120 protein-coding genes, 1 tRNA gene and 1 other RNA gene (2 of these 122 cut by a window edge) are annotated in these 114344 nt (G+C 46.2%); 44 read left to right on the forward strand and 78 right to left on the reverse strand.

Translation table 11 applies throughout. The features are described 5' to 3' along the window. Positions 1-867: the 3' portion of an anhydro-N-acetylmuramic acid kinase gene (locus tag FD975_RS09210; RefSeq protein WP_215302096.1), read on the forward strand. The gene continues 264 nt to the left of window position 1, outside the view; 867 of the gene's 1131 nt are visible here — the last part of the coding sequence; its start codon lies beyond the left edge, outside the window; the stop codon is at positions 865-867. Between the two features lie 15 nt (positions 868-882). Here the strand turns inward: FD975_RS09210 and erpA are convergent, their stop codons facing one another. The 4 genes from erpA to rplM all read right to left on the reverse strand — a co-directional run bounded on the left by erpA (position 883) and on the right by rplM (position 3354). Beyond that, the gene (erpA, locus tag FD975_RS09215; RefSeq protein WP_015422031.1) at positions 883-1260 is read right to left on the reverse strand and encodes an iron-sulfur cluster insertion protein ErpA; all 378 of its coding nucleotides are present in this window, start codon (positions 1258-1260) and stop codon (positions 883-885) included. An 82-nt stretch (positions 1261-1342) separates the two neighbouring features. After that, positions 1343-2401, reverse strand: a complete 1059-nt coding sequence (gene argC, locus FD975_RS09220; protein ID WP_215302097.1) for an N-acetyl-gamma-glutamyl-phosphate reductase — start codon at positions 2399-2401, stop codon at positions 1343-1345. Positions 2402-2514: 113 nt separating this feature from the next. Then, the gene (rpsI, locus tag FD975_RS09225) at positions 2515-2916 is read right to left on the reverse strand and encodes a 30S ribosomal protein S9 (protein ID WP_076023685.1); all 402 of its coding nucleotides are present in this window, start codon (positions 2914-2916) and stop codon (positions 2515-2517) included. A gap of 9 nt (positions 2917-2925) precedes the next feature. Further along, positions 2926-3354 (reverse strand): 50S ribosomal protein L13, encoded by a 429-nt coding sequence (rplM, locus tag FD975_RS09230; protein WP_015422034.1) that lies wholly within the window; start codon positions 3352-3354, stop codon positions 2926-2928. 419 nt (positions 3355-3773) lie between these two features. Between rplM and FD975_RS09235 the strand changes: the two genes are divergently transcribed. Next, positions 3774-4199 carry an OsmC family protein gene (locus tag FD975_RS09235; protein ID WP_215302098.1) on the forward strand — a complete coding sequence of 142 codons (426 nt, stop codon included), beginning with the start codon at positions 3774-3776 and terminating at the stop codon, positions 4197-4199. A gap of 11 nt (positions 4200-4210) precedes the next feature. Here the strand turns inward: FD975_RS09235 and rnpB are convergent. The 13 genes from rnpB to FD975_RS09300 form a co-directional block, all read right to left on the reverse strand. Beyond that, positions 4211-4517: RNase P RNA component class A (rnpB, locus tag FD975_RS09240), an RNA gene on the reverse strand. Between the two features lie 66 nt (positions 4518-4583). Next, on the reverse strand, positions 4584-5642 hold the full coding sequence (gene pyrC, locus FD975_RS09245) for a dihydroorotase (RefSeq protein ID WP_215302099.1): 1059 nt from the start codon (positions 5640-5642) through the stop codon (positions 4584-4586). A 2-nt stretch (positions 5643-5644) separates the two neighbouring features. Continuing rightward, entirely contained in the window at positions 5645-6967 is a 1323-nt protein-coding gene (locus FD975_RS09250; protein ID WP_215302100.1) for a glycerate kinase, read from the reverse strand. A 9-nt stretch (positions 6968-6976) separates the two neighbouring features. Beyond that, positions 6977-8800 carry an ABC transporter ATP-binding protein/permease gene (locus FD975_RS09255; protein WP_215302101.1) on the reverse strand — a complete coding sequence of 608 codons (1824 nt, stop codon included), beginning with the start codon at positions 8798-8800 and terminating at the stop codon, positions 6977-6979. A 24-nt stretch (positions 8801-8824) separates the two neighbouring features. Continuing rightward, on the reverse strand, positions 8825-9268 hold the full coding sequence (gene nudB, locus FD975_RS09260) for a dihydroneopterin triphosphate diphosphatase (RefSeq protein WP_215302102.1): 444 nt from the start codon (positions 9266-9268) through the stop codon (positions 8825-8827). Between the two features lie 22 nt (positions 9269-9290). Next, positions 9291-11090 (reverse strand): aspartate--tRNA ligase, encoded by a 1800-nt coding sequence (aspS, locus tag FD975_RS09265; protein ID WP_215302103.1) that lies wholly within the window; start codon positions 11088-11090, stop codon positions 9291-9293. A 16-nt stretch (positions 11091-11106) separates the two neighbouring features. Next, the gene (locus FD975_RS09270) at positions 11107-11760 is read right to left on the reverse strand and encodes a DUF502 domain-containing protein (protein WP_215302104.1); all 654 of its coding nucleotides are present in this window, start codon (positions 11758-11760) and stop codon (positions 11107-11109) included. A 64-nt stretch (positions 11761-11824) separates the two neighbouring features. Then, positions 11825-13411 (reverse strand): ubiquinone biosynthesis regulatory protein kinase UbiB, encoded by a 1587-nt coding sequence (ubiB, locus tag FD975_RS09275; protein ID WP_215302105.1) that lies wholly within the window; start codon positions 13409-13411, stop codon positions 11825-11827. 6 nt (positions 13412-13417) lie between these two features. Next, complete coding sequence (locus tag FD975_RS09280) at positions 13418-14035, reverse strand: SCP2 domain-containing protein (RefSeq protein WP_215302106.1); 618 nt, start codon at positions 14033-14035, stop codon at positions 13418-13420. A gap of 52 nt (positions 14036-14087) precedes the next feature. Continuing rightward, entirely contained in the window at positions 14088-14999 is a 912-nt protein-coding gene (locus FD975_RS09285; protein WP_215302107.1) for a Tim44 domain-containing protein, read from the reverse strand. A gap of 56 nt (positions 15000-15055) precedes the next feature. Further along, positions 15056-15799, reverse strand: a complete 744-nt coding sequence (ubiE, locus tag FD975_RS09290; RefSeq protein ID WP_215302108.1) for a bifunctional demethylmenaquinone methyltransferase/2-methoxy-6-polyprenyl-1,4-benzoquinol methylase UbiE — start codon at positions 15797-15799, stop codon at positions 15056-15058. 26 nt (positions 15800-15825) lie between these two features. Then, positions 15826-16215, reverse strand: coding sequence for a gamma-butyrobetaine hydroxylase-like domain-containing protein (locus FD975_RS09295; RefSeq protein ID WP_215302109.1), 390 nt, complete (start codon positions 16213-16215; stop codon positions 15826-15828). Beyond that, positions 16215-20054 (reverse strand): FAD/FMN-binding oxidoreductase, encoded by a 3840-nt coding sequence (locus FD975_RS09300; RefSeq protein ID WP_215302110.1) that lies wholly within the window; start codon positions 20052-20054, stop codon positions 16215-16217. The genes FD975_RS09295 and FD975_RS09300 overlap by 1 nt, the downstream gene beginning before the upstream one ends. A gap of 135 nt (positions 20055-20189) precedes the next feature. Here FD975_RS09300 and ilvA point away from each other — a divergent pair, with 135 nt between their 5' ends. Genes ilvA through queF form a run of 3 tightly spaced genes read left to right on the forward strand, consistent with a single transcriptional unit; the run spans position 20190 to position 23460 of the window. After that, complete coding sequence (ilvA, locus tag FD975_RS09305) at positions 20190-21710, forward strand: threonine ammonia-lyase, biosynthetic (protein ID WP_215302111.1); 1521 nt, start codon at positions 20190-20192, stop codon at positions 21708-21710. A gap of 14 nt (positions 21711-21724) precedes the next feature. Then, the gene (locus FD975_RS09310) at positions 21725-22633 is read left to right on the forward strand and encodes a 5'-nucleotidase (RefSeq protein ID WP_015422050.1); all 909 of its coding nucleotides are present in this window, start codon (positions 21725-21727) and stop codon (positions 22631-22633) included. Beyond that, complete coding sequence (gene queF / locus FD975_RS09315; protein ID WP_215302112.1) at positions 22633-23460, forward strand: NADPH-dependent 7-cyano-7-deazaguanine reductase QueF; 828 nt, start codon at positions 22633-22635, stop codon at positions 23458-23460. The genes FD975_RS09310 and queF overlap by 1 nt, the downstream gene beginning before the upstream one ends. On the opposite strand, the gene FD975_RS09320 is transcribed toward queF, so the two are convergent. From FD975_RS09320 to FD975_RS09330, 3 genes are all read right to left on the reverse strand, one after another. Then, the gene (locus FD975_RS09320) at positions 23461-24696 is read right to left on the reverse strand and encodes a hypothetical protein (RefSeq protein WP_215302113.1); all 1236 of its coding nucleotides are present in this window, start codon (positions 24694-24696) and stop codon (positions 23461-23463) included. It abuts the gene before it with no gap. A 125-nt stretch (positions 24697-24821) separates the two neighbouring features. Next, positions 24822-25277, reverse strand: a complete 456-nt coding sequence (gene ssb / locus FD975_RS09325) for a single-stranded DNA-binding protein (RefSeq protein ID WP_015422053.1) — start codon at positions 25275-25277, stop codon at positions 24822-24824. Positions 25278-25358: 81 nt separating this feature from the next. After that, a complete protein-coding gene (locus FD975_RS09330; RefSeq protein ID WP_215302114.1) occupies positions 25359-26543 on the reverse strand; it encodes an MFS transporter in 1185 nt (394 codons plus the stop codon). Between the two features lie 37 nt (positions 26544-26580). On the opposite strand from FD975_RS09330, the gene uvrA reads away from it, so the two are divergent. After that, positions 26581-29469: an excinuclease ABC subunit UvrA gene (gene uvrA / locus FD975_RS09335; protein ID WP_215302115.1), complete on the forward strand. Its 2889-nt coding sequence runs from the start codon at positions 26581-26583 to the stop codon at positions 29467-29469. Positions 29470-29497: 28 nt separating this feature from the next. Here the strand turns inward: uvrA and FD975_RS09340 are convergent, their stop codons facing one another. Further along, positions 29498-31477 carry a monovalent cation:proton antiporter family protein gene (locus tag FD975_RS09340; RefSeq protein ID WP_215302116.1) on the reverse strand — a complete coding sequence of 660 codons (1980 nt, stop codon included), beginning with the start codon at positions 31475-31477 and terminating at the stop codon, positions 29498-29500. 11 nt (positions 31478-31488) lie between these two features. On the opposite strand from FD975_RS09340, the gene FD975_RS09345 reads away from it, so the two are divergent. From FD975_RS09345 to rapZ, 9 genes are all read left to right on the forward strand, one after another. Then, positions 31489-32481, forward strand: a complete 993-nt coding sequence (locus FD975_RS09345; protein ID WP_215302117.1) for an SIS domain-containing protein — start codon at positions 31489-31491, stop codon at positions 32479-32481. Between the two features lie 36 nt (positions 32482-32517). Beyond that, positions 32518-33090, forward strand: coding sequence for an HAD family hydrolase (locus tag FD975_RS09350; protein WP_215302118.1), 573 nt, complete (start codon positions 32518-32520; stop codon positions 33088-33090). Between the two features lie 11 nt (positions 33091-33101). After that, positions 33102-33746, forward strand: a complete 645-nt coding sequence (lptC, locus tag FD975_RS09355) for an LPS export ABC transporter periplasmic protein LptC (RefSeq protein ID WP_215302119.1) — start codon at positions 33102-33104, stop codon at positions 33744-33746. Beyond that, the gene (lptA, locus tag FD975_RS09360; protein ID WP_215302120.1) at positions 33743-34300 is read left to right on the forward strand and encodes a lipopolysaccharide transport periplasmic protein LptA; all 558 of its coding nucleotides are present in this window, start codon (positions 33743-33745) and stop codon (positions 34298-34300) included. Before lptC ends, lptA begins: the two co-directional genes overlap by 4 nt. Next, positions 34297-35064 carry an LPS export ABC transporter ATP-binding protein gene (gene lptB, locus FD975_RS09365; protein ID WP_215302121.1) on the forward strand — a complete coding sequence of 256 codons (768 nt, stop codon included), beginning with the start codon at positions 34297-34299 and terminating at the stop codon, positions 35062-35064. Before lptA ends, lptB begins: the two co-directional genes overlap by 4 nt. 191 nt (positions 35065-35255) lie before the next feature. Continuing rightward, on the forward strand, positions 35256-35579 hold the full coding sequence (hpf, locus tag FD975_RS09370) for a ribosome hibernation-promoting factor, HPF/YfiA family (RefSeq protein WP_215302122.1): 324 nt from the start codon (positions 35256-35258) through the stop codon (positions 35577-35579). A 33-nt stretch (positions 35580-35612) separates the two neighbouring features. Further along, the gene (locus FD975_RS09375; protein WP_215302123.1) at positions 35613-36071 is read left to right on the forward strand and encodes a PTS sugar transporter subunit IIA; all 459 of its coding nucleotides are present in this window, start codon (positions 35613-35615) and stop codon (positions 36069-36071) included. Continuing rightward, complete coding sequence (hprK, locus tag FD975_RS09380; protein ID WP_215302124.1) at positions 36068-37057, forward strand: HPr(Ser) kinase/phosphatase; 990 nt, start codon at positions 36068-36070, stop codon at positions 37055-37057. Before FD975_RS09375 ends, hprK begins: the two co-directional genes overlap by 4 nt. A gap of 1 nt (position 37058) precedes the next feature. Further along, positions 37059-37949 (forward strand): RNase adapter RapZ, encoded by an 891-nt coding sequence (rapZ, locus tag FD975_RS09385; RefSeq protein ID WP_215302125.1) that lies wholly within the window; start codon positions 37059-37061, stop codon positions 37947-37949. Here rapZ and mutY read toward each other — a convergent pair. Beyond that, positions 37894-39054 carry an A/G-specific adenine glycosylase gene (gene mutY, locus FD975_RS09390; protein WP_215302126.1) on the reverse strand — a complete coding sequence of 387 codons (1161 nt, stop codon included), beginning with the start codon at positions 39052-39054 and terminating at the stop codon, positions 37894-37896. The two genes, rapZ and mutY, sit on opposite strands and share 56 nt — an antisense overlap. Continuing rightward, positions 39039-39875, reverse strand: coding sequence for a bifunctional DNA-formamidopyrimidine glycosylase/DNA-(apurinic or apyrimidinic site) lyase (mutM, locus tag FD975_RS09395; protein WP_215302127.1), 837 nt, complete (start codon positions 39873-39875; stop codon positions 39039-39041). Before mutM ends, mutY begins: the two co-directional genes overlap by 16 nt. Before the next feature lie 35 nt (positions 39876-39910). Between mutM and FD975_RS09400 the strand changes: the two genes are divergently transcribed. From FD975_RS09400 to pth, 6 genes are all read left to right on the forward strand, one after another. Further along, positions 39911-41398: a lipoprotein insertase outer membrane protein LolB gene (locus tag FD975_RS09400; protein WP_215302128.1), complete on the forward strand. Its 1488-nt coding sequence runs from the start codon at positions 39911-39913 to the stop codon at positions 41396-41398. A 10-nt stretch (positions 41399-41408) separates the two neighbouring features. Continuing rightward, positions 41409-42281, forward strand: a complete 873-nt coding sequence (ispE, locus tag FD975_RS09405; RefSeq protein WP_215302129.1) for a 4-(cytidine 5'-diphospho)-2-C-methyl-D-erythritol kinase — start codon at positions 41409-41411, stop codon at positions 42279-42281. A 5-nt stretch (positions 42282-42286) separates the two neighbouring features. Beyond that, positions 42287-42363 (forward strand) — tRNA-Gln (locus tag FD975_RS09410). Between the two features lie 61 nt (positions 42364-42424). After that, a complete protein-coding gene (locus FD975_RS09415) occupies positions 42425-43393 on the forward strand; it encodes a ribose-phosphate pyrophosphokinase (RefSeq protein WP_371743377.1) in 969 nt (322 codons plus the stop codon). A gap of 136 nt (positions 43394-43529) precedes the next feature. Further along, a complete protein-coding gene (locus tag FD975_RS09420; protein ID WP_215302130.1) occupies positions 43530-44168 on the forward strand; it encodes a 50S ribosomal protein L25/general stress protein Ctc in 639 nt (212 codons plus the stop codon). A 90-nt stretch (positions 44169-44258) separates the two neighbouring features. Continuing rightward, positions 44259-44855 (forward strand): aminoacyl-tRNA hydrolase, encoded by a 597-nt coding sequence (gene pth / locus FD975_RS09425; protein WP_215302131.1) that lies wholly within the window; start codon positions 44259-44261, stop codon positions 44853-44855. Positions 44856-44882: 27 nt separating this feature from the next. On the opposite strand, the gene FD975_RS09430 is transcribed toward pth, so the two are convergent. The 5 genes from FD975_RS09430 to FD975_RS09450 are packed head-to-tail and all read right to left on the reverse strand — an operon-like array spanning position 44883 to position 49038. Next, complete coding sequence (locus tag FD975_RS09430; RefSeq protein WP_215302132.1) at positions 44883-45149, reverse strand: YfhL family 4Fe-4S dicluster ferredoxin; 267 nt, start codon at positions 45147-45149, stop codon at positions 44883-44885. A 17-nt stretch (positions 45150-45166) separates the two neighbouring features. After that, positions 45167-45661, reverse strand: a complete 495-nt coding sequence (coaD, locus tag FD975_RS09435; protein WP_215302133.1) for a pantetheine-phosphate adenylyltransferase — start codon at positions 45659-45661, stop codon at positions 45167-45169. A 36-nt stretch (positions 45662-45697) separates the two neighbouring features. Beyond that, positions 45698-46327, reverse strand: coding sequence for a 16S rRNA (guanine(966)-N(2))-methyltransferase RsmD (gene rsmD / locus FD975_RS09440; protein WP_215303981.1), 630 nt, complete (start codon positions 46325-46327; stop codon positions 45698-45700). Then, the gene (locus FD975_RS09445; protein WP_215302134.1) at positions 46320-47666 is read right to left on the reverse strand and encodes a pitrilysin family protein; all 1347 of its coding nucleotides are present in this window, start codon (positions 47664-47666) and stop codon (positions 46320-46322) included. The genes rsmD and FD975_RS09445 overlap by 8 nt, the downstream gene beginning before the upstream one ends. Beyond that, positions 47653-49038: a pitrilysin family protein gene (locus FD975_RS09450; RefSeq protein ID WP_215302135.1), complete on the reverse strand. Its 1386-nt coding sequence runs from the start codon at positions 49036-49038 to the stop codon at positions 47653-47655. The genes FD975_RS09445 and FD975_RS09450 overlap by 14 nt, the downstream gene beginning before the upstream one ends. 62 nt (positions 49039-49100) lie before the next feature. Between FD975_RS09450 and ftsY the strand changes: the two genes are divergently transcribed. Both ftsY and rpoH read left to right on the forward strand, forming a co-directional pair. Continuing rightward, on the forward strand, positions 49101-49991 hold the full coding sequence (gene ftsY, locus FD975_RS09455) for a signal recognition particle-docking protein FtsY (protein WP_215302136.1): 891 nt from the start codon (positions 49101-49103) through the stop codon (positions 49989-49991). Positions 49992-50085: 94 nt separating this feature from the next. Then, entirely contained in the window at positions 50086-51027 is a 942-nt protein-coding gene (gene rpoH, locus FD975_RS09460; RefSeq protein WP_215302137.1) for an RNA polymerase sigma factor RpoH, read from the forward strand. 22 nt (positions 51028-51049) lie between these two features. Here the strand turns inward: rpoH and FD975_RS09465 are convergent, their stop codons facing one another. From FD975_RS09465 to FD975_RS09485, 5 genes are read right to left on the reverse strand one after another with little or no spacing between them, the layout of a single operon-like run. Then, positions 51050-51655 (reverse strand): SCO family protein, encoded by a 606-nt coding sequence (locus FD975_RS09465; protein ID WP_215302138.1) that lies wholly within the window; start codon positions 51653-51655, stop codon positions 51050-51052. Positions 51656-51662: 7 nt separating this feature from the next. Beyond that, on the reverse strand, positions 51663-52556 hold the full coding sequence (gene cyoE / locus FD975_RS09470; protein WP_215302139.1) for a heme o synthase: 894 nt from the start codon (positions 52554-52556) through the stop codon (positions 51663-51665). Then, entirely contained in the window at positions 52553-53683 is a 1131-nt protein-coding gene (locus FD975_RS09475) for a heme A synthase (protein ID WP_215302140.1), read from the reverse strand. The genes cyoE and FD975_RS09475 overlap by 4 nt, the downstream gene beginning before the upstream one ends. Next, positions 53680-54339: a hypothetical protein gene (locus FD975_RS09480; protein WP_215302141.1), complete on the reverse strand. Its 660-nt coding sequence runs from the start codon at positions 54337-54339 to the stop codon at positions 53680-53682. Before FD975_RS09480 ends, FD975_RS09475 begins: the two co-directional genes overlap by 4 nt. Further along, positions 54336-55112, reverse strand: a complete 777-nt coding sequence (locus FD975_RS09485; protein WP_251371521.1) for an SURF1 family protein — start codon at positions 55110-55112, stop codon at positions 54336-54338. Before FD975_RS09485 ends, FD975_RS09480 begins: the two co-directional genes overlap by 4 nt. 20 nt (positions 55113-55132) lie before the next feature. On the opposite strand from FD975_RS09485, the gene FD975_RS09490 reads away from it, so the two are divergent. Beyond that, positions 55133-55345 carry a twin transmembrane helix small protein gene (locus FD975_RS09490; RefSeq protein ID WP_215302142.1) on the forward strand — a complete coding sequence of 71 codons (213 nt, stop codon included), beginning with the start codon at positions 55133-55135 and terminating at the stop codon, positions 55343-55345. Positions 55346-55411: 66 nt separating this feature from the next. Here the strand turns inward: FD975_RS09490 and FD975_RS09495 are convergent, their stop codons facing one another. From FD975_RS09495 to FD975_RS09525, 7 genes are all read right to left on the reverse strand, one after another. Continuing rightward, the gene (locus tag FD975_RS09495) at positions 55412-56266 is read right to left on the reverse strand and encodes a cytochrome c oxidase subunit 3 (protein ID WP_215302143.1); all 855 of its coding nucleotides are present in this window, start codon (positions 56264-56266) and stop codon (positions 55412-55414) included. 29 nt (positions 56267-56295) lie between these two features. Then, positions 56296-56490, reverse strand: coding sequence for a DUF2970 domain-containing protein (locus tag FD975_RS09500; RefSeq protein ID WP_215302144.1), 195 nt, complete (start codon positions 56488-56490; stop codon positions 56296-56298). Then, complete coding sequence (locus FD975_RS09505) at positions 56487-57080, reverse strand: cytochrome c oxidase assembly protein (protein ID WP_215302145.1); 594 nt, start codon at positions 57078-57080, stop codon at positions 56487-56489. Before FD975_RS09505 ends, FD975_RS09500 begins: the two co-directional genes overlap by 4 nt. 14 nt (positions 57081-57094) lie before the next feature. Further along, positions 57095-57310 carry a cytochrome oxidase small assembly protein gene (locus tag FD975_RS10550; RefSeq protein WP_371743378.1) on the reverse strand — a complete coding sequence of 72 codons (216 nt, stop codon included), beginning with the start codon at positions 57308-57310 and terminating at the stop codon, positions 57095-57097. Continuing rightward, positions 57210-58835 (reverse strand): cytochrome c oxidase subunit I, encoded by a 1626-nt coding sequence (ctaD, locus tag FD975_RS09515; RefSeq protein ID WP_215302147.1) that lies wholly within the window; start codon positions 58833-58835, stop codon positions 57210-57212. The genes FD975_RS10550 and ctaD overlap by 101 nt, the downstream gene beginning before the upstream one ends. A 40-nt stretch (positions 58836-58875) precedes the next feature. Further along, positions 58876-60033, reverse strand: a complete 1158-nt coding sequence (gene coxB / locus FD975_RS09520; protein ID WP_215302148.1) for a cytochrome c oxidase subunit II — start codon at positions 60031-60033, stop codon at positions 58876-58878. Between the two features lie 180 nt (positions 60034-60213). Beyond that, positions 60214-61017: a class I SAM-dependent methyltransferase gene (locus FD975_RS09525; protein WP_251371191.1), complete on the reverse strand. Its 804-nt coding sequence runs from the start codon at positions 61015-61017 to the stop codon at positions 60214-60216. A gap of 155 nt (positions 61018-61172) precedes the next feature. Between FD975_RS09525 and FD975_RS09530 the strand changes: the two genes are divergently transcribed. Both FD975_RS09530 and trmL read left to right on the forward strand, forming a co-directional pair. Further along, the gene (locus FD975_RS09530) at positions 61173-61802 is read left to right on the forward strand and encodes a ComF family protein (protein ID WP_251371192.1); all 630 of its coding nucleotides are present in this window, start codon (positions 61173-61175) and stop codon (positions 61800-61802) included. After that, on the forward strand, positions 61795-62265 hold the full coding sequence (gene trmL, locus FD975_RS09535) for a tRNA (uridine(34)/cytosine(34)/5-carboxymethylaminomethyluridine(34)-2'-O)-methyltransferase TrmL (protein ID WP_215302151.1): 471 nt from the start codon (positions 61795-61797) through the stop codon (positions 62263-62265). Before FD975_RS09530 ends, trmL begins: the two co-directional genes overlap by 8 nt. A 3-nt stretch (positions 62266-62268) precedes the next feature. Here the strand turns inward: trmL and FD975_RS09540 are convergent, their stop codons facing one another. From FD975_RS09540 to FD975_RS09555, 4 genes are read right to left on the reverse strand one after another with little or no spacing between them, the layout of a single operon-like run. Further along, positions 62269-63291, reverse strand: coding sequence for an NAD(P)H-dependent glycerol-3-phosphate dehydrogenase (locus tag FD975_RS09540; protein ID WP_215302152.1), 1023 nt, complete (start codon positions 63289-63291; stop codon positions 62269-62271). A 26-nt stretch (positions 63292-63317) separates the two neighbouring features. Further along, positions 63318-63839, reverse strand: a complete 522-nt coding sequence (gene secB, locus FD975_RS09545) for a protein-export chaperone SecB (RefSeq protein ID WP_215302153.1) — start codon at positions 63837-63839, stop codon at positions 63318-63320. 22 nt (positions 63840-63861) lie between these two features. Then, a complete protein-coding gene (grxC, locus tag FD975_RS09550; protein WP_215302154.1) occupies positions 63862-64116 on the reverse strand; it encodes a glutaredoxin 3 in 255 nt (84 codons plus the stop codon). 16 nt (positions 64117-64132) lie between these two features. After that, on the reverse strand, positions 64133-64546 hold the full coding sequence (locus FD975_RS09555) for a rhodanese-like domain-containing protein (RefSeq protein WP_215302155.1): 414 nt from the start codon (positions 64544-64546) through the stop codon (positions 64133-64135). Between the two features lie 22 nt (positions 64547-64568). Here FD975_RS09555 and gpmA point away from each other — a divergent pair, with 22 nt between their 5' ends. Genes gpmA through FD975_RS09570 form a run of 3 tightly spaced genes read left to right on the forward strand, consistent with a single transcriptional unit; the run spans position 64569 to position 67481 of the window. Then, positions 64569-65258, forward strand: coding sequence for a 2,3-diphosphoglycerate-dependent phosphoglycerate mutase (gene gpmA, locus FD975_RS09560; protein WP_215302156.1), 690 nt, complete (start codon positions 64569-64571; stop codon positions 65256-65258). Positions 65259-65272: 14 nt separating this feature from the next. Further along, complete coding sequence (locus FD975_RS09565; protein WP_215302158.1) at positions 65273-66706, forward strand: S41 family peptidase; 1434 nt, start codon at positions 65273-65275, stop codon at positions 66704-66706. 22 nt (positions 66707-66728) lie between these two features. Next, positions 66729-67481: a molybdopterin-synthase adenylyltransferase MoeB gene (locus FD975_RS09570; RefSeq protein ID WP_215302159.1), complete on the forward strand. Its 753-nt coding sequence runs from the start codon at positions 66729-66731 to the stop codon at positions 67479-67481. 4 nt (positions 67482-67485) lie between these two features. On the opposite strand, the gene ptsP is transcribed toward FD975_RS09570, so the two are convergent. The 8 genes from ptsP to FD975_RS09610 all read right to left on the reverse strand — a co-directional run bounded on the left by ptsP (position 67486) and on the right by FD975_RS09610 (position 75012). Next, the gene (gene ptsP / locus FD975_RS09575; RefSeq protein ID WP_215302160.1) at positions 67486-69237 is read right to left on the reverse strand and encodes a phosphoenolpyruvate--protein phosphotransferase; all 1752 of its coding nucleotides are present in this window, start codon (positions 69235-69237) and stop codon (positions 67486-67488) included. Positions 69238-69239: 2 nt separating this feature from the next. Next, positions 69240-69509: an HPr family phosphocarrier protein gene (locus FD975_RS09580; protein WP_215302161.1), complete on the reverse strand. Its 270-nt coding sequence runs from the start codon at positions 69507-69509 to the stop codon at positions 69240-69242. Between the two features lie 8 nt (positions 69510-69517). Beyond that, a complete protein-coding gene (locus FD975_RS09585) occupies positions 69518-69952 on the reverse strand; it encodes a PTS sugar transporter subunit IIA (RefSeq protein ID WP_215302162.1) in 435 nt (144 codons plus the stop codon). Between the two features lie 2 nt (positions 69953-69954). Continuing rightward, complete coding sequence (gshB, locus tag FD975_RS09590) at positions 69955-70896, reverse strand: glutathione synthase (protein WP_215302163.1); 942 nt, start codon at positions 70894-70896, stop codon at positions 69955-69957. A gap of 25 nt (positions 70897-70921) precedes the next feature. Further along, positions 70922-72220, reverse strand: coding sequence for a glutamate--cysteine ligase (gene gshA, locus FD975_RS09595; protein ID WP_215302164.1), 1299 nt, complete (start codon positions 72218-72220; stop codon positions 70922-70924). 105 nt (positions 72221-72325) lie between these two features. Beyond that, positions 72326-73789, reverse strand: a complete 1464-nt coding sequence (locus FD975_RS09600; protein ID WP_215302165.1) for an ammonium transporter — start codon at positions 73787-73789, stop codon at positions 72326-72328. 13 nt (positions 73790-73802) lie between these two features. Further along, positions 73803-74141, reverse strand: coding sequence for a P-II family nitrogen regulator (locus FD975_RS09605; RefSeq protein WP_011903792.1), 339 nt, complete (start codon positions 74139-74141; stop codon positions 73803-73805). 25 nt (positions 74142-74166) lie between these two features. Then, entirely contained in the window at positions 74167-75012 is an 846-nt protein-coding gene (locus FD975_RS09610; RefSeq protein WP_215302166.1) for a TorF family putative porin, read from the reverse strand. A 263-nt stretch (positions 75013-75275) separates the two neighbouring features. Here FD975_RS09610 and FD975_RS09615 point away from each other — a divergent pair, with 263 nt between their 5' ends. Next, a complete protein-coding gene (locus tag FD975_RS09615) occupies positions 75276-75530 on the forward strand; it encodes an accessory factor UbiK family protein (RefSeq protein WP_215302167.1) in 255 nt (84 codons plus the stop codon). 25 nt (positions 75531-75555) lie between these two features. On the opposite strand, the gene FD975_RS09620 is transcribed toward FD975_RS09615, so the two are convergent. From FD975_RS09620 to FD975_RS09650, 7 genes are read right to left on the reverse strand one after another with little or no spacing between them, the layout of a single operon-like run. After that, entirely contained in the window at positions 75556-76131 is a 576-nt protein-coding gene (locus FD975_RS09620) for a hypothetical protein (RefSeq protein ID WP_215302168.1), read from the reverse strand. A gap of 4 nt (positions 76132-76135) precedes the next feature. Further along, complete coding sequence (lipA, locus tag FD975_RS09625; protein ID WP_215302169.1) at positions 76136-77152, reverse strand: lipoyl synthase; 1017 nt, start codon at positions 77150-77152, stop codon at positions 76136-76138. Further along, positions 77149-77793 carry a lipoyl(octanoyl) transferase LipB gene (gene lipB, locus FD975_RS09630; RefSeq protein ID WP_215302170.1) on the reverse strand — a complete coding sequence of 215 codons (645 nt, stop codon included), beginning with the start codon at positions 77791-77793 and terminating at the stop codon, positions 77149-77151. The genes lipA and lipB overlap by 4 nt, the downstream gene beginning before the upstream one ends. A gap of 9 nt (positions 77794-77802) precedes the next feature. After that, positions 77803-78072 (reverse strand): YbeD family protein, encoded by a 270-nt coding sequence (locus FD975_RS09635; RefSeq protein WP_114654086.1) that lies wholly within the window; start codon positions 78070-78072, stop codon positions 77803-77805. Positions 78073-78101: 29 nt separating this feature from the next. Continuing rightward, the gene (locus FD975_RS09640) at positions 78102-78818 is read right to left on the reverse strand and encodes an alpha/beta hydrolase (RefSeq protein ID WP_215302171.1); all 717 of its coding nucleotides are present in this window, start codon (positions 78816-78818) and stop codon (positions 78102-78104) included. A gap of 22 nt (positions 78819-78840) precedes the next feature. Then, entirely contained in the window at positions 78841-79149 is a 309-nt protein-coding gene (locus FD975_RS09645; RefSeq protein ID WP_215302172.1) for a ferredoxin, read from the reverse strand. 12 nt (positions 79150-79161) lie between these two features. Further along, positions 79162-80256 carry a VanZ family protein gene (locus FD975_RS09650; protein ID WP_215302174.1) on the reverse strand — a complete coding sequence of 365 codons (1095 nt, stop codon included), beginning with the start codon at positions 80254-80256 and terminating at the stop codon, positions 79162-79164. 46 nt (positions 80257-80302) lie between these two features. Between FD975_RS09650 and FD975_RS09655 the strand changes: the two genes are divergently transcribed. Together FD975_RS09655 and FD975_RS09660 are read left to right on the forward strand one after the other, a co-directional pair. Next, positions 80303-81103 carry a biotin--[acetyl-CoA-carboxylase] ligase gene (locus FD975_RS09655; protein WP_215302175.1) on the forward strand — a complete coding sequence of 267 codons (801 nt, stop codon included), beginning with the start codon at positions 80303-80305 and terminating at the stop codon, positions 81101-81103. Continuing rightward, complete coding sequence (locus FD975_RS09660) at positions 81100-81921, forward strand: type III pantothenate kinase (protein ID WP_215302176.1); 822 nt, start codon at positions 81100-81102, stop codon at positions 81919-81921. The genes FD975_RS09655 and FD975_RS09660 overlap by 4 nt, the downstream gene beginning before the upstream one ends. Before the next feature lie 27 nt (positions 81922-81948). Here FD975_RS09660 and rfaE2 read toward each other — a convergent pair whose 3' ends face one another. After that, positions 81949-82440, reverse strand: a complete 492-nt coding sequence (gene rfaE2, locus FD975_RS09665; protein WP_215302177.1) for a D-glycero-beta-D-manno-heptose 1-phosphate adenylyltransferase — start codon at positions 82438-82440, stop codon at positions 81949-81951. 90 nt (positions 82441-82530) lie between these two features. On the opposite strand from rfaE2, the gene FD975_RS09670 reads away from it, so the two are divergent. Genes FD975_RS09670 through FD975_RS09690 form a run of 5 tightly spaced genes read left to right on the forward strand, consistent with a single transcriptional unit; the run spans position 82531 to position 87348 of the window. Next, complete coding sequence (locus FD975_RS09670) at positions 82531-83109, forward strand: glutathione peroxidase (protein ID WP_215302178.1); 579 nt, start codon at positions 82531-82533, stop codon at positions 83107-83109. Continuing rightward, positions 83109-84497: an NAD(P)/FAD-dependent oxidoreductase gene (locus FD975_RS09675; RefSeq protein ID WP_215302179.1), complete on the forward strand. Its 1389-nt coding sequence runs from the start codon at positions 83109-83111 to the stop codon at positions 84495-84497. The genes FD975_RS09670 and FD975_RS09675 overlap by 1 nt, the downstream gene beginning before the upstream one ends. Further along, entirely contained in the window at positions 84498-85283 is a 786-nt protein-coding gene (locus FD975_RS09680) for a DUF1365 domain-containing protein (RefSeq protein WP_215302180.1), read from the forward strand. Then, entirely contained in the window at positions 85280-86575 is a 1296-nt protein-coding gene (locus tag FD975_RS09685) for a cyclopropane-fatty-acyl-phospholipid synthase family protein (protein WP_215302181.1), read from the forward strand. Before FD975_RS09680 ends, FD975_RS09685 begins: the two co-directional genes overlap by 4 nt. Next, a complete protein-coding gene (locus tag FD975_RS09690; RefSeq protein WP_215302183.1) occupies positions 86572-87348 on the forward strand; it encodes an SDR family oxidoreductase in 777 nt (258 codons plus the stop codon). The genes FD975_RS09685 and FD975_RS09690 overlap by 4 nt, the downstream gene beginning before the upstream one ends. A 9-nt stretch (positions 87349-87357) precedes the next feature. Here the strand turns inward: FD975_RS09690 and FD975_RS09695 are convergent, their stop codons facing one another. The 3 genes from FD975_RS09695 to argS are packed head-to-tail and all read right to left on the reverse strand — an operon-like array spanning position 87358 to position 90409. Beyond that, positions 87358-88020, reverse strand: coding sequence for a thiol:disulfide interchange protein DsbA/DsbL (locus tag FD975_RS09695; protein WP_215302184.1), 663 nt, complete (start codon positions 88018-88020; stop codon positions 87358-87360). Further along, the gene (locus tag FD975_RS09700; RefSeq protein ID WP_215302185.1) at positions 88017-88631 is read right to left on the reverse strand and encodes an SPOR domain-containing protein; all 615 of its coding nucleotides are present in this window, start codon (positions 88629-88631) and stop codon (positions 88017-88019) included. Before FD975_RS09700 ends, FD975_RS09695 begins: the two co-directional genes overlap by 4 nt. A 50-nt stretch (positions 88632-88681) precedes the next feature. Then, entirely contained in the window at positions 88682-90409 is a 1728-nt protein-coding gene (gene argS / locus FD975_RS09705; RefSeq protein ID WP_215302186.1) for an arginine--tRNA ligase, read from the reverse strand. 35 nt (positions 90410-90444) lie between these two features. On the opposite strand from argS, the gene FD975_RS09710 reads away from it, so the two are divergent. Beyond that, a complete protein-coding gene (locus FD975_RS09710) occupies positions 90445-90762 on the forward strand; it encodes a DUF1840 domain-containing protein (RefSeq protein ID WP_215302187.1) in 318 nt (105 codons plus the stop codon). 30 nt (positions 90763-90792) lie between these two features. Here FD975_RS09710 and metH read toward each other — a convergent pair whose 3' ends face one another. Then, positions 90793-93540: a methionine synthase gene (gene metH, locus FD975_RS09715; RefSeq protein WP_215302189.1), complete on the reverse strand. Its 2748-nt coding sequence runs from the start codon at positions 93538-93540 to the stop codon at positions 90793-90795. Then, positions 93537-94601 carry a homocysteine S-methyltransferase family protein gene (locus FD975_RS09720; RefSeq protein WP_215302190.1) on the reverse strand — a complete coding sequence of 355 codons (1065 nt, stop codon included), beginning with the start codon at positions 94599-94601 and terminating at the stop codon, positions 93537-93539. The genes metH and FD975_RS09720 overlap by 4 nt, the downstream gene beginning before the upstream one ends. A gap of 78 nt (positions 94602-94679) precedes the next feature. Here FD975_RS09720 and FD975_RS09725 point away from each other — a divergent pair, with 78 nt between their 5' ends. After that, positions 94680-95129, forward strand: coding sequence for a PhaM family polyhydroxyalkanoate granule multifunctional regulatory protein (locus tag FD975_RS09725; RefSeq protein ID WP_215302191.1), 450 nt, complete (start codon positions 94680-94682; stop codon positions 95127-95129). On the opposite strand, the gene FD975_RS09730 is transcribed toward FD975_RS09725, so the two are convergent. Beyond that, positions 95041-96126, reverse strand: coding sequence for an MBL fold metallo-hydrolase (locus FD975_RS09730; protein WP_215302192.1), 1086 nt, complete (start codon positions 96124-96126; stop codon positions 95041-95043). The genes FD975_RS09725 and FD975_RS09730 overlap by 89 nt on opposite strands. A 22-nt stretch (positions 96127-96148) precedes the next feature. Here FD975_RS09730 and FD975_RS09735 point away from each other — a divergent pair, with 22 nt between their 5' ends. Beyond that, positions 96149-96325 carry a DUF1289 domain-containing protein gene (locus FD975_RS09735; protein WP_215302193.1) on the forward strand — a complete coding sequence of 59 codons (177 nt, stop codon included), beginning with the start codon at positions 96149-96151 and terminating at the stop codon, positions 96323-96325. Between the two features lie 21 nt (positions 96326-96346). Here FD975_RS09735 and FD975_RS09740 read toward each other — a convergent pair whose 3' ends face one another. Next, on the reverse strand, positions 96347-97330 hold the full coding sequence (locus tag FD975_RS09740; RefSeq protein WP_215302194.1) for an MDR family oxidoreductase: 984 nt from the start codon (positions 97328-97330) through the stop codon (positions 96347-96349). 88 nt (positions 97331-97418) lie between these two features. On the opposite strand from FD975_RS09740, the gene FD975_RS09745 reads away from it, so the two are divergent. The 3 genes from FD975_RS09745 to FD975_RS09755 are packed head-to-tail and all read left to right on the forward strand — an operon-like array spanning position 97419 to position 98916. Next, positions 97419-97721 carry a hypothetical protein gene (locus FD975_RS09745; protein ID WP_215302195.1) on the forward strand — a complete coding sequence of 101 codons (303 nt, stop codon included), beginning with the start codon at positions 97419-97421 and terminating at the stop codon, positions 97719-97721. A gap of 21 nt (positions 97722-97742) precedes the next feature. Next, complete coding sequence (locus FD975_RS09750; protein WP_215302196.1) at positions 97743-98231, forward strand: flavin reductase family protein; 489 nt, start codon at positions 97743-97745, stop codon at positions 98229-98231. 22 nt (positions 98232-98253) lie between these two features. Further along, positions 98254-98916 carry a glutathione S-transferase family protein gene (locus FD975_RS09755; protein WP_251371193.1) on the forward strand — a complete coding sequence of 221 codons (663 nt, stop codon included), beginning with the start codon at positions 98254-98256 and terminating at the stop codon, positions 98914-98916. A gap of 92 nt (positions 98917-99008) precedes the next feature. On the opposite strand, the gene FD975_RS09760 is transcribed toward FD975_RS09755, so the two are convergent. The 9 genes from FD975_RS09760 to FD975_RS09800 all read right to left on the reverse strand — a co-directional run bounded on the left by FD975_RS09760 (position 99009) and on the right by FD975_RS09800 (position 111473). Continuing rightward, a complete protein-coding gene (locus FD975_RS09760) occupies positions 99009-102044 on the reverse strand; it encodes an efflux RND transporter permease subunit (RefSeq protein ID WP_215302197.1) in 3036 nt (1011 codons plus the stop codon). A gap of 7 nt (positions 102045-102051) precedes the next feature. Next, positions 102052-103383: an efflux RND transporter periplasmic adaptor subunit gene (locus FD975_RS09765; RefSeq protein WP_251371194.1), complete on the reverse strand. Its 1332-nt coding sequence runs from the start codon at positions 103381-103383 to the stop codon at positions 102052-102054. Next, positions 103361-104896, reverse strand: coding sequence for an efflux transporter outer membrane subunit (locus FD975_RS09770; protein WP_215302198.1), 1536 nt, complete (start codon positions 104894-104896; stop codon positions 103361-103363). Before FD975_RS09770 ends, FD975_RS09765 begins: the two co-directional genes overlap by 23 nt. A 148-nt stretch (positions 104897-105044) precedes the next feature. Further along, complete coding sequence (locus tag FD975_RS09775) at positions 105045-105905, reverse strand: pirin family protein (RefSeq protein ID WP_215303988.1); 861 nt, start codon at positions 105903-105905, stop codon at positions 105045-105047. Between the two features lie 53 nt (positions 105906-105958). After that, positions 105959-107791, reverse strand: coding sequence for a glutamine--fructose-6-phosphate transaminase (isomerizing) (glmS, locus tag FD975_RS09780; RefSeq protein ID WP_215302199.1), 1833 nt, complete (start codon positions 107789-107791; stop codon positions 105959-105961). Beyond that, entirely contained in the window at positions 107791-109281 is a 1491-nt protein-coding gene (gene glmU / locus FD975_RS09785) for a bifunctional UDP-N-acetylglucosamine diphosphorylase/glucosamine-1-phosphate N-acetyltransferase GlmU (protein WP_215302200.1), read from the reverse strand. Before glmU ends, glmS begins: the two co-directional genes overlap by 1 nt. Further along, positions 109278-110186: a tRNA 2-thiocytidine(32) synthetase TtcA gene (gene ttcA, locus FD975_RS09790; protein WP_215302201.1), complete on the reverse strand. Its 909-nt coding sequence runs from the start codon at positions 110184-110186 to the stop codon at positions 109278-109280. The genes glmU and ttcA overlap by 4 nt, the downstream gene beginning before the upstream one ends. Before the next feature lie 26 nt (positions 110187-110212). Further along, positions 110213-110608: a dihydroneopterin aldolase gene (locus FD975_RS09795; RefSeq protein WP_215302202.1), complete on the reverse strand. Its 396-nt coding sequence runs from the start codon at positions 110606-110608 to the stop codon at positions 110213-110215. A gap of 43 nt (positions 110609-110651) precedes the next feature. Then, on the reverse strand, positions 110652-111473 hold the full coding sequence (locus FD975_RS09800) for an SDR family oxidoreductase (RefSeq protein ID WP_251371195.1): 822 nt from the start codon (positions 111471-111473) through the stop codon (positions 110652-110654). Between the two features lie 25 nt (positions 111474-111498). On the opposite strand from FD975_RS09800, the gene FD975_RS09805 reads away from it, so the two are divergent. Further along, the gene (locus FD975_RS09805) at positions 111499-112686 is read left to right on the forward strand and encodes a class I SAM-dependent methyltransferase (RefSeq protein ID WP_215302203.1); all 1188 of its coding nucleotides are present in this window, start codon (positions 111499-111501) and stop codon (positions 112684-112686) included. Between the two features lie 4 nt (positions 112687-112690). On the opposite strand, the gene FD975_RS09810 is transcribed toward FD975_RS09805, so the two are convergent. Together FD975_RS09810 and FD975_RS09815 are read right to left on the reverse strand one after the other, a co-directional pair. Continuing rightward, complete coding sequence (locus tag FD975_RS09810) at positions 112691-113827, reverse strand: polynucleotide adenylyltransferase (RefSeq protein WP_215302204.1); 1137 nt, start codon at positions 113825-113827, stop codon at positions 112691-112693. Between the two features lie 4 nt (positions 113828-113831). Next, positions 113832-114344, reverse strand: the 3' portion of a protein-coding gene (locus tag FD975_RS09815; RefSeq protein WP_215302205.1) for a complex I NDUFA9 subunit family protein. 396 nt of this gene lie beyond the right edge of the window; only the last 513 of its 909 coding nucleotides appear in the window; its start codon lies off the right edge, out of view; the stop codon is at positions 113832-113834.

Below are 114344 nucleotides of genomic sequence, written 5' to 3' on the forward strand. Positions count from 1 at the left end.
CTTTCCCCTGCAGATATCATCGCCATTGGCGCACATGGTCAGACCATTCGTCACCAAGCGGATCTTGCTCATCACCTGGCTTACACGCACCAGACCCTCAATCCCGCGCTTCTTGCAGAGTTAACTGGGATTGATGTCATTGCGGACTTTAGAAGTCGTGATTTGGCGGCAGGCGGTCATGGTGCACCTCTAGTGCCAGCCTTTCACGCGCAACAATTTTCCTCTAATGAAAATGTAGCCGTTCTCAATCTTGGTGGCATTGCTAATCTGACACTACTTCCCAAAGATGGGAATGTAACTGGATTTGATTGCGGTCCAGCAAACATGTTGATGGATGCGTGGATCGCTGATCAGCAAGGTCATGAATTTGATAAAGATGGTAGCTGGGCTCTGCAAGGAACCTATAATCAAGGTCTGCTCGAAAGAATGTTGACTGACCCATTCTTTGCAAAAGCACCTCCTAAGAGTACAGGCAGAGATGAGTTTCATCTTGATTGGCTGAAAAAATATATTGGTTTAGACAATATCAATCCAGAGGATATCCAAGCAACCTTACTGTTCCTAACTGTGCACTCAGCCCTCGATGCCTTGGCTCGATACGCCCCACAAACCCAAAAACTAATTGTCTGCGGTGGTGGCGCTAAAAATAATGCCTTGATGAGCTTGTTCAAATTCAAAGCACAAGAACTTTTTATGCAGTCTTTAAAAATTACCACAAGCGATTCGGCTGGAATTGACCCTCAGCTAGTCGAGGGCCTTGCCTTTGCTTGGCTTGCGTGGGCTCACAAAGAAAAACGGCCAGCAAATTTGCCAGCCGTTACGGGAGCGAAGGGACCCAGAATTCTAGGCGCTTGCTATCCTGCTTAAATAATTTAAATTGATTTAAGCAGAGAAAGAAGACCCGCAACCACAAGTAGTTTGGGCATTCGGATTTTTGATTACGAACTGCGAACCATTGATATCTTCTTTGTAATCAATCTCAGCACCAACTAAATATTGGAAGCTCATTGAATCCACCAATAAAGTCACGCCATTTTTTTCAAAGAGTGTGTCATCTTCATTTACAGCATCATCAAATGTGAAGCCATACTGAAACCCTGAGCAACCACCACCTTGAACAAACACGCGCAGTTTTAATTCAGGATTGCCTTCTTCAGCAATCAAGTCAGCCACTTTTGCAGCAGCACTATCCGTAAACACCAATGGAACTGGTGGCTCGGCTAAATCTTGTACAGTTTCTTGCGTAGCTAATTGGGTCATGATTTACTCCTAATTCAAAAGGCAATGATCTATTTTAGGCTTTTAATTCCAAGCGTGCTGAAGGGTCTTTCCAGTAGCCACATTAAGGTGAAACGGCAATCTGGGTCAATCCAGTGGTCTCAGGCAAGCCAAACATCAGGTTCATACACTGAACACCCTGACCTGAGGCGCCCTTCACCAAATTATCTTCCACCACCAAAATGACCAAAGTATCTCCATCGCCAGGACGGTGAATGGCAATCCGCAAGCCATTGCTACCCCGCACAGACCGTGTTTCTGGATGACTGCCGGCAGGCATCACATCCACAAAAGGCTCACCTTTGTAGAAATCCTCATATAGCTTCTGGAAATCCACCTTCATTCCAGCTTCAGTCAAGCGAACATACAGAGTTGAATGAATACCCCTAATCATTGGCGTCAGGTGTGGCACAAATGTTAGGCCAATCTGGTCGTGACCAGCAATGGCTTTTAAGCCCTGGACAATTTCTGGAAGATGGCGATGCCCTTTAACTCCATATGCCTTGAAGTTATCTCCAGCCTCTGACATTAATGTACCGATCTCTGCCTTACGTCCAGCACCAGAAGTGCCTGACTTAGAGTCAGAAATAATATGCGTGCCATCAATCAGTTGTTTGCCGCCAGTAGACTTCGGTGAAAGCAATGGAGCAAGCCCAAGCTGCACAGAAGTGGGATAGCAGCCCGCTAAACCAACTACGCGAGCTTTTTTAATTTCTTCACGATTGATTTCAGCCAAACCATACACTGCCTCCGCTAGGATTTCTGGGCAACCATGTTCCATGCCGTACCACTTAGCAAATTCTTTAACGTCCTTCAAACGGAAGTCAGCAGCAAGATCCAAAATCTTCACATTGTTAGCAAGCAATTCTTTTGCTTGTGCCATAGCCACGCCATGAGGAGTTGCAAAGAATACTACGTCGCACTCATTCAACTTAGCTTCATCAGGAGTCGTAAATTTGAGATCAATTCGGCCACGTAAAGAGGGGAACATCTCAGCTACTGGCATACCAGCTTCTGTGCGAGATGTAATGGCCTGAATCTTGACTTCGGGGTGTTGCGCTAGCAGACGCAGTAATTCCACTCCGGTATATCCAGTGCCACCTACGATACCAACTTTGATCATGTCATTCTCCAAAATGCCGACTGATGAATTTTATTCCTTGAATACCTTAATTGTAGAAACAAAAAGGGCCGCTTGCGCGACCCTTTCGATAAAACTGAAGCGACTGAAAGAAATTAGCGCTTGCTGAACTGCTTACGACGACGCGCGCCATGCAGACCAACTTTTTTACGCTCAACTTCACGAGCATCGCGAGTTACCAAACCTGCTTTAGACAGGGCTGGCTTCAAGGCGTTGTCGTAGTCGATCAATGCACGAGTAACGCCGTGACGAACTGCACCAGCTTGGCCAGTTTCACCGCCACCACTAACGTTTACCTTGATATCAAAGGTTGTTAGATGGGCTGTGAGAGCCAAAGGCTGACGAGCGATCATGCGTGATGTTTCGCGAGCAAAGTAAGCATCGATAGGTTTACCGTTAACAGTAATCTCACCTTTGCCAGATTTAATGAATACACGTGCTACAGAGCTCTTGCGACGACCTGTACCGTAATTCCAATTTCCGTAATTAATAGCCATTTGGTTTCCTTAAATCTCTAACGCTTTTGGCTGTTGAGCCGCATGCGGATGACTGGCGTCGCCATAGACTTTCAATTTCTTGATCATGGCATAGCCTAGTGGGCCTTTTGGCAACATACCCTTCACAGCCTTCTCCAAAGCACGACCTGGGAAACGGTCCTGCATCTTGTCGAAGTTAGTCGAGCTAATACCACCTGGGTATCCGCTGTGACGGTAATAAATTTTGTTCAAGCCTTTTGTGCCTGTAACACGTAGCTTAGAAGAGTTGATGACAACAATGAAGTCGCCAGTATCAACGTGTGGGGTGTATTCAGGCTTGTGCTTGCCGCGTAGACGGAGTGCCACTTCACTGGCGACACGACCGAGGACTTTGTCCGTAGCGTCAATCACGAACCATTCATGCACTACCTCATGGGATTTTGCAGAAAAAGTTTTCATGATTTCTCAAATTGTTATGGTCAAAAAAAATACCCCAAGCAAATTACGTCCACCTTGGCCCTGCTTATGTTTGCAAGCTCGCAGATTCTGCAATTTAACTGGTACGACAAATTACCGCTGACCGGCTCGGTAATCCAGTAAAGCCTTGAATTGTAACCCAAAAAAAACCCAGGATCTAGTCCTGGGTTGGAATCCACCTATGTTTAAGTGGAGGAGACACTGGGAGGCACATCGATCTCTTATATAAGACTGACAGCCAATATGGTTATTCTACACAAGAAATATGGTGCAACGCAAGAATATTGACCAAAATCAATTTTTTGATGTTTTTTAGCAATATCAACCCCAAAACAAAGCTCTGACATTATTGGTAAACTATTGATAATATTGATTAATTTTCTAATTTAGAGGCCACTAACATGGAATGTCGAGTATCTTGGTTGGGTATTGGCGGAATGGCGTTTTCAGCAGAAACCGGAAGCGGCCATCAGGTCACCATGGATGGGCCGCCAGAGGCTGGTGGTAAAAATAGTGCCCCAAGGCCTATGGAGCTTATTTTGGCTGGAACTGGTGGTTGCTCCGCCTTTGATGTAGTTTTAATCCTTCAAAAGGCACGCCAAGAGATCAGTGCCTGTGATGTCAAGCTAACTGCAGAGAGAGCTGAGACTGAGCCTAAGGTATTTACCAAAATTAACCTGCATTTCACGGTTAAAGGTAAAAATCTCGATTTCAGCAAGGTTGGGCGCGCAGTGAAGCTATCCCATGAAAAGTACTGCTCAGCCACAACTATGCTCGCTAAAACAGCCGAGATCACTTATTCCATTGACGTTCTAAACGACGAATAAATGGCTGGGAAGTGCAGAGTCAATCGATAAGCCGGATTCTGTCGCCTAGATTTGCATCTAGGGGCAATCATTCCTCTAGGCCGGCAGTTACCTGACGGCTCAAGCTCCCTACCCGCAGACTCAGCGGGACGCCTCATCGCCTGCTTACTTGGGATTGCTCCAGGTGGAGGTTACCGCGTTTCACCGTAACTAAATACGCTCGTCTCTGTGGCCCTATTCCTCACGTCACCGTGGATGGCCGTTAGCCATCACCCTTCCCTATGGAGTCCGGACTTTCCTCCCCCTCAATAAAGAGGCGGCGATTGCCCAATTGACTCTGCGCCTGCAGTCTAACGCAGTCGCAGAAATTAAGTTTAAAAATGAATTAGGGAAGTATTGAATGGCTTAAGCCAAAGTCCAAGCGATGGTCTCACCAGCACGTAGCGGCACAATCGTGGCATCACCCAAAGGTAGTTCTGCTGGAATGCTTTGTGCCTGCTTCACCAAAGTAATTTTTTTAGTATTGCGGGGCAATGAATAAAAGTCAGGGCCATACAAACTAGCGAAACCTTCAAGCTTATCCAACTTGTTAACACTCTCAAATGCCTCAGCATATAAACCTAAAGCATTGAAAGCACTGTAACAACCAGCACAACCGCAAGCAGCCTCTTTGGCACCCTTGGCGTGTGGCGCACTATCGGTGCCCAAGAAAAATCTCGGGCTGCCACTCGTTGCGGCTTCTAGCAAAGCAACGCGATGCTCTTCACGCTTTAGTACTGGCAAGCAATAATTGTGTGGGCGAATGCCGCCAGCAAAAATCGCATTACGATTCATGAGTAAATGTTGTGGAGTAATGGTTGCAGCTAGTGTATTTTTTCCAGCAGTTTGTGCATCACGCACATAGTGTGCAGCTTGCTTAGTAGTGATGTGTTCAAACGCAATCTTCAGCTCAGGAAAATCTTTACGCAAAGGCTCGAGCACTTGATCAATAAATACTGCCTCACGATCAAAGATATCAATATGCGCACTAGTGACCTCACCATGCACTAACAAGGGCATACCGACAGACTGCATTGCCTCAAGCGCAGCATAACAACGCTTGATATCGCTGACCCCTGCATCACTATTGGTTGTTGCGCCAGCTGGGTAAAGTTTAAATCCAACAATGCCAGCCTCTTTTGCCTTGCGCACCTCATCAGCTGATGTGTTATCAGTGAGATATAAAGTCATCAAAGGAGTAAAGCTCTTCACAGCCAATGATTGAAGGCTCGCTTCAATCCGAGCGCGATAGGCATTTGCCAAATCCACTGTCGTCACAGGTGGCTTCAAGTTCGGCATGATGATGGCGCGGGCGAATTGGCGCGCAGTATCTGCCAATAAATCTTTCATAACTTCACCATCACGAATATGTAAGTGCCAGTCGTCCGGCTGAATCAGTTGAATCTGTATTGGGCTAATGGTCATAATTAAGTATCAAGCAAGATGATGCGGAAATCATTTACATTCGTCAGTGTAGGCCCAGTTTCCACCAAGGCATCCAATTGTGCAAAAAAATCGTAGCAATTGTGCTGAGTTAAATACTGCGCAGGAATGAGACCTTCCTGGCTTGCAGCCAAGCGAGTCTCGGGAGTAAACCACGCACCGGCATTCCTCTCGCTCCCATCAATCCCATCCGTATCGGCCGCCAATGCCGCCAATTTAGGAAACTCCTGAGAAGCGGCAAACAGTGAGAGTAAGTATTCGCTGCAGCGACCACCGCGACCTTTTATTCCATTAGGAATTGTGACGGTGCACTCACCACCTGAAATGAAGGCAATGGGTTTACCAGTCTTAGCCGATAAATGTTGACGCACCAAAGCCGCTTGCTCAATACCAACATCTCTAGCCTCACCAGTTACAGTATCACCCAAGATCACCGGTTCATAGCCTTGTGTACGGACGTAATCTGCTGCAGCCTCAAGACTCTTATACGCAGTAGCAATCACATGATTGTTTACTAGAGCGCCCTTTAGATCAGCTTCTTTTAAAGTCTCAGGAACCTCACCAGCAAGACCACGCTTTAAGTGGGATAAAACAGATGATGGAATAGCATCGGCATTTAGCTCATACTTATCCAGAATATCCAAGGCATCTTGATAGGTTGAGTAATCTGGAGCACAAGGGCCACTGGCAATATCCGCGGGTGCATCTCCTGTGACATCAGAGATCAGCAAAGCCTCAACTCGGGCACCCCGTGCAATTGCTAGTCTTGCCAAATTACCACCCTGAATCGCTGACAAGTGCTTACGAACAATATTCATCTCTTCGATCGGCGCACCGGAACGCAAGAGCGCCTCAGTTGTCTTGCGCATATCGTCAATACTGATCCCAGCTTGGGGCAAAGTGAGTAAGCTTGAGCCACCACCAGAAATCAAGCCAATCAGAATATCGCCAGCCTGCAGCTCAGCAACCAAGCGATAGATTTCTTTAGCGCCATCCATACCCGCCTGATCAGGCACGGGGTGACCTGCTTCAATAATTTGAATATGGCTCGTTGGAGAGTGGTGCCCGTATCGAGTTAATACAACGCCCTCAAGGATTGCATCAGGCCAATGACTCTTGGCGTGAGACTCTAGAGCTGTTGCCATAGAGGCACTTGCCTTACCAGCCCCCACCACCAAACACCTTCCTTTGGGCTCTGAACCCGCGGGAAAGATCTTGCTGAGATATTCTGGGACGATTTTCTTGGGATCAGCAACCTCTAAAGCTGCCGCAAAAGCATTTTTGAGAATAGTTTCTTGCTGGCTCATACGGATATTCTAATCAAGAGTACTTCGCTCTTGCATTTGCCACATCTCAGCATATCGGCCATTGGCAGCCAGGAGTTCAATGTGCGTTCCACGCTCCACAATTTGGCCATGATCCATGACCAAAATTTGATCGGCATGAATAATGGTGGAAAGCCTATGAGCAACGATCAGGGTTGTCCGGTTTTTGGCAAGACCAAGCAATTCTTCTTGGAAGGCTCGCTCCGTTTTGGAATCCAGCGCTGATGTTGCCTCATCAAAAATGAGCATCGCTGGTTTTTTGAGTAGGGTGCGTGCAATCGCAACACGCTGCTTCTCGCCACCTGACAGCTTTAAGCCACGCTCACCTACTTGGGTGTCATAACCATCTGGTAGATGTTGGATAAAGCGATCTATCTGTGCAGCTCTAGCAGCCTCGTGCACTTCTTCAATAGAGGCATTGGGATTACCATAGGCGATGTTATAACCAATCGTATCATTAAATAGGACTGTATCTTGCGGAACGATACCAATCGCCTTGCGCAAGCTCGATTGTGTGACATCGATAATATTTTGATCATCGATCAGGATCTTGCCAGATTGAACATCATAAAAACGGAATAACAAACGCGCCAAGGTGCTCTTACCTGCACCACTCTGTCCCACTACTGCAGTAATTGTTCCCGCAGGAATATTAAAACTCACGTCTTTCAGAATTTCACGCTTGGCATCGTAATGAAACGAAACATTCTCAAAGCGAATATCAGGTCCACGGCTTTGATTCGTAATTAGTAAAGGTTTCGCATTAGGTGCATCCGCAATCTCTTTCTCAGTATTGAGAAGTGAGAACATCCGATCCATATCTGTGAGCGCCTGCTTGATCTCACGATAGATCACACCCAAGAAATTCAATGGAATGTATAACTGAATCATCAGGGTGTTTACCAACACTAAATCACCTAAGGTCATAGACTCGTCAATCACGCCCAAGGTAGCACGCCACAAGATCATGACTAGGCCAACTGCAATAATCGTCTGCTGACCAAAATTGAGGAGTGCTAAAGATTTCTGAGACTTCACTGCAGCTGCTTGATAACGCACTAAATTTTGATCGTAGCGACTCGCTTCAAAAGCCTCATTACCAAAATACTTGACGGTCTCAAAATTGAGGAGGGAATCAATCGCCTTCTGATTAGCCTTGGAATCCATATCATTCATGGTGCGACGGAAATGGGTCCGCCATTCAGTCACGACAACTGTAAAGCCGATATAGAGAACTAAAGCAACCAGCGTAATGGCAGCAAACCAAATATCGTAGGCATAGGCAAAGTAACCAAGCACTAAACAAAACTCAATTAAAGTTGGCAGGATGCTATATAGGGAATAAGAAATCAGAGACTGGATGCCGCGAGTACCACGTTCAATATCTCGACTCACCCCGCCAGTCTGACGAGCCAAATGAAAGCTCAGGGCCAAAGAATGCAAATGCTCAAAAACTTGTAGCGCTACTTTACGTACCGCATTTTGGGTAACGCGTGCAAAGAGAGACTCACGCAACTCAGTAAACAAAGAGGCGGAGATTCTTAAAAGGCCATAGGCCAGTATCAATCCGGCCGGGACTACCAACAATGCTTGTGGAGAATCTGCCTTGATATTGAGAGCATCAATCAATTGCTTCATCAAAATCGGAATGCCAAGGTTGGCAACCTTGGCCGCTACCAAACAGGTCAGCGCAATGGCAACCCTAAATTTGTATTCCAACAAATAAGGGAGTAAATCTCGAATGACTTTCCAGTCACTCCCCTGTGATGGTTTTGAATCGCCTGCTGAATGATGATGCCCTGATGAATGTCTCATCACTCTATCTTAGTCACTTCTGCACTAAGGTGCAGAGAACAATTGCAGAATGGCTGCACCATTGCTAGGAGAAAAACACTTTTTAGCAGCATCTGTAAATGGAAGCCACTGATAAGCGACATGCTCCCGGGGGGCTAATTGGACTTGAGTATCGTTCGGCACCAGTAGTGAAAACCAATGCTCGGTATTTCTAGTGACACCAGGAGCATAGCGGATACGCCACTGCGGATAAATCTCGTACTCGATCTGATGCTGCATATCTCGTAAAGAGTCTGCAGGGAGAGATTGAATATCAATACCAGTTTCTTCAAGGACTTCGCGCGCAGCTGCGACATGAAGATCTTCATCAGCGAAATCAACACTTCCGGTAACAGATTGCCAGAAGCCCGATTTATCGGCCCGTTCTATCAGCAAGACCTCCCCATTCGATTTGTAGATAACAACTAAAACCGAAATGGGGATTTTCAAGATACTTTAAATACTCTTTTGCTTAAGCAGCTGGAGCAGCCTGGCGCAAGCGAATGTGTAGCTCTTTCAACTGACGCTCATCTACTGGGCTAGGAGCTTGAGTCAATAAACACTGTGCACGCTGCGTTTTAGGGAAGGCAATCACATCACGGATAGATTCAGCACCGGTCATCATGGTGACAATGCGATCCAAACCAAACGCGATCCCACCATGCGGAGGCGCACCGTATTGCAAGGCGTCCAGCAAGAATCCAAATTTAGCTTGCGCTTCTTCAGCGCCGATCTTCAAGGCACGGAATACTTGACTCTGTACTACCTCTTGATGAATACGGACAGATCCGCCGCCAATCTCACTACCGTTCAGAACCATGTCATAGGCTTTAGCTAAGCACTTACCAGGATTGGATTCGAGGTACTGCATATGCTCATCTTTAGGGCTAGTGAATGGATGGTGGCATGCAACCCAACGGGCGTTGTCTTCATCGTATTCAAACATTGGGAAGTCCACTACCCACAATGGCTTCCAACCTTCGGTAGAAAGACCATGCTCTTTACCCCAAGCGGAATGACCAATCTTCAAGCGCAATCCACCGATGGCATCATTCACCACTTTTTCTTTATCAGCGCCGAAGAAAATAATGTCGCCATCTTTAGCACCAGTGCGCTTCAAGATGCCTTCAATGGCAGCATCATGCAAGTTCTTCACGATTGGTGATTGCAAACCATTGCGACCTTCAGCAACAGAGTTCACCTTGATCCAAGCCAAACCTTTAGCACCATAGATTGCTACAAATTGTGTGTAGTCATCAATTTCACTACGGCTAATTTCAGCACCACCAGGAACGCATAAACCAACTACACGACCACCTTCTTGATTTGCTGCGCCAGAGAACACCTTGAAATCGACATCCTTCATTAAGTCAGTCAATTCAGTAAATTCAAAATTCACACGTAAATCAGGCTTGTCAGAACCAAAGCGTGCCATACCTTCTGAATATGGCATTGTTGGGAATGGATTTGGCAACTCCACATTCATCGTAGTTTTGAAAATATGGCGAATCATATTTTCAAATAAGTCACGAATTTCTAATTCATCTAAGAAGGCAGTTTCACAGTCGATCTGAGTAAATTCAGGCTGACGATCAGCTCGTAAATCTTCATCACGGAAACACTTCGTAATTTGGTAGTAGCGATCAAAACCAGCCACCATCAACAGTTGTTTAAACAATTGAGGGGACTGTGGCAATGCAAAGAATTGACCATCATGTACACGTGAAGGGACTAAATAGTCACGCGCACCCTCAGGAGTGCTCTTGGTCAACATCGGCGTTTCAATATCAATGAAACCAGCAGCATCTAAGTAGCGACGGCATTCCATGGCGACGTTGTAACGCAAACGCAAATTCTTTTGCATTTGCGGGCGACGTAAATCTAGAACGCGGTGAGTTAAGCGAGTGGTCTCAGATAAATTCTCATCCTCTAATTGGAATGGAGGAGTGATAGATGCGTTCAAAATCACCAAGCTATGGCAAAGCACTTCAATCTTGCCGCTCACTAAATCATTATTCTCGGTACCAGCAGGACGCGCACGCACCAAGCCTTTGATCTGAATACAAAACTCGTTACGAACCTGCTCAGCTAAAGCGAACATTTCCGGACGATCTGGATCGCATACCACCTGCACAAAACCCTGGTGATCACGTAGGTCAATAAAAATTACGCCACCGTGGTCACGGCGTCGATTTACCCAACCAGACAGGGTAATTTCCTGACCAATGAGTGATTCAGTTACCTGACCGCAGGTATGGCTTCGCATCGACATAACAATTTCCTATAAATCAAAGATGATGGTTTGGCCCAATCACGGGCAAACTAGTTGAACTAGTGGGAGGAACAGATCCCATTGAAACAATATGCTTGAGCGCCGCTTCGACACTCATCTCTAATTCAATGGTGTTCGCACGAGGGACAATCATAAAAAATCCAGAAGTCGGATTTGGTGTGGTTGGTAGGAATACGTTGACATAGTCCTCACCCAACTTCGCAGCTACTTCTTTAGCTGGCATACCAGTCTGAAATGCAATCGCCCAAGAATCTGCATGGGGATAACGAATTAATAATGCTTTGCTAAAAGCTTGGCCGCTACCAGAAAATAGTGTGGAGGAGACCTGCTGAACGCTGGAATAAATTGATCGCACAATAGGAATGCGATTCATGAACTGGTGCCATATCTTCAGCCACCATTGCCCTGCAAAACTAATTGCAAGTAATCCAGTAATCATGATGACTGCAATAACAATCAGAATGCCGACACCCGGCAACTCACGGAAATGCCGTAAATCTCCAGCAAACTGATTGGGGAAAATGGTGATAAGGGCTTGCATAACAGAGCCAAAAACACCGTCGAGCAGGCCCAAACCCCATGCAATCACCCAAATGGTGACTGAAATTGGTGCCCACACCAGAATGCCTGCGATGAAGTATTTTTTCATTTGCCTATGCTTGAACTTTGCCTAACCTGGCATTTTAGCGGTTTAAGCGCCGGCAGGCGACAGACTAGTAAAGACCAAGGCCGATTATCAGAATCCCAGCCAAAAAACCGCCGGCAAATAGCAAAGCACCCGCCAAGAGGCGATGGGTACGTCTTTCCTGCAATAAAAGGCCTTTTAAGACCTCCAATTCAGCATTTGACTCTCTACGGGGGATGCGTGCCTGCGCCAAACTCTCCGCAATCAAACGCGGCAGGGTCGGCAAGATTTGCGCCCAACTTGGCGCCTCAGCCTTAATGCCGTCAACCAAAGCCCGCCAACCAAGTTGCTGACTGACCCATTTTTCCAAAATTGGCTTTGCAGTCTTCCAGAGGTCTAAGTCTGGATCAAGCTGACGCGCAAGACCTTCAACATTCAATAAGGTCTTCTGAAGCAAAGTGAGTTGCGGCTGAATTTCCACCTTAAATCGTCGGGAAGTTTGGAATAAGCGCATCAGCACGATCCCTAAAGAAATTTCTTTCAGTGGGCGATCAAAGTAAGGCTCACAAACAGAACGCACCGCTCCCTCAAGTTCTTCAACACGCGTATTTGCCGGAACCCAACCGGACTCAATATGTAATTCAGCAACGCGACGGTAATCGCGATTAAAGAAGGCGAGGAAATTTAATGCCAAATAACTCTTATCAGACTGGCTCAGCGCGCCAACAATACCGAAATCCAAAGAAATAAATCTACCAAATGTTTCTGGCTCAAGACTGATCATGATGTTGCCAGGATGCATGTCCGCATGAAAGAAGCCATGCTCGAATACTTGGGTGAAAAATATTTCTACGCCATCAGCTGCAAGCTTTTTGAAGTCAACGCCAGCAGCGCGTAAATCTGCTGTTCGTCCAATCGAGATGCCATCCATCTTCTCCATCACAATGACATTCGTATGACATAAATCCCAATACATCTCTGGAATCATCAGCTTCTTTGAATCGACAAAGTAGCGACGCAACTGGCTTGCGTTTGCTGCTTCGCGCATCAGATCTAATTCATCATGCAGATGAGTATCAAACTCAGCAACATTTTCACGAGGCTTTAATCGACGCCCATCTTCAGAGAGTCTCTCAATAATTTTTGCTAAGTCATAAAGCAAAGCAAGATCGCCATCAATGATTGGCAGAATGCCAGGGCGCAGAACTTTAATAGCAACTGCGCGGCCCTCCCACTCTGGATGCTTCTCGGTTCCACGTAATAAGCCAAAGTGCACTTGGGCCACAGAGGCACTAGCCACGGGAGTTGCATCAAAACTAATGAATACTTCCTCGATGGATTGTCCAAGCGCCTGTTCAATGAGGCGGCAAGATTCTTCATTAGAAAAAGGCGGGACTTGATCCTGTAGTTTCGCCAACTCGTTGGCAATGTCTTCAGGCAATAAATCGCGACGCGTAGAAAGTACTTGCCCAAATTTCACGAAGATTGGACCCAATGCTTCTAGGGTCAAACGAATCCGCTCACCTCTAGGTAAAGATTGGCCTGGAGAGGTCCAACAAATGACAGTCAATATGCAACGACGAATACCAGGCTTCAGAATATCGCGCAGTAATGGCAACATGCCATAGCGCCATGCAGTAAAGAAAATAAAGGAAAGGCGGGCTAGACGACGCACAATGAATTAACCTTTTCGCTCTAAAATTTGGATGCGCTTTTCTATACGATCAACTGCATCACGCAAAGTGTTTAATTCATCTTTATGAATCATAAAATCTCGTTTATTCAAAAGCACTCTTCTTTCCTCGCTGACATACTCAATGACATTCTCAAGTAAGTCAGTCGCTGCAGCTTTCCCGGCAGAAACAAATTTCTTACCTTGGCGTACAGCAAAATTAGCAGGCGCATCCCCGATGAAGCGCGCCAGATCTTCTTCATACTCCCACCGAATTTGTCCTGCCAAGCGACCTAATAATTGCGCTAGGTCAGCATCGCCAGTGATCTTGACGGACTTCATAGCCTGCTCTCGTAAATTACCTGAACCTCCAGCTAAAACGCTCAGCACTTCAGAAGAGACTTCCAGCTCAAGAGATGGAGCATCAATATTGCTCACAGCAACCAAAGAGCCCTCAGGCGCTATCTCAAAACACAAGTTGCCGATTGGCAAACCCAGCAAAATTACTTTGCCAGCATGTCGAGCCAACTCTGCCATAGCCCATGGCTCGGCTTTAAGCACGTGATTAATGCCTTGAGAGACAGCAGAAGCGGCAATGTGATGGGTAGCAGAAGAAGCGGTAGTCATAAGCGTAAAAAACCCGCACAAGTGCGGGCTTTCAAGGGAAAGTACCTCAAGCTTAAACTAACTGAGAAATACCCGCTAGTACCCAGCCTCCAGGACCGCTTACAGGCTTACTTAAGTTCCAGATTTCAGAAAAATTATTTGCTTGTGCGCCTGCTTGTTCACGAATCATGCCTGTGAACTGAACGCTGCAGTAATAAGTATTGTCTGCCGTTTCAATTCCCAATAACTGTGCATTGAGGGTAACTACATCAGTTTGGTTAGCACTATCAGCACGACCTGATAGGTCTTGCTCAATCGTTGCAAACATTTCAGGCGTGGTGTACTCACGCAAAGCAGCTAAATCACCCTGATCCCATGCTTTTTGCAGGGTGGAGAAATATTGCTTTGCATTATCCAAAAATGCGTATTCATCAAAACCGGGTGGCAAGGTGGATTGGAATGGCGCTGGCTCACTAGCAATACCGCCAAAAGCATTTGCAGCTGGTGTAAATGCAGGCTCATGCCTTGGTACCTGATCCATATTGGCACGCTGCATTCCCTGGGAAGCTACTTGAGGACCTTTATTAGCGCCCGATAAAGCAGGCATCATTCTTCTCATTACAAACATGATGGCAAAACCTGCTAAGGCTGCAATCAGCAATCCAGTAATCAAAGAAGCGGCGCCCTCACCCAAACCAAAATGAGATAAGAGGTAACCGATGCCCAATCCCGCAGCAAGCCCGCCAAGAATTCCACCCATGCCGCCAAAGCGACTAGGTGCCGGTGCTTTAGGAGCCGTGGCTGGTGTAGCTGGTTGAGCTTGTTGAGCTGGTTTTTGTGCAGGAGCAGCCTGTTTTTGCATTGGCGCACTTGGTGCCTTACCAATACTTCTACCGCCACCTAAACGAGCGGCATCAGCATGACCAACCGTGGCAAAAATTAAGCTGATACTTAATAAAGTTGCCTTGAAAAAATGCTTATTCATCTTTTAATCTCCTATGAAACTTCTTTAATTCTCGACTGCTAAAAACTACAAATTCACTAGTATTTAATACCAATATGGAGCGCAACGATACCCCCAGTCATCCTATGGGTATCCACCTCATCAAAACCGACCTGCAACATCATTTCCTTAAGGGTTTGAGCATCTGGGTGCATCCGAATGGATTCGGCTAAATAACGGTAGCTCTCAGAATCCTGGGCAATTTTTTCACCCAACCAAGGTAAAACCTTGAAAGAGTATGTGTCATAGACTGGCTGTAAAAAAGCATCTGGCTTAGAAAATTCCAGCACCAGAACTCGACCGCCTGGCTTAATGACCCGCAACATCTCTGCCAAAGCAACATCTTTGTGAGTCATATTGCGCAAACCAAAAGCTACGGTCACCACGTCAAAATGATTATTGGGAAAAGGGATTTTCTCTGCATCAAACTGAACACAGGGCAAAGCCAAGCCTTGATCTAGAAGACGATCGCGACCAACTCCAAGCATGGAAGCATTAATGTCGCTTAACCACACTTGCGCCTCTGGGTTATGACCCCATTCTGCCGCACGTGCAAATGCCGCAGCCAAGTCACCTGTACCACCAGCGATATCTAAAACTTTTTGCCCAGGGCGAACTTGCGCACGAGCAATGGTGACTTTCTTCCACAAGCGATGAAGACCGAATGACATTAAGTCATTCATCACATCGTATTTACTAGCTACAGAGTGAAATACCTCTGCGACCTTACCTGCTTTTTCAGCCTCATCAACGCTTTGGTACCCAAAGTGAGTTTTACTCATATTCTTTGCTCTATCTGATGAAATACTCAATGACTACCGCAAGACTTGCCACCAGCAACGCCCATTGGAGCATCTCGGTCTAATCCAGCAGCAGCTAATTTATCTAAATGCTCTTTCCAAAGCGCTTCATGGTTCTCACACAAAAATTGCAAGTAATCCCATGAATACAAACCAGAATCATGGCCATCTGAAAAAGAAGGCTTCAATGCGTAATGACCTACCGGCTCAAGATTAGCGATGAGGACTTCACGTTTACCGGTTTGCAAAGTCTCCTGTCCAGGCCCGTGGCCTTGAACCTCAGCCGAGGGCGAAACTACTCTTAAGAACTCAAAAGGAAGACGATAAGTATTGCCGTTCTCATAAGAGAGCTCTAAAACTTTTGACTGCTGATGTACTACAACATTCGTTGGAATCATTAAACCAATACCCTTTCAATACCACCTTGATTTGCCTTGGTCACATAATCCTGCATCCAATCAGGACCCAATAATTTTTGCGCCATTTCAACTACGATGTAATCAGCAGTCGTATCACTGTCCGCATCAAAGCGGGTAAGGCCTTGTAGGCAAGAAGGGCAGCTTGTTAGCACTTTGACATCGCCAGTGAAATCGTCTTTACGTAATTCATTAGCAGCCTTCTCCATCTCGATCTGCTTACGGAAGCGGACCTGAGTCGAAATATCGGGGCGAGTTACAGCAAGCGTTCCAGACTCACCGCAGCAGCGATCATTCTTCTGAATGGCTTTGCCATCTTCAAGTTGAATCAACTCATTCACTGTCTTGAGTGGATCCTGCAACTTCATCGGTGAGTGACATGGATCGTGATACATATATTTCACGCCAGTGACATTTGAGAGCTTAACGCCCTTCTCGAGCAAATACTCATGAATATCGATGATGCGGCAACCCGGGAAGATCTGTTCAAACTGATAACCCGCTAATTGGTCGTAGCAAGTACCGCACGAAACTACGACTGTCTTAATGTCTAAATAATTCAGGGTATTCGCAACGCGATGAAAGAGGACGCGATTATCTGTAATCATCTTCTCTGCTTTATCGAAGTCGCCATTGCCGCGCTGTGGGTAACCGCAGCAGAGATAGCCTGGTGGTAATACCGTCTGTACACCCACATTCCACAGCATTGCTTGCGTAGCCAAACCTACTTGCGAGAACAAACGTTCAGAGCCGCAACCCGGGAAATAAAACACCGCTTCTGTATCCGCAGAAGTCGTTTTTGGATCGCGAATAATTGGTACGTAATTTGCGTCCTCAATATCTAAAAGTGCACGTGCTGTTTTCTTCGGCAAGTTACCAGGCATCTTCTTATTTACAAAGAAAATGACCTGCTCTTTAATATTGGGCTTGGTAACCGTTGCAGGTGGATGAGCAGTTTGCTTACGCGCCAGCTTACGGAATACATCATTGCCCAAACGCTGAAGCTTATAACCCCAACCAATCATAGTCTTACGTGCCAACTTGATTGTGTCTGGATCAGTGGCATTCAAGAAGAGCATAGATGCCGCTGTTCCTGGATTGAAACGTTGTTGACCCATCTTACGCAATAAGTTGCGCATATTCATGGTGACATCACCGAAGTCAATTTTGACTGGGCATGGCGTTAAGCACTTATGACATACAGTGCAATGCGCTGCAACGTCATCAAACATTTCCCAATGACGAATCGATACGCCACGGCGTGTCTGCTCTTCATACAAAAAGGCTTCGATTAACAGCGAGGTTGCCAAAATTTTGTCGCGTGGACTGTAAAGCAAGTTTGCGCGCGGCACATGTGTAGAGCACACCGGCTTGCACTTACCGCAGCGTAAACAATCTTTCACGCTATCTGCAATTGCACCAATATCACTTTGCTGCATGATGATGGACTCATGACCCATCAAACCAAAGCTCGGAGTGTAGGCAATGCTGAGATCCGCATGCGGCATTAACTTGCCTTTGTTGAAGCGGCCTTCAGGATCTACACGTTTTTTGTAAGCGCGGAAATCTTTGAGCTCTTCCTCAGTCAAATACTCAAGCTTTGTAATACCAATCCCATGCTCACCCGAAATCACGCCATCTAATGAGCGGGCCAGTTTCATAATCCGATCGACTGCACGATGTGCATCTTGCAACATCTCGTAGTCATCCGAGTTCACCGGAATATTGGTATGCACATTACCGTCACCAGCATGCATATGTAGGGCCACAAAAACACGCTTACGTAAAATGTTTTTGTGAATAGCCTCTAATTCATTGAGGATGGGCTCAAACGCCAAGCCGCCAAAAATGATTCTCAGTTCAGCACGAACCTCAGTCTTCCATGAAGCACGTAAACTGTAATTCTGCAGATCTGGGAAGTACGTATCCATCTGTGTCAACCAGTCTGACCAAAGCGCCCGGACTTTAGCAATCAGTTCTAACGCTTGCTGAACACGATCACCTAAGATTTCAGCGCTAGGGATCTCATAGTCTTCGTCATTTTTACCAAGCGGCAAGGCGCTCTTTGTCAAAAATGCTTCGAGACCATCTAAAACTTGTAATTTATTTTTAAGCGAGAGTTCAATATTGATGCGCTCGATGCCCTCGGTGTACTCACCCATACGTGGCAATGGGATCACCACGTCTTCGTTGATCTTAAAAGCGTTGGTATGGCGAGCAATCGCAGCAGTACGCGCACGATCTAGCCAAAACTTCTTACGTGCTTCGGCGCTAACGGCCACAAAGCCTTCGCCCACTCGGTTGTTAGCCATGCGCACAACTTCACTAGTCGCTGCAGCCACCGCCTCTTCATCATCGCCAGCAATATCGCCAATTAATACCATCTTAGGCAAAGCATTACGCTTGGACTTCGTGGAATATCCGACCGCTCTTAAGTAACGATCATCCAAATGCTCTAGGCCAGCAAGAATTGGTCCACCATCTTTACTCAAGCCATCGAGATAGGCTTTAATTTCTACAATGCTTGGGATCGCCTCTTGTGCTTGGCCAAAAAACTCTAAGCAAACCGTACGCATGTATTTAGGCATGCGATGCAAAATCCAAGTAGCACTGGTAATTAAACCGTCGCAGCCTTCTTTTTGAACGCCAGGTAAGCCTGATAAAAACTTATCAGTCACATCTTTACCTAAGCCTTCTTTACGGAAGCGCTTACCTTCCACTTCCAAAGTTTCTGTTTTAAGAATGCGTTCGCCGGGTTCACTCAAGCCATCAGACCAAGTCAGTTGAAAACGCACTTTATCTACTACGTGAATTTTTCCCAGATTGTGGTCAAGACGTTCGATATCTAGCCAATTACCCTCTGGATCGACCATGCGCCAGCTAGCTAAGTTATCAAGTGCTGTGCCCCACAAGACCGCCTTCTTACCGCCAGCGTTCATGGCAATGTTGCCGCCAATACAACTCGCATCAGCTGAAGTTGGGTCGACCGCAAACACCAGCCCAGAGCGCTCTGCAGCATCTGACACTCTACGAGTGACTACACCAGCCCCAGTAAAGATTGTAGAAACTTCATGCCCTACACCCGGTAAGTGTTTGAGTTTGACGGCATCGATTTGCTCAAGCTTCTCAGTATTAATCACTGCCGACATAGCGTAGAGAGGAATAGCGCCACCGGTGTAACCCGTACCACCTCCGCGAGGAATGATGGTTAAACCCAATTCAACACAGGCTTTCACTAAACCAGGGATTTCAGATTCGTAATCCGGCTTAAGCACTACCAATGGAAACTCAACACGCCAGTCTGTTGCATCAGTCACATGCGCTGCACGTGAGACACCATCAAAACAAATATTGTCAGAGGCAGTAATGCGGCCCAACTCTTTACGAGCGCGCTTACGAATTTCAGTAACTTCCTTAAAGCCCTGCTCAAAACTTTCAACCGCATGATGTGCGGCTTTCAACAAAACCTGAACTTGCTCAGCAGATTCACCACTAGATCTTTTCTTCACCTCGCCAAGACGATGCCAAAGAGCATCAATCAACAATTTGCGACGATTGGCGTTATCCAATAAGTCATCTTGCAGGAAAGGATTGCGTTGCACAACCCAGATGTCACCCAGAACTTCAAACAACATGCGAGCCGAGCGGCCAGTGCGACGCACTCCACGCAAATCATTCAGAACGCGCCATGACTCCTCACCCAACAAGCGAATAACGATTTCACGATCGGAAAAAGAGGTGTAGTTGTAGGGGATTTCGCGGAGGCGGGGTGAGCCCGCTTCGGCATCCAACAACTGGTTCAAAGCTAATGGAGCGTTCATAGCGTCATATTTGATAAATATGCATTTTAATTGAGGGATCTTGATATTGGCAGGAAACCAAGAAAGATGTTGGTCTAAGGCGATAAACCCTTGCAAATCTAAGGGCTTAGAGCCCATTCATGGTACGCTCATCGCATGGCAACGAACTATTTAAAGAAAATTTTATCGGCCCGAGTCTACGATGTGGCCAGGGAAACAGAGCTCCAAGTAGCCCCCGAACTCACGAAGCGCTTAGGTAATCAAGTTTTACTCAAAAGAGAGGATAACCAGCCGGTTTTCTCCTTCAAACTGCGTGGCGCCTATAACAAAATGGCCCATTTACCCCCAGAAGCCCTGAAACGGGGGGTTATTGCAGCTTCAGCTGGGAATCATGCCCAAGGCGTGGCCTTGGCAGCAGCCAAAATGAAGTGCAAGGCAGTCATCGTGATGCCCCTCACCACCCCCAGCGTCAAAATTGAAGCAGTCAAGGCGCGCGGCGGGTCTTGGGTTGAAGTCATCTTGCATGGTGAGTCCTATAGCGATGCCTTCCAATACTCTGAATTATTGGAAAAAAAACGGGGCTTAACCTTTGTCCATCCTTTTGATGACCCTGATGTCATTGCTGGACAAGGAACGATTGCCCAAGAAATTTTTCAGCAGTATCAAGATCCTATCGATGCCATTTTTGTCGCTATCGGTGGTGGTGGCCTGATTGCAGGCATCGGTGAATACGTCAAGGCAGTTAGCCCTAAAACCAAAGTGATCGGCGTTCAGTCGGTTGATTCAGATGCAATGAGAAGATCGCTCGAAGCCAATAAGCGCATCGAGATGAAAGATGTCGGCCTCTTTTCCGATGGCACCGCAGTCAAACTCGTTGGTAAAGAAACTTTCCGCATCTGCAAACGCGTAGTTGATGACATCATCACCGTTGATACAGATGAAATCTGCGCTGCCATCAATGATGTTTTCACAGATACCCGCAGCATTCTGGAGCCGGCTGGCGCTTTAGCCATTGCCGGTATGAAGAAGTATGTCGAGAAGCATCGTCTGAAAAAGAAAACATTGGTAGCAATTGCTTGTGGTGCGAATATGAATTTCAGTCGCCTGCGCTTTGTTGCCGAACGCGCTGATGTTGGTGAATTCCGCGAAGCCGTTTTTGCAGTCACCATTCCAGAAGAGCGTGGCTCATTCAAGCGCTTCTGCGAGTTACTTGGTAAGCGTAATGTCACTGAATTCAACTACCGTATTGCCGACCAAAGCGAAGCGCATATTTTTGTTGGTATTGGCACTCAAAAGGCTGCTGATAGCACCACTATTGCAAAGCATTTTCGCAAAGCAAAATTTGCAACGATCGATTTGACACATGATGAGTTAGCAAAGTCCCACCTGCGCCACATGGTGGGTGGTCGATCTACTCTTGCTCAGGATGAACTACTCTATCGCTTTGAATTTCCAGAGCGCCCAGGTGCACTCATGAAGTTCCTCACCAGCATGGCGCCCAATTGGAATATCAGCCTATTTCATTACCGCAATCATGGTGCAGACTATGGCCGCATCTTAGTAGGTCTTCAGGTTCCCAAAAATGAGCAAAAGAAGTTTCAAAACTTCTTGGCTTCGCTTGGTTACCCACACTGGAATGAAACTGATAATCCCGCTTATCGCCTGTTCCTTAAATGAGATGTAATTCGTAAATGTCATACACACTCACTGGAAAACTCGTTGTTGCGATTTCATCGCGCGCCTTATTTGATTTCGAAGAAGAAAATCGTATTTTCGAATCCACAGATGACAGCGCCTATATGAAACTCCAATTAGAGCGTTTATCTAAAGCTGCACAAACAGGCGTTGCCTTTCCATTGGTAAAGAAGTTGCTCGCTTTCAACGAAGAGGGTGAGCAGCGTGTTGAGGTAGTGATTCTTTCTCGCAATGATCCAGTTAGCGGCTTACGCGTATTCCGTTCAGCCGAACATCATGGCCTTCATTTGGAGCGCGGCGTATTTACCAGGGGGCGCCCACCTTATCACTACCTTCGCTCGCTACATGCCAACTTATTTCTCTCAGCTAACGAAGACGATGTGCGTGCCACGATTGACGCAGGTTTTCCTGCTGCACGTGTTTATCCAGAATCTAGCAAGACTGCAGAGTCTCATCCCAATGAAATCCGTATCGCCTTTGACGGAGATGCTGTTTTGTTTTCCGATGAGGCGGAGCAAGTATTTCAGAGTGAAGGCTTGGTTGCCTTTGTAGACCACGAAAGTAAAAAAGCTGCGATCCCTCTGCCACCGGGCCCATTTAAACCTTTGCTAGAAGCGCTGCATCGCTTGCAACGCACCACTAGTGAGAAGGGCATGCGCATTCGCACCGCTTTAGTCACCGCTCGCTCAGCGCCTGCACATGAGCGTGCTATTCGTACGCTCATGGCTTGGGGTATCGATGTGGATGAAGCCATGTTCCTCGGCGGACTTTCCAAAAGTGAGTTCCTGCGCGAATTTGAGCCAGACTTCTTCTTTGATGATCAAACAGGTCACTGCCAATCTGCTGCATCAGTAGCGCCTACTGGTCATGTCGTATCTGGCGTATCCAATAAACCTAAAAGCTAATGTCCACACTTTCTCTTGGTCAAGCAACGCAATATCCCGATCAATACGATCCGAGTTTGCTCTTTCCTATTCCGCGTTCAGAGAATCGCCTTAAGCTTGATATCAAGCCCAATCAAGCCTTACCTTTTGTTGGTGTTGATATTTGGAATGCCTTTGAACTTGGCTGGCTCAATAAAAAAGGGAAACCCCAGATTGCTCTAGCGGAATTTCAGATACCAGCTGACTCTCCGAACATGATTGAGTCCAAATCATTCAAGCTCTACTTAAATAGCCTGAATAACGCTCGCTTTGAAGATGAAGCGGAAATCCGCGAAAGATTGATCGCCGATTTATCGGCAGTAGCTGGTAGCAAGATTGCCACTCGCATCAATCCCACTGAAGCGGTTGCTAAAAAAGGAATACAAGAGATGAGTGGCGTTCTCATGGACCGTCTGGATATCGAAATTGATCCGAGCCTATCTGCAGATCCTGGCTTGCTTGAAGTAAATGAATCATTTGGACCCATCGAGCAATGCTTGGTTTCGCATTTACTCAAATCCAATTGTCCGGTGACAGGTCAACCCGATTGGGCTAGCGTGCAAATTCGCTATCAAGGTCGTCCGATTTTGGAAGAAGGCTTGCTGCGCTACTTAATCGGATTTAGGCAAAAGGGAGAGTTTCATGAGCATTGCGTTGAAACCATCTTTACCGACATCAAGCGCCAGTGCAAACCGGAGAAACTTTCCGTCTACGCTCGTTACACCCGACGCGGTGGTCTAGACATCAACCCCTTCCGCACCGATCACAATGCGCCCTGGCCTGACAATACGCGCCACGCTAGGCAATAACTAAGGCTCGGTCACCTGTTTTACTGGTGCTACGCTGGGCCCATAAATCAGCTCAAGATTTTTTTGAATACTAGGCGCTTGCGAGAAACAGCTTTTAACTAGCGCTGGATTTGCATACCAATCGGCATCATCTCTCGCTTCGTCAATAAATGATTTCATGACAATGGCACTATCGACATCATCAAGCCCAGCAGCCTTAAGTTTTGTAAATCCCGATGAACAAGCTTTTGCCAAATCAAGGCCTTCTGCTTTAGAAATACGCTGAAGTAGGCTAGGTGCTGAGCTATTTAAGATCTGCATAAAATTGAGTCCTGAGCCAGGCATTTGGAAATTTAAAATGTATTCAGATGAAAGATTTTCTCGACTTGCCAATCCCTCAATTTGGGACACTGTTGGATAAAACACGCTGCGAAAAAATTGAAACTCCAGTTTTACAGTAAACAGAAGTTGTTTTTCAGATTTAGGATCTTTTTGTAATTGCAGAATTTGCTTGTCACTCAGGCTGCCAACACTTTGATCCGCTTTGTAAACTAGGATTTCAACCGCTCGAATCCCTTTGCGCAATTCTGACCAATTAAAAGTAACGGGCACCTTAGCGTCAATCATTCCCTGTAAAAGACTATTAGCTTTCTTTTGGGTCTCACCTACCACTGAGTTTCCAACTGTTGCTGAAATTCCGCCGATCGCAGCTGCTGAACCACCAGTTGCAACAATTGCAGCAGCCCCCAATAGCAATTTGGCAGAACCAATGAAATCCTGATTAGAGTCACTTGAACTTCTGACATTGAGCACTAAGGAGAGCGCTCCTGGATTGAATATGGAATAAGTTCCCAGCACCGTCATGGGCACTATTAATAATGGAGTGGTACTCAATGAGGCGCACTCAGAACCGCCCTCTCTTCCATCAAAGGTAGCAATCGGAATTTCTAACTTATCGAGCTTACCCTTGAAGCCCTGAGTCACAACCGATAATACGAGTTGCGTTTTATCAGATCCCCAAAAACTACGACTAGCCATTTGCGTACAACTACTCACAGGAATTACTTCAGAACTAATCGTGAGGTATCCGTCATTACCTCGCCCTTCGTTTAACCAATCCGGAGGATCCCCTTTAACAAAAGAGGGGTTCATGTCTGGAAAGAAAAAGGGGGCTCCCAAGGATGACTGTGGCAAAACGCCAATGCAAATGGCTACAGATGCCAAAAGTGGAGATTTGATTGCCCCTAGGAGATTCATGAGCACATTTTAAGGTGAATACAGCAAATTAAGCATCGCAAACGCCTACATCAAAAAGAAACCCCAGGAAGCTTATGCTTGCTGGGGTTGATTGCTATGCAGTCAAATAACTGCTTACGCACCAATTAAAACGGAATATCGTCATCCATTGCGCCTAGGGATGCAGCATTTGAGGATGCTGGTGCAGACTGCTCAGCCGGCTTTGAGCGGCTATAACTTTCACCACCATCACCACCGCCACCCACTGGCTTACCACCCAGCATTTGCATTGTTTCTGCAACGATCTCGGTGGAATATTTTTCTTGGCCACTGGCATCAGTCCATTTACGCGTACGTAAACGACCTTCTACATAAACTTGTGAACCTTTTTTGAGGTATTGACCAGCGATCTCTGCAAGCTTGCCAAAGAATGCAACGCGGTGCCATTCTGTGGTTTCTTTCATTTCGCCAGACTGCTTATCTTTGTAACGATCTGATGTCGCTACTGAAATATTGGTTACTGCGTCGCCGCTTGGCATATAACGTGTCTCTGGGTCGCGCCCTACGTTACCTACGATGATGACCTTATTTACCGAAGCCATGTTGTCTCCCGAAGAAAAATACTACTGTTATTACTACTAAAAAATAAACTACTAGCTTTAATTAAACCAATGAAGCTACGGTTATGCCTTTGCCACTTCATCCTTTGAAACGACTACTTTCGCAGGCAATTCACGCATCGACCAAGCAATTATAAGCCAGCATAAAAGCAATACTGCACCCATAACAAAGACCGATAAATCACCGTGGCTATCCATCAAATATCCTCCAATGACAGCACCTGTAAAGAGGCCTATCGACTGAGTAGTGTTGTAAACACCCAATGCTGTGCCCTTAGATTCTTTGGCAAAACGAGAGACTAATGATGGCTGTAACGCTTCAAGTAAGTTGAAACCTACAAAGTAAATTAACAATGCAATCGCAATGCCAATAATAGAGTGAGTGCTTGTAAATACAAATTCAGCAATCAGGAGCAACACAATCGCCACCAATAAGATGGTTCTTAGCTGCTGCTTCTTTTCGCCAAAAATTAGAATCGGCGCCATTAGGAAAAAGGAGAGCAAAACAACAGGGAGATAAACCTGCCAATGTGATGGCAAGGGCAAGCCTGCTTGCACCAATAAACGCGGTACCACTAAGAACATCGCTACTTGAGTTGCATGCAAAACAAATACGCCGGCATTAAGACGCATTAACTCAGGACGCAAAAAGACTTCCTTCAGGCTTGCTTGTTGCACCCTTGGCTCGGGCTTAGAACTTGGCAGAATGTAATAAGCAACAAACATCGCACCAATACCTAATACCGCTAAGACTACAAAAATTCCGCTCAAACTAATTAATCGATAGATTGGGGCAGCAATCACGAGCGACAAAGCAAAAGATAGAGCAATACTCCCTCCCACCAAGGCCATAGCCCGAGTGCGCACCTGCTCACGCGTTAAATCGGCAACCCAAGCGGAAATCGCAGCTGAGACCGCACCAGCGCCCATTACCCCGCGGCCAATAGCAATCCAAAGAAGATCGTCTTGAGCAGCGCAAATTAAGGCACCCGCAACGAATAAAGACAAGCCCCACAAAACGACAGGTTTTCGGCCAATTCGGTCAGAAAGCCGGCCTAAAGGGATATAGAAGCAGGCCTGGACAATATTGAATATTCCCAGGGTTAATCCAACCCATAGAGCATGTTCGCCGCCCGGCAAACCGTGTGCATGGATGCTGAAAACCGGCAAAAGCAGAAATAGGCCCAGCATACGGAGGCCAAAGATGCCTGCTAAGGCCAGAGTGGAGCGAAGTTCAGAAGGATTCATGGGAAAGGGCTATATTAACAAGTTACGCTAAAAAATCATGAATAACGAAATTAAGATCCGCGGTGCACGCACGCACAACCTCAAAAACATCAATCTAGATATCCCTAGAGAGAAACTGGTCGTTTTGACTGGCCTGTCTGGCTCAGGCAAAAGCTCATTGGCTTTTGACACCCTATATGCCGAAGGCCAGCGTCGCTATGTAGAGTCCTTATCGGCTTACGCACGCCAGTTCTTGCAGTTAATGGAAAAGCCTGATGTCGATACGATAGAAGGTCTCTCCCCGGCAATCTCAATTGAGCAAAAAGCCACTAGCCATAATCCGCGCTCAACCGTGGGTACAGTGACAGAAATTCATGATTACTTGCGCTTACTCTTTGCCCGCGCCGGTACCCCGCATTGCCCAGACCACGATCTGCCATTGGAGGCGCAAAGTGTCTCTCAAATGGTGGATACGGTTTTAGCAATGCCTGAAGATACCAAGCTCATGATTCTGGCTCCGGTAGTTAGTGAGCGTAAAGGCGAATTCATTGACTTATTCCAAGATCTCCAAGCCCAAGGCTTTGTTCGCTTTCGTGTGCGCTCTGGTGGCGGCACAACCAATACTGCCAAAGCAGAGATCTTTGAAGTGGATCAATTGCCGACACTAAAGAAGAACGATAAGCACTCCATTGAAGTAGTGGTAGATCGCATCAAAGTGCGTCCTGATATTCAGCAACGTGTAGCGGAATCCTTCGAGACAGCTCTACGTCTTGCTGACGGCAAAGCCATGATTGTCAATATGGACACCGGCAAGGAAATGATTTTCTCCAGTAAGTTTGCTTGCCCCATCTGCTCGTATTCATTGCAAGAGTTAGAGCCACGGCTCTTCTCATTTAATAACCCAATGGGTGCTTGCCCATCTTGCGATGGCCTAGGCCATCAGTCTTTTTTTGATCCTAAACGCATTGTTGCGCACCCTGATTTATCACTTGCATCTGGCGCTATCAAAGGCTGGGATCGTCGCAATCAGTTTTACTTCAAGCTCTTACAGACACTTGCAAAGCATGGCGGCTTTGATGTCGAAAAACCCTTTGAAACTTTAAATAAGAAACAGCAAGATCTCATTTTGCTGGGCTCGGGTGATGTCACTATTCCATTTGAGTACATCAATGAGCGTGGCAAAAACAGTATTCGCGAGCATGCCTTTGAAGGCATTGTTGCTAACTTTGAGCGTCGCTATCGTGAGACTGACTCAGCAACAGTTCGGGAAGAATTATCACGCTACCAAAATGTACAAACCTGTCCATCATGCAACGGTAGTCGTTTACGCAAAGAAGCTCGCTTTGTCAAAGTAGGTGACGGCAAGCAGTCTCGCGCCATTTATGAAATCAGCGCCCTACCTTTAAAAGAAGCGAAAGAATATTTTGAGTCATTAGAGCTCAAAGGAGCTAAACGGGAAATCGCCGACAAAATTGTTAAAGAGATTGGCTCACGTCTGCGCTTCCTCAATGATGTGGGTTTAGATTACCTCTCACTAGAACGTAGCGCAGATACGCTCTCTGGTGGAGAAGCGCAGCGTATTCGCCTGGCATCACAGATTGGCTCCGGCCTAACTGGCGTCATGTATGTACTAGATGAGCCTTCGATTGGTTTGCATCAACGTGATAACGATAGACTCATCGGAACACTCAAGCATTTGCGTGATCTGGGCAATAGCGTTCTAGTAGTTGAGCATGATGAAGACATGATTCGCGCTTCTGACTATGTCATTGATATTGGTCCTGGCGCTGGCGTGCATGGTGGTGAAGTAGTAGCCGAAGGTACTCCTGCAGAGGTAGAGGCCAATCTGAAGTCTTTAACAGGCGCCTACCTATCTGGTCGCGAGTGGATTGCAGTTCCAGAAAAACGCATTCCAGTAAATGACAAGTTCTTAGAAATCATCGGTGCACGTGGCAACAATTTGCAATCCGTTCATGCCAAGATTCCAGTCGGCCTATTAACCTGTGTCACCGGTGTCTCTGGCTCTGGCAAGTCGACGCTGATTAACGACACACTGCACCATGCAGTTGCACAGCATATTTATGGATCGAATGCTGAACCTGCAGCACATGATGCGATTAAGGGCTTAGAAAACTTTGACAAGGTCATTAGCGTCGACCAATCTCCAATTGGCAGAACGCCACGCTCCAACCCTGCTACTTACACCGGATTATTTACACCGATTAGAGAGCTCTTCTGTGGTGTACCTGCCGCACGTGAGCGCGGATATGAAGCTGGACGTTTTTCTTTCAATGTCAAAGGTGGTCGTTGCGATGCCTGCGAAGGCGATGGCGTTATTAAAGTCGAAATGCACTTCTTGCCAGACGTCTATGTACCTTGCGATGTCTGTCATGGCAAACGCTACAACCGCGAGACATTAGACATTCGCTACAAAGGCAAGAATATTCATGAAGTACTGTCGATGACCATCGAGCAAGCCCATGAATTCTTCGAAGCAGTGCCTATTGTTAAACGCAAACTCAAAACCTTGCTCGATGTAGGTTTAGGTTATGTGAAGCTAGGTCAAAGTGCCACAACCTTATCTGGTGGTGAGGCACAACGTGTCAAACTCTCCTTAGAACTTTCTAAGCGCGATACCGGAAGAACACTCTATATCTTGGATGAGCCAACTACGGGCTTGCATTTCCATGACATTCAATTATTGCTGACTGTTCTTCAAACTTTGAAAAAGCAAGGCAATACGATCGTCATCATTGAGCACAACTTAGATGTCATCAAGACTGCCGACTGGATTATTGACTTAGGCCCTAAAGGTGGCGCTGGTGGTGGACAAATTATTGCGACCGGTACACCTGAAGAAGTTGCGAAGAACGAGGCTAGCTTTACCGGTCACTACTTGGCACCGCTACTAGTGCGCAAACCAGCGCCGGGAAAAAAGAAGAAATAATTCAGAAATCGGAAGTAACTGAATACACTCAGAGCAATTTAGATTCGGCTAAATCAGTCGCCTCTGAATTGCCTGAGAGCACTAGGATATCGTTAGCTTGCAAACGTAAGTCTGGAGTGAGCTCCAATTTGACATAGTCGGAGCCATCCACTTTTCGCCTGACAGCTTGTACGCTCACGCCTTCGTTTTCAAGGTGTAACTCTTCAAGAGTCTGGCCAATACTCGCTGACTCAGGCAACAAAGTTACCGAGTGCAAACGCCATGACTCCTTGGTGTCGACTTCATCATCAACCCCCCGGAAATAGCCGCGCAAAAGACTGTAACGCGCTTCGCGTGCACTGGTAATTCGACGTACGACCTTACGCATAGGTACGCCCATCATTAATAAAACGTGTGATGCCATCATGAGACTACCCTCGATTAACTCAGGCACCACCTCAGTTGCTCCAGCTGCTTGTAACTTAGCTAAATCAGCATCATCCTTAGTGCGCACCAGTACAGTCATACCTGGACGCAAACGCTCAACCTGATGCAATACTTTTAAGGTTGCTGGGGTATCTGCATAGGTAATTACTACTGCCTTTGCTCTCGACAAACCCGCGGCTACTAAATAATTTTCTCGACTAGCATCACCATAGACCACGTTATCCCCAGCGGCAGCAGCTTCTTTAACTCGATCTGGATCCATATCTAAGGCAATGTAAGGAATTTTTTCTTGATCGAGCATGCGGGCCAAGCTTTGTCCTGAACGACCAAAACCGCAAATAACAACATGGTTTTCAGTTCGGACACTTTTTGCTGCGACGCGTGTCAGCGCTAATGATTGCAACAACCACTCATTACTCGAGAAGCGCATCGCAATCCGATCGCTATATTCAATCAAGAAAGGTGCGCCAAACATCGAGAGCAACATGGCAGCCAGTACAGCCTGACTCAAAGCAGGATCGATTAAATCCAAGCCATCAATCTGATTTAAAAGAACGAAGCCAAATTCGCCAGCCTGCGCTAAACACAAGCCTGTCCGAATCGAGATACCAGGGCTTGAACCAAAAGCACGTGACAGTAAGGCAATCAAACCAAACTTGAAAATCAAAGGGCCAATCAGTAAGAGCAGCACTAGCAACCACTGTTGGTAAATGACATTAAAGTCCAACAGCATGCCAATGGTAATAAAGAACAGACCCAAGAGGACATCCCTAAAAGGCTTCACGTCCTCCTCAACCTGATGGCGGTAGGGTGTCTCGGCAATCAACATACCCGCCAAGAAAGCCCCTAGCGCAAGTGATAAACCAAAATGTTCTGTAAGTGCTGACATACCCAAAACAATCAGCAGCAAGTTGAGCATGAATAACTCTTGCGAGCGCAGCTTGGTAACCAAACTAAACCAGCGACTCATTAAAGTTTGGCCAATCACAAAAATCAGAACCAGCGCCACCGATATCTTGATGGAGGCTGCGGTCAAGGCCAAAAATAAGTCTCCAGGATTTTTACCCAGTGAGGGGATCAAAATAAGCAAGAAGACCACCGCTAAATCCTGAAATAGCAAAATACCGATGATGTTGCGCCCATGCTCAGTCTCAATTTCTGAACGATCGGCAATGAGCTTGGTAACGATAGCAGTTGAGGACATGGCCAGGGCACCCCCCAGGGCAATGGCTGCCTGCCAGGAAATGGGGTAAATCCAGTTCATCATCAAGCTTGCCGGCACTGCAAGCAAGATAGTCAAAAGCACCTGGCTGCCACCCAAGCCAAATACGATGCTTCGCATGGCCCGCAGCTTGTGGAGGTTAAATTCCAGGCCAATTGAAAACATCAAGAAAACCACGCCAAATTCAGCCAAATACTTAACTGTGGCGGAATCATTGGCCAAACCCAGGGCATGCGGCCCAATTAGGACGCCAATGGCAAGATAGCCCAAAATGGGGGGGAGCCCAAAATAGCGGAAAATAACTACCCCGGCCACTCCGGAGGCCAACAAGATGAGAGTTAATTGAAGGACTGACGGCATATACTCACCCCATGATAGCTAAGACTCGTGACCGAACCCTAAAGCTTGCGCGTGACACCCTCACCATTGAGGCTGCTGCACTGCACACTATGCGTGATCGCCTTGAAGGCGCCAATGCCGATGCCCTCGTTTTGGCAGTGGATTTACTGCATTCCTGCAAGGGCCGCATCGTCGTTTCTGGAATTGGTAAATCAGGTCATATCGCCCGAAAGATTGCTGCCACCTTTGCCTCTACCGGCTCCCCCGCTTTTTTTGTACATCCCGCCGAAGCCAGTCATGGCGACCTAGGAATGGTTACGCGTGATGATGTCTTTGTTGCACTCTCTAATTCCGGCGAGACTGATGAGCTTCTCACCATTGTGCCAATCGTCAAGCGCACCGGTGCAAAACTCATTGCACTAACTGGTGCACCAAATTCTTCATTAGCAAAGTTGGCTGATGCCCATTTAGACACCAGCGTTGAAAAAGAAGCATGTCCACTTAACTTGGCACCAACTACCAGCACAACTGCAGCACTCGCTATGGGTGATGCCCTAGCTGTTGCCTTACTTGATGCTCGCGGCTTTCAGGCTGAAGATTTTCAACGTTCCCACCCAGGCGGCCGCTTGGGTCGCAAGCAACTGATGCATGTCAGCGAAGTGATGCGCAACTTTGATGAGACTCCTAAGATTGCGATCTCCGCTTCCCTGCAAGAAGCTTTACTGGAAATGACCGCTAAACGCATGGGCATGGTGGTCACTTTAGATAACCAAAATAAAGTCGCTGGCATTTTTACTGACGGCGACTTGCGTCGTCTACTAGAGAAGAGCACCAATTTGGATGGGCTCACCTTAGAAAAAGCAACTACTTCAGCACCCCGCACAATTCCTCCCGAACTTTTGGCAGAAGAAGCTATTGAGATGATGGAAAAACATCGCATCAATCATTTAGTTGTAACCGATCCTCATGGAGCATTACTTGGAGCGCTCAACCTCCATGATTTATTTGCCGCCAAGGTTATTTAAGCTTTTTACTTTTTAATCATTCATCCACTCACCTACATGCCAACCGCCTTTAATGCTCACCAAACCAATCCTCTGAGCCAGTATCCACAGGCCTGGGAGCGCGCTGGGGCAGTCAAGTTACTCGTACTCGATGTCGATGGGGTCTTAACCAATGGACAGGTATTTCTTGGTGAAAACGGTAAGGAGTCTCTGAAAGCTTTTGATATTCAAGATGGCTTGGGAATCAAGCTCTTAGAAAAAATTGGTATTCCAACAGTCATCATTACTGGGCGTAGCTCCAAAATGGTTTTGGCTCGCTGTGATGAACTCGGTATCAAGCATGTGCACATGGGTGTTGAAAATAAAGCCGTAGCCCTAGAAAAGATTTTGCAATCACTTGGACTAAAGCAGTCTGATTGCGCCGTGATGGGTGATGACTGGCCTGATTTTCAAATGATGAAGTCTGCAGGTTTAAAAGTATGTCCTGCACAAGGGCATGATGCCGTGAAAGAAACTGCTCACTTTATTACCACTAGATCTGGTGGATATGGCGCAGTACGTGAAGTCTGCGACTTGATTCTAAAAGCGCAAAATCGCTATGACGAATTACTTGCTCAGGCACGCGCTTAAGGTTTGTCTCAATGGAACTGAATGCCAAACAAATTAAATTGAGTATCTGGCGTGGCCTATTGCGCCTAATGCCATTGATCTTGATGAGCACACTTACTCTCGTCACTTTTTGGCTGGTTAAGAAAAATGCTCCCGTAGAAAAATCAGCACTAGAACGGGTACGCTTACATGAGCCTGACTACACTATTACCAATGGCGCCCTTTCCGCGCTCAACGAAGCTGGCAATACCAAATATCGCGTGCTGGGCAAGAAAGTGATTCACTACGACGATGATGCTTCAATTGATATTGAAACACCTCGTATACGCTTGTTCCCCCCTGAAAAGTCGCCGATTACCGTGAAAGCGGACTCAGGTCATTTAGATGGCGACATCACCATACTAGATCTCATCAATAATGCTGAAATTTTTCGTCCACCACAAGCTGCTACCGCGACCGAACCAGCTAGACCACGCATGATTGCACGCTCTTCGTATTTCAAGGTACTCATCAATGACGACATTATTGAGACCAATAAACCCATTACGCTTGAGCAAGGCGTTTCCATCATGCGCTCAACTGATGGTGGCACATTCAACAACATCGAACAAAGTATGGTGCTGTCTGGCCAAGTAAGAGGTCGCATCGAGCGTGTTCAACCTGGAGCACAGCCATGAGCTTCTTACGCAAACTAGCAATACATTGTGGATTGTTAGCAGCTTGCTTTATCGCACCTGCTCATGCTGAAAAAGCAGATCAAGATAAACCGGTAGTTTTGGAAGCAGAAAAAGTTTCTGTGAATGATGTGCAACAAGTCTATGAGCTTGATGGTCAGGTACTCTTGACCAAGGGCAGCATTTTAATTACCGGCGAAAAAGGCAATATCAAAGTTGATCCTGAAGGCTATGAGTACGTTGATGTTCAAGGCAATCCAGAATCAACGGCCAGCTTCAGGCAAAGACGCGAAGGTCCGGCTAATGAGTTTATGCAGGGTCGCGGTCAAACAGTTACTTACAATGCAAAAACTGAATTACTTACCCTAACTGGTGATGCTAACTTGAAGCGTCTTCACAATATGCAAATGTTGGATCAATTACACGGCTGGAAAATCGATTACGACGATGTCCTGCAGCGCTATCAAGTCACGCCACCCCCAAATGCTAAACCAGAAGATCTGCCTTTGGCTAAAGCCATCCTTTCACCAAGAAGAAAAGCTACACTAGAGAGATGACCACGGATTCCAGCAGCATTCAAAAGCCAGCAACCCTCAGCGCCCAGCATCTTCAAAAGCGTTATGGATCTCGCACAGTAGTTCGGGATGTATCAGTAGAGGTTAAATGCGGCGAAGTGGTTGGACTCTTGGGCCCTAATGGTGCTGGTAAAACCACCTCTTTCTACATGATTGTTGGCTTGGTTCCACTTGATGGTGGAAGTATTGTTCTGGATGGCACAGACATAACCCATCTCCCAATTCATGAACGAGCTCGTATGGGCCTGTCATACCTCCCTCAAGAAGCTTCTGTTTTCAGAAAGCTGAACGTAGCCGAAAATATTCAAGCGGTATTAGAGCTGCAGGTGCAAGGCGGCAAACCATTGAGTAAGTCTGAGATTGCGCATCGCCTAGATGAACTCTTGGGCGAACTTCAAATTAGCCATCTTCGTGATAACCCAGCACTATCCTTGTCTGGAGGTGAGCGTCGTCGTGTTGAGATTGCAAGAGCGCTTGCCTCTCAGCCTAAATTCATTTTGCTGGATGAGCCATTTGCCGGCGTTGATCCGATTGCAGTTGGGGAGATCCAGCGGATTGTGCGCTTCTTAAGAGACCGTCAAATTGGTGTGTTGATAACGGACCATAACGTACGCGAAACCTTAGGTATTTGCGATCATGCCTACATCATCAGTGAGGGTAGCGTGCTGGCAGAAGGCAAACCAGACCAAATCATTGAGAATGACGCCGTCAGAAGAGTGTATCTAGGCGAAAATTTCCGCATGTAGCTATTTCGGTTTTTTTAAATATTTATTAAATAAACATGATCTGCCCCCTTGGTTTTCAGCAAAATCGCTGATACGCTGGAGGTTCATGAAGTTCATTTCCAAATAATCAAGTACATCATTACAGGGGCTTGCTGCGCACCCTGGGTAATTATTTGCGCATGCATTTGTTTTGCTATGAATAGGAGCTGCTGATGAATCTGAAAATTAATAGTCGTCATGTTGAAGTTACTCCAGCCATGCGTTCCCACCTTGAAGCTGGGTTAGCTAAAATTCGCAAGCACTTTGATCACGTCCTAGATGCCTCAGCATTTTTGATTGTCGATAACGCCAAAGAAAAAAATCTTCGTCAAGCAGCCGAGATCACAATTCACCTTAAAGGCAAAGATCTTTATGCTGAAGCGCATAACGCTGATCTGTACCACGCTATGGATGCGGTGGTCGATAAACTAGAGCGTCAAGTTGTGAAGCACAAAGAAAAGATTCAAGACCATCACCATGAAAAGCATTTTGAGTGATGTCCCGCTTCAGGACACCTATAATCAATTGACATGAATGCCCTGACCGATCTTTTCGCTTTAGACCGCATTGCCTTAAATAGCCCCTCTAAAAATCGGGCTGAGGCATTTGCGGCTGTAGGACAGCTATTTGCAAAACAGGCAGGTCTTGAATCTGAAGCAATCGTTGGCTTCTTAAATGCTCGCGAGGACTTAGGTTCTACTGCCTTGGGTGCCGGCGTTGCTATCCCCCACGGCCGTGTAAAAGGGCTGAAGAGTCCGATTGCTGCGTTCGTCAAATTAAAGGAGCCGATTGAGTTTGCCGCACCCGATGGTGAGGCTGTCTCTATTTTGATTTTTTTGCTCGTCCCCGAAAAAGCGACTCAGCAGCATTTAGAAATTCTGTCTTCCATTGCACAACTGCTCTCTGACCCAGATGCCAGAAAATCGCTTGCCACTGAAGACAGCCCAGAAAAGGTGTGCCAGCTATTACAGACTTGGGGCTCCGCTTGACAACCCAACCCTTACTCCTTGAAGGAGTTACAGCCCAACAGATCTTTGATGACAACGTCTCTGACTTAAAGCTCTCCTGGATCGGTGGCCTAGAAGGGGCAGACCGTACATTTCCTGCGGAGGCTGTCAAGGCTGCCGCAGCTAGCTCTGACTTAGTAGGTCACTTAAATCTCATACACCCAAGCCGTATTCAGATTTTTGGTGAGCAAGAGGTTGATTACCATGCTCAGCTCGAACAAAAACAAAGGCAAGATCAGATCTCCAGCTTAATTTCAAAAACACCACCTTGTGTGATTGTTGCTGATGGGAAAACAGCTGATGCCGATCTACAACTTTTCTGCCAAAGATCCTCTACCCCACTCTTTACAACAACTATTTCTGCTGCCGAGGTAATTGACCACCTACGCACCTACCTCACAAAGATTGGTGCGCCCCAAATTACGATGCATGGCGTGTTCATGGATATCTTAGGCTTAGGTGTTTTAATCATGGGCGAATCTGGCTTGGGAAAAAGCGAATTAGGCTTAGAGCTGATTTCTCGCGGCCACGGTTTAGTGGCTGATGATGCAGTGGACTTCGCGCGTCTCGGACCAGACTACATCGAGGGTCGCTGCCCCGTGATTCTGCGCAACCTCCTAGAGGTACGTGGACTAGGCTTATTGGATATCCGCACTATTTTTGGTGAAACGGCCGTGCGTCGTAAATTAAAATTACGTTTGATAGTTCAACTCGTTCGTCGTAACGATGGTGAATTTGAGCGCCTTCCACTGGAAGCGCAGCATATTGATGTGCTGGGCATTCCAATAAGGACCGTCAAAATTCAAGTGGCTGCAGGGCGTAACTTGGCTGTACTAGTAGAGGCGGCAGTCCGCAATACTATTCTGCAACTGCGGGGCATTGATACCTTAAAAGAATTTATGGAGCGTCAGCGTTTGCAAATGAATGCAGAGGCTGAATCTACTAAGTCACAGGGTCGACTCATTTAATATGCAAATCAATCTGATTACCGGTATTTCCGGCTCAGGTAAATCCGTTGCGCTGAGAGTCTTTGAAGATGCAGGTTATGACTGTGTAGATAACCTTCCAGTCACCCTCTTAGAAAATCTCATCACCACTCTAGAGAGTGAGAAGAGTGAACGCGTTGCAGTAGCCATTGATGCCCGTCGCGGCCAGTCAATCGCAGAGCTACCCCAGATCTTAGAAAACTTACGACGCAGCCATGATGTGCGAGTTGTTTTCTTGAATGCAGTTACCAATACACTCATTCAGCGTTTTTCTGAGACCCGAAGACGTCATCCCCTCTCTGGTAAAACTCAAGAGAGTCAGGCGGCTACCCTGATAGAGGCGATTGATACAGAGCGTAACCTACTAGAACCCCTTCGCACCCAAGCGCATAGCATTGATACCAGCAACTTACCCGCCCATGCCCTACGCTCTTGGATACAGGATCTTCTGAAAGATAAGCCTCAAGGGCTTACTGTGATTTTTGAATCTTTTGGATTTAAAAAAGGTTTACCTAGTGAAGCAGATCTTGTATTTGATGTTCGTTGCCTACCAAATCCGCACTATGACAAAGCCTTAAGACCACTGTCCGGAAAAGATCAGCCTGTGCGTGAATTCTTGGAAAAAATTCCTGAAGTCGTGAGCATGGAGAATGACATTATTCAATTTATTGAAAAATGGTTGCCCCACTACATTGCAGATGGTCGTAGTTATTTGACTGTTGCTATCGGCTGTACCGGTGGACAACATCGCTCTGTCTACTTGGTCACTCGGATTGCTGCGCATTTTCTGCCGCAAAAAGATTTGTCATCACTGCAGATTAATTTCTTAAGCCGTCACCGCGAGTTAGACTCAATCCCTGCAGTAGCAATTTGATTGGTTGAGGTAGACCGTATTTTCCAAGCTGACGTAATGGCACCCACTTCAAATTATCACTAGAGAATTTCAGGGCATCGCTTGATGTCACATGCCAGATTTGCATCCACAAACGTCGATGGGTAAAGATATGTTTAATCTCTACTCCTTGCCCGATGGATTGAAAGCTCTTTAAAACACTGACAGTCTTTTCATCTGGCAACACCAGCTGAAACAACTCTTTAGCAGTAAAAGTAGCTGAATTGCTTGCTGAATGTTTAGAATTTTTTTCCTTAGCCCTCCACGCAGATTCTGGTAACGACCACAACCCACCCCAGATAGCTTTGTCCGGGCGCCTTTGCAGTAAGACTGAATCACCATGTCTCAGTAGCAACATATCGCAATTAAATTCAGGGGATTTTGCTTTGATTACCTTGCGAGGCAATAACAAAACCTGATCGCTGAGATTGGCTTGGCATTCTTTTTCAAATGGGCATTTTCTCTCGCCACTCAAACACACCGGCTTACGAGAAGTACACCACGTTGCCCCAAAATCCATCAGAGCCTGTGTGTATACCGGCATATCCGAAGAATTTTTAGGAAGGAGTGTTTTGGCTAGTGACCATAACTCTTCATTCACTGCCTTTTCTTGGATAGCGCCATCTACACCAAATAGTCTTGCCAAAATTCGCTTGACGTTTGCATCAAGAATGGGTGCTCGCTCATGAAATGCAAAAGCGGCTATAGCACCTGCTGTAGATCTACCAATGCCCTTAAGTTGTTCAAGCAACACCGGATCCTCTGGAAACTTTCCTCCAAATTCCAGCATCACTTGTTTGGCACAAGCGTGAAGATTGCGAGCACGCGTGTAATAACCAAGTCCTGCCCATTCGGCTAAAACATCATCTACCGGTGCAGCAGCCAATCTCTTAACACTCGGAAAACGTTTCATGAAACGCGGATAGCGCTCCAGAACAGTAGCCACTTGAGTTTGTTGCAGCATGATTTCAGATACCCATACTGCGTATGGATCTCGAATACTTTGCCATGGCAAGCCTTGACGTCCGTCTTTACCATGCCAAGAAATGAGCTTGGTAGCGAAATGCTTAATCAACGCTTCTGACATTGAGGGCAAAAATAAGTGGAGCGTTGACCCTGCACTATTTGTTTAATCGGCGTCTTACATACCTTGCAGGACTGATCTTTGCGATCATAGACTTTAGTTTGCACCATGAAGTGACCTGGGTCGCCCTCGCTATTCACAAAGTCTTTCAAAGAACTGCCACCTGCAGCAATCGCTTTTTTCAAAATCAATCTCACTGCATTAGCCAGTCTCGAACATTGTGGACGCGTTAGCTTTCCAGCAGCCTTTGCTGGATGGATGCCAGCCTCAAATAAACTTTCCGAGCAATAGATATTGCCGACACCTACTACCGCCTGTCCTGCTAATAAAAACTGCTTCACGGCAACACTGCGCTTGCGTGAGCATTGATATAAGACATCTGTGCCGAGATCACCTTCAAACTCTGCTGAAAATGGCTCAACCCCGAGTTTTTGCAAGAGTGGGTTTTTCTCAATCGACCCTTTAGATTTCGGGTGCCACAAAACGGCGCCAAACTTTCGGGGGTCATGCAGACGTAAACTGAGCTTGCCAAACTCGAATGTCACGCGATCATGCGGTTTCAGGGTGTCGCTGCTGGGCAGCACGCGCAATGTACCTGTCATGCCTAAGTGCAGCAATAAATACCCTGCCTCAAACTCCATTAAGAGGTATTTGCCTCTGCGTTCTATTCCATAGACTTTCTGGCCAGAAAGTAGTGCATTTAAATTGCTCGGCACCGGCCAACGCAGTCGACCATCAATAATTTTGACCGCGCTCACCCTACGCCCCTCTAAATGGGGAGCAATACCCAAGCGGGTAACTTCAACTTCTGGGAGTTCAGGCATAAATGGATTGTAGATTCGCGGATTAGAATGTGCTCATGACCAAATTTTCATTAAAGCCTTCTTTAAGGGTCTTATTGCTCGCAGGCGGACTTGGCCTAGGCCTTTCTTCCGGCTATGCTATCGCCCAAAACAGTAGCCTGGATAGCGGTCAAGCTGTATTTGAAGTCTTGGCCTCCGAAATTGCCCTGCAACGCGGCGAAGCTGGTCTGGCATACACAACCTATTTAGAACTCGCTCGCCAACTCGATGACCCCCGTTTAGCCCAAAGGGCTATGGAGATAGCCATTACTGCCGGTGCGCCTGATTTAGCGCTGCAAGCAGCTCAAACCTGGGATAGTTTGGCAGGGCCCAAGCAAACCAAACCCAAAGAAGTGCTCGTCACACTCTTAATCTTGAATCAACGCTGGTCAGATGCAGTCAAACCCGCCATCTCCCTTCTAAATCAGCAAACTCCGGCGCAGCGTGAAAAAACTTTGCTACAGATTCAGTCACTACTCGCTAAGGCAAACAATGAATCAGAGGCCTTAAGAGCTTTTTATGAAATCGTCTCATCATTAAAGCCAGAGCCAAAAGATCCTGGGCTGCTCTATACCTATGCCATGTCTGCTGAAAAATCTGGGCACATGGATGTGATGGAAAGAACTTTGCGAGAAATCTTGCGCAAGAATCCAAATGACGTCAATAGTCTCAATGCACTTGGATACTCTCTAGCCGATCGAAACCAAAAATTACCCGAAGCGCTCAAGCTCATTAGTAAAGCAAATCAGCTCTCACCTAAAGACGGTTTTATTTTGGATAGTCTTGGTTGGGTGAACTTTCGCATGGGCAAAAATACTCTTGCGCTCGAACAACTTCAACAAGCATTCAACATGAAGCCTGAGGCAGATATTGCGGCACATATCGGTGAAGTGTTGTGGGTTATGAATCGCCCAATCGAAGCGGAAGATATGTGGCGCAAAGGGCAGCAATTGGATGCTAACAACCCTACCCTTAAGGAAACTTTGAAGCGCTTGAAGCCCGATTGGTCTGTGGCTGATACCGCCCTAAAAGGCTCATGGGACGGGCGTTTTGCCGTGAAAGTCACCGGCCTTACTGAAAGTAAAAATCAAGGTGGATCAGGTGGATTTACCTTGACTCAAGATGCGCTTACTGACGTTTTAGAAATTCGTAATCCAGTGGGCGGCTCCATTGCCAAAATTACGATTAAACCTGGTGAGGCGATTCTGGAGCGCGACGGTCAACTCACTACAGCAATTGATGCTGATACTCTTATTCAAAATGCATTAGGTCTTCCACTTCCAGCCCGCGGTTTATCTGACTGGTTACGTGGACAAACCCGCCCTGGTAGCAATGCCAGTGTGGAGCGAAATGCAGAGGGGCAAGTCAGCAAAATTACACAAGACGGCTGGACCTTAAATTACAACTGGAATGATGCTCAGCGCTTAGAAAAACTGACGATGACTCGCAGCTCGAATATCGGATCGATTGATATCCGCTTGGTATTTGATACTCCGAACGAGTAAAGCATAAATCATGAGTAATGCGCTAGAACTAGCTTGCCCCGCAAAGCTCAATCTCTTTTTGCATATTGTTGGGCGCCGTGATGATGGCTACCACCTACTGCAATCCGTTTTTCAACTGATTGATTGGTGCGATGCCCTGACCTTGAAGCGCATTCCGGAAAACAAAGTTTGCCGCATCAATCCCATTCCTGGAGTTCCTCCTGAGCAAGACTTGGTAGTTCGTGCAGCCCAACTCCTCAAGGAGCACTGCGGGACTGATCAGGGAGTTGAAATCAGTCTCACGAAAAATATTCCAATGGGTGCTGGCCTTGGTGGCGGATCCTCTGATGCAGCATCCACCCTGATCGGATTAAATACCCTTTGGGATCTTCATCTCGATATCGCTACTCTTTGCCAACTTGGCCTAAAACTTGGCGCTGACGTGCCATTTTTCATCTTTGGCCAAAATGCTTTTGTTGAGGGGATTGGGGAGAAATTACAGGCCATTTCCTTGGAAACCCAAGACTTTTTGGTGATCTTCCCCAACAAGGGGGTCGCTACTGCTCAGATTTTTCAAGACCCTCAATTGACCCGAGATCACGCTCCGATTACAATAGATGGCTTTCTTGCATCGCCAAGGTCATATCAGTCGAATGATTGTCAGGCAGTAGCGGTGCAGAAATGTCCTGAAGTGAAGCAAGCATTAGATTGGATTTACAAGGCAGTGCCAAACTCGGCGCCTTGCATGTCCGGCTCCGGAAGTAGCGTTTTTGCCGCCTTAGACCCTAAGACGGACACCGCAAATCTGGAAATTCTTCTGCAAAATCTTCCAAAGGGATGGATAGGTCGAATTGTTCAGGGGCTAAATAAAAATCCCGCTTACAATTTGATTTCTTCAGATTGACCTGTAGGGGAATCGCCAAGCTGGTTAAGGCACTGGATTTTGATTCCAGCATGCGAAGGTTCGAATCCTTCTTCCCCTGCCAACTACTGTAGATACGACCAAAAGACATCCATTCGACACCTACCCAAATTCCAAAATTACCTATGTCCGCCCCAATCAACGCTGATTTACTGACTCTTTTCACAGGCAATGCAAATCCGGTTTTGGCCAATGCGGTAGCCAAAGAGCTCAATCTCCCAATGGGAAAAGCATTCGTTGGTCGGTTCTCTGATGGTGAAATTCAGGTAGAAATTCAAGAAAACGTTCGTGGTAAGAACGTGGTCGTTATCCAGTCAACCTGTGCCCCAACAAACGATAGTTTGATGGAGTTGATGATCATGATTGATGCCCTAAAACGAGCATCAGCAAGCCGTATAACCGCAGTGATTCCTTACTTCGGTTACGCTAGACAAGACCGCCGCCCTCGCTCAGCACGGGTTGCTATCTCCGCCAGGATCGTGGCAAACATGCTCCAGTCTGTTGCTGGCATTGAACGTGTTTTAACCATGGATCTCCATGCAGACCAAATCCAAGGTTTCTTTGATATCCCAGTAGATAACATCTACGCATCCCCAGTCCTTTTGGCCGATTTAGAGGCTCAAAAGACCAAAAAAGATCTCATCATTGTTTCGCCAGATATCGGCGGCGTTGTTCGCGCCCGCGCAATGGCAAAGCAATTGGGCACAGATTTAGCGATTATTGATAAACGCCGCCCTAAAGCAAACGTATCAGAAGTAATGCACTTAATCGGCGAAGTAGAAGGCCGTCACTGCGTCATCATGGATGACATCATTGATACTGGCGGAACGCTCTGTAAAGCCGCTGAGGCTCTTAAAGAGCGTGGTGCTAAGGGTGTTACTGCCTACTGTACTCATGCCGTGCTTTCTGGTGGTGCTGTAGCTCGCATTGCTGCTTCAGAATTAGACGAATTAGTCGTTACCGACACTATTCCATTGACACCGGAAGCAATGAAAATCTCCAAAATTCGTCAATTGAGCGTTGCCCCCATACTTGCTGAGACCCTTTCCCGTATTAGCAAGGGTGATTCAGTGATGTCGATGTTCGCTGAATAAGGCAAAAATAGCGTTTCTACCTCTGTTTTTGGCAGTTTTGGGTCTTTTATAGGCAAAAATCACCATTCCCACGATATAATCAAAGGCTTTTCTGTTTGGTCGCGAACGGAAATTAACCTTAATTTAGGAATTCAATATGAAAGTAGTAGCCTTTGAAAGAAGCGTACAGGGAACGGGTGCGAGCCGCCGTCTGCGCAACTCCGGTAAAACTCCGGGCATCATCTACGGCGGTAAAGACGCCGCAACTGTAATTGAGTTGGATCACAACGCACTGTTCCATGCTCTCCGCAAGGAAGCATTCCACTCATCCATCCTTGATCTCGAAATCGGCGGCAAAGCACAAAAAGTGTTGTTGCGCGATTACCAGATGCATCCATTTAAGCCTTTGGTTCTGCACATCGACTTCCAGCGCGTTTCTGCGACTGAAAAAGTTCACATGCGCGTTCCATTGCACTTCATCAACGCTGACACCTCAGCTGCAGTGAAATTGCAAGGCGCTGTAATCAGCCACATCGCAACTGAATTGGAAGTGTCTTGCTTACCAGCAGACTTGCCAGAATTCATTGAAGTGGACCTGAACAAGATTGAAGTTGGTCATGGTATCCATGCTAAAGACATCGCATTGCCAAAAGGCGTTACCTTGGTATTGCATGTTGAGCAAGAAAACCCAGTATTAGCTAATGCACGTATCCCAGCAGTGAAATCTGCCGATACTGAAGCTGCTCCTGCAGCTGCTGCGGCTCCTGCTGCTGAAGCACCAAAGGACAAAGCTTAATTATTTAAGCCTTATCTTTGCGACAGAGGAAGCCCGCTGACAAGCGGGTTTTCTTTTTTGCAGAAATGCTTTTATCCTTAAGCACTCATCATGACTAAATTAATTATTGGCCTTGGCAATCCAGGCGAAGAACACATAGAAGATCGGCACAATGCTGGCTTCTGGTTTGTTGACGCCCTTGCTAAACAATTGAGTACCCGCTTTGAAACTGAAAAACGCTTTCATGGCAAAGTTGCTAAAGCGAAATGGGGGGATGAAGATCTCTTCTTGCTCAAACCCAGCACTTATATGAATCTCAGTGGCCAGTCTGTCGGAGCACTATGCCGCTTCCACAAAATTACACCCAAGGATGTGCTGGTAGTGCAGGATGAGCTTGATCTCAAGCCCGGTACTGCACGCATCAAGCTTGGCGGTGGCACCGGTGGGCACAATGGTCTAAAAGATATCCAGGCTCACCTAGGAACGCCTGAGTACTGGCGCTTGCGATTGGGTATCGGGCATCCACGCGACCTCGCCGCAGAAGGTGCGCGAGTGATGGATGTGGCGGACTATGTGTTGAGAAGGCCTTTGCAGCTTGAGCAAAAGCAGATTGATGCGAGTATCGAAGATGGTTTACAGATTCTGGATTTATTTATGAGGGGCGATACTCAGGCAGCAATGCTGGAGTTGCATTCCAAATCAAACTAGCTCGATAAGGTGCTCAAACTATAAAAACTACTTAGCGAGAGCTTTCTTGGCCGCAGTTAAGGCTTGATACTTCACCATTAATTGCGTTTGGTTTTCTGGAAACGCGGGGTTCAGTGGAATGCAGTCAACTGGACAAACCTGCTGACACTGAGGCGCATCGTAATGACCCACACACTCAGTACATTTATTGGGATCAATCTCATAGATCTCTAGACCCATGTAGATTGCATCATTCGGACATTCAGGCTCACATACATCGCAATTGATGCATTCGTCCGTGATCATGAGAGCCATCTTGTTTTCCTTGCGCCTTACTCTTTGCCCTTGTTGGCTTCAATCTTTTTAACTAACCACTTTTCTACAGATGGGAATACAAACTTACTCACATCACCACCCATCGAAGCAATTTCACGAACAAATGTTCCCGAAATAAATTGGTATTGGTCTGAAGGCGTTAGGAATAGCGTCTCAACATCAGGCAATAAATAACGGTTCATGCCCGCCATCTGAAACTCATATTCAAAATCAGAAACGGCACGCAAGCCACGCACAATCACTCTCGCATTATGTTCGCGGGCAAAATCTTTTAATAGGCCTGTGAAGCCTACAATCTTCACATTGGAATAATGGCCTAGAACCTCTTTAGCAATCTCAATACGCTCATCCAAAGTGAAGAAGGGGCGTTTGCTACGGCTATCAGCAACACCAACAATCAATTCCCCAAAAATACTGGAAGCACGGCGCACTAAGTCCTCGTGGCCACGAGTTAAAGGATCAAATGTTCCAGGGTATACAGCAACAGTCATAACGCTCCTCAGGCTTTTTCAGCTACAGGCAAGAGTTTAGTCCCTCTTCGAGCGAAATAGACAAGCTTTTACCTGCCCAGCCTCTAGGTATTTCCCACAATGCCATTCGGGCACCAGCGCTTCGATCTCATCACGTGAGCGACTAGACGGAAACTCGACGTAAATTCCCCCGCCGGGACTGTCATCGCAAACGCGAGCGGCCTCTACTAAGGCTTGGTTTAATAAGCTCTCCTCCCGAAAGGGTGGATCAATAAAGATCAAATTACTAGAGCGATCAGCTTGTTGCTTTAAAAACTCCAAGCTATCTCTGTGCACAATCTGTACTGATCCAGGAGCAGGGGATGACTGTAGCAAAGCATAGTTAGCCAAAAGCTTTGCATGCGCCCTCTTATCCTTTTCTAACAAAGTCACTGAACTGGCATGTCGTGAAGCAGCCTCAAAACCTAAGGCGCCAGTTCCTGCAAACAAATCTAAGCAACGCAAACCCACCAGATCCTGGCCAAGCCAATTAAATAAGGTTTCCCGAACGCGATCTGTAGTGGGACGTAGACCAGATAGATCCAACACACTCAGTAAACGACTACGCCACACTCCACCAATAATGCGAATTTTCTGAGGAGGCTCAGGGCGCTTACCTGATGAAGCCGGCTTTGTGGGTTTATTTATTTTTAGCCCCTAACACCACAATCTTCATTCGGTCCATAGCCAAGTATTTTTGGAATGCCTCCTTGACTTGGTCCAAGCTCACCATCTCCACTTGCTTAGTCCATACATCCATCGTGTCGAGCGGCAAGTTATTCCAAGCAATAGATGACACGTTATCAAGCAGCTTGCGATTGTTATCAATTCTCAAAGGATAGCCATTGATTAAATTTGCCTTAGCAGCGTCAAGTTCAGATTGCATCGGTCCATTAGCAATAAATTGTGCAATGGTAGAACTCATCACTTCAAGAGCCAAAGTAGCTTGATCACTCTTAGTCTGCACGCCCGCCTGAAATATCCCCACATCTTTACCGGGCGCAAAATAACTGAACACACTATAAGCAAGGCCACGCTTCTCACGAACCTCTGACATCAGGCGTGAGACAAACCCTCCTCCCCCCAAGACATAGTTCCCAACTAGCAATGGAAAATAATCAGGATTACTGCGAGTAACTGCAGTCATTCCCATCGCAATATGGGCTTGCTGCGTGTCAAATGGAATGGTGACTTCGCGTTGACTTAAAGGCTCGACTGGTGAGCGCTCAAACTCTGGCAGCTTGGCAATAGCAGGTCCAGACTGAGGCACTCTTTGCAATAAACCCTGAACGATTTCAGCGGCCTCGACTTTACTCACATCACCAACAATGCTGACGATCATCCGATCGCCCCGATAAAACTGCTTATGAAACTGCTGCAAGTCAGTTGCGCTGATATTGGCAATACTTCGCACCGTTGGTGAATTAGCCAAGGGATAGTCACCATAAACCAATTTTCTAAAACGACGATCTAATACTGACTCCGGCTTTGTCTCCGACTCTAACAATGCAGTAGTCATTCTTTGCTTCTCACGGGCTAAGATTCTGGCATCGTAAGTAGGGGCACTCAACATGGCTGATGCCAATTGAACGGCGCGATCACGCAAATCTTTACGACTTAAAGTCCGAATGCGCATGATGGCACGCTCACCGCTGACAGATATACCAAGGTTTGCACCTAAATCAGCAATCTCATCAGCAATCTGCGCCTCATTCAACAAACCCTTCTCTGACTTGGCACCATAGTTCATCAACTGCCCAACCACAGTAGCTAAGCCACTCTTGGCTGATGGATCATAACGATCGCCTGCATCAATACTGATTTCAATATCGACCATCGGTAGCGATTTGGTTTGAACTAGATAAGCCTGTGCGCCCTTGAATGAGTCTAACTTTTCAATCGGCAATATTGCATGGGCAGAGGTGCTGACTACTGCTATCAGTGCGAATGTAAGACAAGCCTGCTTGATTAATTTATTTAGCAGCATGATTACCCCCTTGCTTGCTCTCAGCGGACTGACGTCCCTGTGGATCTAGCACTGCAATGGTCAGACCCTCATCTACCAAATATTTTTTTGCAACGGCTTGAACTTGTGTAGGAGTGATTTTTTGCATCTTATCCAACATCACATCAATATCCCTCCATGAGAATCCCGCCATCTCTGTGCTGCCAATTTCCATTGCCTGACCAAAGATCGAGTCGCGCTTATAAATCTGATCAGACAGAATGCGTACCTTAATGCGCTTGAGCTCTGACTCTAGAATTCCTTTATCGACAATTTCTTTCAGAGCCTTCCGAATACTGCTCTCAGCCTGCCCCACTGTTTTTCCTTTAGCCATGCTGGTGCTAATTACAAAAAGTTCTGGGCCTCTTGAGACCATGTCGTAACCGACACTCACATCATTGACTACACGTTCCTGCTTTACCAGTGCGCGATTGAGGCGTGCATTGTCATAACCGTCAAGTACTGCAGCCAACAATTCCAGTGCATAAGGCTCGTCATCATCTAACTTTCCTACTTGTAACTTGGGCGCCTTCCAGGCCATTGCCAGCTGTGCGCTATCTGCGGGTGCCTTAACCTGAACTCGCTTAATTCCTTTTTGTGGAGGTTCAATCTGGGGCTTGCGATCTGGCAACTCTCTTGCAGAAGCAGCTCCATAATATTTTTCTGCTGCTTGCAAAATGACTTTAGGATCAACATCACCAGCAATCACTACTGTTGCATTATTCGGTTTATACCAACTACGATACCAATCACGTGCATCAGCGGCTTTCATATTCACCAGGTCATTCATCCAGCCAACTACTGGATGACGATAAGGCGAGCTCATGAATGCAGTAGCCATCAGTGATTCATATAGCAAGCTGGTGGGATTATCTTCAGTACGCAAACGACGCTCTTCCATCACCACCTGAATTTCTTTTAAAAACTCTGCATCATCAAAATTGAGATTGGACATGCGATCCGCTTCCAGTTTCATCACTTCATCTAACTTAGACTTTTCAACTTGCTGGAAATACGCTGTGTAATCTCGAGAAGTAAAAGCATTTTCACGACCGCCCATCGCCGCAACTAAACGAGAGAACTCGCCCGATTTCACTTTGTCAGTTCCCTTAAACATCATGTGCTCAAGAACATGGGCCACCCCAGTTTTGCCGTTAACCTCATCCATTGAACCGGCGCGGTACCAAACCATATGTGCGACCGTTGGTGCTCGATGATCCTCGCGCACAATCAACTTCAGCCCATTGGCAAGGACAAACTCATGGGTATTTGATGGGGCGGCCTCAGGAGCTCCCCAAGCAGCTGAGCAAGAGATCAGTAAAAAGAAGGAAAAACGCAATAAAGTGGAGCGCATCTGTAAGATCACCTATCCCAAGAATTTAATTGATAAGATGCAAGAATTAAATTGTATCGATTATGTTCGGCTTACGTAAAACCCTCGGATCCCTATTCAAATCGAATCAGACTGACGAAGCCTGGTTTGATGCCCTAGAAGAATCTCTCATTTTGAGTGATGTAGGCCTACCTACGACCGAACAACTGATTAGCAAACTTCGCAAGGCTGCCAAATCAGAAAATGCCAGTAGTCCAGAAGACCTAAAGCAACTACTGATTCAAGAGGTGGCGAGTCTCCTAAAGCCTTTGGAGCCAAGCCCTAACCCTTTATTTGTTCATGAACAAAAGACCACTCCGGAAATATGGCTAGTAATTGGCGTCAATGGTGCTGGTAAGACCACCACCATCGGCAAAATCTGCAAACTCTTTCAGTCACAAGGCAAGTCCGTCTTACTGGCAGCAGGCGATACTTTCCGAGCGGCTGCACGCAATCAGCTCCTGGAATGGGGTGGGCGCAACCAAGTCGACGTCATCATGCAAGAAAGTGGTGATGCTGCAGCCGTAGCGCATGACGCGATTCATGCTGCAGTATCTCGTAAGAGCGACATTTTGATTATTGATACCGCGGGTAGATTAGCCACTCAAGACCATCTCATGGAAGAATTGAAGAAGGTTAAAAGAGTCATTGGCAAGGCCCTTCCTGGGGCCCCTCACCAGACTTTGCTCGTTCTTGATGGCAATACCGGTCAAAATGGTTTAAGCCAAGTAAAGGCCTTTCATGCTGCTTTAGGCCTATCAGCCTTAATCGTGACAAAGTTAGATGGCACCGCTAAAGGTGGAGTGATCTGTGCGCTTGCTCACACCCTCAAAGATGGGTCAAAACCAGCGGTTTTAGCCCTAGGCAAAGGTGAGGGAATTAACGATTTAGCCCCTTTCACTGCCGCACAATATTCTTCTGAATTATTCAATTAAATCATAGACTTATAGAAGTAAAAAACCATTAGCACTCTATTGACAAGAGTGCTAAAATAGAACTCTATTAATACCTAAAATATATAAAAAGAAAATGGTTCAAAAGAAAACATACAATCCGCAATTGCAGGCAAGGCAAACACTGCCGGCAGCGCAGACTGCCGCGGCTTCGCTTGCCTTTCCGATGCTGCCTTCCCTTGGGGTTGGCACACTCGACTCTTATATCTCGTACGTAAATCGCGTACCCATGCTCAGTGCTGCAGAGGAGCTTCACCTCGCGCAAGAATTTCGTCGTACTGAAAATGTAGACGCTGCAAAAACTTTGGTTCTCTCACACCTTCGCTTGGTGGTATCTGTTGCTCGTCAGTATTTAGGTTATGGCATTCCGCATGCTGACCTCATTCAAGAGGGCAATATTGGTTTAATGAAGGCCGTCAAGCGCTACGACCCAAACCAAGGCGCACGCCTAGTCTCTTACGCAATCCATTGGATTAAGGCTGAGATTCATGAGTACATTCTCAAGAATTGGCGTTTAGTGAAAGTAGCTACAACCAAAGCGCAACGTAAGTTGTTCTTTAATTTACGCAGCAATAAGCCCACTTTGGCTGCGCTAACTCCAAGTGAAGTTGAGGCATTGGCTAAGGCTCTGGACGTCAAAGGTTCTGACGTTAAAGAAATGGAAATGCGTCTGGCTGGTGGCGATGTTGCCTTAGAAGGTGATGACAGCGATGACGAATCAGCCTACGCACCAATTCAATGGTTGGCAGACAATAGTCAAGAGCCTACCGAGATGATGGCGGCGGCTGAAACCGATGCATTGCATGGCCCACAACTTGATCAAGCCCTCATGGCTTTAGATGAGCGTAGTCGCAACATTGTGCAATCCCGTTGGCTGGCAATGGATGCGGATGGTAATGGCACAAAGACATTGCATGATCTCGCCAGTGAATACGGCATCTCTGCAGAGCGTGTGCGTCAGATTGAGACTGCTGCTCTCAAAAAGATGCGTAGCCTCTTGCAAGCTGAGACTGCTTAAGCATTCTTACCTCTCTAAAGTTTTACTTCAGTAGCTCTTTCAAGTCTTGCGCTAAGGTATCAGCACCTTGCGCATGCTTGATGTACAGGCGTAAATGCCCTTCTGGATCGAATGCATAACTACCTGCCATGTGATCCATGGTGTATGAGCCAGGACTCGTACCGGGTACCTTCTTATAGTAAATCTTGAAGTCCTTGGTCACTTTTTCTAAAGCCGCCTCGTCTGCTGGACGCAGGCCTAAGAAACGAGAATCAAACGCTGGTACATATTGCTTCAAAATATTGGCGCTATCTCGCTCGGGATCAACGGTGACAAATAGCACTTGAACCTTATCGGCCTGGGGCCCTAAGAGAGTCATCACTTGCTGCATCTCCGTTAGAGTCGTAGGACAAATATCTGGACACTGCGTATAACCAAAGAACATCACAACTGCTTTACCTTTGAAGTCAGCTAGCGTTCGCACTTTGCCATCAGGGTCAAGTAGACTAAAGTCAGTACCGAATGCCTTGCCGCCAGTGATGTCAACATTTTTAAAGCTCTGCTTGGGACTGCAGGCTAGCAAAGCCAATCCAATGATTGACAACATCAGGCTGCGTACAAGAAGACTTGAAAGTGTTGATAAATTCATATTCAACTCAAATGAAATAGTGGTCAATTAATAGTGCTGCGAATAGCAAAGATAAATAGGTAATCGAAAAGCGGAAAGTTTTCTTTGCAAGTGCATCGCTATAAGAAACAAACAAGGCAATCACATAGGCAAGGAATATTAAGCCCAATATAATTGCGGAAATTAAATACACCAGCCCACTCATGCCGTAAATGTAAGGCAACAAAGTGGCAGCGATCAATATTAAGGTGTAGAGCAAGATATTGAGGAGCGTGAAGCGCTCACCATGAGTGACTGGCAGCATTGGTAAACCACTTTGCACATAGTCATCCCGACGATATAAAGCAAGCGCCCAAAAGTGCGGGGGTGTCCACACAAAAATAATGAGAACCAAGAGCCAAGCCTCAGCAGATAAGCCATTCGTCACGGCAGCCCAACCTAAGGCTGGCGGCATGGCGCCAGAGAGTCCGCCAATCACAATATTCTGTGGTGTAGCAGGCTTGAGTAACCAGGTATAAATTACGGCATAACCTACAAAAGTTGCCACTGTAAGCCACATCGTTAATGGATTGCAGAAGTTCCATAAGATGATCATTCCCAGGCTACCAAGAATGATCGAGAAAACAGTAATGTGAAAAGGAGTTACTTCACCAGTTGCAGATGGCCTCCAAGAGGTACGCTTCATCTTGGCATCAACGGCTTGCTCAATTAAACAATTCATTGCAAAAGCTGCACCCGCCAACAACCAAATACCCAAAATACCACCAATCAATACTGGGTAAGGAACCATACCAGGGGTAGCCAGGAACATTCCGATTACTGCACAGAAAACAGCCAGCAGAGTAACGCGGGGCTTAGTGAGCACCCAGTATTGACGCCAACGCGGCATCGCTTCAGTAGCGGAGGAAGTGGGACTACTCATAATGATTTAACCATCTTAATATGAATGGGGGCGCTCCACGAAGACCACTGAGTCAGGCGAACCAAACAGAACACCAGCGCAGCAGAGCCCGCGGTATGCATTAAAGCGGCAAGCAAGGGCCATTGGAAGACCACATTGGAAATACCTGTTAGCGCCTGAAGAATTAATAAGCCGAGCAAAAACTTCGCAATCTTTCCCATTTTTGGCAATGCTGGATTACTTAACTTGAGAGCGCTGACCCCGAGAAGACTTAAAGCTGCAATGGCAACCACAGCAAACAGGCGATGCGCCCAGTGAATCGTTTGCAAAGCGACAGGAGAAATAGATTCACCCTGTGCATTCAGGCCTAACTGACGCCATAGAGTGAAGCCCTCTTGCCAATCAGTTTCAGGCATAAAAGTACCCAGGCAAGTAGGGAAATCAGGGCAAGCCAGTACAGCATAATTTGTACTTACCCACGCGCCCAAAAAGATTTGAATAGATAAGATGACCGAGGCAAATAAAAGCAACTTCGCTGAAAGTGGCTTGATCTGGGAGTGAGCTACTGAGGAATTTCCCTCTTCAAACTCTTGCTGCGCATACGCTGTTAAACAAGCAAGTAAAACTAAAGCCAACATTAAGTGGATAGTCACAATGATGGGTTGCAATTTGAGTGTCACCGTCCAAGCACCAAATGCACCCTGAATACATACCAAAATCAGTAAAGCGAGACTACCCAATAAAGGCTGCTTGCCCAAGCTTTTTAACTTGCTCCAAGCTACCCCCACCTGAATCAAAATTAATGCACCAACCGTCATTGCTAAGTAGCGATGGATCATTTCAATCCAAGCCTTGATAACGGTTACAGGTCCTGTGGGCATATTAGCCTCAGCCAATTGGATCTCGCCAATCGCATGCCATGGATTTGATGTGCCATAGCACCCAGGCCAATCAGGACAACCTAAGCCAGAATCCGTTAGACGAGTAAAGGCGCCAAATACAATCAAGTCAAAAGTCATGAAGACTAAAACCCAATTGAGTTTTTGAAAAAAGTTATAGCCTGGTCTAGTCCAGAGATAAACCAAAGGTAGGCCTGCAAAGACAATTGCAATAGCAGCTAACTCAGCGAGCAATAACAAACCACTCATTGCAATATTTCACCCTTACGATTGAGACGTAAAAGTTTTTCCAGATCTTTTTTGATGCTTCCAAATTCTTTTGGAGAATTTGTCACCGGAAATATCATCATCTTGGCTGGGCTCGGGTCAATCAACTGAATTTTCTGACCAGCGCCGTCACGATTCAGCCATGCATCAAACTCTGCCTTTAACTGAGTATCTGCCGGCAAACTCAAAATCTGAAAACCTGCCGTCTTTTGATCGTAGGCTAACAATACTTCAGGATCAACTGGCTTGCCATCGGTATTGACCCAAACTAACTGAACGCGGCCACTCTCACGACCAACTGCAATGCGTAACTGACGCATTAAAAATAAAGCCTCAAGACAAGATTCGTTCTTAATGGTGCATTCACCAGCTGGCCTTGCAACGAGTAATGTCCACTTGCCATTAAACGGAATATCAAACCAAGCAGGATTCATATCTTGCACTGGCTGAACAAGAGTTCCAAAGTTAGTTTTTCCACCCTCTGGCTTAAATACGTAATACGCCAAATAGGAGGCGATGACAGGTGCTGCACAAGCTAGCAATAGAAATAACATCTGCAGCCGGCCACGGCGGGTCTGCGCATTAATTGCGGAAGAATCCATTTGCGAAGCTGGGATCAATAATTCTTTATCACTCACACTCTATCTCCATTTACCGCTAGCTCTCGCCGGTATTTCATAAGCCCATTGATGAGCCAAAATAAAAATCCAGCCAATGCTAATGCAAACCACTGAAAGGCATAAGCATAATGGCGATCGACTCCATTTGTTGGAGAGGGCCAATTTCTGACTAAACCATCCTCTTTCGAAGAACCAGACTCTCGAACGATGAAAGGTAGCTGCTTCCATTCATGGCTTTGAGCTTCTAATGCCAAATCAAAGTTTTGCTCAATTCGAGGCCTAGCTTTGGGATCCCCTTTTTGACCTAATTCATAAACTCTTCCCGGGTGAGGGAATGCAACACCCTCAATAGTCACAATCTCATCGGCTGTCTTGACTGGGGGGAGCTCAATACGATTTTGATTGTTACGAGGCGCCCATCCTCGATTAACCCAAAGAACTGCTTCTTGGCCTTCCAACTTCAAAGGCATCATCACATAAAAGCCAGATTGCCCAGAAGCACCAGATCCACCCTCTGGGATAGGACGAGGACGGTTATCTAACCAAACTACCTCATCCTGCACAAACCTTCCCCGAGCAAGAATACGGCGCTCTGAAGCCTGTTCTAAGGTCAAATTATCGGCATTGACATTCAGTACAGGCATTTGCAATTTGGCAGAAAGCGATTCACCTAAGCGGATTTTTTGTTCCGCCCGATTTAACTGCCATATGCCTGCTCCACAGCCCACTAAAATCACTAGAAGGGCTGATAAAGTAGCGACTATACGACTAGTAATTAAGCTAGAAAACATATTCACGGGGGTATTTTGAGATGAAATGGATTATTCCAGTTGCACTGCTAATGATTGTAGGAAGCTTGGGCTCTGCTCTCTACTTCATGATGAAAGACAAAGGTGGGAGCTCAAGAATGGTTCAGTCTCTCATGCTGCGTATTGGACTTTCAATAGTACTCTTCTTGGGAATTTTGATTGCCCACTACTTTGGATACATCGAGGCTAGTGGCGTTCGGGTGGGCACAAACTAAATCCACTCCCTAAGCTAGCAAGCATCTAAAGCAAATCGGGGCTTAATGCCCCGATTTTTTATTTCCTTACATCCAGTAAACAGCGATGTACAGACCAAGCCAGACAACGTCAACGAAGTGCCAGTACCAAGCAGCCCCTTCAAACGCAAAATGATTTTCAGCTGTGAAGTCACCACGAATCATTCGACGCAACACAATAGCCAACATTAAGCCACCCAGGAATACGTGGAATCCATGAAAGCCGGTCAACATGAAGAATGTTGAGCCATAAATGCCTGAAGTTAACTTCAGATTCAAGGCATGGTAAGCATGGTAGTACTCATAAATCTGGAAGCCTAAGAAAACAACGCCCAAGGCAACAGTTGCAGCCAAGCCATTGATGGCTTGCTTCATATGACTTTCACGAATCGCATGATGTGCGTAAGTCACAGTCACACCAGAAGACAAGAGCAGCAAGGTATTGATAGTAGGGATTGGCCACGGACCCATAGTCGTGAACTTCTCAACCAATCCTGCAGGGCCATCATTAGGCCAAACCGCTGTGAAATCAGGCCAGAGTAATTTACTTTCAACATCACCCATCCAAGGCATCGCAATATTGCGCGCATAGAACAAAGCCGCAAAGAATGCGCCAAAGAACATAATCTCAGAGAAGATGAACCAAGCCATCGACCAGCGATAAGAAATATCTACGTTGACACCATTCTTACCAGAGTTAGACTCGGCGATGGTATCCCCAAACCAGTTATAGAGAACAAATAAAACCCAGAGAACACCAACCGCAGTAACTGGGCCACCCCAGGCTGCATGGTTTACCCAGCCAGACATTCCAGCGCCAAAAGCAAGCAAGCCTAAAGCTGCTGAGGCTGGATGACCAGATAGTCCAGGAACAAAATAGTAAGGGGTTGAATTGGATGACATCTTATTCTCTCTATTCAATCAAAAAATAATCAATGGGACACAACTGCTTTAACTATCAAGAGGAGTATGCCCATAAAAATTATGGCACCCAAAACTCCCGCAATGACAATATGAACAAAACTTAATGACGCTACATCTTCCTGCAATCCTGATTTTTTACGCACGCCCAAAAAAGCCCAAAATACTGCGACCATGGATTGCATAAAAGTACTTTTTTTACTCATGACGCCGTTTTCGATTTAGGGGTTGTTGAGCCCGCTGGCTGCTGACCAACACCTAACTCAAAAAAGGTATATGACAAAGTAATTGTTTTCACATCAGCAGGTAGTCCTGCATCAATTACAAACATGACCGGCATCTTCTTCATTTCATGTGCCGCCAAAGTTTGCTGCTGAAAACAAAAACACTCTAATTTAGTAAAAAACTCCATCGCGCTTTTAGGCGCATAACTTGGTATCGCTTGAGCCTCTACAGGACGATTCAAGTTATTTGTCACTTCATACACAATCTCGGTCATCTCGCCTGGATGTACTTCAAGAAAGTTTTTCACAGGGCGAAAAGTAAATGGGCCACGGCTATTGGAGTCAAACTCGATAGTCACCTTACGGGAATAATCTACTTGAGTATTGCCAACCTTATTAGCGCTGTAAGCTCGAATACCATAGTCATTCTTACTAGTGACCACATTAATACCTGTCACTTCACATAAGGCCTTGTACATCGGCACTAATGCATATCCAAAACCAAACATCATTACTGAAGCAATCAATAGCTTCAGCATGATCTGACGGTTAATGGAGGCAGTTGCAGACATATTGATAGAAGGCTTTAACCCAGCACACTCCGTTTAATCACGATGCCAATGAAGAACACAATGGCAACGCTTAAAAGGATAAAACCCAATCTGCGGTTATTAGCAGATTGGGATTTGTGATTAGCTACTTTAGATTCCTGCAGCATGCAACTCTTTAGCATCAGGCGGAGTTTCAAATGTGTGGTGTGGCGCTGGGGAAGGAATAGTCCACTCCAAACCTTTTGCGCCATCCCATGGCTTCATGGATGCTTTTTCACCTTTGGCGTTATAAGCAGGCAAGACAACGAATAGCAAGAAGTAAACCTGCGACAAACCAAAACCAAGTGCACCGATCGAAGCGATCATATTGAAATCAGCAAACTGAGTTGGATAATCAGCATAGCGACGTGGCATACCTGCTAAGCCCAAGAAGTGCATTGGGAAGAAAGTGATGTTAAAGAAAATCATGGAAGTCCAGAAGTGGATCTTGCCACGAGTTTCATTGGCCATGTAGCCAGTCCACTTTGGACACCAGTAGTAGAAGCCGGCAAACATTGCAAATAATGAACCTGCTACTAATACATAGTGAAAGTGAGCAACAACGTAATAAGTATCTTGAACACCAATATCAATTGGAGCCATTGCCAGGATCAAGCCTGTGAAACCACCCATCGTAAATACGAAGATAAAGCCAACAGACCACAACATTGGAGTTTCGAAAGTCATCGAACCCTTCCACATCGTTGCAACCCAGTTAAAAATCTTCACGCCAGTTGGAACAGCGATCAACATCGTTGCGTACATGAAGAACAACTGACCTGTTACAGGCATACCAGTTGCAAACATATGGTGAGCCCAAACAATGAATGACAAGATCGCGATAGATGCAGTTGCATAAACCATTGAGCTATAGCCAAACAATGTTTTTCTGGAGAAAGCTGGAACGATTTCGCTAATGATTCCAAATGCAGGAAGAATCATGATGTACACCTCTGGGTGACCAAAGAACCAGAAAATATGCTGGAACATGATTGGGTCGCCACCGCCAACTGCTGAGAAGAATGAGGTACCGAAATGACGGTCTGTGAGGACCATGGTGATTGCGCCAGCCAATACAGGCATTACAGCAATCAACAAATACGCAGTGATCAACCAAGTCCAGCAAAACATTGGCATCTTCATCAATGTCAGGCCAGGAGCGCGCATGTTCAAAATAGTCACGATGATGTTAATCGAACCCATGATGGAAGAAGCACCCAATAAGTGGAGTGCAAAAATACCCATGTCTAAACCTGGGCCCATCTGTGATGTCAATGGAGCATACAAAGTCCAGCCGCCTGCAGGAGCACCGCCAGGGGCCAAGAATGAACCAAACAATAAGCATGCTGCTACTGGAAGAATCCAGAAACTAAAGTTGTTCATACGAGCAAAGGCCATATCCGATGCACCGATTTGCAATGGAATCATCCAGTTTGCAAAACCAACGAAGGCCGGCATGATCGCACCAAACACCATTACCAAACCGTGCATGGTAGTTAACTGGTTGAAAAACTCAGGGCGCAAGAATTGCAAGCCTGGTTGGAATAATTCCAAACGAATGCCCAATGCCATCACGCCACCAGCCATCAAACTCACGAATGAGAAGATGAGGTACATCGTACCGATGTCTTTGTGGTTGGTTGCAAATAACCAACGACGCCAACCTTGTGGCGTGTGATCATCGTGTGCGTGATCGTGGGTGTGTGCGTGATCGTGGGTGGTAGAGACTGTGCTCATGGATTACTCCGGTTTAGTTTGATCTGTATTAATAAATAAATTACTTGCCAGCGCGTGCGGAAACAATGTCTTGGGTTTGAATAATCTCGCCCGTTTTATTGCCCCAAGCATTGCGGGTGTAGGTCATGACAGCAGCAATATCGCCATCAGAAATCACACCAGCCCACTTCGGCATTGCACCCTTACCATTGATAAGAATGTCGTATTGAGCTGCTTTTGGTCCAAGCACCATCTTGCTGCCATCTAATGCTGGGAATGCGCCTGCACCCTTACCGTTTGGTTGGTGACATGCAGCGCAGTTAGCTGCATAGACCTTAGCCCCACGCTCCTTTTGCTCATCCAAGGTATAGACCTTTGATGGATCATCGGAGGCTGCACCCATTTCTTTTTTCTTCTCTGCTACCCACTTGGTGTAGTCGTCTTGTGAAACCACATTCACTACGATAGGCATAAAGGCATGCTCAGCACCACACAACTCTGAACACTGACCGCGGAATTTTCCGATTGTTTCTGCGCGGAACCAGGTATCACGCACAAAACCAGGGATTGCATCTTGCTTTACGCCAAATGCTGGAACTGCCCAAGCATGGATCACGTCGTTTGCAGTTGTAATCATGCGAATTTTTTTGCCAACTGGCACAACCATTTCGTTATCTACTTCCATCAAATAGGTATTTGATTTCGCTTCTAGGTTATTAATGGCTTCACGAGATGTAGATAGGGTGGATAAAAAGCTAATGCCCTCACCCTCACCTTTAATATAGTCGTAACCCCATTTCCACTGGTAGCCAGTAGTCTTAATGGTGATGTCTGAATTCGTAGTGTCTTTCATTGCCACAACGGTTTTAGTTGCCGGCAAAGCCATACCGATCACGATCAACAACGGAATTACCGTCCAGATGATTTCAACAGTAGTGCTCTCGTGAAATGATGCTGATTTAGCACCCAAGGATTTGCGATGCTTGAGGATGGAATAGAACATCACCCCAAAAACGCCAATAAAAATCAGAGCGCAAATGATCAACATCATCCAATGCAGCCAATGGATTTCTTGCATGATTTTGGTCGCTGCAGGGGTAAAGTTCAGCTGATTTACGGCCGGACCACCTGGCATATCTTCTGCAGCCCGTGCAATTGCAGTGCCAAAGGCTGCTACTAAGTAGAGCGACGCCCTAGTGACTTTTCCAAATAAATTCATCTTATTCTCTGTTTATTGTCATGAGCTTCTGTAGCAATACAGACTCAGAAAGCCCAAAAAAACGGTATCAAGCAATTCAACTAGCGCTAATTATAGGGTTAATTAAGTTCAACAACAAACGGGATTAACCAGGCTTGACTCAATCTTGACAATGGTTTAAAAGATAGTAAGCGCTCACACTTAAGCAGAATCACTACTAGTCTTGCGTCCGATTTGATTTGGATCAACATATGCAACATGATCTTGTGGTTTAGCAAGGTGCTTACCTAAAGCCCAAGCATGTCCATACACCACCTCTAAGGTGAGTTTGCTGGGCAATTGAGGCAATTGAGCTTGATTTTTTTCATTGAGGGCCAGTAGATTTAACGCTTTGGCATCTGACAGCAACAGTGCATCTGAATCGTAATTCAGTTTTAAAAACTCCATATCCATTACGGGATCAGAAAAACGTTCGCCCAATAGAGCATCCCCCATATCGTGCATATCCCACGGGCTAGGCAAGTTCTCAATCTGCAATTGCTGGGCTAAAGATTCAGACTTGAGTTCTTTAGCGGTATCAGGCCCCAGATAACTCAATGTTAGTAAGCCACCCTCTTTAAGTACTCGCCAGCATTCCTTTAAGAATTGCTTGGGATCGGCCAGATTCTGAATCAAAAGAACACTCACCACCAAATCTACAGAATTACTAGGTAGATTGATTCGCCCCGTCTTCATATAGTCATTTAGAGAAACTACGGCGGTAGATTTCATCTTGGAATTCCAAAAACGAGTCAGTCTCAATTTATACAACTCAAAACTGGATAACTCACTTTCTGGCGCACAATGAAAACGAATTCCAGGAAAACGTTTTGTCAGAAAAGGGGCGTGCGCTCCAGGGAAATCTGGAATCAACAAGACATCTTTTGCCTCCAACTTCACGATGTCTAATTTTTGCAGCATGCGGCCTGCAATTTCATCCTGAAGCCATCTGATTGATTGGGTCATTGGCTCAGTATACTCAGCAGCCCATGCGGCCAATAGAGAATATTTTTCAATCGATTTGTTCTCACCTATTACCAAGCTCATGCATTGTTTGCGGGACATTTCAGCAACTCACTCTGTGTGCAGAGTGCTACGCCTTATTAGCATCTGAACAGCTATTGAATTACGAATGCTGTCAGCAATGTGGCCTTACTCTTCAAGTAGACGAACTAAAAGAAAAAACTTGTCGAGAGTGTTGCGCCAATCCACCCTACTTTGATGCAACTTACTGCCTAGATCGCTATGATGGCAAACTGCAATTTGCTTTGCATCAATTGAAATATCAGCGTCGACTTGCATATGCACATGGCTTGGCGTCTACATGGAATGCTCTGCTTGCAAAGAGCTTAGCAATAACCCAAGCAGGCTATCTTCTACCGGTACCGCTAAGCCAAGAAAAACTCTGTGCCCGAGGCTTTAATCAAAGTTGGGAGTTGGCGAGGCGGATTCTTTGCGATAAACGCATTCATAAAAACCCACACATCTTGAAGCGCCATCACAGCGACCAGCATCAGGCTCAAGGAAATCGCACCAATCGTCAAATTGCCATTCAAGACATGTTTTATATCAACCCAAGGTACCAGGGACAGCTAGAGTCTGCCTCAGTCATTGTGTTTGATGACGTCATGACTAGCGGAGCAACCTTGAATGAAATCGCCCGCGTATTGAAGGACAATGGGGCAACTCGTGTTATTAATTGGGTACTACTAAGAACACTTCGTCCATCACAAAGATCTGCCAATGTTTAACATTGTTTTATTCGAACCAGAAATTCCACCCAATACCGGTAATATCATTCGCCTGTGTGCAAACACGGGTGCAAAATTACACCTCATCGAGCCGCTTGGTTTTCCCATGGAGGATGCCAAACTTCGCAGAGCCGGATTGGACTATCACGAGTTCGCAAAAGTAAAAGTTCATAAAAACTGGGCGCAATTTCTGGTTGATGAAAAACCTCAGCCCGAGAGAATGTTTGCTCTGACTACCAAAGGATCTGGGAAGTTTCATGATGGCAACTATTTGCCAAATGACTATTTTGTTTTTGGTTCAGAAACTAAAGGCATTACCGAAGAAGTAAGAAGTTCAATTCCAATCTCCAACCAAATGCGCTTAGCAATGCAAGACAGTAGTCGCAGCTTGAATCTCTCAAATACGGTAGCGATTGTGGTTTATGAAGCATGGCGCCAAAACGGATTGCTTGGCGGAAGTTAAAACCTAGACCTCTACCTTGGGGTCGCGCCCCATGAGTTTTTTCACTGCATCATGCGGTGAGAGTTTTCCAGATAGGACCTCGCCCATCATGGCAGTGATTGGCATCTCTACACCCAAGCGAGTCGCCAGATTTCCAACTGCAGAGGCACACAGTACGCCTTCAGCAACATGTCCTAAGTTACCCAAAATTTCAGGTAAAGGTTTTCCTGCAGCAAGCGCTAAACCAACACGACGATTACGTGAGAGATCGCCAGTTGCAGTCAAAATCAAATCGCCTACGCCAGTTAATCCCATGCAGGTCTCTGGTCGTCCGCCAGCTGCCTTCACTAGACGCATCATTTCTGCAAGGCCACGAGTTAACACCGCAGCACGCGCGTTTAAGCCAAGATCTAAGCCATCGCCAATACCGGCCGCAATTGCAAGAACGTTTTTAGTTGCGCCACCCAACTCAACACCAACTAAATCATCGCTCGCATAGATACGCATATTACCGTGATGAAATGCGCCTTGAACAATATCGCATAAGGCATTCGATTTGCTAGCGATAGTTAATGCACAAGGCATACCATTACCAACTTCTTGTGCAAAACTAGGTCCCGATAATGCGCCATAAGAATGACGCATGCCATTGCTATGCAGATGATCTTCACGCTCCACTACTTGATGTGGCAATAGAGTAGTGCTGGGCTCTAAGCCCTTACATAGCCAAACAATATTCAGTGGGTGCTTTGCGAGGCGCAATACATTTGCCACTGTTTCCGATAAGCCCGACATCGGAGTAGCAATCACTAAAAGATCTTTTTCAGAGAGGCGCTCAATGGCGCGCTCAAAACTGGCTTCTAATTGCAGGCCCTTAGGCAGGATGACGCCTGGGAGATAGTCAGCATTTTCGCCAGACTTCTGAATATCCTCTAGCTGCTCAGCGCTGCGCGACCACAAACAAACGTCGCCAGACTGAAGGTGGCGCGCAGCTTGCGCGGCCATAGCTGTGCCCCATGAACCAGCTCCAAGCAGCGTCACTTTCATGATCTGTGGGCTTTGACTAATTCAGCTTAGTGAGGAAGGATGATTTTGCTTTCATCGGTAGAGCCGCTTTTCGTTGCGGTAGCTTGCGCAGCTTGCATCAGGCGATGCTCGTACATTCCGTGGAAGTTAATTTCATTCAAATGAATTGGCTGGAAACCAGCACGGCTGATAGTGTCAGCAATATTTGAGCGCAAGTAAGGATACAAAATCGTTGGACAAGCAATGCCCAACATGGGATCAATTTGCTCTGGTGGAATATTGCTAAATTCAAAAATACCTGCTTGCTTAGCCTCAACTAAAAACAGTGCCTTGCTATCTACTTTGGCAGTGACTGTCGCAATTAAAGCAACCTCAAAAATTTCGTCACCCAAACGAGTGACAGCAACATCCACCTCAACCTCAACTTGAGGCTCAGCTGCGACCAATAAAATTTGCGGTGCGTGTGGTTGCTCTAAAGACAAGTCTTTGAGGTAAATACGTTGAATGCGGAAACCTGGCTCTTTTGAGTTATCTGCTGCATCTGGAGCGGAAGTAGTTTGTTCAGTCATGGGAAACTTTCTGGGTAAATTTTTAAGCTAATAGTGAATCAAGTTGGCCGGAACGGTCTAGAGCAACTAAATCGTCATAACCGCCAACATGAGTCTCACCAATATAAATTTGTGGCACAGTGCGACGACCTGTTCGCGTCATCATTATTTCGCGCTGCGCAGGATCACGATCAATCAAGATCTTCTCTAAATTTGTAACGCCCTTCTTTTGCAAAAGCTTCTCTGCCATAACGCAATAAGGACAAACTTGGGTGCTGTACATCAAGACTGGTGGCATATCTAGACCCGCTAAGTTATTTGATTAATGGCAGAGCTGCAGCCTGCCATCCTTGAACGCCGCCATCCAAAACTGCAACTTCTAAAAATCCCAGCTTCTTTAACTCTGGAACCGATTTACGGGCACTTATACCGGATTGACAGACCAAAATGACCGGATTCTTACGGTCCAGTTTGAGCTTGTCGAGTCCAGTAGAGATTCGGTCGGCCAAGATGTGCTTTGATCCAGGCAAATGGCCCGCCTTAAAGTCTGATTCTGGACGCAAGTCCAAAACAGCCGCCTTTCGGCGATTAATCCAAATGGTTGCCTCCGAAGGCGATAAGCCTTTTCCGCTGATAAGCGTAGATAATGTAGGGAGGAAGAGCGCTGCGCCCGAAACAAACAAGAGGGCAATAAGCGCTAAATTATCAATTTGCGTGAGAAAGTTCATCACCGGATTATAGAATGGCTCTATGAAACAACTTGTCCTTATTCGTCACGGCGAATCCGCCTGGAACCTTGAAAACCGCTTTACTGGCTGGGCGGACGTTGACTTAACCCCAAAAGGCACAGAACAGGCCCTAGCTGCAGGCGAAAACCTTCTAAAAGCGGGCTATGAGTTTGATTTAGCCTACACCTCTGTACTGAGAAGAGCGATTCGCACCCTATGGCATGTTCAGGACACCATGGACCTCATGTGGTTGCCCGTAGTCCATAGCTGGAGACTAAACGAGCGGCATTATGGCGCCCTCACTGGTTTAAACAAAGCTGAAACTGCTCAGCAGTATGGAGACGCCCAGGTTCATATTTGGCGCCGTTCCTACGATGTGCGTCCACCACTCTTAGAAAGGGGTGATGAACGTAATCCGCAGAATGATCGACGTTACGAGAAACTCAATACTTCCGATATTCCTTTGGGTGAGTGCCTTAAAGATAACGTCGAGCGTGTACTACCTCTTTGGAATGAATCTATTGCTCCCGCCCTCAAAGCAGGTAAGCGCGTATTAATTGTTGCGCACGGCAATAGCATCCGCTCTTTGATTAAATATCTCGACCAGGTTTCTGACGAAGATATTATGGAAATTAATGTCCCCAATGGCATCCCGCTTGTTTATGAGCTCGATGACAATCTCAAACCCATTCAGCATTTTTATTTGGATTAAGGTAAAACAGAAGCATGCGCGTATTTTTCAAGAACTTTGCCCTAGTCTCTGTTGGCCTCATCGCCGGGGTTGCAGCCACCATCCAACTCTCTGCTACCGCCCAGCAGGGCACAACGCTACCTTTAGATGAGCTGCGCACACTATCGAACGTGTTTGCCCAAATCAAGCGTGAGTATGTTGAGCCAATTGAAGACAAGCAGTTACTGACTGATGCCGTTAAGGGCATGGTGAGCAGTCTTGATCCACACTCTACCTATCTTGATAAAAAAGATTTTTCTGAGATGCAAGAGCAAACAAGCGGCAAGTTCGCTGGCCTTGGCATTGAAATTACTTCAGAGGATGGTGTTGTTAAAGTACTCAACCCCATTGAAGACAGTCCTGCTGCGCGCGCTGGCCTGCAAGCCGGGGACCTCATTACTCGCTTAGATGACAAGCCTGTTCGTGGCATGTCTCTGGATAAAGCGGTACGCACCATGCGGGGTACTCCGGGCACAAAAATTACTTTGACGGTCTTTCGCAAAAGTGAAGAGCGCAGCTTTCCGGTAACTATTACTCGCGCTGAAATTAAAGTGCAATCCGTCAAAGCCAAAATTTTGGACAACAATATCGCCTGGGTCAGGGTAACGAGCTTTCAAGAGCGTACCGTTCCTGACCTAGCAAAAAAATTAAACGACCTTGCCACTCAAGACCCTAAGATGAAGGGCATCATTCTTGATCTCAGAAATAATGGTGGTGGCTTGTTACAAGGTGCTGTTGGTGTTGCAGCCGCCTTCTTACCGGCAGATGCCGTGATCGTCTCCACTAAAGGTCAGACAGCTGATTCAAAGCAGATATTCAATGCGACGCCAGCTATGTATCGCCTGAGTGAGCCTGGCGATCCTTTAGCTAGCGTACCTGCGATGTATAAAAAATTACCAATGGTCGTTTTAGTCAACGCCTACTCTGCTTCCGCCTCTGAAATTGTGGCTGGCGCATTACAGGATTACAAACGCGCCACCATTATCGGTAAAACCACTTTCGGTAAAGGCTCTGTTCAGACCGTCCGCCCCCTCACAAATGAGTCTGCATTAAAAATTACTACAGCCTACTACTACACACCGAGTGGCAAATCGATTCAAGCTTACGGCATTAAGCCTGACATCGCGGTTGATCAAAATAAAGATGGCGATCCCGATGATGTGCTGATTACTCGCGAGATCGACAGCGAGAAACATTTACGTAATAAGCAATCTTCAGAAGAAAAACTCGTTGCTGATCGTGAAAAGCGTCGCCTAGAAGAGTTACAACGCATTGAAGAAAAAAATGCCAAGAAGACTCCTGAAGAGAAAGAAAAAGAAAAGTCTAAGAAGCCTATCGAACTCGGTAGTGCAGATGACTTCATGCTTTCTCAAGCCGTTGCATTTATTAATGGTGAGCCTGTAAAACGCTCAGCCTCCAAGCTAGAGTAAGTTCTAGCAATGGGGTATACACATGAATGATGAGCAGCTACTTCGCTACTCGCGGCATTTATTACTAGAAGAAATTGATGTTGCGGGCCAAGAAATATTGCTTGGTTCGCACATCCTCATCATTGGTGCTGGTGGCTTGGGAAGCGCGGCAGCGCCTTATCTTGCTGCAGCTGGTGTTGGAAAAATAACGCTTGTCGATCATGACAAAGTCGAGCTCACTAATTTGCAGCGACAAATCATGCATGCCCAGAACTCCATTGGCAAAAGCAAGGTGGAATCTGGTAAACAATTTTTGCAAAGTATTAATCCCACCCTAACAATTAATGCAATTGCAGAGAAGGCAACTGATAATTTATTGAAAGACGTCTTGCCAGCAGTTCATCTTGTTCTAGATTGCACGGATAACTTTGCAACTCGCCAGCTCATTAATGCGGCTTGCTTTCGCCAAAAGGTGCCCCTTGTATCAGGATCAGCACTCAAATTTGACGGTCAATTAAGTGTCTTTGATTTTCGTCATGAAGCATCCCCCTGTTATGCCTGTCTTTTTTCTCCAGAAGATCAGTTTGAGGAAGTCAGCTGTGCCAGCATGGGTATCTTTTCCCCTCTGGTTGGCATTATTGGAGCGATGCAAGCAGCTCAAGCGTTACAAGTATTGATTGGCTTTGGTCAGCCTTTAGTGGGGAGAATGTTACTTTGGAATGCGCTCAATACTCAAATTGATGAAATTCGCATTGCTAGAAATCCCGCATGCAAGGTTTGCGGCTCTCAGCATTAGGGACTTAAGAGAGCAAGCGCTCCAATGCTTTAGCCTGCTCCTCAGGCTCGTAGGCACGCAGAACTCTAGGGACGCGGGCTTTCAATAGACCTACATTTGCCTTTAAGATCTCGCGCTTAACTAATAACAGCTGGCTAAAGTGCATTGAGAAATCTGTCAGCCCGAGCGCGAGCAATAGCTTTGTTAACGCAGGATCTCCAGCCATCTCTCCACAAATGGCAACCGGCACATCTGCGCGCTTAGCTTGATCAATGATGCTTGACAGCAAATTCAAAATAGCGGGATGCAGGGGATCGTAAAGATGTGCAACTGCATGATCTGCGCGATCGATTGCTAAGGTGTACTGAATTAAATCATTCGTACCAATAGAAAGAAAATCGAATCGATTAATAAATAAGGGTAGCATCAATGCAGCAGCAGGAATTTCAATCATTGCACCAACTTGAATATTGGGATTAAATGCTTTACCGCGCTGATGTAATTGCTGCTTTGCTTTTTCAATTAATCTAAATGTTTCATCAATCTCTTTAACATGAGCCAACATGGGGATCATAATGCGCGCTTGACCATGGGCTGATGCGCGCAAGATAGCCCTGAGTTGCGTTAAAAAGATTTCAGGCTCAGTCAGGGACCAGCGAATCGCACGCAACCCAAGTGGTGATGTACCAGTTTGAGAAATATCACCGCCGCCACCCAATGCCTTGTCGGCACCAACGTCGATGGTTCTAATATTGACAGGCAAACCATGCATTAAATCGACTACGCGACGATATTCTTGATATTGCTGCTCTTCGTCTGGCAAAGCTTGCTTGCGATCCATAAATAGAAATTCAGAGCGGAATAAGCCGACACCCACAGCACCCAACTTCACTGCCTGAATGGCATCCTCAGGCAACTCAATATTGGCAAATAATTCAATCTGAACACGATCAGCAGTTTCTGTCTTGGCGTGCTTTAACTGCTTTAGCTTGCGGGCTTCTTTTAAGGCTTGAGCTTGTAGCTTTCGATACTCAGCAAGAAGCTGCTCATCAGGCGCAACAACGACAACCCCATGTTCCCCATCCAATACTAACCAATCGCCATGACGAATCATTTCACTGGCATGTCGCACACCAACTACCGCAGGGATCTCCATGCTGCGCGCAACAATAGCGGTATGAGAAGTCTTGCCACCCAGATCTGTCACAAACCCTGTAAAGGCATGCTCTTTGAAACGCAGCATGTCATGAGGGGCAATGTCGTGCGCAACAATAATTGACTCAATACCAATATCGCTTGCTGGTAAAAAATCAGCATCATGTAGAGGGTCTTTTTTCTGAGCATTCAACGCTTTGATTACGCGCTCTGCGACCTGTCTAATATCATTAGCACGCTCTTTTAAATACGCATCCTCAATATCAGAAAATTGTTCTAAAAGATCATTGAGTTCGGTTGTTAAAGCCCAAGCTGCATTTAATCTCTGAGTGCGAATCAATTTCATTGGCTTCTCAGCTAAAGCTGGATCTGCCAGAATCATGCCGTGTACATCCAAAAACGCAGCCATTTCTTGAGGCGCATCTTTAGGCAATCCTTGACGCAATTGCGTTAACTCAAGGCGCACTTGCTCAAAAGCATCCAATAACTTTTGAACCTCAGCCTCTTCTTTGCCAACTTCAACTAAATAATGACTAACCTCTAATGCTGCACGCGATATCAGTACGGCTTTGCCAATAGCAATGCCTTTAGATACTGCTATTCCGTGTAAAGCAAAAGTCACCCTTATTCGCCCTCGCCAAATCGATCATTGATCAATGCCGTTAAAGCTTGCATCGCCTCATCCTCTTTTTCGCCAACAGTCTCTAGAGTGACGGTGCTGCCAATCCCAGCGGCCAGCATCATGACACCCATAATGCTCTTAGCATTAATCTGGCGTCCATTGCGGGATAAGAAGATTTCGCAGGGGAACTCGGCAGCAAGCTGGGATAACTTCGCAGATGCCCGAGCATGTAAGCCCAATTTGTTAATGATTTCGATTTCAGCAATAGGCATAGTGAGTCCTATTTCTCCGTAGTAACTTGCGGTGTTTTAGAGCCCAAACGCAAAATTCCATTTTGACCACCTAGAAGTGCTTTATGGGCAAGCTCTTCGAGCCCTTCACCACGATGAGAAATACAGCGCATCAGCATGGGTAGATTTAATCCGGCCAAGACAATCACGGGCGCAGTTAAACCCGATAATGGTCCCAAAGCTTCAAGCTTTGATGCCACATTTGCTGGGGTCGCGCCCATTACATCAGTCAGTATTAAAACGCCTTGGCCCGTATTGACGCCATATGCCGCTTTCAAGAGTCGGTCGAAGCTGGCTTTTGTATCTTCATGAGGCGGGATGTCGACAGCTCTTACTCTCTCTGGCGCTACACCAAATGCATGCTCAGCAAAACCCAGCATCGCACTTGCGACTGGAGTGTGAGCAACTATTACGATTCCAACCATTTTTATGCCAATGCCTTTTCAAGCGCTGTTAACCAAAATTTCGGAACATCAAATCTGCTTTGCTCAGTAATCTCTACAAAACAGGTTGGGCTAGTCACATTGATTTCTGTGACGTAAGCGCCAATTAAATCTAATCCTACCAAGAACAAGCCCCGGGCGTTCAAAATTGGGGCGAGACGTTCTGCAACCTTCCTCTCTGCATCTGTTAGCGGCATAGCAACCCCTTTGCCACCAGCAGCTAAATTACCTCGAATTTCACTTCCCTGAGGTATGCGAGCCAGCGCAAACGGCACTACCTCGCCACCGATGAGCAACACGCGTTTATCGCCTTGAGCTATCTCAGGCAAGAATCTTTGCACCATTAGAGTACGTGCACCATTCTCACCCAGTGTCTCCACAATACTGGCAAGATTTAAACCATCTGGCCCTACACGAAATACACCCATGCCACCCATGCCATCCAGGGGCTTAATGACAATATCTTGATGCTCTTGGTGAAACACTTCAATCGCACTCAGTTCACGCGTGATTAAAGTTGGGGGAATGAGTTCCGGAAACTCCGTGATAGATATCTTTTCAGAATGATCACGAATAGCCGTTGGATTATTAAATACTTTTGCACCCTGTCGAACCGCAGCAGATAACAACCAAGTGGTATTGAGATACTCGATATCAAATGGCGGATCAGTACGCATCATGACTGCGTTAAAGGTATTTAATGGGCGATCCTCTACGGGGCCTAACTCAAACCATGCTGTGCCACTTGGCTTAATGGCGAGCGACTGACAATCAGCCACTACAAAATCGTTCCTCCACAGGATGTTACGACTTTGGCAAAACCAAAGTTGATGACCAGCTTCTTGCGCAACGCGCATCATTGCCAAAGTGGAATCCTTGCTAACCTTAAATGATTCCAGTGGATCGGCAATGAAAAGAAGGTTCATCTTATGTCCGAGCATTCAGATACAGTTAGGCAGCTTCAGCATTAGGATCGGAACGCTCCAACTCTAAAGAAGCGGCTAACAAAGCCAGACGTGCAACAACTCCATACAGATAAAAACGATTGGGCGGCGCACTACCAGGCTTGGCACCCAAATCTGGCATGGAGTTTTGCTCGAATGCTAACGGTACAAAATGCATGCCTGGTGCGTTTAGATTCTCATCAGGGCCACGGTCGGTATGCACACGATAGAAGCCACCAATCACATAGCGGTCAATCATATATACCACTGGCTCTGCAACTGCTTCATTCACTTTCTCGAAGGTATATACACCCTCCTGAATTAAGACATCACTAACTTCAAGACCTTCTTTAACAACACTCATCTTGTTGCGGTCTTTGCGATTCAGATCTTTGAGTTGTGCAGGATCGTTTACCACCATGACACCCATGCCATATGTGCCAGCATCTGCTTTGACAACGACGTAAGGTTTTTCTTTAATGCCGTACTCTCGATATTTCTTAGCAGTTTTCTTGAGGACTTTCTCAACAGCAGCTTGCAACTCTTCCTCACCTTTACGCTCATGAAAGTTCACGTTAGAGCAACTAGCAAAGTAAGGGTTAATCATCCATGGATCAATATCCACTATCTTCGCAAATTTCTTAGCAACCTCATCGTAGGCTGCAAAGTGATTTGACTTGCGACGGACATGCCAACCTGCATGCAAGCCTGGCAAGAGATATTGCTCATGGAGGTTTTCTAGGATCGGAGGAATGCCTGCTGATAAATCGTTGTTTAGCAAAATAGAGCACGGATCAAAATCTTTTAAGCCTAAACGCTGCTTCTTCAAACCTAAGCGAGATAAAGGCTCCATCAAGAGGCGATTACCATCAGGCAAATCAATCCAAGTTGGTTTTTTAATTTCATCAGACAAAGTGCCCAAGCGAACATTAAGGCCTGCTTGACGCAAGATCGAAGATAGGCGTGCAATATTCTGCAAATAGAATGTATTGCGAGTATGTCGCTCAGGTATCAACAGTAAATTTTTTGCTTCCGGGCAAATCTTCTCAATTGCTGCCATAGCTGCCTGAACCGCTAAAGGCAACATCTGAGGTGAGAGGTTATTAAAACCCCCTGGAAAAAGGTTTGTATCCACTGGTGCAAGCTTAAAACCAGCATTACGCAAATCGACTGAGCAGTAGAAAGGCGGGGTGTGCTCCTGCCACTCAAGCCTAAACCAGCGCTCAATAGTTGGAGTTGCTTCTAATACCTTCGACTCGAGATCAAGAAGAGGGCCGCTAAGGGCAGTGATGAGATGTGGAACCATTTCACCATTGTAAGATTTTTAAAAGAAAGACGCGGAATCCGAGGATCCCGCGCTTAAAAACTGGGCAGCCACCCAAGGCCGCCCAGTGAGGGGTAAAAACGCTAATTAAGACTCGTAAGCGGACTCACCGTGGGAACTGATATCCAAACCTTCGCGCTCTTCATCTTCCTTAACGCGCAAGCCAATCACGATATCCACCAATTTGAAGGCGATATAAGAAACTACGCCAGACCAAATTAGGGTAACAATGACACCTTGGCTCTGAATCCACAATTGGCTAGCAATAGAGTAATCAGGGGCTGCAGCATTAGCTACGTAATCCCAAATACCTGTTCCACCTAAGGCTGGATCTGCGAACACACCAGTTAACAAAGCGCCTAAGATACCGCCAACGCCATGCACACCGAATACGTCCAAGCTGTCGTCTGAACCCAACATCTTCTTGAGACCAGAAACACCCCATAAGCAAACCACGCCGGCAAGAGCACCGATCACGATTGCACCCATTGGGCCAACAAAACCAGCAGCCGGAGTAATTGCAACTAAACCACCTACGCAACCAGATGCAGCACCTAACATGGAAGGCTTGCCTTTAGTAATCCACTCAGCAAATGACCAGCCCAACACTGCAGCAGCTGTTGCCAACAATGTGTTTACGAATGCCAATACTGCACTGCCGTTTGCTTCGAGAGCAGAGCCAGCATTGAAGCCAAACCAACCGAACCACAAGAGTGAGGCGCCAATCATGACGAACACTAAGTTGTGCGGCTTCATTGCTTCTTTACCGTAACCCAAACGTTTGCCGACTACAAATGAACCTACCAAACCTGCAATCGCAGCATTGATGTGAACAACGGTACCGCCAGCAAAGTCGAGAACACCCTTTTGCCATAACCAACCAGCGCGAGCTGTAATAGCTTCAAGTGATGCAGCATCTTTGATGTCATCAGGACCAGGCCAGAACCAAACCATGTGAGCGATTGGTAAGTAGCTGAAAGTGAACCACAAAATCACAAACAAAATAATTGCAGAAAATTTTGCACGCTCAGCAAACGCACCAACGATCAAGCAGCAAGTAATGGTTGCAAATGCAGCTTGGAAGGCCATAAACACAAACTCAGGAATCACAACACCCTTACTAAAGGTAGCTGCAACCGAGTCTGGAGTAATGCCCTGCAAGAACAAGCGATCTAGTCCACCAATGAACGCACCGCCTTCACTAAATGCAAAGCTATATCCATAAAGTGCCCATAAAACAGTTACTAATGAAAAGACAAACATGCACTGTACGAGTACAGAAAGAATGTTCTTGCTGCGTGTTAAGCCGCCGTAGAACAGAGCCAAACCAGGCAATGTCATCAAGATTACCAATGCAGTACACACCAATAACCAAGCTGTATCACCTTTATTTGGGACTAATGCAGGAGCAGCAGCAACTGCAGCTGCGGCCGCGGCGGCAACTGGCTTAGCTTCATCAGCAAAAGCTGGCGAAGCTACCATCACGCTAGTTGTACCAATAGCCAAGGCCATTGCGCTTCCAGCTAGGAGTCGTTTCATCCAAGTTAACATTTTGAACCTCTCTTTAAAGTGCTGACGCACCGGTTTCACCGGTACGAATACGAATGACGTGTTCAACTGGTGAGACAAAAATCTTGCCATCGCCAATCTTTCCAGTACGAGCAGATTTTTCAATTGCTTCAATCGCTCGCTCCAAGATGCCATCTTCAACAGCAGCTTCAATTTTTACTTTTGGCAAAAAGTCGACTACATACTCTGCACCGCGATACAACTCGGTGTGACCTTTTTGACGACCAAAGCCTTTAACTTCAGTGACGGTAATACCCGAAACTCCCACTTCCGAGAGAGCTTCGCGCACTTCGTCAAGCTTGAAGGGCTTGATGATTGCGGTAATTAATTTCATAAGTTTCTCCGTTCAGAGGAAGGAATTAAAATACTTTGGTGAGGGAAACTACAGCGCCTGGACGACCCGCAGAGCTCTGCATACCAGCACCAGGAGCTGTCCAAGTATTCCACCAGTTCGGGTTTGCATTTGTACTTACATAAGCAGCAGATAATGAAAGTCCAGCCCCAAAGTCTTTAGTAGCGCCCAACTTAAAGTCGGTGTAACTAATATTGCTTGGAGTTTGCGAAAACAGACCAGACGAAGTTGCAGGTTGTCCTGCAATGTACTGATATCCAACGTGGCCATTTAAGCTAATGCCCCAGATCCCCGTATCGTAATTTGCAGTAAGGTCAGGGTAGAAAGATCCAGCACTATTTGGAATACCGAAAATATTAGTCAGAGAATAATTCAACTTAACAAAACCAGTTACTGGCCCAAAAGTAAAGTTTTGTGCAGCATACAGTTCAGTAGTATTTGGATTAAGCATTGCACCGTTGTAATTGCCGCCAGTTTGGTTATAGTAGTACTGAAGAACACCAAAATCCGAAGCAAAGCCTTCGGCAATTAAATCCTTCTTGAAACCGCCATAGAAGTCCATTTCAATTGGTGCTTTGATGCCATTGTTTGTAGTGTTTGACACCCAATTAATTGAGCTGTTCCAGTTACCAATGTATAGACCGCTCTCATGGGCATAATCAAAACCACCCTGAATGGCTGGTTGATAATTGGACTGAGAGATGCCGCGGTAACGATAGTCATTAGTCACAGTAACGTTAGCTGTAATTGGGCTGACTTCTGGAGCATCAGCAGCAATTGCTGACTGAGTAGCTAGACCGCTTAATAAGCCAGATGCTGCTAGAGCGATGGCTGTCTTTTGAATAATTTTCATGTGTTACTCCTTGCTGTGTGTAATGAAAAAAGGGATAAATGCTTTATTGCATGGAGTGATCATGAATCTCGGAGCCTCTTTCAATTTGGTGCAATTCCCCTAAATAAGGCTTATGCACCCCATTAGTGCTTACATTTGCACCAATTCGGTTCATTTTGGTACAACTGCAGCATTTTTGACTGGTTTCAGCTGTTTTTGACTCAACAACATAAAATGTTGACTGTGTCTTTTATGCAACTTTCAATAGAACGGCGGGCAGCATTATGCAAAAAACAGGCGAAATCCTAGAACAAATCCAGCGCATTGCTAGCGATATGCAAAACAAGGTTGGGGATGCTATTCGTAACTCACCTGCACAAGAGATTGAAAAGAATGTGCGCGCTATGATGAATCAAGGTTTCCAGAAAATGGACCTAGTGACTCGTGAAGAGTTTGATTTGCAATCGAAGGTATTAGCAAAGACCAGAGAAAAGCTAGAAGCACTAGAAGCTAAAGTGGCCGCCTTAGAAAAGTCTTAATCTGAATTTTCGTTTCGTCTGGAAACTATTCTGGACGGAACTCGTCAAAGAAGTTGACGTATGCCTCTTCAGAGAAAAACTGTTTTGCATCTACCCTTGCTGGTGCTGTATGCAAAACGGAGATTTGATAAATCCATACTCCGTTATCCGGCGCAACTCTGGTAATCCAACGTACACGCATTGACTGCTCTACTGCACCAGTAGATTTAAATTCTAAGAAGTAATCCTTAGTCGCAATACGCTGTTTATTGGCTGTCTGATATAGAGCATCAACACTAAGTGCACTCTCTAAACTGACATTCGCACGATTCAATAAGTTGCCCTGTAGTTGCTCTAATAATTTAGGTGCCAGTGTGGCTTGATCCTTACTCAAATGAATCGTACTCACTGAATAAATATCATCCTCAATTTTTACCGCTTCTAGAGTTTGTGGAATTTCTTGATTTTGATATGGGAGTTTTCGTTGAATCTTTTCAGGCTTGCCTGGAAATAAAGCACTATAGCGATCTTGCGGAGACTGCACTGTCCTCCAATCTAGCTTCGGACTACAAGCAGAAAGTAGCAATGCAAGCGCTAGAACTACACCAAACTTATGGAGCATATGTTTAGACAACACCTGCACTATGTGCTTGTTGATCAGCATGGTAGCTAGAGCGCACCATCGCACCCACAGCGGCATGAGAGAAGCCCATGGCATAAGCCTCTTCCTCAAAATGCTTAAACACATCTGGATGAACATATCGCTGCACTGGGAGGTGGTGACCTGAAGGCGCCAGATACTGTCCAATAGTCAGCATGTCGATATTGTGCTCACGCATATCACGCATGACTTCTAAGATCTCTTCGTCAGTCTCACCTAATCCAACCATCAATCCACTCTTGGTTGGAATGTGGGGGAAGCGCTCCTTAAAGTCTTTCAACAGTTTCAGTGAGTGTGCATAGTCAGCACCAGGACGCGCCTGCTTGTACAAACGCGGTACGGTTTCTAAATTGTGATTCATAACATCGGGCAGACCTTGAGGTGCATGCTCAGAAAAAATATCTAAAGCCTTGTCTAGGCGACCGCGGAAGTCTGGAACCAACACCTCAATACGGGTGCCTGGAGATAGATCACGTGATTGAGAAATGCAGTCCACGTAATGCATGGCGCCACCATCGCGCAAATCATCACGATCGACACTCGTAATCACCACATAATTGAGTTTTAAAGCGGCGATGGTGCGCGCTAAGTTGCCAGGCTCTTTGGTATCCAGCGGATCCGGTCTGCCGTGACCCACATCACAAAACGGACAACGACGCGTACATTTGTCACCCATGATCATGAAGGTAGCAGTGCCTTTGCCAAAGCACTCACCAATATTGGGGCAGCTTGCTTCTTCGCAAACCGTTACTAACTCGTTCTCACGAAGAATTTTTTTGATCTCAGAAAAACGTGAATTATTAGAAGCAGCCTTTACACGAATCCAATCAGGCTTTTTGAGCACCTGCTCTAGGGGCACGATCTTGATTGGAATACGCGCAGTTTTCTCGCTCGACTTTTGCTTTCGGGAAGCATCGTAATTCAGGTCTTGGCGACTATTGCCAGTGGCGGCAGTGTCGAGATCCGGCTTATTGGTGGTCATGATGAAGTCAGTTGCTTTTGCAAATGCCCTAAAAGGGTTTGGCTAATGATGTCTATATTGTCCTTGATCCCAAGGGTTTGCATATCAACCGTCCTTAAGCCCTCATACCCACATGGGTGAATACGGGAAAAAGCCTCTAAATCAGTCGATACATTCAGGGCAAGCCCATGATAGGAGCATCCTTTTGAGACCTTCAGACCCAAAGCAGCAATCTTTGCACCCCGATACTCGGATGAAACTAGACTCTGCTGGGAGATATAAATACCTGGGGCACCAGCATGTCTTTCTGCCTGAATACCAAAATCAGCCAGAGTGTCAATTAAAGCTTGCTCAATTCGGGAGACAAGCTCTTTTACAAAAATCCCTAAGCGCCGGAGGTCGAGCATTAGATACGCCACGATTTGACCAGGGCCATGATAAGTAATCTCACCGCCGCGATCCACCTGCACTAAGGGAATTTGATTGCTAGGGGAATGTAAATTACTCGCATCTCCCGCCAAACCCAAAGTGAATACTGGAGGATGCTCCAAAATCCAAATTTCGTCTGGAGTTTCAGCATCTCGCTGCTGCGTAAAATCGCGCATCGCTTGATAGGTAGTCTCATAATCAGCTACCCCTAAATTTTTTACTAAAAAACTCATGCAAATAATTTAGAGGACAACACTAACCAAAGGATGCGTGGATAAAGTGCGATACAGCTCATCTAATTGCTCGCGGCTGGTTGCAGTGATCGGCAAAGTAATGCCCAAATAATTTCCATCTTTAGAAGGTCGTTGCTCAACCTTGCTCTCATCAAGGGTGGGGTCAAATTGACGGGCAATATGCAAAATTGCTGGCAAGTATTCTGGATTGGTTTTACCCATCACCTTAATAGGAAACTCAGATGGATATTCAATAAGAGATTTTCTATCTTCAGTCATGTATTGATCTTTCTAATTTGCTTGGTAGTTTATTGATTGCGATGATCAGGCATACCTAACCAAGCACCGGTGATGATGTTACGTATGCAATGTAGACGTCGGTGGAAAAAATGATCTGCGCCTGGCACTACCTGAACAGTTAATTCTTGAGGACGCGCCCAATCTAAGACATCGATCAAGGGAATAGTTTCATCCACCTCGCCATGAATCAAAATCGTATCGGCAGGTACAGGTGCCAAGACCCACTTACCTGCAGCACTTCCGACCATGACGAGTCGTTCAGCTGGGCGTCCAAGTTCTGACAAACGTTGCACTAAATGAGTCCCAACAAAACTTCCAAATGAGAAACCAGAAACGACTAAAGGCAAAGTATTTGCAGTCTGGGTCCACGCTTGTTGTGAGCTAGCTTCAAATTGATTCCAGCTTGAGGGAGTTCGCATCCAATCAGTGACATGCAGTAGATCTTCCATCTCGCCAATACCGTCATCATGCACACCAGCAGTAGCCCCTACGCCTCGAAAATTCGGACGAACACTGACGTAACCCAACTGATTAAAAGCACGCGCCATGGTTTGTGCGACTTTGTTATCCATCGTTCCACCCATTAACGGATGAGGATGGGCAACTAGGGCTAAACCCCTCACTAAAAAATCAGTATTCGTTTTTAACTCATCCGGTAGGTCAATCGACATTTCGATTTGACCCACAACACCATCAATATGAATGATTTTTGTACGGCTATTCATGGAAACGCTTTCTGAAATCTTTTTAAGCTAACTGCAAACGCTCTACTGGGCGCCCCTGCACTAAGTGTGACTGAATAATTTCTTCAATATCTTCAGTGTCGACAAATGTGTACCAAATACCCTCTGGATAAATTACTGCTACCGGTCCATCAGCGCAGCGATCTAAACATCCTGCCTTGTTTATGCGAATTTTTCCTGGGCCTGATAAACCCAACTCTTTCACACGACTTTTTGCATACTCAAATAATGCAAATGCATTATGACGATCGCAACAATCTTCGCCATTCTTACGCTGGTTTAGGCAGAAAAAAACATGGTGCTTAAAGCTCATACATTATCTCAATCAAGTTTTTGAATTAAAGGTAGTTCGATTTCGGAGTGCCCAAATTAACGCCAATGGCAACCATACTACTGAAACCCATTGCATTAGTTCATTAAAGTGTAATAGCCGGCCCTGGTACCACTGCCGTAATGTCAAAATGAAGTAAGGATTGTCTGGTAGGAGATTAATTGCCAGGGTTGCACTCAACAAACAAGTGATCGCAAGCCAAACTTTATTGCTGACAGATAACCGCAGGGCCCATTTCAGCAGCAGGCTTCCCAGCACCATCCCCCAGATAGCGCCAGCCGTGAGCCACAACAAGCTAAATACTGCTCCGAATTGCAATGCCGTAAAGGCAATTTTTACTATAACGGTGAAGCAAAGCAAGCCATTCAAGATTTTCCACTGGGGAGCTTTTGTACGCATCCCTAGCGATAGTAAAAGCCCGGCACCCAACCAGCAGACCGCTGTAATGATGGATTCCTGTACAACATGGTTTATCACCATAGTTCCCCAGTCAACCGAGGCAAAAATCGCATGTCCCCATACTCCAGTTCCAAGCCAAGAACTCTGCGGGTAGATCTGAGTCCAAGGAAAAAGGAGAAACAGGGCGCAAGCGGCCCAGTTCAATCCAAACCATTGGTCAAAACGACGGCGCACCACACTACCAGAGAGCCACTGAGGACCTAAGGGGATAGCCAGCAGGCCGCCTAACAAAGCGCCCAATACATTGGCCCACCAATCCATTTGGCTCGGTATCCGGGTGGGTAGCCAGGTTTGCAAGGACTCCACGCTCAATGCTAAAACTGCACTCAAGCCCAAAGCAATTCCTAAGGCAACAAAATTACGCCAACGCGGATAACAGGCAAAGACCAACATAAATCCCAGGGGAATATAGGCCAAGATATTGACCGAGACATCAAATAGCGTGATGAAGCGAGGCAAAGGGGCATCTAACCACGCTAATGCAGCAATACCATTGTCAAAGTGGAAATCAAAGGGATTGAGGCTGACATAAAGGATTAAAAGCGCGTAGCTCAAACTAATGGCCCTAGCTAAGGGCATCGCCTGGAGGGGCCAAACAAACTTGCGAGGACGCTGATCTTCGTGATGCATTCCCTTATTCTAGGTCAGCTAGGCTAGATCTTTCTACAATAGGAAAATGAATCCGAATTGCATCCTAGAACGTGTTGCTAGCACTAAATCGACCAATGATGATTTATTGGCCCGCTGGCGCGCAGGGGAATTAATCGATCCTGTTGCTCGCATTGCCCACGAGCAGACTTCTGGCAAAGGCAGGGCTGGAAGGGCTTGGCTTTCCAGCCCACAAGACACCCTATGCTTCTCCTTGGCCTACCCATTCAATAAGCGCCCTAATGAGCTTAGCGGACTCAGTTTAGTAATAGGGCTGGCAGTCGTCTCCGGCATTGCTGAGGCTCTAGGCACCAATGAACACGCACTCTATCAGCAAGGTTTAAGGCTAAAGTGGCCAAACGATTTACTGCTAAATCATTCCAAACTTGGTGGCATTCTGATTGAAGGTGGGCAAAGCAACCCAAGCTCACCTACGTGGATGGTGATCGGGCTGGGCCTAAATCTACGCAATGCATTAGTGCTTGCAAAGAATCTGGATACCCAATCCTCACTTGGTGTTGCTGCTTTGGATCAACTCGTTCCCCACCAAACACCTCTTCCTGATACTGAGTTTATTTGGCTAAAACTCATTGATTCATTTGATAAGCATTTAGCTCAATTTAAGCAACATGGATTTGGCTATTTTAAAAATTCATGGGCGCAGTGGGATGCATATAACAATCAATCTGTTTGCATATCAGGCGCAGGCAAAGAGCCTATCATCGGAATTTCTGCTGGTGTTGATGACGCTGGTGCATTAATCCTAAAGCAGCAGGACAAATCTATTGTCATTCATGCAGGCGATGTTTCTTTGCGAGTGCAATCATGAGTCTCTATTTGGTATTTGATCTTGGTAATACTCGGTTGAAGTGGGCTGCTGTCGAATCAACACAAAACATTTCAGACCGCAACAAAAAACTGTGGGCATATTCTGGATCGATTAGCAACAAGTCATTCAAATCACCCGAGCTACGAGCTGAGCTATCCGACTATATTTCTAAAACATTACCAAAGCCAGATGCAATTGCATTTTGCTGTGTGGCGGGCAATACTGCCATTGAAAATCTACGCAGCCTATTTCCGCAATGGCAAGAGCTTGAGTGGAAGCAGTTTTCAGGTAGTAGTACTTATGAGGGTGTACGCACACTCTATCAAGACCCAAGCAAGCTGGGCGCAGACCGATGGGCTGCACTGATTGGGGCAAGAGCACTCTCCAATACCAATACGCTGGTGATTAACGCTGGAACTGCCACGACCATTGACCTACTGGGCGGTAACGGCGTTCACTACGGTGGCTGGATCTTACCGGGTCTTAGCTTGATGCATGAGAGCCTTCAACAAAATACTGCCCAACTTCCATTAGTAGTTCGCCCTAGTAAGCCTGAAACACAAGGGGGCTTTGGCATAACAACGGATGAAGCTATTACCGGAGGGTGTGATGCGGCTCAAATGGGAGCAATACTGCAAGCAGTGTATTTAGCCAAAGCAATGAATCATCCTGTCGAACGAATTTGGCTTGACGGTGGTAATGCCAAAATTTTGGCAAATGCAATTAAACAATTTCCTGAGCTAGCGGCCTTACCCATTGAGCCTATCGAAGGCTTGGTACTGCGTGGACTTTGGGCTTGGCTCTTGCAAAATCTTTGAGTACTAGCTCTTTTTAATTTACTGTGCTTAGCTAGCGCGAATCTTACCCAGTAGCGTTGTAGTAGATCGCTCATATAAAAATGGAATAGCGACTGCTTTGCCACCCCAGGTTTTTACCAAACGCGTTTCTTCTAGGGTGTCGATCTCATAATCTCCACCCTTAACGTAGATATCCGGATGAATTTTTGCAATCAGATTCACTGGGGTCTGCTCCGTAAATAATACGGTTAAATCTACACTCTCTAACGCCGCCAATAAAGCCTGGCGGTCAGCCTCGGTATTAATAGGCCTGTCATCGCCCTTACCCAACATTTTGACCGAGGCATCTGAGTTCACGCCCACGACCAGACTCGCTCCTAATGCTCGCGCTTGAGCCAAGTAACTAGCATGTCCGCGGTGCAAAATATCAAAGACGCCGTTCGTAAACACCAAAGGTCTTGGAAGTTCGGAAATACGAGCCTCCAGGTCTGCCAGCGCGCAGACTTTGGACTCAAAAGAAGGTAAAGGTAGGGAGCTCATAGCGTCATATTAATGGCATTGAGCCAGGATCAACGATATTTGCCAGAATGTCTTAGACTTGGACATCCCCACCCCTTTAATAGGCTCAAAATGATTCATAACTTGCCAAGACATTTATTGGCACTTCTCTTTCTGGTGTCTGCAGCGCAATTGGTTCAGGCTGCGCCAACAGCATCACCCAACTGTAGCCCTCTTTTGTCCCACAGTTTTCCGAGATTGCAGGATGAAGCGCCTCAAAGCCTATGCCAATATCAGGGAAAAGTCATTTTGGTCGTCAATACAGCGAGCTTTTGCGGTTTTACAAGTCAATATGAGGATCTAGAGAAGGTATATGCTAAATACAAAGATCGTGGCTTAGTTGTATTAGGATTTCCATCAAATGATTTTGGGCAACAAGAACCAGGTAGCAATAAAGACATTGCTGACTTCTGCAAAAATACCTATGACGTAAAGTTCCCTATGTTTGCTAAGAGCTCGGTCAGTGGCAGCAAGCCCAATCCTTTATTTAAGATGCTCATTGCTAAAACTGGTACAACCCCCAAATGGAATTTTTATAAATATCTTATTGATCGCAATGGTAATGTAGTGGATTCATATGGCAGCTTGACTAAACCAACGAGCAGCAGCATTACTAGTGAGATAGAGAAACTTCTTGGAGAGAAAATTTAGTGGGTAAGAAAAAAGTTGCCATCATAGGCGCCGGTATTTCTGGTTTGGGATGCGCATATGCATTAAGACAGCACCCAGACTTAGATCTCACTGTATTCGAAGGCGGCAATCATATTGGTGGTCATAGCAATACAGTAGATCTCACAATAGAAACTTCTGAAGGTAAGCTGACTCACGGGGTAGATACTGGTTTTTTGGTATTTAATCGTAAAACCTATCCCCGCTTAGTTCGTCTATTTGAGGAAATTCAAGTTCCAATTGCTCCATCAGAAATGTCTTTTTCTGTCTCGATTGATGCCGGCGAAAAAATAGGACGCAACAAAAAGATTGAATGGGCCGGCAACGACATCAATTCTTTTTTTGGGCAAAGAAGAAATTTATTCTCATTGTCATTCTGGAGAATGGCTTATGACATCCTACGCTTCAATCGTCTCGCCACTCGACTCGCAGAAGAACAAATCACTGCTAAGCTTGAATACTCAGAGCCAGATGAGCGTATTAAAGATTTTTTAGATCGCAACCGCTTTAGCACTAGTTTTAGGGAAAATTATTTCTTGCCAATGATTGGTGCTATTTGGTCATGCTCAGTTGAGCAGATGCTGGAATTTCCAATTCAGACCATGGTTCGCTTCTGTCACAACCATGGCCTTTTGCAAATTCAAAATCGTCCGCAATGGCTTACTGTTAAAGGAGGTTCGCGAGAATACGTGAAGCTTTTAGTCGCAGCACTGGAGAAACATCAAGTCCAGTTTGTGCGCGAATCCGTTTCCCGTGTCAACGCCTGTCAGTCAAAAAATTCTCAGGTCGAAGTCATTACCCCTTCAGGATCGCACTGGTTTGATGAAGTGGTTATGGCTTGTCATAGCGATCAGACTTTAGAGTTAGTCCATGGTATTGACCAAGATGCTCGGAATATTTTGGCCTCTGTACCTTATCAAAAGAATCGTGCAATTTTGCATACAGACCGGAATTTTTTACCGGCCACTGAGCGCTGCTGGGCAGCTTGGAACTACACTGCAAAATCTGGTGCGACACCAACTGCGCAACAACATGTCAGCGTCAATTATTTAATCAACCGCTTACAACCTCTGCCTTCAGCATTCGATGATACGCAGATTATTGTGAGTCTAAACCCGCTAACTGATCCCAACCCATCTCTAGTCCATGAAGAAATTCATTACTCGCATCCAGTATTTGATATGCGCGCGGTCCAGGCACAAAAAGAGCTACCCTTAATTCAGGGTAATTCCTCGATTTGGTATTGCGGCGCATGGACTGGGTTTGGCTTTCATGAAGACGGTTTACGTTCAGGTGAATTAGTGGCAATGGATCTAATGGAAAAAATTGCTCATCGCGCCCTGCCCAATTCCATTAAAGATGCTCAGTAAATGAATTTGCCAACGATTAATTTTGGCACGGTAAAGCATCGGCGTTTTCGTCCTGCTAAAAATGCGTTTGGCTATGGTGTATTTACTTTATCTATTCCAATGCGTGCACGCAGGAGCGATCCGCAACTACTCAGCAAGCATGGTCTCAAAGACAATCAGTTCGGACTTTTTTCATTCTTCGATCAAGATCATGGAATAGGGAATGTAGATAGCCTGTCATGGATTGAAACAATTCTTGAGCAGCACCACATTCAGCATATTGATGGCGAGATTTGGTTGCAAACCTTCCCGCGAGTACTAGGCTATGTCTTCAATCCTGTCAGCTTTTGGATCTGCACTCAAGCCAATGGACAAGTTCAGGCTGTATTGGCTGAAGTGAATAATACTTTTGGCGAACGACACTGCTACTTACTTCACCATGACTCTGGTGCAGCACTGAAATCTGGAGAGACTTTGGTGAGCAAGAAAGTGTTTCACGTATCACCTTTCTGCGATGTTCGCGGGGAATACCACTTCCGTTTCTTATTTTCACAGGACAGTCGCTCCAAGAGAAATATCGTTTGTCGAATTGAGCTCCATGAGGATTGGAGTCCATTGATCAATACCAGTATCAGTGGCCTAGCTCAACCCCTGAGTAAAAGCGCACTTTACCTTGCCTTTCTACGCTACCCGCTAATGAGTCTTGGTGTGATTGGCCGCATTCATTGGCAAGCATTGAAATTATGGCTAAAGGGTGTACCCTTTCATTCAAAACCCAAACCACCAGAACTTGAAATTACCCGATGAATCGCCCCGGTCAATCACTACTGTCTCGCCTCACCTTCTCCCGTCCGGATAGGCCGAAATCAAAGCAACAGCAATATCGCGCAAGCACACACACCCTTTTAGGTCTCTTAGCGCAATTGCGAAGTGGGCATTTGGTTCTGACACTGCCAAATAAAGAAATAAGGGAATTTGGAAATAAGTCAGATCAACTACATGCAGAGATTCAGGTTTTAGATTGGTCTGTATTTAAACAAGTGCTATCCCATGGCGATATTGGCTTTGCCGAGAGTTATATTCGAGGTGAATGGAATACACCTGATCTCAAGGCTGTTCTAGAGCTAGCTATTCGGAACCGCACCATTCTAGAAAAAGCAATCTATGGAAGTTGGTTGGGCTCCATAGCGTATCGCCTGAGACATTGGTTTAGAGACAACTCCAAATCTGGAAGTCGTAAAAATATCCATGCTCACTATGATCTAGGTAATGCCTTCTATAGCCTCTGGCTAGACCCCACTATGAGCTATTCAAGTGCATGGTTCTCAGAAGGTGATAAGCAATCACTGATGGATGCGCAGCGCGCAAAAATCAAACACATATTAGATTCCATCCATGCTAAACCAGGCGACCGACTACTAGAGATCGGCTGTGGTTGGGGTGGATTTATGGAAGAAGCCTTACGCAATGGCAATCAAGTTACCGGTCTCACTTTGTCAGCAGAGCAAAAATCCTTTGCTGACTCTAGACTTCAAAAGGTAGTTACAGAGACAGGGAATGCACAGCAATTCGAGGTGCGCCTACAAGACTATAGAGACTGTACTGAACGATTTGATGGGATCGCCTCCGTTGAAATGTTTGAAGCGGTCGGCGAAAACCATTGGGATGAATATTTTCAAGTAGTTGCAAAGCGACTCAAAGCAGGGGGTCGAGCCTGCATCCAAACTATCGTCATAGCAGAAGACTTATTTGATCGCTATCGACACAGCACCGACTTTATTCAGCAATATGTTTTCCCAGGCGGCATGCTGCCCTCACCAAGTAAATTCAAGGCTGCTGCTGCCAGCGCAGGCTTAGAGGTTGAAGCTGAGTTTGCATTTGGTTCTGACTACGCTAAAACCTTATGCCTATGGCGTGATAGCTTTAACCAGAAGATTGAAGAAATCTATCGCCTTGGATTTGATGAGGCTTTTATTCGACTGTGGAATTTCTATCTCATGTATTGCGCTGCTGGATTCTTCGAAAAGAATATTGATGTTGTGCAATACACCCTCAAACACCAAGATGCTATTCACTCAAGCGATGCCCTGTGCCCATGAAACAAAAAGGAATTAATTCATTTGTAAATCAACGTATTTGGATCATCGGTGCTTCCAGCGGAATTGGTGAAGCCTGCACTCAAGCCTTCATCAAGGCTGGCGCAAAAGTCGCCCTCTCTAGTCGTCGTACTGAACGCCTCAATGCCCTTGCTAAATCAGCGCAGTCGGAACAAGCATTGGTGCTCCCTCTTGATGTCACCAAGCAAGAACAGATCCTATCTTCCTACCAGAAAATTCTAGGGGCTTGGGGCGGTCTAGACCTACTACTATTTGTTTCGGGTGTATATACCCCCTTACGCGCTGACAATTTTGATTTTGAGATTGCACAGAAGACTATCGATGCTAATCTGCTAGGGCCTATGCGGGCAGTGAGCATTGTTTTGCCCAATATGCTCAAAGAGCATGCCGGTCATATTGCTATCGTGGGCAGTGTCGCGGGATACAGTGGATTACCAAAAGCCCTTGCATATGGGCCGAGTAAAGCAGGGATTATTAATTTCTGTGAAACCTTGTATTACGACTTACTTCCCCAAGGAGTGAGCGTACACATGATCTCACCAGGATTTGTCGCAACTGAAGCAACTGCACAGAATGATTTTGAAATGCCAGCACTCATTACCGCTGACGAGGCTGCAAAAGAAATTCTCACTGGACTACAGGCTGGAGAGTTTGATATTCACTTCCCTAAGCGGTTTTCAGGATTCCTAAAATTCCTCAGAATCCTGCCTTACCCACTCTATTTTTGGATCGTACGACGCTTCGTCAAAATCTAAGGCTTTAGATTACTTGTACTTGTCCTTACGGATTTTTTGCTCCAAGAAATCCATCACTACAATCGCCTTAGCTTTAGTCCCGGCAATGGATGGCGATGTCACATAACGACCCTGCATCACAATAGTTGGCACGCCATCTATACGATAAGCATCAGCCATCTGTCTTGCAGCGCGGGCTTTAGATACAACAGCAAATGAACGGTACGTAGCCAAGAAAGTATTGCGATCAATACCTTGAGAGGCGACCCAATCCGCAATCTCGTTTTCCGTCATGAGTCGCTTATTTTCTTTGTGCATGGCGTACATGACTTTGTCATTCATCACCTCTCCTTTGCCCATAGCTTCTAAGGCATAGAACAACTGGCTATGTGGCATGAAGTCATCACGAAAGGCAACGGGTACTTTACGAAAAGTAACATCTTTAGGTTGGCGCTTAAGCCAGGTGTTGAGCTCTGGCTCAAAGTCATAGCAATGCGGGCAACCGTACCAAAAAAACTCAATCACCTCAACCTTACCCTTGGACTCAACTGGCTGAGGGGTAGGAAGAATGCGATAGTCAAAGCCTTCTTCAATCTTAGGGCTTTGCGCACTAACAAAGCCTGAGAATGAAACTGCCAAGCCCAGAATGGTGGCGGATAAAAAAATTCTTTTAGATTTGGATAATGTAATCATGATTTACCAGATTTAATAACATTTGGTTTAATGCCCATGCTATTTAACTTATCACGCACGGGGTTACTTTCTTCAATACTGTTATACGGACCCACACGAACACGCCACAGTGTATTGCCCTCACTTGTAATCTCACTTAATTGAGACTGAATACCCTGGATAGCTAAACTGGCTTTTTGAGCATCCGCATCAGCGCGCTTGTTAAATGCGCCAACTTGTAAAAAATAAATTGCATCCGATTTTGCGACAGGGGTTGGAACCACTTCAGCCGGCTTCTTACCGCTTGCTAAATCAGCAATTGGGTCCGAAGCATCGGAAGCTGGTGCGGCAGACTTACCTTGTAAAGGTTTGTTTAAATCTAAAGCCTCTGCTGGGGCAGCTGCTTCACCTTCCGCTGGTGCCGGTCCTGATTTAATAGTTAAGGGAAGGTTGGGAGCTCTGACGCCAGGACGCTCTTGGGGGGTGTTTTTTGAGAGATAAAAAGCAATCACAAAAGCAACGCCTAGGCCAACACCAAGCCCTAAGATAAAACCAAGGATAGTGCCGCCATACTCTGAACTCGAAGACTGTGTCTTTAGATCAAAGCTGTCGTTGTGATTGTTATTTTTCATCGAGTCCCCATCCTTCTTTTTACCTCTTAAGCTCTAACGAGTGTTAAAGCTTACATCTTAGCGGGTGCTGATACACCCAATACTTTTAATCCATTTTCAAGCACTTGGCGAGTTGCCGAAAGTAATGCGAGACGAGCTAATTTCAATGCAGGGTCATCCACCAAAACGCGGTCTGCGTTATAGAAGGTATGGAAATCTCCCGCCAAATCACGCAAGTAGAAAGCCAAAGCATGTGGAGCTAAATCTGCAGCTGCATCAGTGAGCATTTCTGGATATTCAGCTAGACGACGTAAGAGATGATCTGAGGCCTTGCTTTGCAACAAGGAAAGGTCTGCGCCCTTGAGGTCAGAGACTTGTCCACCCCATTGAGTCAAGATTGAGCAAATACGAGCATGGGCATATTGCACATAAAACACGGGGTTCTCATCATTTTGCTGCAATGCTAAATCAACATCAAATACAAACTCCGTATCCGCTTTACGAGAAATAAGGAAGAAACGTACTGCATCACGTCCCCGCTGAAGCGCAAGCTCACGCTCATCGCCAGCCATCTCTGGTGTAACACCACCGGACCACTCAACCAAGTCACGCACAGTCACATAAGAACCTGCACGCTTAGAAATCTTGACTTCCTCGCCATGGCGCATCACTGTCACCATCTTGTGAAGCACATACTCTGGATAGGTTTTCGGAATCTCCCAACCGCGCTTCTGAGCCACACCCTGCAAGCCTGAGCGCACTCGCGCAATCGTGCCATGGTGATCGCTGCCTTGAACATTAATCACTTTTTCAAAGCCACGATTCCATTTGCTGGTGTGATAGGCAACGTCCGGCACAAAGTAGGTGAAGCTCCCATCAGACTTTTTCATGACGCGATCTTTATCATCGCCATCGTCTGTTGTCCTAAGCCATAGTGCGCCCTCAGACTCATAGGTCTTACCAATACTCTGTAGCTCGTCGACAATTTTTGCAACACTACCATCGGTATACAAAGAAGACTCTAGGTAATAGCAATCAAACTTCACACCAAATGTTTTTAAGTCGATATCTTGCTCATTGCGCAAATATGCCACGGCAAACTGACGCATGGCTTCAAGATCATCTTTATATTCAGATGAAGCCTTAAAAGCAGTAGCAATCTCCGCAATATATTCACCGTTATAAGCACTTTCTGGCCAAGCCGCATCACCTGGTTTAAGTCCATTCAAGCGAGCCTGGACTGAGAGCGCTAAATTCGCAATCTGAACCCCAGCATCGTTGTAATAAAACTCGCGATGCACCTGAATACCCTGAGTTGCCAATAAGTTTGCCAGCGCATCTCCTAACGCAGCTTGACGACCATGACCAACGTGAAGCGGGCCAGTAGGATTGGCCGACACAAACTCAATCATGGCCCTGGAAACCGGAGCAGCTTCTGGAGCTAGCTGACCAAACTGGGATCCCGCCGTGAGAACCTCGTTCACCACCGCAGTTTTAGCGGCGTTACTCAATCGAAAGTTAATAAACCCAGGGCCCGCGATTTCACAAGAAGCAATGAGATCACCATAGCCGGGTTGCTGCTCTAAACGTTCAACCAGTGCTTGCGCTAATTCCCTGGGATTGAGCTTCCAAGCCTTGGAAAGCTGGAGGGCAATATTACATGCAACATCGCCATGGTCTACTGCCTTAGGGCGTTCTAGGCGGGGCGCCGGGGCGTCACCCAAACCACGCTCCTGAGCCAAACCCAGCAGGGCTGCACTCAGCATTTCAATTAAACGATTTTTATTAGTTAACAACATAGATAAGTGAGTTTATCAGGTGGTAAGCTATCGAAATGATCTATCAATTTCGCTCCAAAGCGGGTCCTGACGTCATCATGCTGGCTGATCTGACCCAGCGAATCTTTGAGATTTTGGGCCGCCCATTAGAGCCTAGAGGTATTTTGACGTTAGAGCAACTACCAGCCCTCATCATGGCCTTAGAAACGGCCATCCTCAAAGATTTGGAAGATCGGGCTAAAAGCAATATGTCTGATCAAGAAAATACAGAAAAACCGAAGCTTGCCGATAGGCTTGGGCAGCGTGCCTATCCCTTTCTGGAGCTGATGAAGCAGTCTAAGGCGAAGGATGAACCGGTAATGTGGGGCGTTTAAAGCCCTGCACCTCACTCAGATAAAGCAGACTTAGTCGATTGAACTGGCCAGTTGGCGGCGGATGTCTTCAACAGACTCATTACGACGCTTAGCAAGATCTTCAATTTGATCAGCTGATAGCTTGCCCACGTTGAAATAACGTGCATCTGGATGTGCCAGATAAAAACCACTGACACTAGATGCCGGATTCATAGCCATTGATTCAGTCAATGTCATACCAATATCTTCTGAGCCAATCACTCGCAATAAGTCTTTTTTAACTTCATGCGCAGGACAGGCTGGGTAACCTGGCGCTGGACGGATGCCGCGGTATTCCTCATTGATCATTTGATCATTTGTCAAAATCTCATCGGTCGCATATCCCCACAGATCAGTACGAACGCGGTGGTGCATTAACTCTGCAAATGCCTCTGCTAGACGATCGGCTAAGGATTGCAACATGATTGCGCTGTAGTCATCATGCTTAGCATGAAACTCAGCCACTTTTTTCTCAACACCGTGCCCAGTCGTAACAGCAAAGCAGCCGAGGTAATCAGCCACATTGGAATCTTTTGGCGCCACATAATCTGCCAAGCAACGATTAGGTCGGCGAACGCCGTCGACTACAGGCCGCTCAGACTGCTGGCGTAAGTTATGCCAAACAAATAATGGATGCTCGCGAGATTCATCGCTGTACAAGACAATGTCATCACCTATCGTGTTTGCTGGATAGAACGCAACTACAGCATCAGCCTGCAACCACTGACCTTTGATTAATTTATCAAGAAGCGCCTGGCCATCTTCAAATACCTTACGAGCCTCTACGCCAACGATTTCATCGTCCAAGATGGCTGGAAACTTACCAGCCAAGTCCCAAGTCTGGAAGAACGGTGTCCAGTCAATATATTTAGCAATATCGTTTAAAGAGAAATTCTTGAAAACGCGACGCCCAATAAATTTAGGCTTCTCGGGCACATAGCTAGACCAATCAATTAATTCACGATTCTTACGCGCTGCTTCTAATGAAATCGTTGGGGATGCTTTTTTATTAGCATGCTGCTCACGAATACGCACGTAGTCATCGCGCAGATCTTGAATAAATTTCTTAGCACTTTCGTCCGATAGCAAGCTTGATGCCACCGATACAGAACGAGATGCATCTGGCACATAAACCACTGGTCCATCATAGTGTGGCGCAATCTTCACCGCAGTATGAACGCGTGAAGTTGTCGCACCACCAATCATCAATGGAATTTGACGCTCACGGAAATAGTCGTCACGCTGCATCTCTTGAGCAACGTAAGTCATCTCTTCTAAAGATGGGGTAATCAAACCAGAAAGACCAACGATATCTGCTTTTTCTTCTTTCGCGCGCTTCAGAATTTCTGCACAAGGCACCATGACACCCATATTCGCAACTTCAAAGTTATTACATTGCAGCACTACCGTCACAATGTTTTTACCAATGTCATGCACGTCGCCTTTAACAGTTGCCATCACAATCTTGCCTTTGGCTTTGGCTTCGCCACCAGAGGCAATATGCAAGCGTTTTTCTTCCTCAATATAGGGAATCAAAATAGCCACTGCTTGCTTCATCACACGCGCACTCTTAACCACTTGAGGCAAGAACATCTTGCCGGCACCAAACAAATCGCCGACGACATTCATTCCATCCATCAAAGGGCCTTCAATGACCTCAATTGGACGGCCACCTGCACCCATAATTTGGGCACGCAGCTCTTCAGTATCTTCTTCAATAAAGGTAGTGATGCCATGCACCAAAGCATGGGTTAAACGCTCACGTACTGGGGCTTCACGCCATACCAAGTTCTCAACTTGCTTCGCGCCACCGCCCTTAAATTGATCAGCAATATCCAGCAAACGCTCCGTTGGAGTCTTACCGTCTTTTTCTTTAAAACGATTGAGCACCACATCTTCAACGCGCTCACGCAATTCAGAATCTAAGTCTGCGTAAACGCCAAGCTGGCCTGCATTGACGATACCCATGTCCATACCCGCCTGAATAGCGTGATACAGGAACACAGTATGAATGGCTTCACGCACACGATCATTACCGCGGAACGAGAAGCTAACATTAGAGACGCCACCACTGACCTTCGCGCCTGGCAAATTTTCCTTGATCCAGCGGGTCGCATTGATGAAATCTACTGCATAGTTGTCATGCTCTTCAATACCAGTCGCAATGGCAAAGATATTCGGATCAAAAATAATATCTTCCGCAGGAAAACCAATCTCGTTAACAAGAATTTGATAGCAGCGTTGGCAAATTTCTGTTTTGCGCTTAAAAGTATCTGCCTGACCCACTTCATCAAAAGCCATTACTACAGATGCTGCGCCATAACGACGAATCAAGCGTGCTTGTTTTCTGAAAGACTCTTCACCCTCTTTGAGTGAGATCGAGTTAACAATCGGCTTACCTTGAATGCATTTCAGGCCAGCTTCGATCACGCTCCACTTGGAGGAGTCAATCATGATCGGTACACGAGCAATATCTGGTTCTGAGGCGATCAAATTCAAGAAGCGCGTCATCGCTGCCTCTGAATCCAACATCGCCTCATCCATATTGATGTCAATCACTTGGGCACCATTCTCAACTTGCTGTCTTGCAACTACTAAGGCTTCATCAAATTGATTATTCAAAATCATGCGTGCAAATGCTTTAGAGCCCGTAACGTTAGTGCGCTCACCAATATTTACAAAACCAACTTCTGGCGTGACATTGAAAGGCTCTAGGCCTGAAAGCTTCATCGCCGGCATTACCTTCACAGCCTTAGTCATGCTGACACCTCCGCGCTCTCACGGTAGAAGGCACGTGGCTTGCGCTTAGCAACCGCATTAGCAATTGCACGAATATGATCTGGCGTCGTTCCACAGCAACCGCCTACGAGATTGACTAAGCCATCTTTTGCAAAGCCATCAACTAGGCTAGAGGTAATTTCTGGGGTCTCATCAAAACCTGTATCACTCATTGGATTGGGGAGGCCGGCATTGGGATAGCAAGATACAGCAGCATCACAAATACGAGCAAGCTCAGCAATATAAGGACGCATGAGCGCTGCACCTAAGGCGCAGTTCAAACCAAAGGTCAAGGGCTTGATGTGACGCAGACTATTCCAGAAGGCTTCAACTGTTTGTCCAGACAAAATACGACCAGAAGCATCAGTCACTGTTCCCGAAATCATCACCGGCAAACGCTCGCCAGTCTCTTCAAAAAATTCATCCAATGCAAACAAAGCAGCTTTTGCATTCAGTGTGTCAAAAATTGTTTCGACTAAAAATAAATCAACGCCACCCTCAAAGAGGCCTTCAATCTGTTCGCGATAAGAAGCCCGCAATGCATCAAATGTCACATTACGTGCACCTGGATCGTTTACATCTGGAGAAATGCTTGCCGTCTTTGGGGTAGGTCCAATTGCTCCAGCTGCAAAACGTGGCTTATCTGGCGTAGAGTATTTTTCACATGCCGCACGCGCTAATTGGGCAGAGATCACATTCATCTCTCGTGCCAAGCCCGCCATCTTGTAATCCTCTTGCGCGACAGAAGTGGCGCCAAAAGTATTGGTCTCAATAATGTCTGCGCCTGCATCTAAATACTGCTCATGAATCTTGCTGATGATCTGGGGCTGAGTCAGAACTAAGAGTTCGTTATTACCCTTGATATCGCCCGGATGAGCCTCAAAGCGCTGGTTAGCTGGCAATCCACGGTAATCTGCCTCATTGAGCTTGTATTGCTGAATCATGGTGCCCATAGCGCCATCCAAAATCAGGATGCGCTGCTTCAGTAGCTCGGGAAGTGCCTGGCCACGGGTGTAGGGCTGGGATAAACCATTAGATTGCATTGCTTAACCGGGATTAATCTCTAGAATCTCTTATTGTATTGGCAATAAGCCACTTTTATCTGACCTGGAGCACACCCTATGTTTGGCACTATCCCTGAATTCAATCAAAGCCTTGAAATGATGAAAACCATGTGGGGACAAGCAGCTGGTGGGCAGACGCCAGGACAATTCCCCTTCACTACAGACGCCTCTAAGGCTGCCGGGGGGTTTGGCTCAGCATTTCCAGGGCTAGATACCGATGAGCTAGAAAAACGCATCAAGGATCTTAAAAGTGTTGAAAACTGGTTGAACCTGAATCTCAACATCTTGAAGTCCACTATTCAGGGTCTAGAGGTTCAACATGCCACCATGATGGCCCTCAAATCATTCGGGGATGCTGTTTCAGCAACTGCAGCTGCCGCTACGGGTGGAGCCACTGAAGACTCAGGAACAAAGGCTGCTAAACCACGCAAAACCGCAACACGCCGTCGTCGCAAAGCTGGCGACTCAACTTTCCTCGACGAAGTAGGTAATTCAGATGAGCAATAGCCTCACCCATGGCAAATGTCATTTGGTGAATATCTAGTTCGCGCCTAAATAAAACCGGCACGATCTCCCGAGCAGTTGCCGGTTTTTTACATGCTCCAAGCGTTTCTGCCAAACGATCATCGTGATGAGCTTTTAACTGATCAATTCGCGGCTTCATTCCCGTAAATGGTTTGCCATGAGATGGCAGCACAAGAGTGCTGTCTGGCAATGGCAGATATCGATCTAAAGAACTGAGATACAAGCCTAAAGGATCCGCATCCGGATCAGCATCGTAGACGCTGACATTCGTAGAGATTCGTGGCAGCAACATATCTCCAGAGATTAATACGCCTAGGTCTTTACAAAATAGTGAGGCATGCTCAGGCGCATGACCAAAACCCATAATGACTTGCCACTCATGTCCACCAATCAAAATCATTTCACCGTCAATGATGCGACGATATTGCCGCGGCACACCTGGAACCATATTGCTGTAATAGTTTGATCGAGCCCGAATTTTTTCTAAATCTTCTGGGGCAACTAATCCATGCTTCTGAAAATGATCTGCAGACCCACCGCCACCAGCACGTGCACCAACTGCAGCACCACCCTCTTTATGACTTAACCATTGCGCAGTTAAATAATCCGTCATTGAAATCCAAAGCGGTGCATTCCATTTTTCACATAGCCATTGAGAGAGTCCAACGTGGTCTGGATGCATATGGGTCACGATGACTCTCAGTACAGGCAAGCCTTCTAGCTGGGTGGCAAAGATCTCATCCCAAGCTGCTTTCGTCTCATCATTCGCAATACCGCAATCCACGATGGTCCAGCCCTGAACACCCTCAAACTCATCGCGCAGTAGCCAAAGATTGATGTGATCCAAAGCAAACGGTAGACGCATCCGCAACCAACGCACGCCAGGCGCTACCTCCATTGAACTACCCACTTCCGGCAAAGTATCGGCTAAGGGATAATGAATAGAACTAAGATCGCTGGATTGGTTTTTGGTATTCATCTATTTCTATTCTAGGTTTACTTTGACAACAGTTCCATCGCCTTGTATCAACTGGTGCGACATCAATCCTGAAAATGGTTTTTGTCGTGGTTGCTATCGCACACTTTCTGAAATTGCCGATTGGTCTGAACTCTCTAATCCTGAAAAGCTTGAGGTCTGGGCACTACTGGAAACACGCAAACCTCAAGCACCACAATAAATATTACTAATTAGCAATTGCTTATTTATTTACATCTACGATTAATCTACCGCGCACATTTCCGGCCATCAGTTCTGCAGCATATTTAATGGAGTCCTCCAAACTAATTTCATGGGAGATCTCCTCTAAAGTTTTGAGATCGACCAACTTACTCAATTGCTCATAGGCAGCCATGCGTTTAGCTTTTGGCACGGTCACGCTATTGATGCCATACAGAGTCACCCCACGCAAAATAAATGGTGCAACAGTCGATGGAAAATCCATTCCCTGCGCAAGGCCGCAGGCGGCAACCGCACCATCGCTCTTGGTTTGTGCACAGGCATTTGCCAAGGTATGACTACCAACGCTATCTACCACTGCCGCCCAACGCTCTTTAGCCAATGGTTTGCCAGGGGCTGACAGTGCAGCACGATCAATGACCTCACTTGCACCTAATTTCTTCAGATAATCAGCCTCGGACAAGCGACCTGTACTAGCAACAACCGTAAATCCTAATTTGCTCAGAAGAGTAATGGCGAAGCTGCCAACTCCACCCGCGGCGCCAGTTACTAATACTTCACCATCACTTGGTTTCAATCCATGCTTTTGTAATGCCATCACACACAGCATTGCGGTATAGCCAGCAGTGCCAATAGCCAGAGCCTGCTTAGCAGTAAACCCTTTTGGCAAGGGAATAAGCCACTCTGACTTCACTCGTGCTTGCTGAGCCAATCCACCCCAATGACCTTCACCAACGCCCCAACCATTGAGCAACACCATATCCCCAGCCTTAAATTCTGGGCTAGCGCTCTCTAACACCTCGCCTGCAAAATCAATCCCCGGAACCATGGGAAAGCTACGCACCACTGGACCTTTCCCAGTAATCGCTAAACCATCCTTGTAATTTAAAGTGGAATAGAGCACCTTCACTCTGACATCCCCCTCTGGCAAACTAAGCTCATCAACCTGAGTCAGCTCAGCCCGATAGCCGCGATCATCCTTATTTACCAAAATTGCGTTAAACATGTCTCTTCCTTTTAAATGCGCTGCATTCCCCCGCAGCAAATGCGTAATAGGTTTATCCTAACGAGCATTGCTGATTATGGAGGCTTCCATGAAAAAAATTCTACTATTAACTTCGATTTACGGCTTAACTCTAGCTGGATGCTCCTCAAGCCAAATTCACATGTCTATGGGCAATATGCGCTTAATCAGCTCCAGCGCCTCCCCACAAGATGTGATGGATTTTGCCAATACGACTTGTAAAAATGACTTCTACCAAGGCGCAAGCTTCCTTTCAAAGGCAGGCAAGGAATATCGCTTTAAATGCGTCAAAGCTGAGGAGAACGAAATTCTGACCCCAATTCCAGGTACAACTATCCCCGCTGGTGCTCCTGCGCCGGCAGCTGCAAAGTAAGTAATTCATTAAGAAAACGAGATGACCCCATTTACCTCTCAAGAGCTCCGCAAAGGATTCTCCTCTTTCGCAACAGGGGTCACTGTGATTACTTGCCTAGATGCCGACCAGAACGCACATGGCATCACCATCAGCTCATTTAATACTGTTTCATTGGAGCCGCCACTTATTTTATGGAGCTTAAAGAAGCATTCACGCCTGATGCCTAATTTTGAAGTGGGGCACAAACAATTAATTCATGTGCTCGCGCGTTCACAAGAAGCCATGGCAATGCACTTTGCTACCGTCAAGGAGAACCAGTTCGATAACATTCCGCACAAAATTGCAGCAAGCGGTCTCACTCAAATTGAAGGATGCTCAGCCTACTTTGAATGCGAAACAGTTTCAGTCCACACCGGCGGCGATCACAATATCATTGTTGCTAAAGTGCTCAACCTAAAGCACACTCCAGAGAGTCATCCGCTCATATTTGCGCATAGCAAATTTATGGGTTTAGATTCATCAATTTAAAATTACCTAAATAGGAATTCTCATGATGCGCTTATGGGGAAGAAAAAGTTCTATCAATGTGCAAAAGGTCTTGTGGTGCCTTGCAGAGCTGGGGCTTGAAGAAGGCAAAGATTTTGAGCGCATAGATGCCGGTCTTCATTTTGGAATAAATCATACTCCTGAATTCTTAGCACTTAACCCGAATGGCTTGGTCCCCACTCTAGAAGACGGTGATCTTGTGCTCTGGGAGTCCAATACTATTTTGCGCTATCTTGTTCGTCAATACGATAGGTCGAAGCGCTTTCCTGCTGACACTAAAAATCAGTACCAATCTGAGAAGTGGATGGACTGGCAACTGGGAACTATGTGGCCACCATTAAGAGTTGCATTCTTAGGACTCACTCGTACCCCTGAAGCAGATCGTAACTATGAGTTAATTAAGAGCTCATATCAGGAGGCAGATGCATTGCTGGCATTACTTGATCAGACCTTAGAAAAACATGCTTACTGCGCTGGCGAACAATTCAGCGTCGGAGATATTCCATTGGCTTTGTGTGTAAGTCGATGGATTCTGCTACCACAAACTTTCCCCGAAAAAATAGGGCCTCGCTCACAATTAAACAATATTGATGCGTGGATGAAACGGATTGAACTAGAAACTAAATATCAAATCGTGGCACAAAAAGAACTCAATATCGTGAAGTAAATAACTGGTATCTCAGATTTTCTGAATCTGAGACATCAAGTAAAAAGGGTGAACTAAGTTCACCCTTTTTTCATAGTTTTTTACAGAATAAATTACTGTTGCTTGAATTTCTTCTGATGGTGATCGGCACCAATAAACAAATACATCGCCGGAACCACGAAAAGCGTGAATAAAGTACCAATCGATAGTCCAGTAAAGATCACAATACCCATCGACTGACGGCCAGCGGCACCTGCACCAGATGCAATCACCAGGGGAACAACACCCAGCACCATTGCCGCGGTGGTCATCAAGATTGGGCGCAAACGGACGCTACTAGCCTCTACGATGGCATCTAACTTACTGCGGCCAGCTTCCTGCAATTCATTAGCAAATTCCACAATCAAAATTCCGTGCTTGCTGATCAAACCCATTAGCGTAACCAAGCCAACTTGGGTATACACATTCAAAGTTGTGAATCCCAAATTAATAAAGATTAATGCACCAAATAAGGCGAGCGGCACTGAGACCAAAATCACGATCGGATCCCGGAAGCTTTCAAACTGTGCAGCCAAGACTAAAAATACGATCAAGATGGCAAAGAACATGGTGACCAAGAAACCGCCAGACTCCGCCATAAACTGACGGGATGGGCCGGCGTAATCCATGGTGTAACCATTCGGCGCCACCTCTTTTAAAGTTTGACGCATGAACTCAAGTAAGTCGGCCTGTGAAATAAATGGCGTACTCACACCAGAGATCGTTGCGGAGTTCAACTGTTGAAAGTGATTAATGGATTGCGGAACTACTTTTTGTTTAATTGTTGCTATAGTGCGCGCCTGAATCATCTGTCCACTTGGAGTACGTATGTAGTAATCCAAGATCTGATCTGGATTTAAGCGGTCCACTTGCTTTACTTGCGGAATCACGCGATAGGAACGGCCAGCAACAGAGAAGTAATTCACATAACCACCACCCAAGGCAGCGGAAAGGGCGCTACCCACTTGTTGCTGCGTCATACCCAGTGCAGCTACTTTCTCACGATCGATTTCTAAAACGTCTTGCGGCTTATCAATCTTTAAATCTGAATCCACAAAGAAGAAGTTACCGCTACGACGTGCCTTATCCAGAACCGCCTGAGACACTTCATTGAGCTGCTCATAAGACTCTGTAGTATTAATAACCACCTGAACAGGAAGGCCCTGCGCACCAGGCAAAGCTGGGAACTGGAAGGCGGCTACACGAGCACCGGCAATCGAATTCCACTTACTTTGCATAGCTTCCTGAAACTTCGTGGCATTACGACTACGTTGATCCCAATCTTTTAGTAATACACCACCAAAGCTACTAGTGGGGCTAGTGATCTGGAACATCTGCTCATACTCAGGCTCTGCAGCTGATATTTGATAAATCTGATCAGCATAGGTCTGCATTTGATTGACGGTGCTATTCGGCGGACCTGAAGCCTGCATCAAAACTATGCCTTGGTCTTCTGTTGGCGCCAATTCAGCGCGAGCAGTAGCGTAGAGATAAGCCACACCTCCCAGTAAAATCACACCCATCACAATAATGACCTGCCAAGTGCTCAGGAGCTCACGCAAAGTGCTTTGATAACTGTGATGAACTTTTTCAAAAACGCGATCAATCTTTTGTACAAACGAAGAGGCTTCTTGCTCTTCAGTAAAAATGCGTGAACACATCATCGGTGAAAGCGTTAACGCAATCAATCCCGATACCGCGACTGCACTTGCTAAAGTAAAGGCAAACTCGGTAAAGAGCGCGCCCGTTAAACCACCCTGAAAACCAATTGGTATATATACGGCGATCAACACAATCGTCATTGCCAAAATTGGACCACCCAACTCGCGCGCAGCAATTAAAGAAGCCTCCAGCGGTGACTTGCCTTCTTTCATATGACGGTCTACGTTCTCAACCACAATAATGGCATCGTCGACCACCAAGCCAATTGCAAGTACTAGGGCTAACAGCGTCAGCAAATTAATGGAGTAACCCAAGATCTGCATCAAGAAGAATGTGCCAATTAATGAGAGTGGCATTGCAATCACCGGCACGGCAACAGCGCGTGCGCTTCCCAGGAAGAGATAAATCACCACCGTCACAATCAACAGCGCCTCTAAAAGGGTTGCCACTACCTCATCAATCGAAGTAGTAATGAACTTAGTCGAGTCATAAACCACTTTGCCCGACATACCGGTTGGCAACTGCTTCTGAATATCTGGCACTACTGCGCGAACACGTTCTGCTACATCGAGCAAGTTCGCCTGAGGCGCCACCTTGATGGCAATAAACACTGAGCGCTTGCCACTAAATGCAACATTGGTGTTGTAGTCTTCAGAGCCCATGCTCACAGTTGCTACTTGATCTAGGTACACAATATTGATGCCATCTTTTTTGACAACCAACTTGCGGAACTCATCGAGCGTATGGAGATCCGTGCCGGCCACCAAATCGACGGCAACCATGTCACCCTTAGTGCTGCCTACTGCAGATAAATAGTTATTAGCTGCCATGGCACTATAGACATCATCAGCACCGACCCCAAGTCCCGCCATCTTCTCGCGATCAAGCCATGCGCGTAGGGCAAACTTTCTGCCACCAGTAATTTCAGCATTCTGAACACCATCGACAGCATCCAGCTTTGGCTTCACTACCCGTAATAAGTAATCAGTAATTGCATTGTTTGGAATGTCATCGCTATAAAAGCCCATGTACATTGCCGCAGTAGACTGACCAATTTGTACAGTCAATACGGGTTGCTGGGCTTGCGGAGGTAACTGATTCTTAACCGAACTAATCTGCGTCTGGATTTGTGTCAGAGCAGCATTGGAGTCGTAATTGAGCTTGAGAGTCGCGGTAATGGTCGAGAGGCCACTCACACTCATCGAGGACAAATAGTCAATACCTTGGGACTGAGCAATCGCAGTTTCTAATGGCTGCGTAATAAAGCCTGCAATCGTCTCTGGATCAGCGCCATAGTAAGCCGTCGTAATAGTAACAATTGCATTTTGGGTTTGTGGGTATTGGTTGACTGGCAAAGAACCAGCCGCCTTCAAGCCAAACACCAAGACAAGCGCACTCACTACCAGCGAGAGCACTGGCCTACGAATAAATATATCAGTCCAATTCATCTAGGACTTATTCCTGTGGCTGTGGGTTTGGTGAATTGGATGGCAACACCTTGTTATTGATAATTAGCGGCGTGCCATTCTTCAACTTAAGCTGACCACTAGTAACAACCGTAGCACCCTCTTCAACCCCTTTGAGAATTGCCACTTGATCGCCACGCGTTAGTCCTGTAGTTACAAAGACCTGTTGAGCCTCAAGTGCAGGCTTGCCCTGCTTATCCTTTTTACCAGTTGGCTTAGCAATAAACACTGTTGAGCCATACGGGTTATAAGTCACTGCAGTTTGAGGCAAGGTCAGCAACTTCACTTCATCGCCCAACTTAATATTCACATTAGCAAACATGCCTGGCAAAATTTTCTTATCCGGATTCGCTAACTGAGCCTCAATCTGAATATTGCGTGTATTGGTATCGACCTTCGGACTCACAGCAGTAACCTTGCCAGTAAAGCTTGCGCCCTTGAATGCATCAGTCGTCACCACAATTTCTTGCCCAACCCGAATCTGTTCAGCATTACTTTGCGGAAGATTGAAATCGACAAAAATAGGATCTAAAGTTTGAAGAGTGAGCAACTTGTCACCTGGGTTGACGAATTGACCAGGGTTAATCATCACGATACCGACACGACCAGTGAAGGGGGCTTTTAGATTCTTCTTGGCGACTAAGGCTGTTTGCTGCTCTACCTGCGCCTGCTTAGAGGCAGCATCAGCTTTACTAGTATCAAAGACATTCTTACTAATCGCCTGAATTTCTAATTGTTGCCTATCGCGTTCATTAATTACCTTAGCTAAATCTGCCAACGCTTTTAATGAATTGAGTTGTGCAACATCTGAGGCGTCATTCAGTTTAATCAGCAAGTCGCCTTCTTTTACATCCATACCCGATTTAATGGGTACAGTTTGCACAAGGCCACCGATTTCAGTGCTGAGATCTACTCCTCTAAATGCGCGGACATTACCAACGCTAGAAAGCTTAGGCTGCCAAGCAGTTGTCTCCACCACCATCGTGGAAACAGTTGCAGGAGGCAAGCCCATGCCAGCGATGAAATGCTTAATCATGAAAGTCTTGAGTTGATTGAACCCAAAGATCAAGCCAAGCAACAAAAATACACCACACAACATAATGGTCATGCGTCGACCCAATGGGGTCATAGACTGTAACTTGGCATTTGCCTTGCTACGTATAAAGCGATCGCGCAAACGTAAGCAGAGCCCTTTTACTTTCCCCCAAAGCGCAATCAACTTCTCGCGAAGTTTCCACTCGACCGCCTTCGCAAGCGTCCAAGCCCACAAGGCAAGCGCGACTGCAGTTACTTTGGTTTTAATTGTTTCCAGAAGTTTCATTTTGATCTTTGTTCGCTATGGCTTTTGGTTGAAAGGCTGGGCTGGTTCGATTCCACCAGCCGCCGCCTAGTGCTGCAAATAATGCTGCTGTATCTGAGAATCGGGTTGCTTGTGCAGAAACCGATTTGACTTTAGCAATTTGATATTGATTTTGGTAGTAGAGAACAGCTAAGTAGCTAGCAGTGCCTAGCTTGTATTGCTGTTGCACTAATTCCAAAGTTTCATAAGCGTAACGCTCTGCATCTGATGCTGATTTCAATGCTTGTGCGCCAGTCTCGAGAGCTCGCAATGCATCGGCTACCTCTTGAAATGCTTTGAGTACGGTCGCCTGGTATTGGTAAACCGCCTGCTCATAATTCGCAACAGCGCCACGACGTTGCGCTAATAATTGTCCACCCTGAAAGAGTGGCTGAAAGATTCCACCAGCAACCGACCATAGGGTTGCGTTCGGCCCAAAGAGGGCTGCGCTAGTCAATGCTGCGGAACCAATAGCGCCAGTGATATTAAATTGTGGCAATAAATTGGCAGTGGCTACCCCCACCAAAGCATTGGTGGCCTTGAGCTGCGCTTCTGCAGCGCGCACGTCTGGGCGTTGGCGCACTAGGCTCGATGGCACTGAAAGCGGGAGCTTCTCTGGCAAGTGCAAAGACTTCAAGTCAAACTTCGTGATCTTGGCATTGCTGGGTAGCTCACCGACCAAGACAGCCAACTGATTACGCGCAAAGGAAAGATTGCGCTCATAAGTAAACAAATCCACTTGGGAGTTAGATACCAAGGTTCTTTGTGATGTCACATCCACTCGAGAAACCGTACCAATCGCTAGTTGCTTTTCTGTTACCTCAGCTAAATTTGTTTGTGCCTTCAGAATTTCTTCTGTAGCCTGCATCTGTGCACGCAAAGCCGCTTCACGTACTGCACCAGTAACAATATTGGCGGTCAGCGAAAGATATGCGCCCTCCAACTGAAACTGCGCAATCTCTGCTTGCGCTCTGGCGCCTTCAACTGCTCGGCGTGCCCCGCCAAAAACATCAAGCTTGTAGGTGACATTTACAGAAGCGTTGTAGAGGTTGTAAGTATCAGAGCCATAAGGCAAGCCATAAATAGCAGAAGGCTGTAACTGTCGAGTAGCGCCACCATTTAAACCAATTGCTGGGAAGTACTGCCCACCAATTTGTGCGCTGACATTTTCTTGGCTCGCACGCAGAGCAGCATCAGCTGCACCTAAATTAGGGTTTTGCTGCAAAGCTTTTTTGATCAATACATCTAGCTCGGGAGATTTAAATAATTCCCACCATTGAGCCTCAATATCAGCGCCTTCAATAAATTCTTGATTCGTTCCACCAGGTACTCCAGGTGCAGTAGTCAACTTTTGTGAAAGTGCAGTTTCGGTATATCCAGACGTATTGGGAGCATCGGGCTGCTTAAAGTCTGGACCTACCGCGCATGCAGAAAGAAATCCCGTAAAAATAAACGGAAGCAAACGCAAACTAGAGAAATCCTTAGAGCCAAACATGAATCGTGACAAATATCCTTTTCTACAGTAGATATTTGAACACACTTTTCTAATTGAGTCTGTGTAACACCTTGATTTGACTAATAAATTTTGTACACAGCTATGCGTAGAAGTCAAACGGATTTTTTAATCCCCAACCCTATTCTAATTAGGCAATTCTTCCAAAGCTTCCACTGTTGAAATCTTGCATTGCTTGGGCAATCTCCTCTTGGGTATTCATAACAAATGGGCCATATCCAACGATAGGTTCATTAATCGGCTCGCCACTCAGCAGCAAAGCAATAGAGTCCTCAAGCACATTCACATGAATATCTTGGCCCTGATTGCTAAACATCAGCATCTGAGCATCTTCAGCAACTACACCCTCACCGGCCTCAACTGCACCCTTGAGTACAACTAGCGATGCATTCCAAGACTCTGGCACAGAAATACTTATTGAGCCTTTCTTCAGCTTCAAGTCAATCACATTCATTGGGGTGAAGGTGTGAGCGGGGCCTTGGTGACCATCAAACTTCCCAGCTATGATGCGCGCTTGCCCTGCACCATTCTGTAAATCAAGCACAGGAATCTGTTTATCCACAATGGCTTGATAAGCTGGCTTAGTCATTTTGAGTTTTGCTGGCAAATTCACCCAGAGCTGCACCATTTCCAAAGTGCCGCCGCTTCTAGCAAAACTTTCTGAGTGAAACTCTTCATGCAAGATACCAGACCCAGCAGTCATCCACTGCACATCACCAGGGCCAATTACACCGCCTTGACCCGTTGAATCTTTATGTGCCACCTCACCTTCATAAACAATGGTGACCGTTTCAAAGCCGCGATGTGGGTGTGAGCCCACACCCTTGCGCTCAGTTGTGGAGGGGAACTCAGCTGGGCCCGCATAGTCCAGCATCAAGAATGGGCTCATTTGCTTGCCCAGGTCTTGATAGAAAAACAAGGTGCGCACAGGAAAACCATCGCCTACCCAGTGACCCCGATCATTGCCTTGTATGCCAATCAGTTTTTTCATCATTCTCTCAGGAGCATCCACAACTGCGTACAAATATTTACACTGAATTGAGACTACTCGACCGTAACGCTCTTTGCGAGATTGCGGGGCTTATCGACATCAGTGCCAAGGGAACAAGCAGTGTGATACGCCAAGAGTTGAAGCGGGACTACATGCAAGATTGGAGATAAATTGCCGTAATGCTCGGGCAAACGAATCACGTTGATACCCTCGCTACTGGTGATATCAGTATCTTGGTCAGCAAAGACATAAAGCTTTCCACCACGGGCTTTGACTTCTTGCATATTGGATTTGAGCTTTTCCAATAAGTCATCCTTTGGAGCCACTGTAACCACTGGCATCTTTTCAGTTACCAAGGCCAGCGGGCCATGCTTTAACTCACCAGCTGGATAGGCCTCAGCATGAATATAAGAAATCTCTTTTAACTTGAGCGCACCTTCAAGGGCAATCGGATAATGCATGCCGCGCCCGAGAAATAATGCGTTTTCACATTTAGCAAACGCAGAACTCCAAGCCATGATTTGTGGCTCAAGTGCTAAAACTGCATGCAATGCTTTTGGCAAATGACGTAAGTCACGCAAGAGCTCTTTTTCTCGCTCAGGACTAAGTTTGCCAGCACGCTTAGCCAATGAAACGGCCAACAGATAAAGTGCAAGCAGCTGAGTGGTAAATGCTTTTGTAGAAGCAACGCCAATCTCAGTGCCAGCCTTGGTCAAGAAATTCCAATTCGTTTCACGAACCATAGCGCTACTTGCAACGTTGCAAATCGCCAAGGTGTATTGATGTCCTAAAGCTTGAGCATGACGCAAAGCTGCTAAGGTATCTGCAGTCTCACCAGACTGAGAGACCACCACAATTAATGCATTCGGATTAGGAACGGTTGTGCGATAGCGATATTCACTAGCAATCTCAACTTGCGTCGGAATGCCAGCCAAATCTTCTAACCAGTATTTAGCAACACAAGCAGAGTAGTAACTAGTGCCGCAAGCCAAGATCAAAATTTGATCAAAGTTTTTCCATTGCTTGGGATCTGCACTAAAGAGCTCTGGACCAAAACTAGCGATGTTGGCTAACGTGTCACCAATTGCTCTTGGTTGCTCAAAAATCTCTTTTTGCATGTAATGCTGATAAGGCCCCAGATCCACAGAGTCAGCTTGAGCTGGCATTGGCTTTTGCTCACGCTGTGTAGTCTTACCCAATTGATCAATGATCTCAACACTCTCTGCCCCAAGAACAGCAACATCACCCTCTTCTAAATACATCATTGAATGTGCGCGACCTGCTAAAGCCAAGGCATCAGAAGCAAGGAAGTTTTCATTCTCGCCGAGTGCAACCACCAATGGAGAGCCCACACGTGCACCCACCAAAATATCTGGACGATCTTGCGCGATCACACCAATTGCATAAGCACCGTGTAGCCGCGGTAATACAGAGCGCACCGAAGCAACCAGATCTGCCTGCTTACTTGCTACATAAGCTTGATGAATTAAATGCGCAATCACTTCAGTATCTGTTTCCGAAGTAAATACATAGCCCACAGACTTCAATTCAGTACGTAGTGATTCGTAGTTTTCAATAATACCGTTATGAACAACAGCAATTAATCCACCAGAAATATGGGGATGTGCATTTTGTGTGTCAGGTTTACCGTGGGTTGCCCAGCGAGTATGGGCAATACCTAGGGTGCCATGAAAATCCTTGCCCTGCTCTGCTAGCTCAGAAACACGAGCAGTAGTGCGAGCACGCTCAATGGGGTGTTTAGCATCATTGCTATTAATTACTGCAAAACCACAAGAATCGTAACCGCGGTATTCAAGACGACGCAAACCTTCAATTAAAACTTCGACAATATTTTTACGCGATACCGCGCCAACAATTCCGCACATTATTTTTTAGCTTTCACGGATTTTTTGGTGGCTACTTTTTTTACAGCAGCCTTCTTGATTGCCGACTTTTTCTCTTGCGGCTTTTTATCTTGCTTTACTGGGCGTTGCCACTGCAATGAAATTTGCTTGGGTCGTGACACGGTAAGTTGATTCGGCGGGGCATCTTTAGTCAGGGTTGTGCCCGCACCTAATGTGGCACCACGGCCAACGCGCACTGGGGCCACCAACTGTGTATCCGAACCAATGAAAACATCATCTTCAATGATGGTTTGATGTTTATTGACGCCATCGTAGTTACAAGTAATCGTACCGGCACCGATATTGACTCTAGAGCCTACGATCGAATCACCCACGTAGGCCAAGTGATTGGCTTTGCTATTGGCGGCAATCTTGCTGTTCTTCACTTCGACGAAGTTGCCAATATGCACATCATTGGACAGATCTGCACCGGGACGCAAACGAGCATAAGGCCCAATCAGCGAGCTTGCGCCAACTTGAGCTCCATCGATATGGCTATATGGATGGATTGTGACATCCTCGCCAATCACGCTATTGCGAATAATGCAGTACGGGCCTACTTTTGTGCCAGTAGCTAAAGTCACGCAACCTTCAAATACACAGCCAACATCAATGAAGACGTCCGTGCCACACTCGAGTGTTCCTCGAATATCGATACGCGCTGGATCAGCCAAAGAAACACCGGCATCCATTAAAACGTTTGCTTGATTGAGCTGATGTACTCGCTCTAAAGCGGCTAACTGATCACGACTATTAACGCCAACAGTTTCATACTCAGCATCAGCTTGCGCAGTACGAATGGGAACTCCATCCCTAACTGCCATCGCAATGACGTCAGTTAAATAGTATTCACCCTGGGCATTACTGGCTCGCAATGCCTTCAACCACTTCTTCAGTGAATTGGTTGGCAGAACCATAATGCCGGTATTAATTTCTTGAATGCGCTTTTGCTCTGGTGATGCATCTTTTTCTTCAACAATCGCTTTTACCGAACCATCGATATCTCGCACGATACGGCCATAGCCCGTTGGTTTATTGAGGTTTTGAGTTAGCAACGCTAATGCAGAATCTTGACCACGCACGCCATCAGCCAATTTGACTAATTTAGAGAGCGTCTTTTTACTTGTAAGTGGCACATCGCCATACAGAACCAAAGTAGGTGCATCTACATCCAGTTTGGGCAATGCTTGTAATAGAGCGTGGCCTGTTCCTTTTTGCTCAGCCTGCAATGCAGTAGCAACTTTGCCAAAGCGAGAATCTTGCACGCTAGCTGTTTGAAGAAACTCTTTAACATCGGCTGCACCATGCCCAACAACAACGATGGGGCCAGTTTTAGTGTTTTTACCCTGTAAATCCAAGGCTGTATTGAGAACGTGCTGGAGAAGGGGTTTCCCGGCCAAGGTTTGAAGAACCTTGGGTAATGCGGACTTCATCCGCTTTCCCTGCCCAGCAGCCAAAATAACGATGTTCATAAAGAGGGATTATAAGACCCCTGAATCAACGTTCCGCAGGCTATTTCATCGATTACTGTCTCATCAATCGCTTTATCGCCAGCAGATCTTGCAGCAATACCCGACAACTCAGTAGAAATCTCAAGATTCTTAAAATCAAAGGCCTCGCCATCCATTAAATGGGACGGAACAATGTGATGCATTGAGCGGAATAGATTCTCGACGCGCCCTGGGTGCTTTTTCTCCCACTCGCGCAGCATCTCTTTCATGGCACCGCGCTGGAGATTAGGCTGACTGCCACAGAGATTACACGGAATAATCGGGAAGTTCATATCCACCGCATAACGTTCAAGTAGCTTTTCAGGAACGTAGGCGAGAGGACGAATGACAATATGTTTACCATCATCAGATCGCAGCTTTGGTGGCATCCCTTTGAGTTTGCCAGCAAAGAACATATTGAGCATTAATGTCTCTAAGATGTCATCACGGTGATGACCTAAAGCAATCTTGGTAGCACCGAGCTCATCTGCTACGCGATACAAAATCCCACGACGCAAACGAGAGCAAAGACCACAGGTCGTTTTTCCTTCAGGAACAACACGCTTGACGATGCTGTAAGTATCTTGATTTTCAATGTGGTACTGAACGCCCAAAGCCTTTAAATAATTTGGCAAGATCTCCGCTGGAAATCCTGGCTGCTTTTGATCTAAATTGACAGCAACGATCTCAAAATCAATTGGGGCACGCTCTCGTAGCTTCAACAAAATGTCGAGCATGGCATAACTATCTTTGCCGCCCGACAAGCACACCATGACTTTGTCGCCATCCTCAATCATGCCAAAGTCACCAATAGCTTGGCCAACTAAACGACAGAGCTTTTTCTCAAGCTTGTTTTCTTCGAAGACGACTTTACGGATATCACTCATAGCGACTAAATTTTTCTGGATCTTCTTTAAGCTTGCTTCATCCGAAATACTTCAACACCAACAGAGTGACAGTCTGGATATACATCAGGCTTAGCTGTACTAACACGAGCAGCAATCACCTTCGGATGCAAGAGCATCGCAGCCACGATGTCATCGCAGAAGGTTTCTTGCAAATGAATATGGCCCTGGGAAGACCGTGCCTTAATGGTTTCACGCATAAAGTCATAATCAACCACTTCTTCCAATAGATCCTTGGATGGCGTATTCATATTCAGCGGGATATAAAGATCTACATTCAGAATAACGCGCTGCTCAGCCTTTTTTTCAAAGTCATGAACGCCAATATTGATATAGATTTCATAGTCACGCAGAAATAAGCGGCGGCAATCCGCAAGTGCTGGATGAGAAAGAATGGCATGCATATTTTTATGAACTCTTTTTGAATTTTTCTTCTGTATTAAATTCTTAATTGGTTTTAAACATCACATCACGTGAAGATGGCAATAGATGTTGCCCACCATCGACATATAAAGTAGTTCCTGTGATCGCATTTGAGCTAGCTAAAAATACAGCAGCTTTTGCAATGTCACTTGGTGTGGATGACTTTCCTAATGGCGTCATCTGATGCGCCTTAGTAAAACCAGACTCGGTTTGATCGCCTGAGGTCAATGTAATCCCAGGGGCTAAACCAATCACCCTTAAGTGAGGAGCAAAATCTACCGCCAGCACCTCAACGGAAGTAAGGAGTGCTGCCTTAGATAATGTGTAAGACAAATAATCTGGATTGAGATTGATCAGTTTTTGATCGAGCAACTGAATCACCGAAGGGATTGATAAATCGCTCTCGCTTGCTTTCTTCGTCTGACGCTTGTGATATTCAAACATCAGCTGAGATAGTAGAATAGGTGCAGCTAAATTGATTTGCATGTGGTCTTGCAAACTTTCACCACTCATCGGAGTATCCGAATTGGCGCGATCATATTCAAAGATGGATGCGCTATTCACGAGACACTCAAGGCTTTGAAACTCAGCAGCAACTGCGGCAAATAGAGAATGGATTTCTGCTTCGCTGGCGAGATCAGCTTTAAATGCGACAGCTTTACGCCCAAGCTTCTGAATTTCGGCCACAGTTGCTGTAGCATCGGATTCCGAACGGCCATAATGAATTGCGATATCCCAGCCCTGACGAGCAAATTCCAAGGCAATTTCCCGACCAAGGCGCTTAGCTGCACCGGTCACTAAAACCGCTTTATTTTGCTGAGGTGATGGGTTTGAACTCAAGTTCACTTAAATTCTCTTAGACTAAGGAGCTATGGATATTACCTTGACCAGCCTTGAAACGGCTCATACAGAGCATCTGAGCCAAAAAATAATGGCTGAAATCGCTTCCAAAGGCGGCTGGATGCCCTTTTCAAGGTATATGGAAATGGCTTTATATGAGCCAGGCATGGGTTATTACAGCGCTGGAGCCCACAAATTGGGTGCTGGCGGTGATTTCACGACAGCCCCAGAGCTGTCCCCCTTATTTGGTGCCGCCATTGTAGAAACGCTTTTGCCCATTCTAGAAGGGCTGAAGGCTCAGGGGCTCCCTACCCAAATTCTGGAGTTTGGCGCTGGCACTGGCAAGTTAGCTGAATCTATTCTCACCCGATTCCACGATCTGGACTTCAACCTGGATCGCTACGACATCATTGAAATCTCACCTGACCTAGCCCAGAGACAAGAAGAACGACTTCAAGATCTTTCAAGGAAGCTCAATCTATCAACCCAATGCTGCTGGGCTAGCTCTTTACCCCGCAACTTTAAGGGCATCATTCTGGCCAATGAAGTCATTGATGCTATTCCGTGTGATGCCATCATTTTTCAAAATGGCTTTTGGTATTGGCAAGGTGTTTCAGCTATTGATGGCAAGCTTACTTGGTCAGTAGGACAGCCTGTTGAGCAGTCACTGCTTCCAGAGACTTTGCTCACTGGAAACTTTTCTGAAGGCTACCTTACTGAATTGCATGCGCCAGCCAATGCTTGGATGCGCCAAGTAGCCAATCACCTTGATACCGGCCTCTTTCTGACTTTTGATTATGGATTTCCAGAGAGCGAGTACTACCATGCACAACGCCTCGAAGGCACGCTCATGGCGCATCATCGACATCATGCCATTCAAGATCCATTTCATCTTCCAGGGCTTTGTGATTTAACAACGCATGTGGAATGGTCTCAGATCGCACGTAGTGCGCTAGAAGAAAAAGTTGATGATGTCTATCTCAGTAATCAGGCATCTTATTTACTAGATGCCGGCATTGGCGATATTGCATTGGAGATTGGCGATCCCAGCAAGCCAGAAACTTTCTTACCGATTTCGAATTCTTTGCAGAAACTATTATCTGAAGCGGAGATGGGGGAACTCTTTAAAGTCTTTGCTTTCTCAAAGAAGCTACCTGAGATACTGCCAGATCATGTCTTAGAGGACTTGCCAGGCCTTCGAGGTAGAAACCGGCTGTAAGCTTTTAGTTGTTTATGGCTGCAGTAATTGCCAAGAGTCTCGCAGCATCAACCGCACTACGAATTCTTTCACCATTAGTCCTCTGGTCTGCAGGAACACCTTCAATAATTTCCACCGTGTTGAGCGATTGAGCATTTTGCATTGCTGAAATTAAAGTGCCGACATTTAAACCAATACGTTTAGCTAAATCGAGCAATGCATACCCACGATCAGGCTTACGCCAAACATCTGCGCGATTGAACCAAGTCAATATATCAGCGGATTGATATACGCCACCGAGGTCACCAACTGTTTTCTCAATCAGTAGATTGAGCTCACTAAATATTTCACTGAAGTCACGCAAGTCATTTGGCATCTTGACGCACTCAGACCATGAACGAATTTCGCAAGCAGGTAGATGCATGAGGGTGACAGCACAGCGATCTTCCAGCTGATTTGCGGCATGCAGGCATGCAATGAGCTGCTCACGATATTCTTCTTTAGCCAAATGAGATGTCAGCGTTGATGGTAGCAATACCTTAGCTGCGCCAGCATCTAGCAAAACTTGGAACATGCGCATTGGCTTGCTCGCAGTCAACCCTCTAGCCAACTCCTGCCAGATTCTCTCAGCTGAAAGTGCTGATAATTCATTGGAATGAACAATTGCCTGCAAGGCGGCCATGGTTTCTGGCGCTACTATGAATTCAGGGAAACGGGCTGCAAAACGAGCGATACGCAAAAGACGTAAAGGGTCTTCGGAAAACGCATCGGACACATGACGAAATACCTTAGCTGCTAAATCTTGCTGGCCGTTGTAGGGATCCAAAATAGGACCCACCCATTTACCATCCGCGTCGACCTCTTGTGCCATTGCATTAATAGTTAAATCTCGACGCTCTAGGTCCTGCTCTAGCGTGACCGTCGGGTCAGCATAAAACATAAAGCCTTTATAACCCTTCCCCGTTTTCCGCTCTGTACGCGCTAATGCATATTCAGCCTGCGTCTCTGGATGCAAGAACACTGGAAAATCTTTACCCACCGGACGAAAGCCCTGAGCAATCATCTCTTCTACGCTAGAGCCAACTACAACATAATCAATGTCGTGTATAGGCAAGCCCATCAGGGTATCCCGAATAGCGCCACCGACCGCATAAATCTTCATCGACTTATTTCATGCCTTCTAATGTACGACGGCTGATGCTAAAGATCTTAGTCAATGCGTCTACTCCATTGAGCGGGAGGATATTAGGCAACTGCATGGATGCAATATTGTCACGCGACATTAAGGTTGGGACAGGCAGAAACTCAAAAGCTAAAGCTTGAAGATGCCCAACAAAATCAGGAACAGGAATAATGGCACATTTTGTGTTGACCTTACGCGCAGCAAATTCCACAATCTCTTTCATGGTGTAAACAGTAGGCCCCACCAAATCATAAGATTGATGAATAGTAGATGGCATTTTTAGTGACTTGGTAAATGCACTAGCCACATCATCCACGCTCACCGGCTGAAACTGTGCCCCAGAGTTTGCTAAGGGCATGGCTGGAAATAACTTTGTCAACTTAGCAAACAAATTAATGAACTGATCTTGGGCACCAAAAATGACTGAAGGTCTAAAAATAGTCCAGTCAAGATTGCTAGCCTTTACAGCGGCCTCGCCATCACCTTTACTACGCTG

The organism is Polynucleobacter sp. AP-Jannik-300A-C4, from assembly GCF_018688335.1.
Taxonomy (GTDB): Bacteria; Pseudomonadota; Gammaproteobacteria; order Burkholderiales; family Burkholderiaceae; genus Polynucleobacter.

What these genes read in the sequence shown, in the direction of transcription:
- erpA (WP_015422031.1), bottom strand. Translation starts at nt 1,260, where the DNA reads ATGACCCAATTAGCTACGCAAGAAACTGTACAAGATTTAGCCGAGCCA.
- argC (WP_215302097.1), bottom strand. Translation starts at nt 2,401, where the DNA reads ATGATCAAAGTTGGTATCGTAGGTGGCACTGGATATACCGGAGTGGAA.
- rpsI (WP_076023685.1), bottom strand. Translation starts at nt 2,916, where the DNA reads ATGGCTATTAATTACGGAAATTGGAATTACGGTACAGGTCGTCGCAAG.
- rplM (WP_015422034.1), bottom strand. Translation starts at nt 3,354, where the DNA reads ATGAAAACTTTTTCTGCAAAATCCCATGAGGTAGTGCATGAATGGTTC.
- FD975_RS09235 (WP_215302098.1), top strand. Translation starts at nt 3,774, where the DNA reads ATGGAATGTCGAGTATCTTGGTTGGGTATTGGCGGAATGGCGTTTTCA.
- pyrC (WP_215302099.1), bottom strand. Translation starts at nt 5,642, where the DNA reads ATGACCATTAGCCCAATACAGATTCAACTGATTCAGCCGGACGACTGG.
- FD975_RS09250 (WP_215302100.1), bottom strand. Translation starts at nt 6,967, where the DNA reads ATGAGCCAGCAAGAAACTATTCTCAAAAATGCTTTTGCGGCAGCTTTA.
- FD975_RS09255 (WP_215302101.1), bottom strand. Translation starts at nt 8,800, where the DNA reads ATGAGACATTCATCAGGGCATCATCATTCAGCAGGCGATTCAAAACCA.
- aspS (WP_215302103.1), bottom strand. Translation starts at nt 11,090, where the DNA reads ATGTCGATGCGAAGCCATACCTGCGGTCAGGTAACTGAATCACTCATT.
- FD975_RS09270 (WP_215302104.1), bottom strand. Translation starts at nt 11,760, where the DNA reads ATGAAAAAATACTTCATCGCAGGCATTCTGGTGTGGGCACCAATTTCA.
- FD975_RS09280 (WP_215302106.1), bottom strand. Translation starts at nt 14,035, where the DNA reads ATGACTACCGCTTCTTCTGCTACCCATCACATTGCCGCTTCTGCTGTC.
- FD975_RS09285 (WP_215302107.1), bottom strand. Translation starts at nt 14,999, where the DNA reads ATGAATAAGCATTTTTTCAAGGCAACTTTATTAAGTATCAGCTTAATT.
- ubiE (WP_215302108.1), bottom strand. Translation starts at nt 15,799, where the DNA reads ATGAGTAAAACTCACTTTGGGTACCAAAGCGTTGATGAGGCTGAAAAA.
- FD975_RS09295 (WP_215302109.1), bottom strand. Translation starts at nt 16,215, where the DNA reads ATGATTCCAACGAATGTTGTAGTACATCAGCAGTCAAAAGTTTTAGAG.
- FD975_RS09300 (WP_215302110.1), bottom strand. Translation starts at nt 20,054, where the DNA reads ATGAACGCTCCATTAGCTTTGAACCAGTTGTTGGATGCCGAAGCGGGC.
- ilvA (WP_215302111.1), top strand. Translation starts at nt 20,190, where the DNA reads ATGGCAACGAACTATTTAAAGAAAATTTTATCGGCCCGAGTCTACGAT.
- FD975_RS09310 (WP_015422050.1), top strand. Translation starts at nt 21,725, where the DNA reads ATGTCATACACACTCACTGGAAAACTCGTTGTTGCGATTTCATCGCGC.
- queF (WP_215302112.1), top strand. Translation starts at nt 22,633, where the DNA reads ATGTCCACACTTTCTCTTGGTCAAGCAACGCAATATCCCGATCAATAC.
- FD975_RS09320 (WP_215302113.1), bottom strand. Translation starts at nt 24,696, where the DNA reads ATGAATCTCCTAGGGGCAATCAAATCTCCACTTTTGGCATCTGTAGCC.
- ssb (WP_015422053.1), bottom strand. Translation starts at nt 25,277, where the DNA reads ATGGCTTCGGTAAATAAGGTCATCATCGTAGGTAACGTAGGGCGCGAC.
- FD975_RS09330 (WP_215302114.1), bottom strand. Translation starts at nt 26,543, where the DNA reads ATGAATCCTTCTGAACTTCGCTCCACTCTGGCCTTAGCAGGCATCTTT.
- uvrA (WP_215302115.1), top strand. Translation starts at nt 26,581, where the DNA reads ATGAATAACGAAATTAAGATCCGCGGTGCACGCACGCACAACCTCAAA.
- FD975_RS09340 (WP_215302116.1), bottom strand. Translation starts at nt 31,477, where the DNA reads ATGCCGTCAGTCCTTCAATTAACTCTCATCTTGTTGGCCTCCGGAGTG.
- FD975_RS09345 (WP_215302117.1), top strand. Translation starts at nt 31,489, where the DNA reads ATGATAGCTAAGACTCGTGACCGAACCCTAAAGCTTGCGCGTGACACC.
- FD975_RS09350 (WP_215302118.1), top strand. Translation starts at nt 32,518, where the DNA reads ATGCCAACCGCCTTTAATGCTCACCAAACCAATCCTCTGAGCCAGTAT.
- lptC (WP_215302119.1), top strand. Translation starts at nt 33,102, where the DNA reads ATGGAACTGAATGCCAAACAAATTAAATTGAGTATCTGGCGTGGCCTA.
- lptA (WP_215302120.1), top strand. Translation starts at nt 33,743, where the DNA reads ATGAGCTTCTTACGCAAACTAGCAATACATTGTGGATTGTTAGCAGCT.
- lptB (WP_215302121.1), top strand. Translation starts at nt 34,297, where the DNA reads ATGACCACGGATTCCAGCAGCATTCAAAAGCCAGCAACCCTCAGCGCC.
- hpf (WP_215302122.1), top strand. Translation starts at nt 35,256, where the DNA reads ATGAATCTGAAAATTAATAGTCGTCATGTTGAAGTTACTCCAGCCATG.
- FD975_RS09375 (WP_215302123.1), top strand. Translation starts at nt 35,613, where the DNA reads ATGAATGCCCTGACCGATCTTTTCGCTTTAGACCGCATTGCCTTAAAT.
- rapZ (WP_215302125.1), top strand. Translation starts at nt 37,059, where the DNA reads ATGCAAATCAATCTGATTACCGGTATTTCCGGCTCAGGTAAATCCGTT.
- mutY (WP_215302126.1), bottom strand. Translation starts at nt 39,054, where the DNA reads ATGTCAGAAGCGTTGATTAAGCATTTCGCTACCAAGCTCATTTCTTGG.
- mutM (WP_215302127.1), bottom strand. Translation starts at nt 39,875, where the DNA reads ATGCCTGAACTCCCAGAAGTTGAAGTTACCCGCTTGGGTATTGCTCCC.
- FD975_RS09400 (WP_215302128.1), top strand. Translation starts at nt 39,911, where the DNA reads ATGACCAAATTTTCATTAAAGCCTTCTTTAAGGGTCTTATTGCTCGCA.
- ispE (WP_215302129.1), top strand. Translation starts at nt 41,409, where the DNA reads ATGAGTAATGCGCTAGAACTAGCTTGCCCCGCAAAGCTCAATCTCTTT.
- FD975_RS09415 (WP_371743377.1), top strand. Translation starts at nt 42,425, where the DNA reads ATGTCCGCCCCAATCAACGCTGATTTACTGACTCTTTTCACAGGCAAT.
- FD975_RS09420 (WP_215302130.1), top strand. Translation starts at nt 43,530, where the DNA reads ATGAAAGTAGTAGCCTTTGAAAGAAGCGTACAGGGAACGGGTGCGAGC.
- pth (WP_215302131.1), top strand. Translation starts at nt 44,259, where the DNA reads ATGACTAAATTAATTATTGGCCTTGGCAATCCAGGCGAAGAACACATA.
- FD975_RS09430 (WP_215302132.1), bottom strand. Translation starts at nt 45,149, where the DNA reads ATGGCTCTCATGATCACGGACGAATGCATCAATTGCGATGTATGTGAG.
- coaD (WP_215302133.1), bottom strand. Translation starts at nt 45,661, where the DNA reads ATGACTGTTGCTGTATACCCTGGAACATTTGATCCTTTAACTCGTGGC.
- FD975_RS09445 (WP_215302134.1), bottom strand. Translation starts at nt 47,666, where the DNA reads ATGCTGCTAAATAAATTAATCAAGCAGGCTTGTCTTACATTCGCACTG.
- FD975_RS09450 (WP_215302135.1), bottom strand. Translation starts at nt 49,038, where the DNA reads ATGCGCTCCACTTTATTGCGTTTTTCCTTCTTTTTACTGATCTCTTGC.
- ftsY (WP_215302136.1), top strand. Translation starts at nt 49,101, where the DNA reads ATGTTCGGCTTACGTAAAACCCTCGGATCCCTATTCAAATCGAATCAG.
- rpoH (WP_215302137.1), top strand. Translation starts at nt 50,086, where the DNA reads ATGGTTCAAAAGAAAACATACAATCCGCAATTGCAGGCAAGGCAAACA.
- FD975_RS09465 (WP_215302138.1), bottom strand. Translation starts at nt 51,655, where the DNA reads ATGAATTTATCAACACTTTCAAGTCTTCTTGTACGCAGCCTGATGTTG.
- cyoE (WP_215302139.1), bottom strand. Translation starts at nt 52,556, where the DNA reads ATGAGTAGTCCCACTTCCTCCGCTACTGAAGCGATGCCGCGTTGGCGT.
- FD975_RS09475 (WP_215302140.1), bottom strand. Translation starts at nt 53,683, where the DNA reads ATGAGTGGTTTGTTATTGCTCGCTGAGTTAGCTGCTATTGCAATTGTC.
- FD975_RS09485 (WP_251371521.1), bottom strand. Translation starts at nt 55,112, where the DNA reads ATGTTTTCTAGCTTAATTACTAGTCGTATAGTCGCTACTTTATCAGCC.
- FD975_RS09490 (WP_215302142.1), top strand. Translation starts at nt 55,133, where the DNA reads ATGAAATGGATTATTCCAGTTGCACTGCTAATGATTGTAGGAAGCTTG.
- FD975_RS09495 (WP_215302143.1), bottom strand. Translation starts at nt 56,266, where the DNA reads ATGTCATCCAATTCAACCCCTTACTATTTTGTTCCTGGACTATCTGGT.
- FD975_RS09500 (WP_215302144.1), bottom strand. Translation starts at nt 56,490, where the DNA reads ATGAGTAAAAAAAGTACTTTTATGCAATCCATGGTCGCAGTATTTTGG.
- FD975_RS09505 (WP_215302145.1), bottom strand. Translation starts at nt 57,080, where the DNA reads ATGTCTGCAACTGCCTCCATTAACCGTCAGATCATGCTGAAGCTATTG.
- FD975_RS10550 (WP_371743378.1), bottom strand. Translation starts at nt 57,310, where the DNA reads ATGGCGCAAAAGGTTTGGAGTGGACTATTCCTTCCCCAGCGCCACACC.
- ctaD (WP_215302147.1), bottom strand. Translation starts at nt 58,835, where the DNA reads ATGAGCACAGTCTCTACCACCCACGATCACGCACACACCCACGATCAC.
- coxB (WP_215302148.1), bottom strand. Translation starts at nt 60,033, where the DNA reads ATGAATTTATTTGGAAAAGTCACTAGGGCGTCGCTCTACTTAGTAGCA.
- FD975_RS09525 (WP_251371191.1), bottom strand. Translation starts at nt 61,017, where the DNA reads ATGACCCAATCAATCAGATGGCTTCAGGATGAAATTGCAGGCCGCATG.
- trmL (WP_215302151.1), top strand. Translation starts at nt 61,795, where the DNA reads ATGTTTAACATTGTTTTATTCGAACCAGAAATTCCACCCAATACCGGT.
- FD975_RS09540 (WP_215302152.1), bottom strand. Translation starts at nt 63,291, where the DNA reads ATGAAAGTGACGCTGCTTGGAGCTGGTTCATGGGGCACAGCTATGGCC.
- secB (WP_215302153.1), bottom strand. Translation starts at nt 63,839, where the DNA reads ATGACTGAACAAACTACTTCCGCTCCAGATGCAGCAGATAACTCAAAA.
- grxC (WP_215302154.1), bottom strand. Translation starts at nt 64,116, where the DNA reads ATGCCACCAGTCTTGATGTACAGCACCCAAGTTTGTCCTTATTGCGTT.
- FD975_RS09555 (WP_215302155.1), bottom strand. Translation starts at nt 64,546, where the DNA reads ATGAACTTTCTCACGCAAATTGATAATTTAGCGCTTATTGCCCTCTTG.
- gpmA (WP_215302156.1), top strand. Translation starts at nt 64,569, where the DNA reads ATGAAACAACTTGTCCTTATTCGTCACGGCGAATCCGCCTGGAACCTT.
- FD975_RS09565 (WP_215302158.1), top strand. Translation starts at nt 65,273, where the DNA reads ATGCGCGTATTTTTCAAGAACTTTGCCCTAGTCTCTGTTGGCCTCATC.
- FD975_RS09570 (WP_215302159.1), top strand. Translation starts at nt 66,729, where the DNA reads ATGAATGATGAGCAGCTACTTCGCTACTCGCGGCATTTATTACTAGAA.
- FD975_RS09580 (WP_215302161.1), bottom strand. Translation starts at nt 69,509, where the DNA reads ATGCCTATTGCTGAAATCGAAATCATTAACAAATTGGGCTTACATGCT.
- FD975_RS09585 (WP_215302162.1), bottom strand. Translation starts at nt 69,952, where the DNA reads ATGGTTGGAATCGTAATAGTTGCTCACACTCCAGTCGCAAGTGCGATG.
- gshB (WP_215302163.1), bottom strand. Translation starts at nt 70,896, where the DNA reads ATGAACCTTCTTTTCATTGCCGATCCACTGGAATCATTTAAGGTTAGC.
- gshA (WP_215302164.1), bottom strand. Translation starts at nt 72,220, where the DNA reads ATGGTTCCACATCTCATCACTGCCCTTAGCGGCCCTCTTCTTGATCTC.
- FD975_RS09600 (WP_215302165.1), bottom strand. Translation starts at nt 73,789, where the DNA reads ATGTTAACTTGGATGAAACGACTCCTAGCTGGAAGCGCAATGGCCTTG.
- FD975_RS09605 (WP_011903792.1), bottom strand. Translation starts at nt 74,141, where the DNA reads ATGAAATTAATTACCGCAATCATCAAGCCCTTCAAGCTTGACGAAGTG.
- FD975_RS09610 (WP_215302166.1), bottom strand. Translation starts at nt 75,012, where the DNA reads ATGAAAATTATTCAAAAGACAGCCATCGCTCTAGCAGCATCTGGCTTA.
- FD975_RS09615 (WP_215302167.1), top strand. Translation starts at nt 75,276, where the DNA reads ATGCAAAAAACAGGCGAAATCCTAGAACAAATCCAGCGCATTGCTAGC.
- FD975_RS09620 (WP_215302168.1), bottom strand. Translation starts at nt 76,131, where the DNA reads ATGCTCCATAAGTTTGGTGTAGTTCTAGCGCTTGCATTGCTACTTTCT.
- lipA (WP_215302169.1), bottom strand. Translation starts at nt 77,152, where the DNA reads ATGACCACCAATAAGCCGGATCTCGACACTGCCGCCACTGGCAATAGT.
- lipB (WP_215302170.1), bottom strand. Translation starts at nt 77,793, where the DNA reads ATGAGTTTTTTAGTAAAAAATTTAGGGGTAGCTGATTATGAGACTACC.
- FD975_RS09635 (WP_114654086.1), bottom strand. Translation starts at nt 78,072, where the DNA reads ATGACTGAAGATAGAAAATCTCTTATTGAATATCCATCTGAGTTTCCT.
- FD975_RS09640 (WP_215302171.1), bottom strand. Translation starts at nt 78,818, where the DNA reads ATGAATAGCCGTACAAAAATCATTCATATTGATGGTGTTGTGGGTCAA.
- FD975_RS09645 (WP_215302172.1), bottom strand. Translation starts at nt 79,149, where the DNA reads ATGAGCTTTAAGCACCATGTTTTTTTCTGCCTAAACCAGCGTAAGAAT.
- FD975_RS09650 (WP_215302174.1), bottom strand. Translation starts at nt 80,256, where the DNA reads ATGCATCACGAAGATCAGCGTCCTCGCAAGTTTGTTTGGCCCCTCCAG.
- FD975_RS09655 (WP_215302175.1), top strand. Translation starts at nt 80,303, where the DNA reads ATGAATCCGAATTGCATCCTAGAACGTGTTGCTAGCACTAAATCGACC.
- FD975_RS09660 (WP_215302176.1), top strand. Translation starts at nt 81,100, where the DNA reads ATGAGTCTCTATTTGGTATTTGATCTTGGTAATACTCGGTTGAAGTGG.
- rfaE2 (WP_215302177.1), bottom strand. Translation starts at nt 82,440, where the DNA reads ATGAGCTCCCTACCTTTACCTTCTTTTGAGTCCAAAGTCTGCGCGCTG.
- FD975_RS09670 (WP_215302178.1), top strand. Translation starts at nt 82,531, where the DNA reads ATGATTCATAACTTGCCAAGACATTTATTGGCACTTCTCTTTCTGGTG.
- FD975_RS09680 (WP_215302180.1), top strand. Translation starts at nt 84,498, where the DNA reads ATGAATTTGCCAACGATTAATTTTGGCACGGTAAAGCATCGGCGTTTT.
- FD975_RS09685 (WP_215302181.1), top strand. Translation starts at nt 85,280, where the DNA reads ATGAATCGCCCCGGTCAATCACTACTGTCTCGCCTCACCTTCTCCCGT.
- FD975_RS09690 (WP_215302183.1), top strand. Translation starts at nt 86,572, where the DNA reads ATGAAACAAAAAGGAATTAATTCATTTGTAAATCAACGTATTTGGATC.
- FD975_RS09695 (WP_215302184.1), bottom strand. Translation starts at nt 88,020, where the DNA reads ATGATTACATTATCCAAATCTAAAAGAATTTTTTTATCCGCCACCATT.
- FD975_RS09700 (WP_215302185.1), bottom strand. Translation starts at nt 88,631, where the DNA reads ATGAAAAATAACAATCACAACGACAGCTTTGATCTAAAGACACAGTCT.
- argS (WP_215302186.1), bottom strand. Translation starts at nt 90,409, where the DNA reads ATGTTGTTAACTAATAAAAATCGTTTAATTGAAATGCTGAGTGCAGCC.
- FD975_RS09710 (WP_215302187.1), top strand. Translation starts at nt 90,445, where the DNA reads ATGATCTATCAATTTCGCTCCAAAGCGGGTCCTGACGTCATCATGCTG.
- metH (WP_215302189.1), bottom strand. Translation starts at nt 93,540, where the DNA reads ATGACTAAGGCTGTGAAGGTAATGCCGGCGATGAAGCTTTCAGGCCTA.
- FD975_RS09720 (WP_215302190.1), bottom strand. Translation starts at nt 94,601, where the DNA reads ATGCAATCTAATGGTTTATCCCAGCCCTACACCCGTGGCCAGGCACTT.
- FD975_RS09725 (WP_215302191.1), top strand. Translation starts at nt 94,680, where the DNA reads ATGTTTGGCACTATCCCTGAATTCAATCAAAGCCTTGAAATGATGAAA.
- FD975_RS09730 (WP_215302192.1), bottom strand. Translation starts at nt 96,126, where the DNA reads ATGAATACCAAAAACCAATCCAGCGATCTTAGTTCTATTCATTATCCC.
- FD975_RS09740 (WP_215302194.1), bottom strand. Translation starts at nt 97,330, where the DNA reads ATGTTTAACGCAATTTTGGTAAATAAGGATGATCGCGGCTATCGGGCT.
- FD975_RS09745 (WP_215302195.1), top strand. Translation starts at nt 97,419, where the DNA reads ATGAAAAAAATTCTACTATTAACTTCGATTTACGGCTTAACTCTAGCT.
- FD975_RS09750 (WP_215302196.1), top strand. Translation starts at nt 97,743, where the DNA reads ATGACCCCATTTACCTCTCAAGAGCTCCGCAAAGGATTCTCCTCTTTC.
- FD975_RS09755 (WP_251371193.1), top strand. Translation starts at nt 98,254, where the DNA reads ATGATGCGCTTATGGGGAAGAAAAAGTTCTATCAATGTGCAAAAGGTC.
- FD975_RS09760 (WP_215302197.1), bottom strand. Translation starts at nt 102,044, where the DNA reads ATGAATTGGACTGATATATTTATTCGTAGGCCAGTGCTCTCGCTGGTA.
- FD975_RS09765 (WP_251371194.1), bottom strand. Translation starts at nt 103,383, where the DNA reads ATGAAACTTCTGGAAACAATTAAAACCAAAGTAACTGCAGTCGCGCTT.
- FD975_RS09770 (WP_215302198.1), bottom strand. Translation starts at nt 104,896, where the DNA reads ATGTTTGGCTCTAAGGATTTCTCTAGTTTGCGTTTGCTTCCGTTTATT.
- FD975_RS09775 (WP_215303988.1), bottom strand. Translation starts at nt 105,905, where the DNA reads ATGAAAAAACTGATTGGCATACAAGGCAATGATCGGGGTCACTGGGTA.
- glmS (WP_215302199.1), bottom strand. Translation starts at nt 107,791, where the DNA reads ATGTGCGGAATTGTTGGCGCGGTATCGCGTAAAAATATTGTCGAAGTT.
- glmU (WP_215302200.1), bottom strand. Translation starts at nt 109,281, where the DNA reads ATGAACATCGTTATTTTGGCTGCTGGGCAGGGAAAGCGGATGAAGTCC.
- ttcA (WP_215302201.1), bottom strand. Translation starts at nt 110,186, where the DNA reads ATGAGTGATATCCGTAAAGTCGTCTTCGAAGAAAACAAGCTTGAGAAA.
- FD975_RS09795 (WP_215302202.1), bottom strand. Translation starts at nt 110,608, where the DNA reads ATGCATGCCATTCTTTCTCATCCAGCACTTGCGGATTGCCGCCGCTTA.
- FD975_RS09805 (WP_215302203.1), top strand. Translation starts at nt 111,499, where the DNA reads ATGGATATTACCTTGACCAGCCTTGAAACGGCTCATACAGAGCATCTG.
- FD975_RS09810 (WP_215302204.1), bottom strand. Translation starts at nt 113,827, where the DNA reads ATGAAGATTTATGCGGTCGGTGGCGCTATTCGGGATACCCTGATGGGC.